We start from the raw sequence: 115,343 nt of genomic DNA, 5'->3' as shown, positions 1-115,343 counted from the left end.
CGGGTTTGGTTCATGATTGCCCGTTCGATGGTCTGACGAATCCACCAGGTCGCGTACGTCGAGAAACGGAACCCACGTTCTGGGTCAAACTTCTCAACGGCGCGGATCAGGCCCAGGTTGCCCTCTTCAATCAGATCCAGCAGTGCCAGACCACGATTGCTGTAACGACGAGCAATTTTCACCACCAGACGCAAGTTACTTTCAATCATGCGGCGGCGTGAGGCAACATCTCCACGCAGTGCGCGACGCGCGAAATATACTTCTTCTTCGGCCGTTAACAGTGGAGAATAACCAATCTCTCCAAGGTAAAGCTGAGTCGCGTCAAGCACACGCTGTGTGGCGCCCTGCGATAACAGCTCTTCTTCAGCTAAATCGTTATCACTGGGTTCCTCTTCAACTAAGGCTTTCTCATCGAAAGACTCAGCTCCGTTCTCATCAAATTCCGCATCTTCATTTAAATCATGAACTTTCAGCGTATTCTGACTCATAAGGTGGCTCCTACCCGTGATCCCTGAACGAGACACCCTGAAGCGGTATGCCTCGTCAAATTATCGCTGCGGTAAATATTGCAGCGGGTTTACGGATTTCCCCTTGTAACGAATTTCAAAATGCAAGCGTGTAGAACTGGTACCGGTGCTACCCATGGTAGCGATTTTTTGCCCCGCCTTGATTTCTTGTTGCTCCCGGACCAGCATTGTATCGTTATGGGCGTAGGCACTCAGGTAATCATCGTTATGTTTGATGATAATAAGATTACCGTAACCGCGCAGAGCGTTACCGGCATACACAACGCGTCCATCTGCGGTCGCGATGATTGCCTGTCCCTTACTTCCTGCGATATCGATCCCTTTATTTCCCCCCTCGGAGGAAGAGAAGTTTTCGATAACTTTGCCATCAGCAGGCCAACGCCATGAAGAAATTGGCGCACTGGAACTCGAGCTGCTGGCAGTCGGTACGGTAGAGCTAACCACAGGTGCCGTCACCGGTGCTGTGACGACAGTCGCAGACGGCTTATTATTCGGCAACATTTTGTTAGCACTCTGTTCACCTGAATCTTCAGAATACGTAATTGTTGGTTGTGAAGCAACCACTGCGCTTGTATTTTGCGCAGGTTTAACGCTGTTATTTTGTGCGGTGACATCCGCGGCTGAAACAGAGTTGCCTGGCGTCAGTGGCGTACCGGTCGCATTACCGACCTGGAGCGTCTGCCCTACTTCCAGACCATACGGGGCCTGTACGCTGTTTCGCTGGGCGAGGTCGCGGAAATCGTTCCCGGTGATCCACGCGATATAGAAAAGCGTGTCGCCGCGTTTCACGGTGTAGGTGCTGCCGCCGGTATAACTGCCTTTCGGAATGTTCCCATACTTGCGGTTATAGACTATGCGGCCATTTTCGGTCTGCACAGACTGTTGCACTGGCTGAATCTGAGTGGGCTGCGTGGTCGGCACTTGAACAGGCTGGATCTGTGGAGTTTGCTGCGTCGCCACATTGCCCATTTTAGGCGGAGGGGTGATTAGCATTCCACCGGAGGTACTTCCCGAATTGCCGTTCCCGCCAACAGAGCTCACAGGAGCAGGCGCGTTATTAGAACTTGTACAACCTGCCAGCCAAAGCGAAACCAATGACAATGCCGCAACACGGCTGATGGTGAATTTTGGGCTTCCCGCGCTCATTTATCCCCCAGGAATGTGTTAACTACCAGTGACTTAAAATTAACCGTGATGGCACGAACCTTTTGCGCCACACCATACGCCGAATATTTCCGAATAACCCTGGAAAATTCCGAGTATCAGGCAAGCTCTCCCTTGACCAGAGGCACAAAGCGTACGGCTTCTACGGTATCGATAATAAACTCGCCGCCCCGTCGACGAACGCGCTTAAGCAGCTGCTGTTCATCGCCCACCGGCAAAACGAGAATGCCGCCATCGTCCAGCTGCGTTAACAGCGCAGTCGGGATCTCAAGCGGTGCTGCCGTCACGATAATGGCATCAAACGGTGCGCGAGCCTGCCAGCCCTGCCAGCCATCACCGTGACGTGTAGAAACGTTGTGTAAATCAAGCTGCTTAAGGCGACGGCGGGCGTGCCACTGCAAACCTTTGATACGCTCGACCGAGCAGACGTGATGGACAAGATGCGCCAGAATCGCCGTCTGATACCCTGAACCGGTGCCAATCTCCAGCACGCGTGACTCCGGCGTCAGCTCAAGCAGTTCCGTCATCCGCGCCACCATGTACGGCTGCGAAATCGTCTGCCCCTGTCCTATTGGCAAGGCAACGTTTTCCCACGCTTTGTGCTCAAACGCCTCATCGACAAATTTCTCACGGGGTACCTGTGAGATAGCCTCAAGCACACGCTCGTCAGTGATGCCCTGAGTGCGCAATTGTTCCAGAAGAGCTTGTACACGTTTACTTACCATTGAGTGTTCACTCCGGCACGTTCAAGCCAGCCAGACACGACATCTTGCGCGTTATACGCTGTTAAATCTACGTGCAGCGGCGTGACGGAAACATAGCCTGCATCCACCGCTGCAAAATCCGTATCCGGCCCGGCATCGCACTGTTCGCCAGGCGGACCAATCCAGTAGAGCGTATTGCCGCGCGGGTCCTGCTGCGGGATCACTTTATCCGCCGGATGGCGGCTGCCGCAGCGCGTCACGCGAATGCCTTTGATCTCCTCAAGGGGCAGATCCGGCACGTTGATATTCAGAATTCGCCCTGTGCGCAGCGGCTCGCGGTTCAGCGCGCGCAGGATCGAACAGGTCACCGCAGCGGCGGTGTCATAATGCTTATGTCCATTAAGGGAAACCGCCAGCGCCGGGAACCCCAGATGGCGCCCTTCCATTGCTGCCGCGACCGTACCGGAGTAGATCACGTCATCGCCCAGATTTGGGCCTGCGTTGATACCAGACACCACTACATCCGGGCGTGGGCGCATCAGCGCATTAACGCCCAGGAACACGCAGTCCGTCGGCGTTCCCATCTGTACCGCGATATCGCCATTTTCATACGTGAATGTACGCAGCGATGATTCGAGCGTTAAGGAGTTGGACGCGCCACTGCGGTTACGATCGGGAGCAACGACCTGCACCTCGGCAAATTCGCGAAGGTGTTTAGCCAGCGTCTGTATTCCAGGCGCATGGATCCCATCATCGTTACTCAGCAATATTCGCATAGTCACCCGACGTAGTAATAAGTTCCCTGACAACGCTGGTGGCAAAACTGCCTGCAGGCAGCCAGAAACGCAACTCGACGGTCACGTCATCCCACCAGTTCCAGCTCAACTGCTGCGGATAGAGGAGCATCGCACGGCGTGCCGCCTCGACTTTTTCCCGCACCAGCAATGATTGTAATTCTGTCTCTTCAGCGACTGCAGCCTGTTCAGCGGCCAGTGCTTCGCCCTGCGTTCCCCACTCTCCCGAGCCGGGCAGCGCGGCGGTAATCAGCAGCGATTTATTGTCGACGCGCGCCTGCAGATCGGTCATTTCTTCGTTTGTGGCGACAAACCAGCTGCCGCGTCCCGCTAATTGTAGCGCATCGCCGACAACAACTTGATTCGCGTCTGGTTTTTTCAGTCGTTCGCTCACAATCTGATTAAACAACGCACTACGGGCTGCCGACAACCAAAAACTGCGTTTATTCCTGTCGCGCACCGGGGCATTGCTTTGTGCCCAACGCAACGCGCCGAGCAGGTTGCTGCCACCCAACCCGAAACGCTGGGAACCGAAATAGTTCGGCACGCCCTGCTCGCTGATGGCGGTCAGGCGTTTTTCCACGTCGTCACGATTTGTCACTTCACGCAGCACCAGCGTAAAGGCATTGCCCTGAAGCGCCCCGAGGCGCAGCTTGCGCTTATGACGGGCGTACTCAAGCACTTTACAGCCTTCGAGCTCAAATTTGCTTAAATCAGGCATTACATTGCCCGGCACGCGCGCACACAACCACTGCTCGGTAACAGCATGTTTATCTTTCTGCCCGGCAAAGCTCACTTCACGGGCGTGAATTTTGAGGAATTTTGCCAGCGCATCGGCGACGAAACGGGTATTGCAGCCGTTTTTCAGGATACGAACCAGAATGTGTTCGCCTTCGCCATCCGGCTGGAAACCGAGATCTTCCACTACCACGAAATCTTCCGGGTTGGCTTTTAGCTGGCCATTTCCCTGCGGTTTGCCGTGCAGATACGTTAGGTTATCAAAATCGATCATTTGGCCGCCTTCACCAGCAGCGCCACCGCCTCACAGGCGATGCCTTCGCCACGACCGACAAAACCAAGCTTTTCGGTCGTGGTCGCTTTGACGTTGACGTCATCCATATGGCAGCCGAGATCTTCGGCGATAAAAACGCGCATCTGCGGGATATGCGGCAGCATTTTCGGCGCCTGAGCAATGAGAGTCACATCAACGTTGCCCAGAGTGTAGCCCTTCGCCTGAATGCGGCGCCAGGCTTCACGCAGCAACTCACGGCTGTCCGCACCTTTAAAGGCCGGATCGGTGTCCGGGAACAGTTTGCCGATATCGCCGAGTGCTGCCGCGCCGAGCAAGGCGTCGGTTAAGGCATGCAGCGCGACATCGCCATCAGAATGCGCCAGCAAGCCCTGTTCAAAGGGAATGCGTACGCCGCCAATGATAATCGGGCCAACGCCGCCAAAGGCGTGTACGTCAAAACCGTGTCCAATTCGCATTATGCGTTCTCCTGAGGGGTAGTCCGGGTAAGATAAAATTCCGCGAGCTGTAAATCTTCTGGGCGCGTCACTTTTATATTATCAGCGCGCCCCTCAATAAGCTCAGGGTGGTAACCGCAATATTCCAGCGCCGACGCTTCATCGGTGATGGTTGCGCCTTCATTGAGCGCGCGGGTTAAGCAATCATTGAGCAGTTCGCGGGGGAAAAACTGAGGGGTCAGCGCGTGCCATAAATCGACGCGCTCAACGGTATGGGCAATATTCGTAAGTCCTGGCTCTGCGCGCTTCATGGTGTCGCGCACAGGGGCGGCCAGAATGCCGCCAACAGAACTGGTTTCGCTGAGCTGCAGCAAACGCGCCAGATCGTCCTGATGCAGGCACGGGCGTGCGGCGTCATGCACTAACACCCACTGCGCATCGCCTGCGGCGCGAAGGCCTGCCAGAACGGAATCGGCACGTTCGGCGCCGCCATCAACAACAGTAATTTGTGGATGATTTGCAAGTTGAAGCCTGGCAAAACGGGCATCGCCCGGACTGATAGCGATAACAACGCGCGTCACCCGTGGGTTCGCCAGCAGCGCCGCCACAGAGTGTTCAAGGATCGTTTTATCGCCAATAGAAAGGTACTGCTTAGGACACTCTGTTTGCATGCGCCGACCGAAACCTGCTGCCGGTACCACAGCGCATACCTTCGAAAAAGTCACTGCCATGTCGTAATCCTGGGCCTGATTATCGATTGTTTTGTGCTGAGCCCTGATTGCGTTTAGACGCATCCGGCACCAGACGATAAAAAGTCTCGCCCGGCTTCGTCATACTGAGTTCGTTACGTGCACGTTCCTCAATCGCCTCTTGTCCGCCATTGAGGTCGTCAATTTCGGCAAAAAGTTGATCGTTTCGCGCTTTAAGTTTTGCGTTTGTTGCCTGCTGTGCCGTGACGTCATCATTGACGCGGCTATAGTCGTGAAGACCATTCTTACCGAACCACAGCGAATACTGAAGCCAGACCAGCAAAGCCAGCAACAGCAGTGTTAATTTACCCATCCAGCCCCCTGAAAAACGGCATCATCATCCCATAACTTTCCGTTCGACTCTACTCTGGGGTTTTAATTATGTCTCAAGTTAGCCCATCAGCCATAAAAACAGCAGGCCGAAAATGATAACCACGGTCGCGATGGTAATGATAGTGCTATAGAAAAGCCGCCCGTTGAGCAGCGAGTGCAGCGCAATGCCAACCACCACGGCGACGGGCATCAGTGCAAGGAAGAAAGGCCAGGTGTAGAGGAAGAAAAACAGCGTATTGCGGCCATAGATCAGAAACGGGATGCCGAGCGCCAGCAACCACGAGACGAAGCCCACCACGGCCCCAGGAAGTGACCAGGTCGTCTCGTCATCAGTCGATACGGTTTCCGACCCGGTGATAATGTAATTCTCACTGTTACGCATAGCAGTTCCTGTGACCATGACACATCTTACGGGCAGCGAGCTATCCGTTCGATACCGTCTCAGGATCTGATAATATCGTCCCGTCTGAGCAGGTCTAATAATTGGCTTACTAAATTTGTTACCAATTGTTGACCTTCCAGGTGAATCTCTGGCGATTCAGGAGCTTCGTAAACAGAGTCAATGCCAGTGAAATTGCGCAGTTCTCCCGCACGCGCCTTTTTATACAGCCCTTTTGGATCGCGTGCTTCACACACCGCCAACGGCGTATCGACAAACACTTCGATAAACCGCGCATTCCCGACACGTTCGCGCACCATTTGCCGTTCGGCGCGATGCGGTGAAATAAACGCGGTTAACACCACTAAACCCGCATCGGCCATCAGGCTCGCCACTTCACCTACGCGGCGAATGTTCTCTTTGCGATCGTCGTCGCTAAAGCCCAAATCGCTGCACAGGCCGTGGCGCATGTTGTCGCCATCGAGCAAATAAGTGCTTACACCCTGTTGATGCAAGGCCTCTTCCAGCGCCCCGGCAACGGTGGATTTACCGGAGCCAGAAAGCCCGGTAAACCACAGCACAACCCCACGGTGTCCGTGGAGTTGCTCGCGCGCGCTGACCGTAACCGGATGAGGATGCCAGACGACGTTCTCATCATGGGCGGCCATTATTTGCCTCCCAGCAAATCGCGTGCGCCCCAGTGCGGGAAGTGTTTGCGCACCAGCGCGTTCAGTTCAAGCTCAAAGGCGCTGAATTCAGACGGTGCAGCGGTCGCCTGCTCGTGTGGCTCGCGCACCATACCCGCACCAACGGTGACGTTGGTCAGACGGTCGATGAAGATCAGCCCACCCGTTACCGGATTTTGCTGATATTTGTCGAGCACCAGCGGCTCATCAAAGGTGAGATCCACCAGCCCGATGCCGTTCAGAGGCAGTTCAGAGACCTGATGCTGGGCCAGATTGTTGATATCCACCTGATACTGAATGCCATCCACACGCGCCCGGGTTTTCTTGCCCGCGATTTTGATGTCGTAACTTTGTCCCGCCGTCAACGGCTGTTCCGCCATCCACACCACATCCAGCGACGCGCTTTGTACGGCTGGCACATTCTCTTGCGCATTCAGCAGTAAATCACCGCGACTGATGTCGATTTCATCTTTCAATACCAGCGTGACCGCTTCGCCTGCACCCGCTTGAGGCAAATCACCGTCGAAGGTCACGATACGGGCAATCGTCGATTCCACGCCGGATGGCAGCGCCTTCACGCGCTGGCCAACCGTTACCACGCCGGAGGCAATGGTCCCGGAGAAACCACGGAAATCGAGGTTCGGGCGGTTAACATACTGCACCGGGAAACGCATCGGCTGGTTTTCCACGGGGCGCTGAATTTCAACGGTTTCCAGCACTTCAAGTAGCGTCGGGCCGCTGTACCAAGGCATGTTTGCACTCTGAGAAGCGACGTTGTCGCCTTCCAGCGCGGAGAGCGGCACGAAGCGGATATCCAGATTGCCCGGCAGTTGATCGGCAAAAGTCAGATAGCTCTCGCGGATCTCGTTGAATTTCTCTTCGCTGAAGTTCACCAGATCCATTTTATTGACTGCTACGACCAGGTGTTTGATCCCCAGCAGAGTGGAGATAAAGCTGTGGCGACGAGTCTGATCCAGCACGCCTTTGCGCGCATCCATCAGCAGGATCGCCAGCTCGCAGGTCGACGCACCGGTCGCCATATTACGGGTGTATTGTTCATGCCCCGGCGTATCGGCAATGATGAATTTGCGCTTCTCGGTGGAGAAATAGCGATACGCCACGTCGATGGTAATGCCCTGCTCGCGCTCGGCCTGTAAGCCGTCCACCAGCAGCGCCAGATCGAGTTTCTCACCCTGGGTGCCGTGACGCTTGCTGTCGTTGTGCAAAGAGGAGAGCTGATCTTCGTAAATTTGGCGCGTGTCGTGCAGCAGACGGCCAATCAGGGTGCTTTTCCCGTCATCAACGCTGCCGCAGGTCAGAAAGCGCAGCAGGCTTTTGTGCTGCTGGGCGTGCAGGTAAGCTTCCACGCCGCCTTCATCTGCAATTTGTTGTGCAATTGTGTTGTTCATGGCGGCTCCTTAGAAATAACCCTGACGTTTCTTCAGCTCCATTGAGCCTGCCTGGTCGCGGTCAATCATGCGCCCCTGCCGCTCACTGGTGGTGGAGACCAGCATCTCTTCGATGATCTCCGGCAGCGTCTGCGCGTTTGACTCGACGGCGCCGGTCAGCGGCCAGCAGCCTAACGTACGGAAGCGCACCATCTGTTTTTTGATAACCTCGCCCGGCTGCAAATCGATACGATCGTCGTCGATCATCATCAGCATACCGTCGCGCTCCAGCACCGGGCGCTCAGCCGCCAGATACAGCGGAACGATTTCGATATTTTCCAGATAGATGTACTGCCAGATATCCAGCTCGGTCCAGTTGGAGAGCGGGAAGACACGGATACTTTCGCCTTTGTTAATCTGGCCGTTGTAGTTGTGCCACAGCTCCGGGCGCTGGTTTTTCGGGTCCCAGCGGTGGAAACGGTCGCGGAAAGAGTAGATACGCTCTTTGGCACGGGATTTCTCTTCGTCACGACGCGCGCCGCCGAAGGCCGCATCAAAACCGTATTTGTTCAGCGCCTGCTTCAGCCCTTCGGTTTTCATGATGTCCGTGTGCTTGGCGCTGCCGTGGACGAACGGGTTGATGCCCATCGCCACGCCTTCCGGGTTTTTGTGCACCAGCAGTTCACAGCCATAGGCTTTGGCCGTGCGGTCGCGAAACTCGTACATCTCACGAAATTTCCAGCCGGTGTCAACGTGCAGCAGCGGAAACGGCAGGGTACCCGGATAAAACGCTTTACGCGCCAGATGCAGCATGACGCTGGAATCTTTCCCGATGGAATACATCATTACCGGGTTCGAAAATTCGGCAGCCACCTCGCGGATAATATGGATGCTTTCTGCTTCAAGTTGCCGCAGGTGGGTAAGTCGTTTTTGGTCCATAACCGTTCCTTAAGCCAGAAGAACCATCGCTCTCTGAGTTAGTTTTAAGCGTCTCTGATAGGGGGACTATAGGGGGCGGCTTAGAGTGAATGAAATTACGAATTGGAATGAGTAGTTACTCAATGGAATAACGCCTCGAGAAAGCTAATATCAAAAAGTGCTTAACGCGCGAAATATCGGGCATTTAAGAGCAAATGAAATTGTGTAAGCGCGGTCACAGTTTCATACTAGGCGCGTTAAAATTTTGTTCTATTTTTTAAGGACTCACTATGTTTTGCGCAATGCGCCACCGTATCGCTGCCCTGGCGTTCGGCGTTTGCTGTATCCTCCCGGCACAGGCAACCCCTCACCCGTTGGGTGACATCGCATCAACTCAGGCGCGCCATATTGCCACACTGTTTCCAGGACGAATGACCGGTACGCCCGCAGAAATGCTCTCCGCCGATTATCTGCGCCAGCAGTTTGCGGATATGGGCTACCAGAGCGATATTCGTGCTTTTCACAGCCGCTACATTTATACCTCGCGCAATAAAAGCAAAAATTGGCACAACGTAACGGGCAGTACGGTTATTGCGGCGCACGAAGGCAAATCAGCACAGCAGATTATTATCATGGCGCATCTCGATACCTTCGCACCGATGAGCGATGCGGATACCGACAATAATCTTGGCGGTTTAACGCTTCAGGGTATTGATGACAATGCGGCAGGTCTCGGTGTGATGCTAGAACTGGCAGAGCGCATGAAGGATATCCCAACGAAATACGGTATTCGTTTTGTCGCCACCAGCGGCGAAGAAGAAGGCATGCTCGGCGCGGAAAATCTGCTTAATCGCATGAGCGCGGCGGAAAAGAAAAATACCCTGCTGGTGATTAACCTCGATAACCTGATCGTCGGCGATAAACTCTATTTTAACAGCGGCAAATCCACGCCTAACTCGGTGCGTAAACTGACGCGCGACCGCGCGCTGGCCATTGCACGCAGCCACGGTATTCTGGCGGCAATCAATCCAGGTCGTAACCCCGACTATCCGAAGGGCACCGGCTGCTGTAGCGATGGCGAAGTGTTTGATAAGGCGGGTATCCCGGTGCTGTTCGTTGAAGCCACGAACTGGAACTTAGGCGACAAAAACGGCTACCAGCAGCGTGCCAAATCGAAAGCCTTCCCGGATGGCACCAGCTGGCACGATGTCAGGCTGGATAACCAGCAGCATATCGATCACGCGTTGCCGCAGCGTATTGAGCACCGCAGCCGTGACGTAGTGAAAGTGATGCTACCGCTGGTGAAGGAACTGGCGAAAGCGGGGAAAGCCTGAGATTGGGTGCATGAGGGTAAACCCTTACAGCGCAATACGCGGGGTCACCCCCGCGTTGTCGCTACTTCTTCGGTTCGCAAGCAAGAACAGCCTTGAACTCCATACCACGTTCTCTGATATTCAACTCACAGAGTGAGTCGCGCACCATTAACGTAAATCCTAATGCCGTAATACACAGCACGATGATTGCCACCAGGGCGTATTTAGTCAGCATGTATTGCCTCCCTGCAAGGAAGAGGCTAACATCGAACTGTCTGGGTTCAACGTCGGCCTCGGGTTGATAGAAATATCTCCTGGGGCTTTCGTCTATCTGGAACCTTGAAAATGCTCAAAGCCAGTTAGCCTCAAGCACCCGTCGCCATATTACGTATCACGCCTTTTCTGCCCAAATTGTTGTGCCAGATGCAGAAGCCGCCTCGCAATAAAAATGCCCCCGCTCATAACAACCGGAGGCAGTAGACAGATCCCGCTAAACGATGAAGTCTATCCTTCGTGCAACCCACACTCGCGCTTAAGCCCAAAGAAACGCGTCTCTTCTTCCGCCATGCCCGGCTCCCATTTGCGGGTGGTATGGGTGTCCCCCACCGACAAATAGCCCTGATCCCACAGCGGATGGTATTTCAACCCGTGCTGTTGCAGATACTGATAAACCGTTCGATTGTCCCAGTCGATAATCGGCAAGACTTTAAATACCCCGCGCTGGATACCTAATACCGGCAGACTGGCACGGCTGCCAGACTGTTCGCGCCTGAGGCCAGCAAACCAGGTTTTGGCGTTCAGCTCACTCAGCGCCCGGTTCATCGGTTCGACTTTGTTGATCTCATTGTATTTCTCAATGCCCTCGACGCCCTGCTCCCACAGCTTGCCGTAGCGGGCTTCTTGCCACGCCGCGCTTTGCTCTGCGCGATAGACCTTGAGGTTCAGCTTGAGTTTGTCCGTCAGCTCATCGATGAACTGGTAGGTTTCCGGGAACAGGTAGCCGGTATCCGTGAGGATCACCGGAATGTCCGGGCGGATCTGATTCACCAGATGCAGGCTCACCGCCGCCTGAATGCCAAAGCTCGACGAGAGCACATAGTCGCCCGGCAGGTTTTCCAGCGCCCACGCGACGCGGCCCTGCGCATCGAGTTTCTCTAGCTGGGCGTTGGTTTCTGCCAGAGCGAGAATGCGTTCGACTTTAGGCAGATCGTTTAGGGCGTTTAGATCGAGTCTGGACATAAGTTCCTCGTTAGCCTGTTTTGCCGGATGGCGGCTGCGCCTTATCCGGCCTACAAAATTTGCGGTACTTTGTAGGCCCGGTGAGCGTTAGCGCCACCGGGCGATAATAACTACTCCCAGAAATCTCGCGCCGGGTCGAGTACCGGGCGGATGATGCCCGCGCGTACCGTAAAGTCGCCAAAGCCTTCACCCGCTTCACGTTCTTTCGCCCAGCGCCCGACCAGTTCGTCGAGGGAATCAAGAATTTCCGGCTCGGTAATGTTTTCACGGTACATGCGCGGAATGCGCGTCCCGCTGCGGTTTCCACCGAGATGGACGTTGTAGCGGCCCGGCGCTTTGCCGACCAGCCCCAGCTCCGCCAGCAGCGCGCGGCCACAGCCGTTCGGGCAGCCGGTCACGCGCATCACAATGTGTTCGTCGCCAACGCCGTGTTTCTCCAGCACCGCTTCCACTTTATCGGTGAACGACGGCAGGAAACGCTCAGCCTCCGCCATCGCCAGCGGACAGGTCGGGAAGGAGACGCAAGCCATCGAGTTTTCGCGCTGCGGTTTGACCGCATCCATCAGCGTATGCTCGCGCGCCAGCTTTTCGATCTTCGCTTTCTGGCTGTCCGGCACACCCGCAATAATCAGATTCTGGTTCGCCGTGATGCGAAACTCGCCTTTATGAATCTTAGCAATTTCCAGCAGACCGGTTTTCAGCGGACGGCCTGGATAATCCAGAATACGACCGTTCTCGATAAATAGCGTCAGGTGCCATTTATTGTCGATCCCTTTCACCCAGCCGATGCGATCGCCGCGACCGGTGAATTCGTACGGGCGGATCGGCGCAAATTTAATACCTGCACGACGTTCCACTTCTTCTTTGAACGTCTCAACGCCGACGCGCTCAAGGGTATATTTGGTCTTCGCATTTTTACGATCGGTACGATTCCCCCAGTCGCGCTGCGTCGTCACTACCGCTTCGGCCACCGCCAGCGTGTGCTCCAGCGGGATGTAACCAAACTCGCTTGCGGTACGGGCGTAGGTTTTTTTGTTGCCGTGTTCAATCGACAGACCGCCGCCCACCAGCAGGTTAAAGCCTACCAGCTTGCCGTTCTCGGCAATCGCCACAAAGTTCATGTCGTTGGCATGGAGATCGATATCATTCTGCGGCGGGATCACCACCGTAGTTTTGAACTTACGCGGCAGATAAGTCTGACCTAGGATCGGCTCTTCGTCCGTGGTCGCAACCTTTTCCTGATCGAGCCAAATCTCTGCATAGGCGCGGGTGCGCGGCAGCAGATGTTCGGAAATCTTTTTCGCCCATTCGTAAGCTTCAGCGTGCAGCTCGGACTCGAACGGGTTCGAGGTGCAGAGCACGTTACGGTTCATGTCGTTGGCGGTCGCCAGCGCGTCGAGGCCCACGGAGTGCAGCATCTGATGCACCGGCTTGACGTTCTTCTTCAGAATGCCGTGGAACTGGAAGGTCTGACGGTTGGTCAGACGAATGCTGCCGTAGATCGTATTGTCATGGGCAAACTTATCAATCGCCTGCCACTGTTTAGTGGTAATGACACCACCCGGCAGGCGGCAGCGCAGAAGCATCGCGTGACGCGGCTCGAGCTTTTGCTCAGCGCGTTCGGCGCGAATATCGCGATCGTCCTGTTGGTACATGCCGTGGAAGCGGATCAGCAGGAAGTTGTCGCCTTTGAAACCGCCGGTCAGACCGTCATTTAAATCTTCGGCAATGGTGCCACGCAGGTAGTTGCTCTCTACCTTCATGCGCTCGGCGTCCGTCAGTTTGCCTTCGACCACCAGTGGGCCAGGGTGTTTTTCGCTCATTAGTAGACATCTCGCTGATAACGGCGCTCTACGCGCAGCTCACTTAAAAATTCGTCCGCCGTTTCGGCATCCATACCGCCGAATTCGGCAATCACGTCCAGCAAAGCCTGTTCGACGTCTTTCGCCATGCGATTGGCGTCGCCACAGACATAAAGGTGGGCACCGTTATTGATCCACGCCCACAGCTCTGCGCCCTGTTCGCGCAGTTTGTCTTGTACATATATTTTTTGTTTCTGGTCGCGAGACCAGGCCAGATCGATGCGGTTCAGCACGCCCTCTTTGACGTAGCGTTGCCACTCCACCTGGTAAAGGAAATCTTCCGTAAAGTGCGGATTGCCGAAGAACAGCCAGTTTTTGCCCGGTGCTTCATCCGCCGCGCGCTGCTGCAGGAAGGCGCGGAACGGTGCGATGCCGGTACCAGGACCAATCATAATCACCGGCGTTTCAGGATTAGCAGGCAGGCGGAAGTTGTCGTTGTGCTCAATAAACACCCGCACTTCGCCCTCTTCTTCGACGCGATCGGCCAGGAAGCTCGATGCTCCACCGGCGCGCGCGCGGCCTTCGATATCAAAGCGTACCGCGCCGACGGTGATATGCACTTCGCTCTCGACTTCCGCCTGCGATGAGGCGATAGAGTAGAGACGCGGCGTCAGCGGACGCAGCAGGCCGATAAGTGCTTCGGCATCCAATTGAGCCGGCGCAAAACGCACCATGTCCACAATCGGGGTGGTTGCGGCGTAATGCTGGAGTTTAGCTTTGTCGCCCACCAGCGGCAGCAGGGATTCGCTGCGGGTCAGAGTGGCGTAATTCTCAACGATGTTCGCCGTGTTGACCGTCAGCTCGAAGTGCCACTGCAGCGCCTCGGAAAGCGGCAACGATTTGCCGTCAACGGTGACGGTTTCAGTGCCTTTCAGCCACAGCAGCTCCACCAGTTCTTTCACCAGCTGCGGGTCGTTCTGATACCAGACGCCGAGCGCATCGCCGGGCTGATAGCGTAAACCGGAATCACCGAGATCGATTTCGATGTGGCGAACGTCTTTTTCCGAATCGCGGCCAGTGATTTTCTGGTTCACCGACAGGCTCGCCGTCAGCGGCTGTTCTTTCGTATACGGGCTGGTCAGCACTTCATTGACCACGCCCGAGGCAGTCACCGCGGCCTGCGCGGTGGACTCTGTCGGTACGCGGGCTTTCAGCACCTCAACGATGCGCGCGCGCCATTCGGCGGCGGCAGGCTGATATTCCACGTCAGCGTCGACGCGGTCCAGCAGGCGCTCTGCACCCAGCTCCGCCAGTTTGCTGTCGAAGTCTTTGCCGGACTGGCAGAAGAATTCATAGGAGGTATCGCCAAGACCAAAGACCGCAAACGCGGTGCCGTCGAGTTTTGGCGCTTTTTTCGAGAACAGGAATTTATGCAGCGCGACCGCTTCTTCCGCCGGTTCGCCCTCGCCCTGCGTGGAAGCAATCACAATAACCAGTTTTTCTGACGCGATTTGTTTGAATTTATAATCCCCGGCGTTGACCAGGTTCACGTTTAGTTTGGCGGCCAGCAGGTCGTCGCGCAGTGCTTCTGCCACGCGGCGGGCGTTACCCGTTTGCGACGCAGAGATCAGCGTAATCGCCGGGATTTCCACCGCGGCAGGTGCGGTCGTCGCCACAGCCCCAGGCTGTTGATTGAGCATTCCCCAGAAATAGCCGGAGACCCAGGCGAGCTGAGTGGGTGAAAAATCAGTGGTGGCCGCCTGGAGGCGCGCCAGTTGCTCCGGGTTCAGGGGAAGCAAATTCGAAGGTGGGGCCTGTGTTGTCATGCGTTGTTATGTTCCAGTAGCAAAGCGGAATTTATGCAAAAAGACCAAACTAGAGATAAGGTTAACGGCGGGGATAATAACAATTAAAGAAGGGATGGAAATAATAAATAACCAAAAGAACTAACCGGTTTTAGTCATGGTTCTTAACATTAAAACCGATAAAGCAACCTACTGAATTAAAACACATTAACCCGTATTTTTTGTGGCGAATCATCACTGCGCTGGCAAGGGCCGTTTTAGTTAATGCTAAAAAAGGGTCTTTCCGGTACTATTCGGCGGTTTTTTCCGCATTCGCATTACTGAGAGTTAATGATGTCCACCACCCTGTTTAAAGATTTTATGTTCGAAGCTGCCCACCACCTGCCGCATGTCCCGGAAGGCCATAAATGCGGTCGTCTGCACGGTCACTCCTTTATGGTGCGTCTTGAAATTACCGGTGAAGTCGATCCGCACACGGGCTGGATTATGGACTTCTCCGAGCTGAAAGCCGCCTTCAAGCCGACCTATAACAGGCTTGATCACTACTATCTGAATGATATTCCAGGTCTTGAAAACCCAACCAGCGAAGTACTGGCAAAATGGATTTGGGATCAAATGAAGCCGCTGGTTCCGCTGCTGAGCGCAGTGACCATCAAAGAAACCTGCACGGCAGGCTGCGTTTATCGCGGCGAGTGATGTTTGCCTTTGAGGCAGCGGTCAAACTCCCTTTAATTTCGCTATGTTAGGGTTGTGCGTTCTCAGGAAAAGGAGCGCAAGGTGGCGGACGATTTTGACCTTATTATTATTGGCGCAGGAATAGCAGGTTCGACCTGCGCTCTGCTCAGTGCCCGCGCCGGATTGTCCGTTCTGCTCATCGAGCGCGGCGAACAGCCCGGCAGCAAAAACCTCTCAGGCGGCAGGCTGTATGGCTACGCTCTCGCCGATATTCTCCCTGATTTTCACCATTCAGCTCCCCTTGAGCGTCGCATTACCCGCGAACATTTCTCCCTGTTAACCGCTGACGGTGCAACAAGCCTGTGTGCGCAAAACCCGGCGAGCCCATCGTGGAGCGTATTGCGTGCGCGTTTCGATCCGTGGCTGGCAGCACAGGCGGAAGCGGCGGGGGCTCAACTGCTGTGTGGCGTCACTGTCGATGCGTTGCACCGTGAACAAGGCCGTATCACTGGCGTGATGTGTGAGGGGGAATTACTGAGAGCCCGCGTCGTGGTACTGGCGGAAGGGGCGAACAGTCTGCTCGCCGAGCAGCAGAATCTGGTTTCTCGCCCGTCGATGGAGCAGATGGCGCTGGGCATCAAAGAGACGCTCGCCCTTGACCCCTCGCGCATTCAGGAACGTTTCCATCTCGAAGAGAACGAAGGCGCGGCCTGGCTGTTCAGCGGGCAAATCTGCGGCACCAAACCCGCCGGGGCGTTTCTGTATACCAATCAGCAGTCGTTGTCGCTGGGGATTGTCGCGCCGCTGGCGTCCCTGCGAAACGGACCGGGTTCCGCCTCCTCCCTGCTGGCAAAACTGAAACACCACCCGACGCTACGCCCGTTGATTCGAGATACCGAAACGCTGGAATATGCCGCCCATCTGGTGCCGGAAGGCGGTCTTAATTCGGTGCCCTTGCAGCGCGCCGGTGAGGGCTGGCTGCTGATCGGTGATGCGCTGCGCACCTGCATCAATACCGGCGTGACGGTCCGGGGCATGGACACCGCGATGCTTAGCGCCCAGGCCGCCGCGCAGGCGCTTATTGCCCATTTCCGCCAGCCGAAAAAACCACTGCAAACGCTGTTTGACCGCGAACTGGAACGCAGCATCCTTTGGCAGCAACTTCAACGCTATCGCCATGTGCCCGCGCTGCTCCAGCGTGAGAGTTTTTATCATCAGTGGCCAGAGTTCAGCCGCGCCATAATGCGCGATTTAACGCGGGTGGACGCCACGACCAACCTGCCGCTGTGGCGCATCCTGTTAAGTCATACGCGTCGCTTCGGCGTTGCGCAGATGGGCGCTGATATTCTGAGGAGTCTGCGATGTCTGTAAACGAAAGCCTGGCCCGCAATTGCTACCATCCCACCGCGAAAGCACATCTTCACCTGCACGACTCACTCAGCGAAGAACAGATTTCACAGCTGGTAAAAATTTGTCCTGCCGGATTGTTTACGCAAGATGTCGCTGGCAAGGTAAATGTGCATTTTCAGGGTTGTCTGGAGTGCGGTTGTTGTCGTCTGCTGGCGAGCCCCGACACGCTCGCCGACTGGCATTATCCCCCTTCCGGCGCTGGGCTGACCCTGCGTTTTGGTTAATTCACCTAAGGATCTTTCGTGCCATTAATTCACCTGCTGAGACAAAATCCGGTTATCGCGGCGGTCAAAGACAACGCCAGCCTACAGCTCGCTATCGACTCCGACTGTCAGTTTATATCGGTGCTTTACGGCAATATCTGCACCATCACCGGGATCGTGCAAAAGATTAAACAGGCCGGGAAGATGGCCTTTATTCATGTCGATTTACTGGAAGGGGCGTCGAATAAAGAGATTGTGATTCAGTTTCTTAAGCTGGTCACTCAGGCCGATGGGATCATCAGTACCAAGCCAAATATGCTGAAAGCCGCTCGCGCCGAGGGTTTTTTCTGCATTCACCGCCTGTTTATTGTCGATTCGATTTCGTTTCATAACATTGATAAACAGGTGGCGCAGTCCAACGCCGACTGCATCGAAATTCTGCCCGGCTGTATGCCGAAGGTGCTGAACTGGGTGACGGAGAAAGTGCACCAGCCGCTGATTGCGGGCGGCCTGGTGTGCGATGAAGAGGACGCCCGTAATGCGATCGCCGCTGGCGTGCTGGCGCTGTCCACCACCAATACCGATGTCTGGAAGCTGGCGAAAGATCTGAACTAAACCCGGCACTCCAGCAGCGCCTGAAGCACCTCCTGCGCATCGCCCACAACGCCCACATCCGCTGCGGCAAATATTGCCGCTGCCGGATCGCAATTAATCGCAACGATAAACTGACTTTGCGCCACGCCAGCCATGAATGCCGATGCGCCCGATGCCCCGGCAATCAGGCATACCTCAGGCGCAATATTTTGCCCGGAGATCCCCAGCATTCGCTGTTCGTCACAACCTCCGGTCATCACTCTTTGGCGGGTAAAGCCCGATTCAGCATGGAATGCAGAGGCTATTTGGGCAAACGCCGGGCTTGTTGCCCCCTGCCCCGTCGCCAGAACAATTCTGGCAGATTGCAATGGATGCGCGGATTTGCTGAGGATCTCAGGCTCCGGTAAACCACCTGATATTACGGCGGACACTATCTCAGTGACGGGAATATCCGCCGGGAAAACGGCGTTCAGCCGGGGAAGATTCGCTGCCAGCGACAGGCAAATCGGGCGACGATCAGGCCGCAGCGTGGCGGTGAGCGCATTGCCATACACGGCTTTGGTGGCGGTGTGCGTCTCGTTGTTCCAGGCCTGAACCTGACAAATGGCGCTGCCCCCCAGCCGCCACGCCAGCCGGGTAGCCAGTTCGTCGCCTGCCGTAGAGGGCGGAAAGAGCACCATGTCCGGCGAATCGGTGATAAAAGCCGACTCCAGCGAGGGCAGTAGAGACTCTGCCCTTTCCTCTTTTGCACGCCAGCAACGCTGCGGGTTAAACCCATGCACGGCGAGAAAATCCGCCATCGGGCCTTCGTCTTCGGGTTTAAGTATCACGATCGCGATGTTCATGGCTGCATCCTTTGCGCCAGGTAGTCATTCCACAGACGCTGCGCCGCCTGTTTTGCAGGCTCGTTGATGATAATGCCGCTGCGACGAGCGATGTGGCGCTCCAGTCTAAGGCAAGAAATGGATGAAACCGCTGCGTCGCATTGCCGCTGTTCAATATCTGCTTTCGCCGCCGCCAGCCGCGCACGCATGCCAGGCACCCGCAGCGCCATCTGCCCGCGATTACTTACCCGCAACACCGCGGGCCTATCGATATGCCAAAGGCTGCGCTGGTGCTGATCTTCACACTCCACCGTAAAGCCATCGCCGTCCACGCGCAGTCCACGCACCGATGACAAACACGGCCAGCCGAGCATTTCCGCCAGCAGCCACGCCGTTTGCCCGTTCTGTCCTTCGCTGCTTTGACTGCCGAGCAGTACCAGCTGCGCAGTGTTTTCCCTCGCCTGTGTCGCCAGCTGTTCAGCCACAAACGTAGGCAAGAAACGCAGATCGTCCGGACTTAAGAGCAGCGTCTGGCGGGAAAATCCCAACGCCGCCAGATTGCGTAAGCCAGGCAGCGCACGCTCATCGCCTATTGTGACTGCACTCAATTCCAGAGCGGGATTCGTTTCACGTGCGAGCAGCATTAGCTCCGCTGCACCCTGCTCGTCATTGCCCATGACCGCGCGCATCAACGTGCGATCCGGGCCAGTTCCGCTGCCGGCTGATGCCTGCCAGTCGGTCTCCGCCAGCATCGACAGATCCGGTTCAGCTTTAAACGCCAACAGAATGTTCATTGATTTTTCCCGGCGGTTTTGGCGGAAGATCGGCCGCCTCCACCAGCGATAGATTTTTCGTTTCCGGAGCCCACAGCAGCGACACCAACAGCCCCACCAGCAGGACTGCCACCAACATCAGCAGCGTGTGACGCATCCCCCAGGAGAGCAGCGCCATCGGCAACAGCCCAGTGGCAATTGCCGCCCCCAGACGGCTCATGGCAGTGGCAAAGCCCACGCCCAGCGAGCGGATATCGGTCGGGAAACTTTCGGCGGGCAAAATCCCCACCAGATTGCTCGCCGCCGAAATCGCCGTGCTAAACAGCACGAACAACAACAAAATCTGGGTGCTATTGCTGGCAGGCGTGAAGGCCAGCGCCGTCAGCGTCAGCGCCAACAGCAGAAAACTGCCAATCAAAAACTGGCGTCGGGAAAGCATCCAGGTGAGTACCAGCCCGAGCAGTGCGCCTACAATCAGCAGGCCGTTGAGGATCAGGCTCGCTGTGAGCGCATCTTCCAGGCCGATTGTCCCGGCGATGGTTGGCAGCCAGGTGTAAATAACGAACCACGGCACCACCAGGCAGATAAAAAACAGGCTGTTAAACGCGGTTCGCCGCCAGTAGCGGGCGGAGAACAGGGTGCTGATATGACGAGTCGTGACCCCGGCGATTTCGTCGCCCGGCAACACATTCGCGCCCAGGAAACGCCGCACTACCGCGTGCGCTTCGCCGATCCGCCCCTGGCGCATCAGCCAGCGGGGAGATTCCGGCGTCCCCATCCGTAGCAGCGTGATCGCCAGCGCCGGTACGGCAGTGGACGCCAGCAGCCAGCGCCAGGCTTCGGGCTCGCTGTTGATCCACAAATGCCCCGCCACGCTCGCCAGCACGTAGCCGATGGTCCAGACCACGCTGAATGCGCCCAGCAGCATGCCGCGATAGCGTTTCGGAGAAAATTCCGCCAGCAGCGTGTGGCCCACGGAGTAGTCCCCGCCGAGGCCAAAGCCAATCAGCACGCGCAGAAAAATCAGCTGCTCCGGCGAGGTGACAAAGAACTGGAAAAAAGAGGCCAGCGTGATCAGCAAAAAGCTGAAGGTGAAAATACGCTGACGTCCTGTGTGATCGGAGATCCAGCCCAGAATCAGGCTGCCAAGAAACAGGCCAAACAGCGCCGAGCCGCCGATCAAGCCTTCCTGCATGGCGGTGAGATTCATCTGCGACTGGAGCGGAATAATGGCGTAGCCAATGACGCCGAGCACATAACCGTCGGTCAGGTGCGCACCAAAGGTGAGTCCGGCAATACGCCAGTGAAAGCGGGTTAGCGGCAGATCGTCCATTCGTACGGGTGACGCGCTCATGGCTCCCCCTTGAGGAAAAAGGACGGCTTCCCCGAAGAGAAGCCGCAGCAAGTTCTACTTTTCAATCGGATAGATCGTACCCGTGTTCATGATGCCGTTCGGATCAAACTGTTTTTTCAGCCCTTCGAGCAACGCCCATGCGCTGCCATGTTCGGCTTTCGCCCAGTGAACGCGGTGCTTACCAATACCGTGGTGATGCACCATCGAACCGCCGAGAGCGATCGTCTCTTCGCAGATGATTTTGTTCAGCGGATTATGGTATTTATCAATTTCGTCTTCCGGCTTGCAGTCCACCACGTTGTAGTCGTAGACGAAGTACATGTTGGTGCCGTTGATGTAGCTGTGGGACGAGTGTCCGCCGAGCATGGTGATGTCATCGGCGTGCGGGAATTCAGTACGGATGCGGTGAATGACGCGCTCGTAAATCTGGTTGATGCTGCTCCAGTCGCCGGATACTTCAGTGGTGAAGCCCATGTTGCCAGTTTTGAGGATCTGCACGCGTTCTGCGGCCACTTTTTCCGGGCCCCAGTTGAGGTTGTTGAACCAGTTTTCGATAAGCTTGCTGTCCACGCGGGTGCATTGCGGGTAGCGCGCCACGATCTCGGCGATGCCTTCACCGGTGGCGCGCGCCATGCGCGGATTGCCTTCGGCCATAAAGATCATCACGCATTTGCCTTCGGCAAAATGGGTGAAGTGCTGTGTGCCGTCTTCGGCGTCGTACAAACGCGCAATCGACGGACGATAGCCTTCGACCATCACTTCGCGCAGGATCTCAAAGCCGGTTTTCATCTCGTCGAGGATGTAGCCGTAGTAGAGATTGTTTTCCGGGGTGAATTTGAAGATTTTCACTGTGACTTCAGTGATGTAGCACAGCGCCCCTTCGTTACCGATGATGATATGGCGAATATCCGGGCCAGCAGCACGGCGCGGCACGTTCTTGATGCGCGTAATGGTACCGTTCGGCAGCACCGCCTCCAGCCCGACGACCATATCTTCAATCGCGCCGTACAGGGTAGAAAACTGGCCGATACTGCGAGTCGCCACCAGACCGCCCATCTGCGCCAGCGGTTTAGACTGCGGCGAGTGGCCCGTGGTGTAGCCTTTGGCGCGCAAGGCGTTTTCCAGCACTTCCAGCGGCACACCGCACTGGGCCGTCGCCTGCATGTTTTCGATATCAATATCGATGATTTTGTTCATCCCGGAGCCGTCGAGCACCAGAGAATTTTTCACCACCGTTTCCAGTCCGCCTTCCGTCGCGGAAGCCCCGGTGCGCGGAACGCCGTTAATTTTGTACTGATTCATAAACGCCAGCACATCAGAAACCTGCTGGGTGGAGCCGAGTTTAACCACCGCCGCAGGCAGTGGCAGGGTGAACACGCCGTGGATATCGGCAAATTTTCGAAAGCGGTCGACGCTGTTTTTCTTCAGTACGTTTTCATCGGTCACCACGCGCTCGGGGCCAACAATTTCTTTTACCTGTTCAACAATTGCTTCGCGGGATAAAGACATAATAATTCCTTTCTGATTTAACGGTAATAAACAGAAACCACCGAATTAAGCGAAAAATGATTAACGGACTAAATAGCCGCCATCGACAACTAATAAATGACCATTCACATAATCAGACGCCCGACTGGAGAGATAAACCATCGCCCCCATTAAATCTTGAGTATCACCCCAACGATTCGCCGGAATATGATCCAGTACGCGCTGATTGGTTTCTGGATTACTGCGGGTGGCGGTGGTAATTTCCGTGGCGTAATACCCTGGCGCAATCCCGTTAACCTGAATGTTATATTGGCCCAATTCATCACAATAGGCTTTGGTGAAACCAGCCAGCGCATGTTTTGTCGCCGAATAGGCAGGTGACCACTGACCACCTAAATAAGAGAACAACGAACAGATATTAATAATCTTGCCGCTCTGCTGTGGAATCATAATTTTGGCCGCTTCATGACTTAATTCAAAAGCTGCCGTCAGGTTGACGCTTATCATTGGGTCCCAGTCGGCGCGGCCAAAATCCAGCACTTTATTCAGCTTACAGATCCCGGCATTGTTAACCAGAATATCGACAGTGCCGAAACGTTCGCAGCAGGCAGCAATAATCTGACGCGGTGCGCCTTCAGCTGTGATGTCCACCTGCATAAAGTCGACTTCCACGCCCTGCTGTTCAATCAGCTCACGCGTTTCGCCGTTGTCTTTGATGAAACTTGGGATAAACAGGTTGGCTCCGGCTTTCGCCAGCGCCATAGCAAACGCCTGGCCCAGGCCGCTGTTACCGCCGGTTACGATCGCGGTTTTCCCTTTGAGGGAGAAGAAATCCATAGAAAATGCATTAAGCGACTCGATAGACATAATGTGGCTCCACAATCCTTTAGGCAAAAAAAAAGAAAGGCAACTTCCCCCGGTAAGAGGGAAGTCACCTTTCTCATATTCTCTGGTAACTGGGATAATTTGTAGCATAGCGTCTCAAACGCGAATGTGATGAAACTCACAGAGATGGATTTCGCTCAAATGAAATAATAAATGGTCAGAAGCGTGATTATTCTCACACTCAAACATAAACGCTCATGATATTTGTAATGGCAATTACTCGAGACCATGAGAAAAGTAATCTGCTCCTCAAAGGGCGGTTTACTTTTCTCTTTTTTTTGTCTTTTTTTTAGCCTGATAACATCTACCCTTAACACGAGAGATCGCTATGCAACATTCACCCTGGCGTCGCTGGATAACCCTCGCCATTATTAGTTTTAGCGGTGGCGTGAGCTTTGACTTGGCCTATTTGCGCTATATCTATCAAATCCCAATGGCAAAATTTATGGGATTTAGCAATACCGAAATAGGGTTAATCATGAGTACTTTCGGAATAACCGCAATTATTCTTTATGCGCCAAGCGGGGTTATTGCCGATAAGTTTTCCCATCGCAAAATGATTACTTCTGCGATGATTATTACCGGATTGCTGGGCTTTATTATGGCCACTTACCCACCCCTGTGGGTGATGCTGCTGATTCAGGTGGCCTTTGCCGTCACCACCATTCTAATGCTGTGGTCTGTGTCGATCAAAGCGGCATCAATGCTGGGTGACAGCAGCGAACAAGGCAAGATCATGGGCTGGATGGAAGGGTTGCGCGGCGTGGGCGTGATGTCGCTGGCGGTGTTTACCATGTGGGCGTTTTCACGATTTGAACCCGATGACGCCAACAGCCTGAAAACGGTGATCCTGATCTACAGCGTGGTGTACATTCTTCTCGGGATCTTGTGCTGGTTCTTCGTCACCGACGGAACCCGTCAGAACGGACCCGGAGTTACCGCCGATAAGAAAGCCTTCCAGCTCAGCGACATTTTTGCCGTACTGCGGATCAGCACCACCTGGTATTGCAGCCTGATTATTTTTGGCGTGTATACGATTTACGCCATCCTCAGCTATTCCACCAACTATCTGACCGAAATGTACGGCATGACGCTGGTTGCCGCGAGCTATATGGGGATCGTCATCAACAAAATCTTCCGTGCGTTCTGCGGCCCGCTGGGCGGAATTATCACCACCTATAGCCGGGTGAAATCCCCCACGCGCGTGATTCAGATCCTCTCTGTTGTTAGCGCGTTGACGCTACTGGCGCTACTCGCCACCAACAATCATCCGCAGTCCGTCGCGGTGGGCATCGGCCTTATTTTACTGCTGGCCTTTACCTGTTATGCCTCGCGCGGGCTGTATTTCGCCTGCCCAGGCGAAGCCAGAACGCCAACGTTCATCATGGGGACTACCGTTGGGATCTGCTCGGTGGTCGGCTTTCTGCCGGACGTCTTTGTTTACCCTATCGTCGGCCACTGGCAGGACACGCTGCCTGCCGCTGAGGCCTATCGCAATATGTGGATGATGGGCCTGGGCGCGGTGTGCATGGTTATCGTCTTTACTTTCCTGCTGTTTCGAAAAATCAAAGGAGAAGAGCAATGTCAAAGCATTACATCATTGGAATAGATGGCGGGAGTCAGAGCACCAAAGTGGTGATGTACGATCTGAAAGGGAACGTGGTGTGTGAAGGCAAAGGCCTGCTACAGCCGATGCATACGCCCGATGCCGATACGGTTGAGCATCCTGACGACGATCTCTGGACTTCACTGTGCGCGGCGGGGAAAGACTTGATGCGCCAGTTTGGCGGCAAACCAGAGGAGATTGTCGGCATTGGGCTTGGTTCGATCCGCTGCTGCCGCGCCCTGCTCAAATCCGACGGCACGCCCGCTGCGCCGCTGATCAGCTGGCAGGATGCACGCGTGACGCGCCCTTATGAACATACTCAGTCAGATGTGGCATACGTGACATCATTTTCCGGCTATCTGTCACATCGCCTGACCGGTGAACGTAAAGACAACATCGCCAACTACTTTGGTCAGTGGCCAGTCGATTATAAAACCTGGAGCTGGAGCGATGACGCAGCGGTATTTAAGAAATTCAATATCCCGCGCGAAATGCTGTTTGACGTGCAGATGCCGGGCACGATCTTAGGCCATATCACCCCAGAAGCCGCGAAAGCGACCGGATTCCCGCAGGGTCTGCCGGTGGTATGCAGCACCAGCGATAAAGCGGTCGAAGCGCTTGGCGCGGGGCTGCTAGACGACGAAACCGCCGTGATTTCGTTAGGGACCTACATCGCACTGATGATGAATGGCAAAGCGCTGCCAAAAGATCCGCAGGCCTACTGGCCGATTATGTCGTCGATTCCAGAAACCCTGTTGTACGAGGGCTACGGCATCCGCAAAGGGATGTGGACCGTGAGCTGGTTGCGCGACATGCTCGGTGAATCGCTGATTCAGGACGCCAAAAAACAGGGCGTTTCCCCGGAAGATTACCTCAACCAAAAAGCCAGCCACGTGCCGCCGGGCTGCGATGGCCTGATGACCGTACTGGACTGGCTGACCAACCCGTGGGAGCCGTACAAACGTGGGATCATGATTGGCTTTAACGCCACGATGGATTATGCATGGATTTATCGTTCGATTCTGGAAAGCATCGCCCTGACGCTGAAAAACAACTACGACAACATGTGTACTGAAAGACAGCATTTTGCCAAGAGGGTGATCATTACCGGCGGCGGCTCAAACAGCGATCTGTTTATGCAGATTTTCGCGGACGTGTTTAACCTGCCGACGCAGCGCAATGCGATCAACGGCTGCGCCAGCCTCGGTGCGGCGATCAATACAGCTGTGGGCCTCGGGCTTTATTCGTCTTATCAGCAGGCGGTGGATAACATGGTGCGGGTAAAAGATGTGTTTACGCCGGTCGCGGCCCACGCGGTGTGCTATGAGGCGATGAATAAAGGGATCTTCAGGGAGCTCACTCAGCATACCGACCCGATTCTGAAAAAATCGTACGCGGTTTTCCATGGGGATTTAAGCGAGGTGGAGGCGATTCAGAGCTGGTCGAACGCGTAGATTTTTTTGCCGGGTGGGTGCGGTCTGATGCCCTCACCCCTGCCCTCTCCCACGGGGAGAGGGAGAAAACACTAAAAACAGCAACTTGCGTTGCTGTTTTGCTTTTACCTCAGGCTATATTCAGATACTTGTGCGTCTGCATCGACAGACGCCAGTTGCGGGCGATACAGGTTTCAATGCACAGACGCGTGGCGTCGTCTTTCTGGCTGATGGGCTGCAGGGCAATGATGCGCTGCTTTTCGTCCGTCAGTGTCGCCAGCAGTTCATCAAGTGCTTCAATATCACGCACGCGGCCCACCGGATGTTTGATCTCATCCGCACGTTCCAGCGCCTGCGACAGCACATCATACCCGCCGCGCATGTTCACTTTTGGTGACACGGTGACCCAGGTGGAGTGCGAGCAGCGCACTTCGTGGGTGCCGCTGGTTTCAATCTGGCAACTGTAGCCGTTCTTTTCCAGCAGCTCCGTGAGCGAGGTTAAGTCGTGAATGCAGGGTTCACCCCCGGTGATCACCACATGGCGGGCGGTCCAGCCCTGACGACCGATGATCGCCAGCAGGTCTTCCGCACTCCCGGCGCCCCATTTGTCACTCTCTTTGGTTTTGGCCAGAATGCTAAACAGCGACACTTCCCGATCTGCGAGTTTATCCCACGTATGTTTGGTATCACACCAGGCACAGCCAACCGGGCATCCCTGTAATCGAATAAAAATAGCAGGAACGCCAGTGAAGTAACCCTCGCCTTGCAGGGTCTGGAACATCTCGTTAATCGGGTACTGCATAGTCATCTCAGTTTGGGGATAAACGTTAAGTATCGCAGATCCCCGCCTAAGTATCATGCCCGATCGGTGCTTTACGCCCCTATTGCCGCCACAAAGCGGGCCGTTATTTGCTGTGGACGCGTAATTGCGCCGCCCACCACCACCGTATGCGCGCCTAATTCCAGGCAGCGCGCGGCCAGTTCTGGCGTGTCGACGTTGCCTTCCGCGACGACCGGAATCGTCACCGCCGCCAGCACGTCGCGTAAGAATCCGCAGTCGTTTTCACGCAACAGACGGCCCGTCGTATTCGCCGTATAGCCGTGAAGCGTGGTGCCAACGCAGTCAAATCCGAGATCCTGCGCGGTTTTAGCCTCCGCGACGGTTGCGATATCGGCCATCAACAGCAGAGACGGATAGCGCGCGCGGATTTTTTCCACCAGCGCGGCCAGCGTTTCGCCGTTCGGACGCGGGCGGGCGGTAGCGTCGAGGGCAATGATTTCCGGCGTCACCGCCATCAGCTCGTCGACCTCCTTCATCGTGGCGGTGATAAACACCTCGCTGTCCGCATAATCACGTTTGATGATGCCAATCACCGGTAACGAGACAGTCTCTTTGATGGCGGCAATATCCACCACGCTGTTGGCGCGAATGGCAACCGCCCCGCCCTGCGCCGCCGCCAGCGCCATGCGCGACATGATAAATGAACTGTGCAGCGGTTCGTTTTCCAGCGCCTGACAGGAGACGATCAATTTGCCTTTCAAAACATCCAGTACCGTTTTCATTACGCTAAACTCTCTTCGACTTCGTTTTTAATGATGGTGACGTGCGGGCCATAAATGACCTGAACCCCGTTCCCTCGGACGATGACGCCACGTGCGCCGGTCGCTTTCAGTGCCGCTTCGTCAACTTTGCTACCGTCTTTTACGGTCACGCGCAGTCGCGTGGCGCAGCAGTCCACCTCTTCCAGATTTTCTCTTCCGCCTAATCCCGCAATCACCGCCGCCGCGCGTTCGCTCTGTGGCAGCGTGCTTTCGACAACCGCCTCTTTCTCGCGACCCGGCGTGGCAAAACCAAAGCGGTTAATCAGGAAACGGAAGGTGAAGTAGTAGAGGAAGAACCACGGAATGCCGACCAGCGGGACGTACATCCAGTGGGTTTTGGCTTCGCCCTGAAGGACGCCAAACAGGATGAAATCGATGAAACCACCCGAGAAGGTCTGGCCGATGGTGATGTGCAGAATATGGGCGATCATGAACGCCAGCCCATCGAAGAAGGCATGGATGACGTATAAAACCGGGGCAACGAACAGGAATGAGAACTCAATCGGCTCGGTGATCCCAGTCAGGAATGAGGTCAGCGCCGCCGAGAGCAGCAGGCCTGCGACGCGCTTTTTATTCTCTGGTTTCGCCGTGTGGTACATCGCCAGACACGCACCCAGCAGACCGAACATCATGGTGATAAAGCGCCCGGACATGAAGCGCGAAGTGCCGATGTAAAATTGCTGGGTATTCGGATCGGCAAGCTGCGCGAAGAAGATTCGCTGCGTACCTTCGACCAGCTGGCCATTAACGATTTCACTTCCGCCCAGTGCCGTGGTCCAGAATGGCAGATAGAAGATATGGTGCAGACCAAACGGGCCGAGCATACGCAGGATAAAACCGTATAAGAACGTACCGAGAAAGCCGGTCGCATCCACCAGCCCGCCAAGCCCAAAAATCATTTTCTGGAAATGCGGCCAGATAACCGTCATCAACGCACCGACCACAATCGCCGCCAGCGAGCTGATAATCGGCACAAAGCGCGAGCCGCCGAAGAAACCGAGGAACTGCGGTAACGCGATTTTGTTGAAGCGATGGTGCAATGTGCAGGTCACGAGACCAATCACCACGCCGCCGAACACGCCGGTTTCAAGGGTCTGGATACCGAGCGTCATCCCCTGACCGACCGCGCCCGGGTTTTCATGCGCCAGCGTGCCGGTGAGGATCAAAAGCGCATTGATGGTGGCATTCATCACCAGAAAGGCAAGCAGTGCCGCAAGCCCGGCGGTGCCTTTATCCGTTTTCGCCAGCCCAACGGCCACCCCAACGGCAAACAGCACAGAAAGGTTGGCAAACACAATCGACCCGGCGCTGCTCATAATCGTAAATATGGCCTGAAGCCAGCCGACATCCAGGAACGGGTACGCGGTTAGCGTATTCGGGTTGGATAACGCTCCGCCAATCCCCAGTAGCAGACCCGCCGCGGGTAATACAGCTATCGGCAGCATGAACGATTTACCGAACCGCTGCGCCTTTTCAAACCATGCCCCGGAGGAGGCGCCACTGAACATTTGCATCATATTTTCATTTCCCCTGTTAATGGTGAAAATTTTTACCACATAAAATACATAAATTGAAAATTATCACCAATAACCTGGAGGATGATCATACTTTTTTAAAATGACTGGCATCTCGGCCCCACTTTCCGCCACACTAGCCGCAGAGAAACGCATTAAGGATCTTGCATGTCAGAAAATGAAAATCTGCTGCTACGGCTGCGCCAGGGCGTCTCCGGATACAGCCCTACTCAGCAAAAACTGGGCGAGTTCGTATTAAACGATCCTGCAAAAGTGCTGTATCTGACGATCACCGAGCTGGCGCGTGAAAGTGACACCAGTGAAGCGAGCGTGACGCGCCTGTGTCGCGCGCTGGGGTGTAAGGGATATACGGAATTTAAGATGGCGCTGGCGCTGGACGTTCAGCGGATACAGGCGCCGAGCCGAAAAGGTGATGAGATTGATGAGGTGGTTGAGGAGTCGGTGCAGGCGTTGCGCGACACTTCGCAACTGCTCGACAGGGATATGCTGCTAAAAGCGGCGCAAGCGCTGCATCAGTCGCGCTCGGTCTATATTTATGGTGTCGCGGCCAGCGCCATCATAGGTGAATATCTGCATTACAAACTGCTGCGTCTGGGGAAACCAGCTCAGTTATTCAGCGATATGCATCGGGCGTCGATGAACGCCACGACCCTAAACCCGGACGATCTAATTGTGGCCATTTCGAGTTCCGGCTCGACGCGCGATCTGCTGCACGTGGTGAAGCTGGCACGTAAGCGCGGTGCGAAGGTGCTGGCGCTGAGTAACACGCCGCGCAGCCCGCTGGCGTCGATTAGCGATATGTTGCTGGTGGCAGCAAAACCCGAAGGGCCGCTGAGCGCGGGGGCATTGAATGCCAAAGTGGGCGTAATGCTGCTGGTGGAGTTGCTTGCGACGTCGCTGATTACGCTCGACGATCGCTACGGCGATATCAGCCAACAAACGGCGAGCGCCACCCTTCCCTTACTGCTGTAAATCAGCCATAAAAAAACCCGCCGAAGCGGGTTTTTTCTTAAGAGTGAAAGCTCAGTAGATTACTGACCTTTGATCTCTTTACGACCGTTGTACGGAGCTTTTTCGCCCAGTGCTTCTTCGATACGAATCAGCTGGTTGTATTTAGCTACGCGATCAGAACGGCTCATAGAACCGGTTTTGATCTGGCCTGCAGCGGTACCAACAGCCAGGTCAGCAATGGTAGCGTCTTCAGTTTCGCCTGAACGGTGAGAGATAACGGCAGTGTAGCCAGCGTCTTTCGCCATTTTGATCGCAGCCAGAGTTTCGGTCAGAGAACCGATCTGGTTGAATTTGATCAGGATGGAGTTAACGATGCCTTTCTCGATACCTTCTTTCAGGATCTTGGTGTTGGTTACGAACAGATCGTCACCAACCAGCTGGATTTTGTCGCCCAGAACTTTAGTCTGGTATGCGAAACCATCCCAGTCAGATTCGTCCAGACCGTCTTCGATAGAGACGATTGGGTACTGTTTGGTCAGTTCTTCCAGGAAGTGAGTAAATTCTTCGGAGGAGAATGCTTTGTTGCCTTCGCCAGCCAGAACGTATTTACCGTCTTTGTAGAATTCAGATGCTGCACAGTCCATCGCCAGGGTGATGTCTTTACCCAGCTCGTAACCTGCTGCTTTTACCGCTTCAGCGATAACAGCCAGAGCTTCTGCGTTAGAACCCAGGTTAGGCGCGTAGCCACCTTCGTCACCAACAGCAGTACCCATGCCTTTAGATTTCAGAACTTTAGCCAGGGTGTGGAACACTTCAGAACCCATACGGATGGCTTCTTTCAGAGTTTTCGCGCCAACAGGCTGAATCATGAACTCCTGGATATCAACGTTGTTATCCGCGTGCTCGCCACCGTTGATGATGTTCATCATCGGAACCGGCATGGAGTATTTACCTGGAGTGCCGTTCAGTTCAGCGATGTGCTCATACAGCGGCTGACCTTTAGAAGCAGCAGCAGCTTTGGCGTTTGCCAGAGACACAGCCAGGATTGCGTTCGCACCGAAGTTAGATTTGTTTTCAGTACCGTCCAGGTCGATCATGATTTTATCGATGCCAGCCTGGTCTTTGGCGTCTTTGCCAAGGAGTGCCTGAGCGATAGGACCGTTAACCGCACCAACAGCTTTGGTTACGCCTTTACCCAGGAAACGGGATTTGTCGCCATCGCGCAGTTCCAGCGCTTCGCGGGAACCAGTTGAAGCACCTGATGGAGCTGCAGCCATACCAACGAAACCACCTTCCAGGTGAACTTCGGCTTCAACGGTCGGGTTACCACGGGAGTCGATGATTTCACGACCGATGACTTTAACGATTTTGGACATTAGATTTTCCTCAGTACAAGTTAAACTAAAACTCCAGACAAACAACGCGTACCTGAGGTACGCGTTGCCGTTCTAACTTTTTTTACTTCGCCTGACGCTTCTGATATTCGCTAGCGGCTTTCACAAAGCCTGCAAACAGCGGATGTCCGTCACGCGGCGTAGAAGTAAATTCCGGGTGGAATTGACAAGCGACAAACCACGGATGGTTTGGCACTTCAATGATCTCGACTAACTGATCATCCCCGGAACGGCCCGCAATACGCAGACCCGCAGCTTCAATTTGTTTCAACAGCATGTTGTTGACTTCGTAGCGGTGACGATGGCGTTCGGTGATAGTTGGCGCACCGTACATCTTGCGAACCAGACTGTCATCAGATACCTGGCAAGCCTGAGCGCCAAGACGCATCGTGCCACCCAGATCGCTCTTCTCAGTACGGACTTCAACGTTGCCGTCTTCATCGCGCCATTCTGTGATAAGCGCCACAACAGGGTACTTACAGTCTGGCACAAATTCCGTAGAGTTCGCGTTTTCCATCCCGACTACGTTACGAGCGAACTCGATCAACGCAACCTGCATACCCAGGCAAATGCCGAGGTAAGGAATATTGTTCTCACGCGCAAAGCGTGCGGTAGCGATCTTGCCTTCAACACCACGGTAGCCGAAGCCGCCAGGGATCAGAATAGCATCCAGATCTTTCAGAATTTCGACACCGCGCGTTTCAACATCCTGCGAATCAATCAGCTTGATGTTAACCGTTACGCGATTCTTCAAACCACCGTGTTTCAGCGCTTCAATAACTGACTTATAGGCATCTGGCAGTTCAATATACTTGCCAACCATACCGATAGTCACTTCGCCTGCCGGATTCGCTTCTTCATAGATAACCTGTTCCCATTCTGACAGATTAGCTTCCGGACAGTTCAAGCTGAATCGTTTACAAATATAATCGTCCAGACCCTGTGATTTCAACAGGCCCGGGATTTTATAAATGGAATCGACGTCTTTCAGAGAAATCACAGCCTTTTCAGCAACGTTACAGAACAATGCAATTTTCGCGCGCTCGTTGGCCGGAACGGCACGATCGGAGCGGCAAATCAGGATATCCGGCTGGATACCGATAGAAAGCAGTTCTTTAACGGAGTGCTGAGTCGGTTTAGTTTTCACTTCACCAGCAGCGGCCATGTATGGCACCAGCGTCAGGTGCATGAATAGCGCGTGTTCACGACCGATATCAACCGCCAACTGACGAATCGCTTCCAGGAATGGCAGAGATTCGATATCACCGACCGTACCGCCAATTTCAACCAGCACAACGTCGTGGCCTTCGCCACCTGCGATGATGCGCTCTTTGATAGCGTTGGTGATGTGCGGGATAACCTGAACGGTTGCGCCTAAGTAGTCGCCACGGCGTTCTTTACGCAGAACGTCGGAGTAGATACGACCCGTAGTGAAGTTGTTGCGGCGACTCATTTTGGTACGAATGAAGCGCTCGTAGTGACCTAAGTCCAAATCGGTTTCAGCGCCGTCTTCAGTAACGAACACTTCGCCGTGCTGGATTGGGCTCATGGTGCCTGGATCGACGTTGATGTACGGATCCAGTTTCATCATAGTCACATTGAGGCCACGGGCTTCAAGAATGGCCGCGAGAGAGGCTGCGGCAATGCCTTTACCCAGAGAGGATACAACCCCGCCGGTCACAAAAATATAGTTCGTTGTCATGCTGAACCTGAGAAGTTAGGTTGGAACGATGGAATAACCAAGACGGGAAAGTAGTATACCCGAACACGGCGAGCGCCACAAACTTTCATTCTCCGTCTCCTGTCTCAGGCTTTGACAAACATAGGGAGTGAGAAAATAGCCCCTTTTGGGTAAATGTTTTTGACGCAAATCAAGCGCTTGTCATTTAAAAAATCACACAAATTGCGCTTGATCGCAAAAATCCGTTAGAGATCATGTTCCTGGCGTTTTACTTCCTGCCACACTTCTTCCATCAAATCGAGGTCAACGCCGGTCATTTCCAGGCCGCGCGCCGCAACAATGCGCTCGACTTCGCGGAAGCGACGTTCGAATTTGAGGTTGGCTTTTTGCAGCGCGGTTTCGGCTTTTACCCCCAAATGACGGGAAAGATTGACCGTCGCAAACAGCAGATCGCCCATCTCCTCTTCCAGCCGGGCTTCATCAATTACCGCTTGTTTGGCTTCATCCATCACTTCGTCGATCTCTTCGTAGACTTTGTCGAGCACCGGGCCAAGTGAGGTCCAGTCAAAGCCCACGGCAGAACAACGCTTCTGGATTTTATGCGCACGCATCAGTGACGGGAGGCTCAGCGGAATATCATCCAGTGCCGAATGTTGGGACTTTTCAGCACGTTCAGCACTTTTAATTTGCTCCCAGCGAACCAGCACTTCTTCGCTGTTTCCCGCAGAGGCGTCGCCAAAAATATGCGGATGGCGACGCTCCAGTTTGTCGCTAATGGCAGCACAAATATCATTGAAATCAAAGCGCCCCTCTTCCTGCGCCATCTGCGCATAAAAGACCACCTGGAACAGCAGATCGCCCAGTTCACCGCGCAGATCGTCAAAATCTTCGCGCGAGATAGCGTCCAGTACTTCGTAGGTCTCTTCGAGGGTGTACGGTGCGATGGTGGCGAAGGTCTGCTCTTTGTCCCACGGACAGCCGTTTTCCGGGTCGCGCAGACGTTTCATAATGCCGAGCAGGCGGTCGAGTTGAGTTTTATGGTTCGTGACAGTCATACGGCCTCTTTATCATCTTCACTTTGGCTCATGATAACCTGTCGCCGGATGACTGCCATCCTCTATTGTTATACCCGACAGATTAATAGCCCATTCAGAGTGACGAACAAAATAACACCGTAACGGATCGTTTCGTAATCTGCTATATCGTACGCCCGCAGTAGGCTATGACCATAACCGTGATAGCCCACCGCATCGTAGTATCCCGTGATAATGTGAGCAGCACAGCACAACGTTGTAAAAATAATTAATAAAAATCGAGAGGATATGCTTGAATGAATCTTGATCAAGCGATACAACAAATAACAGCCAATGAGAAAAATAACCCCTGTCAAATAATATAAAATGACTGGAAGCCATGGTCTTGAAGAGAAAATAATATCCTGCTCCATACTTAGTGCCTCAAGTCAGTTTCATTATAAGTGGGCATCAATGATAAAACAGTCACTTCATCGCTGATGATTTCAAGCATAAAAAGAGGTTTAGTCATGTTACTCACGCCTTTGACATAGTCTGTCTGATGCAATCTAATGCCGAAGAGATTCCATGACCTTTCTCTCGGCGTGGGAATTCTTCTGGCCATACCATATCCCGATAGCACAAGGTCTATTGTACCGTAAGCAATATCCCCTTGTTTCCCACCATAACCAGCCTTAGATGCCGCGTAATGGTATGCTTCTCTGAGTGGCCCTGAGGCTTCTTCATAAACGGCAAGGTAATAACCGTTCTCATAGATATTGTTCAGACCTTGCAGAATCATTGCAGACCCAGGTACCGTTGCACTTCCCCCGGTTGATACACATAGCCCCACGCCGGTAGTAACCTGGCCTATACCTGATAAGAATCCTATTATTTTGGTGTAGAGATTATATAACTCTGCAGCTCGTTTGTTTTTGTACTCTTGTTCAGCCATCCAGCGTGAATAAATTTTATTATTCATTATCACCGAGCGCTGATAGTTAAGAACAGCCGTTTTATACTTTAATATTTCCTCTCCTCCCAACCATGACAAGCAACTCATTTGAATTTCAGTTTCGACCTGCCTGACCACGTCAATTATTCTGCTAAAATAGTCTGATTGCTTAAAGTAAGAAGGTTCTGTCATCCACAAACGCTGTGCGACAGTCATAAACTCATCTTTCTGAATTTCAAATTCTTCCTTTGATCCATAAAACATTAGTGCCTCCGCTGCGGTTAATTCACATTTAAACTGTCTAAACATAAATATCGGAGAGAGTTTACTGCGTAAAAACATAAAATTGAGCGATCAGATAAGAATTCGGAAATGTGCCCGCTATAGCAAAGAGGCCACCGAGAAATTCAGTGGCCTCCGAGTTATTACCCGCCGTGCAGACGACGCGCGTCAATCACGTCCGGCACCTGGTTCAGCTTACCAAGCACGCGGCCCAGCACCTGCAGGTTGTAGATTTCAATGGTCATATCGATGGTCGCAAGCTGCTCGCGGGTATCGCTGCGACTCGCAACGCCAAGGACATTAACCTTCTCGTTCGCAAGAATAGTGGTGATATCGCGCAGCAGGCCGCTGCGATCGTTGGCGGTGACGCGCACCACCAGCGAGTAGCCCGCAGAGTAACTTTCACCCCACACCGCGTCGACAATGCGTTCTGGCGCGTGGGATTGCAGCTCGGCCAACTGATCGCAGTCGGAACGGTGAATAGAAATCCCGCGCCCTTGGGTGATAAAACCAACGATATCATCCCCCGGGATCGGCTGGCAGCAGCGGGCGATGTGGTGCATCAGATTACCGACGCCCTCAACAACCACCCGGCCATTGTCTTTGCTGCGATGCTGTGGGGCATGGGTTTTCTGCTGAAGCTGCTTCAGCGCCGCTGCATCCTGCTCCGCTGCGCTCGGTTTATTGAACTGCGATTGCAGGAAGTTCACCATCTGGTTAAGGCGAATATCTCCGCCGCCAATGGCCGCCAGCAGCTCATCCAGTTCGTTAAAGTTGTAGCGCGGCAGCAGGTGTTTTTCCGCCTCTTTGATGCTGATACCTAAATGCTCAAGTTCATCATCAAGGATCTGCCGGCCCGCCAGAATGTTTTTGTCCCGGTCTTGCTTACGGAACCACGCGTGAATTTTGGATCGTCCACGGCTGGTGGTGACATAGCCCAGGTTCGGATTCAGCCAGTCGCGGCTCGGGTTCGGCTGTTTCTGGGTGATGATTTCAATCTGATCGCCCATCTGCAGCTGATAGGTAAACGGCACGATGCGCCCGCCGATCTTCGCCCCGATGCAACGATGCCCCACGTCACTGTGGATGTGGTAGGCGAAATCGAGCGGCGTTGAACCTGCTGGCAGGTCCACAACGTCACCTTTTGGCGTAAAGACGTAGACACGGTCGTCAAAGACCTGGCTGCGCACTTCGTCGAGCATTTCGCCGGAATCGGCCATCTCTTCCTGCCACGCAATCAGCTTACGCAGCCACGCAATGCGATCTTCGTGGCCGGTGCGCGTACCGCTCGATGGGCCTTCTTTGTATTTCCAGTGCGCCGCGACGCCGAGTTCAGCATCTTCGTGCATCTGTTTGGTACGGATCTGAATCTCAACGGTTTTACCGCCGGGGCCGAGCACCACGGTGTGGATTGACTGATAACCGTTCGGTTTCGGGTTCGCCACGTAGTCGTCGAATTCATCCGGCAAATGGCGGAAGTGAGTATGCACTATCCCCAGCGCGGCGTAGCAGTCCTGCAGGCGGTCAGCGACGATGCGCACCGCACGCACGTCGAACAGTTCGTCAAAAGCGAGATGCTTTTTCTGCATTTTGCGCCAGATGCTGTAGATGTGCTTCGGACGACCATAGACTTCAGCCCGCACGTTCTCTTCTTTCATCGACTGGCGCAGGCCGCCGACGAACTCATCGATGTAATGCTCACGATCGATACGACGCTCGTGCAGCAGTTTCGCAATTCGCTTGTATTCCGCCGGATGCAAATAGCGGAAGCAGTAATCTTCCAGCTCCCATTTCAGCTGGCCGATACCTAAGCGGTTCGCGAGAGGCGCGTAGATATTGGTACACTCTTTCGCCGCCAGCACGCGTTCATCTTCCGGTGCGTCTTTCACTTCACGCAGGTGTGCGATACGTTCGGCGAGTTTAATCACCACGCAGCGGAAATCGTCCACCATTGCCAGCAGCATACGGCGGACGTTATCGACCTGTTCGGAGGAGACGGAATCCGTCTGGGCCGCTTTCAACTGGCGAATGGCAGCCATGTCGCGCACGCCGTGGATCAACACCACGACGGGATTGCCGACGCTTTCGCGCAGCACGTCTTCGCTCACCACTTCGGCGTCTGCCAGGGGGAAGAGCAGCGCGGCCTGCAGCGTTTCGAGATCCATGTTGAGCATAGAGAGGATTTCGACCATCTCAATGCCGCGCCATAACAGCAGCTCGGCGTCGGCATGTCCCTTGGTCGTTCGCAGACAATAGGCCCAGGTTTCGGTTAAGCGTTCACACGACTGCTGGCTGGAAATCCCCAGACTTGCGATCCATTTTTGTGGGTCAAATTCACCAGCTTTATTGAGATGTGCACTTCTTACCGCAACCATCGTCCTCTCCTTTAGGGACCAGGGCCTGTCGAATTCGACAAGCCGAAATTCATCAGATTTTCGCGAACAACACCATCGATTCCAGATGCCCAGTGTGCGGGAACATGTCCAGCATTGCCAGACGCTGAATTTGGTAACCCGCGCTCAATAATGCCTCACTGTCGCGGGCGAGCGTGGCCGGGTTACAGGAAACATAGACCACGCGTTTTGGCGCGAGTTTAATTATATGCTGCATTACGCCTGGCGCACCGGCGCGTGCCGGGTCGAGCAGAATTTTATCGAAACCGTGCTTTGCCCACGGCTGCAAAGTGACATCCTCCTCCAGATTTTCATGAAAAAATGTCACATTGTGCAACGCATTGCGCTGCGCATTTTCCTGCCCTTTTGCCACCAGAGCCTCGACACCTTCAACGCCGACAACGCTTGCCGCCCGTTTTGCCAGTGGAAGGGTGAAATTCCCCATTCCGCAGAACAGATCGAGCACTCGATCGCCAGGCTGAACATCCAGCCACTCAACGGCGGTGGCAACCATCTGCTGGTTCACGCCGTCATTTACCTGAATGAAGTCGCGCGGGCTGAACGTTAAGCGTAGCCCGTCCGACACATACCAGGGAGCGTCACCCGTAACCTGCTCAAGTATCTCGCTTTGCGGCGCGAGAAAAAGCGCCAGCTCGTGAGAATGCGAAAAGCGTTCCAGTTTTTCGCGGTCTTTGGCAGAAAGTGGCGCAGTGTGACGCAGCACCATCAGCGGAGCGTTGTCGGCCAGCACCAGTTCCACGTGTCCGAGCGAGCGCACGCCCTGCAATTCAGAAAGGCATTTGCGCAAATGCGGGAGCAATGCTTCAAGACGGGGCACCAAAACAGGGCATTGTTTCACATCGACAATGTCAGTGGCGCTACTTTTGCGAAAACCCATTTCCAGCTTTTGCGTTTTTGGCTGGAAGTTGAGGCTCAGACGCGCCCGGCGGCGATATCCCCACGGTTCGCCTGAGATAATTTCGTTTACGTCGTGCTTGATGAGGCGTGCCAGCGCGGTGCTTTTGCTGCGCTGTTGCAGAGCAACGCTGGCATGCTGCTGCTGGCAGCCGCCGCAGACGCCAAAATGCGGGCAGCGAGGCGCGGTGCGTTCCGCGCTATCATTAAGGCGACGCTTCACCCTGGCGCGCGCATACTTGCTCTTGTCTTCCGTCAGGGTGACTTCAGCACGCTCGGTGGGTAATAATCCGGGGATAAACACGGTCTTGCCTTGATGACGCGCAACGCCCTGGCCGAACGGGTCAAGGTCTGTCACATCAACAGTTATGATCTGACGCGTCGTCACGCGTCGCTTTGCAGAGTAGAATTGCGCCATCGCCGAGATTTTTCTCAAATAAACATAATGACCCTAATTGTCCCATAACGGAACTCCATGACCAACTACAGCCTGCGCGCGCGCATGATGATTTTGATTCTCGCCCCGACCGTATTAATCGGTTTGCTGCTGAGCATCTTCTTTGTTGTGCACCGTTACAACGACTTGCAGCGTCAACTGGAAGATGCGGGAGCCAGCATCATCGAACCGCTGGCCGTCTCCAGCGAATACGGGATGAATCTGCAAAACCGCGATTCGCTCGGCCAATTAATTAGCGTGCTGCATCGCCGACATTCAGAAATCGTGCGCGCCATTTCGGTCTATGACGAGAACAACCATCTGTTCGTGACCTCGAATTTTCATCTCGACCCGAGCGAGCTTAAAATCCCGGACGGCACGCCCTTCCCACGCCATTTGAGCGTGCTGAGGCGCGGCGATATCATGATTCTGCGTACGCCCATCATCTCGGAAAGCTATTCACCGGATGAATCGGTTCAGGCCGACGCCAAGGCCAGTAATAATATTCTGGGATATGTGGCGCTGGAGCTGGATCTCAAGTCGGTGCGTTTACAGCAGTACAAAGAAATCTTCATCTCTACCGTCATGATGCTGTTCTGCATCGGCATTGCGCTCATTTTCGGCTGGCGATTGATGCGTGATGTGACAAGCCCAATTCGCAATATGGTGAATACCGTCGACCGCATTCGTCGCGGGCAACTTGATAGCCGCGTCGAAGGCTTTATGCTCGGCGAACTGGATATGCTGAAAAACGGCATTAACTCGATGGCGATGTCGCTGGCGGCCTATCACGAAGAGATGCAGCATAACGTCGATCAGGCGACCTCCGATCTGCGCGAAACCTTAGAGCAGATGGAGATTCAGAACGTCGAGCTGGACCTTGCGAAGAAACGCGCTCAGGAAGCGGCGCGCATTAAATCTGAGTTCCTCGCCAACATGTCCCACGAGCTGCGAACGCCCCTCAACGGGGTGATTGGCTTTACGCGCCTGACGCTCAAGTCGGAACTTAATCCAACTCAGCGCGATCACCTGCACACCATCGAACGTTCCGCCAATAATCTGCTGGCGATTATCAACGACGTGCTGGACTTCTCCAAACTGGAAGCGGGCAAGCTGATCCTCGAAAGCATTCCGTTCCCGCTGCGCAGCACGATGGATGAAGTGGTCACCCTGCTGGCCCACTCATCGCACGACAAAGGTCTTGAGCTGACGCTGAACATTAAAAATGATGTGCCGGATAATGTGATCGGCGATCCGCTGCGCCTGCAGCAGGTGATCACCAATCTGGTGGGCAATGCGATCAAATTTACCGAAAGCGGCAACATTGATGTGCTGGTAGAACGACGGGCGATCAGTAATAACAAAGTGCAGATTGAGGTTCAGATCCGCGATACCGGAATTGGTATTCCCGAACGCGATCAGTCGCGTTTGTTCCAGGCATTCCGCCAGGCAGATGCCAGTATTTCCCGGCGCCACGGCGGGACCGGCCTTGGGCTGGTGATCACCCAGAAACTGGTGAAAGAGATGGGCGGGGATATCTCCTTCCACAGCCAGCCGAATCGCGGCTCCACCTTCTGGTTCCATATTAATCTCGATCTGAATCCGAATGTGGTGACCGACGGTCCCGTGACCGATTGCCTGCGCGGCAAGCGTCTGGCCTATGTCGAGCCTAATACCGCTGCGGCACAAAGCACGCTGGACGTCCTCAGCACCACGCCGCTAGAGGTGATTTACAGCCCGACATTCTCGGCGCTGGCGGTCGATCATTACGACATTTTGCTGATGGGGATCCCGGTGACATTCACCGGCGAGCTGACCATGCAGCAGGAGCGGCTGGCGAAGGCTGCCTCGATGACCGATTACCTGCTTTTGGCCCTGCCGTGCCACGCGCAGCTTAACGCTGAAGAGTTGAAAAACGACGGTGCTGCCGCCTGTCTGTTAAAACCACTCACCGCCACGCGCCTGCTGCCCGCACTGACGGAATATTGCCGCATTAATCACCACGCGATCCCCGTCACCAGTGACGATCACAAGCTGCCAATGAGCGTGATGGCGGTCGACGATAACCCGGCAAACCTGAAGCTCATCGGCGTATTGCTCGAAGATCAGGTGCATCACGTGGAGCTGTGCAACAGCGGTCCGCAGGCGGTGGAAAATGCCAAGCAGATGCAGTTTGATCTGATTTTGATGGATATCCAGATGCCAGGCATGGATGGCATCCGCGCCTGCGAGCTGATTCGCCAGCTTCCGCATCAGCAACATACCCCGGTGATTGCGGTGACAGCCCACGCGATGGCCGGACAGAAAGAAAAATTGCTGAGTGCCGGGATGAACGATTACCTGGCGAAACCGATCGACGAAGAGAAACTCCACAGCCTGCTGTTACGCTATAAACCGGGCTTCTCTGGCGGAATGTCTTCAGCAACACCAGAGCGCGTAGAGATCAACGTCAACCCGAATGCCACACTCGACTGGCAGCTGGCGCTGCGCCAGGCCGCAGGAAAAACCGATCTGGCGCGAGATATGCTGCAAATGCTGATCGCGTTCCTGCCGGAAATTCGTAATAAAGTGGAAGAGCAGTTGGTGGGTGAGCATCCGGACGATCTGCTGGAAGCGATTCATAAACTGCATGGCAGCTGTAGTTACAGCGGTGTTCCGCGCCTGAAAAGTCTCTGCCATTTGCTTGAACAGCAGCTGCGTTCAGGGACGGCGGAATCCGAGCTGGAACCGGAGTTTCTGGAATTGCTGGATGAGATGGACAACGTGACACGTGAGGCGAGGAAGGTGCTGGGGGTTAATTAGTGCGGTCTGGTGCCCTCACCCTGCCCTCTCCCACAGGGAGAGGGAGAAAAACCAGGAGCCCATGATTATCAAAAGAGAGAGTGGAAACTGTACCGTACAGTTCCCTCTCCCACAGGGAGAGGGAGAAAAACAAGGAGCCCATGATTATCAAAAGAGAGAGTGGAAGCCGTACCGTACAATTCCCTCTCCCACAGGGAGAGGGAGAAAAACGAGGAGCCCATGATTATCAAAAGAGAGAGTGGAAGCTGTACCGTACAGTTCCCTCTCCTACGGGAGAGGGAGAAAAACGAGGAGCCCATGATTATCAAAAGAGAGAGTGGAAGCTGTACCGTACAGTTCCCTCTCCTACGGGAGAGGGAGAAAAACGAGGAGCCCATGATTATCAAAAGAGAGAGTGGAAGCTGTACCGTACAGTTCCCTCTCCTACGGGAGAGGGAGAAAAACGAGGAGCCCATGATTATCAAAAGAGAGAGTGGAAGCAGTACCGTACAGTTCCCTCTCCCACAGGGAGAGGGTTAGGGTGAGGGCAAACTACAAGCTCATTCCCACCTTCAACACCGCCGCAATATTCCGCGCCGCCATCCGCACATTCTCTTCGGCATTTTCCAGCGCCTCTTCCAGCGTACACACCGTATAAATCACGCTGAACACCGCGTCGATCCCGTGCTGATGCACCACGCCGACATCCGCCGTCAAACTCCCCGCTATCCCGATCACCGGCTTGTTGTACCGTTTAGCCACCTTTGCCACGCCGACGGGGACTTTGCCGTGGATCGTTTGGCTGTCGATTCGCCCTTCGCCGGTAATCACCATGTCGGCGTTCGCAACGTGCTTATCCAGATGCAGCGCGTCGGTGACAATCTCAATCCCCTGGCGCAATTCCGCACCGCAAAACGCATACAGCGCCGCGCCCATTCCTCCGGCTGCACCACCGCCCTCAAGATTGAGAACCTCGATATCCAGGTCACGAGCAATGATTTTCGCGTAATGCGCCAGGGCAGCGTCCAGTCTGTCGATCATCTCCGGCGTCGCCCCTTTCTGCGGGCCAAATACTGCCGACGCGCCCTCAGCGCCAGTCAGCGGATTCGTGACGTCGCAGGCCACTTCAATCCGGCAGTCAGCCAGGCGCGTATCCAGTTCGCTGATATCAATGCGCGCCAGCTTTTCCAGTTCACCGCCGCCGAGCCCAATCGGATTGCCATTGCCATCCAGCAGTTTCGCGCCCAGCGCCTGCACCATACCGGCCCCGCCGTCATTGGTCGCGCTGCCGCCAATGCCAATGATGATATGTTTCACCCCCGCATCCAGGGCGTGACGAATCAGTTCACCGGTGCCCCAGGAGGTGGTTTTTAACGGATTGCGTAAGGACGGTGCGACCATCTCCAGGCCGCTTGCCGCCGCCATTTCGATAAATGCGCTCTGCTTGTCGCCGGATAATCCGTAGAACCCTTCGGCGTTTTCGCCCAATGGCCCTGTGACCTGCACTTTGATAATGCCGCCCTGCGTGGCGGCGACCATCGCCTCAACCGTCCCTTCGCCGCCGTCGGCAACGGGCAGTTTGACGTAGTCTGCGTCGGGGAAAATCTCGCGAAATCCCTGCTCGATCGCCGTCGCCACCTCAAGAGCACTCAAACTCTCCTTGTACGAGTCCGGTGCAATAACAATTTTCATAAGCCATCCTTACGCCTGTTGACGGGATTGAGCATACACCCACGCGGAATACAAAAATGCCGACTCCCGCAGGAACCGGCATTCACACTCAGCGCACCATGCAGGGACGCTTGTTGTTAAACGTCCAGTCCGGGATGAGATATTGCATCGCCATCGCGTCATCGCGCGCGCCGAGGCCGTGCTTTTGATACAGCTCGTGCGCTTTCATCAGTTGATCCATATCCAGCTCGACGCCCAGTCCAGGCGTGGTCGGCACTTGAACCATGCCGCCTTTGATCTCGAACGGTTGCTTGGTCAGGCGCTGATTACCTTCCTGCCAAATCCAGTGCGTATCGATGGCGGTAATCTTGCCCGGAGCGGCCGCCGCGACGTGGGTGAACATCGCCAGTGAGATATCGAAGTGGTTGTTAGAGTGAGAACCCCAGGTCAGGCCGAACTCATGACACATTTGCGCCACCCGCACGGAGCCTTGCATCGTCCAGAAGTGCGGGTCTGCCAGTGGGATATCAACGGATTGCAGCGACAATGTGTGACCCATCTGGCGCCAGTCGGTGGCGATCATGTTGGTCGCGGTCGGCAAACCGGTGGCGCGGCGGAACTCGGCCATCACTTCGCGCCCGGAGAAGCCCTGCTCTGCGCCACACGGATCTTCCGCGTACGCCAGCACGCCTTTCAGCTGTTTGCCGATGCCGATCGCTTCATTGAGCGACCACGCCCCGTTCGGATCGAGGGTGACGCGCGCCTGCGGGAAGCGTTTCGCCAGCGCGACAATCGACTCAGCCTCTTCTTCGCCCGCCAGCACGCCGCCCTTCAGTTTGAAATCGTTAAAGCCGTATTTTTCGTAAGCCGCTTCGGCCAGACGCACCACTGCATCCGGGGTCATGGCTTCGTCGTGGCGCAGGCGATACCAGTCACATTTTTCGTCCGGCTGACTCTGGTATTCCAGCGGTGTCAGTTTGCGATCGCCCACGAAGAACAGATAGCCGAGCATTTCGACTTCGCTGCGCTGCTGACCTTCACCGAGCAGCGAAGCGACGTTGACGCCTAAGTGCTGGCCCAGCAGATCTAACATCGCGGCTTCGATCCCGGTCACCACGTGAATGGTGGTGCGCAGATCGAAAGTTTGCAGCCCGCGCCCGCCCGCATCGCGGTCGGCAAAGGCACCGCGAACGGCGTTTAAGACATTTTTGTATTCGCCAAGGGTTTTACCCACCACCAGCGGGATTGCGTCTTCCAGGGTTTTGCGGATCTTCTCGCCGCCAGGAATTTCCCCCACGCCCGTGTGGCCGGAGTTGTCTTTGATAATCACAATGTTGCGGGTAAAGAACGGAGCATGGGCACCGCTCAGGTTCATCAGCATGCTGTCGTGGCCCGCAACGGGAACAATCTGCATGGACGTCACAACAGGGGTAGAAAACGTGTTCATCGTGCAATCCTTTTGATTAGTGGCGACCGAACGCCGGGCGTTTGCGGTCAAATGTCCAACCGGGAACGAGATACTGCATCGGGCCCGCGTCATTGCGCGCACCGCCCGGCAGCTTCTTGTACAGCTCGTGCGCCTTGTGGATCTGATCCCAGTCCAGCTCGACGCCCAGCCCCGGCGCATCCGGTACGGCAATCTTGCCGTCTTTAATCTCCAGCGGATTTTTGGTCAGGCGCGCGTCGCCCTCCTGCCAGATCCAGTGCGTATCGATAGCCGTTGGCTTACCCGGCGCCGCGGCTCCGACGTGGGTAAACATCGCCAGTGAAATATCGAAATGGTTGTTCGAGTGACAGCCCCAGGTCAGGCCCAAGTCGTCGCACAGCTGCGCGACACGCACCGCGCCGGAGAGCGTCCAGAAGTGCGGATCGGCCAGCGGAATATCCACCGAATTGAGCATGACTGCATGGCCCATTTCTCGCCAGTTTGTGGCGATCATATTGGTCGCTACCGGCAGCCCCGTCGCGCGGCGGAACTCGGCCATCACCTCGCGACCGGAGAATCCCTGCTCAGCTCCGCACGGATCTTCCGCATACGTGAGCACGTCGTTCAGCCCTTTGCACAGTGATATCGCTTCATCCAGCAGCCAGGCGCCGTTCGGATCGACGGTGATCCGCGCGTCCGGGAAACGTTTTTTCAGGGCGCGGGCGCTGTCGATCTCTTGCTCACCCGGCAGCACGCCGCCTTTGAGTTTGAAATCTTTAAAGCCGTAGCGGTCCTGCGCGGCTTCAGCCAGACGCACCACCGCCTCGCTGGTGAGCGCTTCCTGATGGCGCAGGCGATACCAGTCATGCTTACTGGGCGTTTCAGCCAGATACGGCAGATCGGTTTTCTGCCGATCGCCGACGTAGAACAGATACCCAAGTACGGTGACTGCATCGCGCTGTTTACCTGGGCCTAAAAGTTCGCACACCGGGACGTTCAGCGCTTTGCCGAGGAGATCGAGCAGCGCCGCTTCGAGCGCAGCCACCGCATTGACCCGCAGTTCGAACGTCCAGGCCCCTTTACCAAAGGTGTCAAAATCGGCAGCCTGATTGCCTTTGTGAACCTGCTGCACCACTTTGTTCAGGCGAGCGATTTGCTGACCGACCACCATTGGAATCGCGTCGAGCAAGGTCTGAAGAATCACTTCTCCGCCTGGCGCTTCACCGACACCGGTATTCCCTGTGCTGTCCGTGAGCACCACGATATTGCGGGTAAAGTACGCGTTGTGCGCGCCGCCAATGTTCAGCAGCATACTGTCGAAGCCAGCCACCGGAATGACCTGCATATCGGTAATTATTGGACTTGATTGAGTATTCATCATGCTCGCCCCGTGACCGGTTTGAGTTCAACGCGTTTGATATCGCCCACCAGCACCAGATAACTCAGGACCGCCACCAGCGCGTGGACGCCGACGTAAATCAGCGCACCGTTGAAGGAGCCGGTGGTGCCGACGATATAGCCGATGGCAATCGGGGTGACGATGCCGGAAATGTTACCGAACATATTAAACAGCCCGCCGCTGAGACCGCTGATCTCTTTCGGCGCGGTGTCAGCCATGACTGCCCAGCCCAGCGCACCAATCCCCTTGCCGAAGAAGGCCATCGCCATAAAGCCGATAATCATCCACTCGGCGTTGACGTAGTTACAGAACACCATCGTCATGGAGAGCAGCATGCCCAGCACAATTGGCGTTTTTCGCGCAATATTCAGCGAACCGGTACGACGCATCAGCCAGTCGGAAATTACCCCGCCGAGCACGCCGCCGATAAAGCCGCACACCGCCGGAACCGAGGCGACAAATCCCGCTTTCAGAATTGACATCCCGCGCGCCTGCACCAGATAGACCGGGAACCAGGTGATAAAGAAGTAAGTTAAGGCGTTAATGCAGTATTGGCCGAGGTAGATACCAATCATCATCCGCGAGCCAACCAGCTGTTTGATTTGCAGCCATTTTTGGCTAAACGGAACTTTGGCTTTGGCGCTTTTCTGATCCATGTTGATCAGTCCGCCACCCTCGGCGATGTAATCCAGCTCTTTCTGGTTCACACCGGGATGCTGGTTCGGCTCGTGGATCACTTTGAGCCAGACAAAGCTGATGATGATCCCCAGTCCTCCCATAAAGAAGAAGACATGTGACCAGCCCACTTCGTGGGTCAACCAGCCCATGATCGGGGCGAAAATGACCGTGGCGAAATACTGGGCGGAGTTAAAAATCGCCACCGCCGTGCCCCTCTCCTGCGCCGGGAACCAGGCCGCGACGATACGGCTGTTGCCCGGGAAGGAAGGCGCTTCCGCTAAACCAACGAGGAATCGTAAGGTGAAGAGGGCAACGATGATGCCGAAGCCGTTGAAGATATCGACGAAGCCCTGCAGCAGGGTAAACATCGACCAGATAAAAATGGACCAGAAATAGACGCGTTTCGAGCCGAATCGGTCGAGCAGCCAGCCGCCAGGGATTTGGCCAATCACGTAGGCCCATGAGAATGCGGAGAAGACGTACCCCATGCCGACCGGATCGAGGCCGATATCTTTCGCCATTTCAGAACCGGCAATCGACAGCGTGGCGCGGTCGCCATAGTTAAAGGACGTGACGATAAACAGCATCACCACTATCCAGTAGCGAGCATTAGTGCGCTTCTCAGCGCTGCTCGCCGCTTGGCTTAATGTACTCATTGTTGCACTCCTGAATCTTGGCTTGCGCCAGGTTCATTCTGTACGACATAACCTGTAGGGTAATCAGAATGAGAGGTTAGTGTTTTGCAGTTTTGGTACGGCTTTCCTGAAATATCAGTGCCGTTTTATGGTTTCTAACTGCATTTTTGTAACTGACGGGGAAAGTATATGTAAGGGGAGGCCGCTCTCTCACCGTGCATCAACACAACATTGGAAGGCCGGTCTGAGGTTGTTTGTGGCAAAAGCCCAAGGGAGTGGAAGGTGGTTCACGAAAATGGGGAAGAGTGTGAAGTTGGTTGCCGGGTGGCGGCTGCGCCTTACCCGGCAAAAGGCTACTTGAGCAACGCGCCCCACTGCTCAACCCACGGATTAGACTCGCTTTCTGGCTCAGGGTGCTCGCCAGCATCGATCAACAGCATCTCACCCACGCGCTGGGCGCTCTGTTCCTGCAACAGGGCATCAAACTGTTTGCCACCGCCGCAGAAATTAGCGTAGCTGCTGTCACCGAGAGCAATGATGCCGTAGCGGGTATTAGGCTGATGGCCTAATTTATCTTTGATTGACTGAAAGAGCGGCACGATGCTGTCCGGCAGATCGCCTTGTCCGGTTGTGGATGTCACCACCAGCACGTACTTGTCTTGGTATTTTTCCCAATCGGAGAGATCGGGATCTTCATAGACCGTCGCTTTATGCCCCTGACCGATCAGAATCGCCTCGGCCTCTTCGGCCACCAGCAGCGAGTTACCGTACATTGTGCCGACAAAAATGCCTACTTCAGCCATGCTTCACTCCCTTTATTATCGCTATTGCTGTTCATCCTGAACGTTGCTCGCCACAAACTCAACCCTTTCATTTTCGGGGAGTTGTCCGATCCAGCCAAACTGTGACAGCGCCTGCATCCAGACGTCATCCAGCCCCGCGCGGATCACCAGCGGCTCGCCGGTGAACGGGTGCGTCAGACTGAGCTGGCTGGCGTGCAGCATCAGGCGGTTGCAGCCAAAATGTTCGGCGGCGCTGCGGTTCTGGCGCAAATCACCGTGCTTGCTGTCACCAATAATCGGATGACGCAGATGGGAGAGATGGCGGCGCAGCTGGTGCTTGCGACCGGTTTTCGGTTCCAGTTCTACCAGTCCGTAGCGCGTGGTCGGGAATTTACCGGTGGCAACGGGCATTTCGACCGTCGCCAGACCGCGATAATCGGTCACCGCAGGTTGAGGATCTTTATTTTCACGGGCAAATTTATCGGCGATTTTATCCAGCTCTTCGACCAGCGGATAATCGAGCGTCGCGTCGTCCATCAGCCAGCCGCGCACAATAGCGTGATAGCGTTTTTGAATTTGATGCTGTTCGAACTGCTGAGATAAAAGCCGCCCGGCTTCACTGGAAAGGCCCATCAGCAGGACGCCCGAGGTCGGTCGGTCCAGACGATGAACGGTAAACACGTGCTGACCAATCTGGTCGCGCACGGTCTGCATCACCACGACTTTCTCATCGCGATCCAGCCAGCTACGGTGCACCAGCCAGCCAGAAGGTTTATTGACCGCGACCAGCCACTCGTCCTGGTAGAGGATCTCAATGGTCATGCCTGGCCGCCAGCAAACAGCGTATCCAGACGTTGCAGTTCAATCAGTACGACATCGCGCACCGGATGCTGCGCATCCAGCGCCATTTCGTAATATGGGGCGACGGCAAAATCATGCGGAAGCGGATAACCTCCGTCCAGCAGCGAATGCAGGCGTGGAATGAGCACCCATTGCAGCCATTCAAACGGCTCAAGGGTGTCCAGGCAGAAAGGCTGGGTGCTTTCGAATGCCTCTGGCTGCGGCGCCGTTGCCTGCCACAGCTGATGGTGGCGCAACAGAGCCTCGATGGCGTGCAACTGCGCACGAACGCTGTCGTTATGCGTCATAAAAACCTCAACTGAAAAACTGAACGGCGCGCAGCATAGCATTGCGGAACGTAGAAATAAAAAAAGGGAGCACTGTATAAACAGTGCTCCCGGTTCGTTTCGCAGCATTCCAGCTACAATTTGTGCTCCCTGCTCGTCCGTGACAACTTTTCCAGTGGCCGTGAGGCCTGGTCATCCGTAACCGCGCATCCTGCTCACATCGTCCTGATGCGAATGTTCCATCCTGAAACGTCCTGGCCTTCCTGACCCACCGGGCATCATGTCCGGTTCTCATTCTCCGTCCTGGAGGTGTCCCTTACGCATCCTGCGTTATCCTTTTGCTTCAATCCTGAAGCCTTCCTGCAGCGCCATCCTGACGTATCCTGTGTGAGAAATGTCATCATCCTGATGTTCATCTCTCGTGTCGTCATCCTGTCGACGGGATATAGAATCCCCTATTACGCTTCGTCTTACAACCCACCTACACAGACTTACATTCATCACGCGTTGAGTAACAGTGAAGAGATGTTAATCTAACAATATGAAATTATTAATTTTTAATGGGTTTGTCGCTGAAGTATTATCGATTTATTGCGGTGATCTCTCACAAAGCGTGTAAGAGATCTCTCACAAAAGCTGTAGCACAACGGATTACAAAACGGGTTCAAGCTGAGTGAGGAATTCCGCAAGTGAGGGGGCGAGAATTTCGCGCTTGCGGGTACCGAGCGTCTCTTTAATCACTTCACCATTCAGATTACAGACAGCGATCACATCCAGTTCGCTGTCCAGCGTGGCGATAAATAACGTCGGTGCAAGCTTCAGGCGTTTTTGCGTCACCAGATGACCAATCAAGTTCTCCTGAACTCGCTGGAAATCGTCTTCGCTCCAGGTTTGTAGCAGCGTCAGCGTTTCACTGGCGAAACGGGCGCGCATATCCCCGGCAAACTGTGTGGTATAGAACGCATGAACGACTGGTTGTACCACAATGTCCATCGCGCGTTCAACCGCATTTACATTCTGTTCTAGCGTGAAGGGCTGCGGCTGCCAGATAACCTTATCGTCCAGGCTCGTGATAATGCACGGCGACGGCACGCCGTATAACTCCTCACTCTGCGGCCACGTTTCATTCTTCTGATGCCAGGCATCGCAATAGCGCGTGGTGAACGCTGTCAGGGCATTTGCAGTTTCAATATCCACCGATTTCTCTCTTCACGTAAGACAGGATAAACTTGGCCTATAGTTTACCTGCAAAGTGACCACGAAACATGTCTTACGAAAACCATCAGGCGTTATCAGGCTTAACGCTGGGCAAAACTACCGCCTACCGCGACACCTATGATGCCAGCCTGTTACAAGGCGTTCCACGCAGTCTGAACCGCGATCCGCTCGGACTGAAGGTCGATACTCTTCCCTTTGTCGGCGGCGATATCTGGACGCTTTACGAACTCTCATGGCTCAACGCTCGTGGTCTACCTCAGGTTGCCGTGGGTCACGTTGAGCTGGATTACGCCAGTCTTAATCTGGTCGAATCCAAAAGTTTTAAGCTCTATCTTAATAGTTTCAACCAGACGCAGTTTGACTCCTGGGAAGATGTCCAGCGCACGTTAGAACGCGATCTGAGCGCATGTGCACAGGGGAAAGTGACCGTAGCCCTTTATCGTCTGAATGAGCTGGAAGGCCAGCCAGTTGCCCACTTCCACGGCACCTGTATCGACGATCAGGACATCACCATTGAGAGCTACGAATTCAGCACCGATTACCTGCACAATGCCGCTGGCGAAAAAGTCGTTGAAGAGACGCTGGTCAGCCACCTGTTGAAATCCAACTGCCTGATCACCCATCAGCCCGACTGGGGCTCAGTACAGATTCAATATCGCGGCCCGAAGATCGACCGGGAAAAACTGCTGCGCTATCTGGTGTCGTTCCGCCATCACAACGAATTTCACGAGCAGTGCGTGGAGCGTATTTTCAATGACATCCAGCGCTTCTGCCACCCGGAGAAACTGAGCGTGTACGCGCGTTATACCCGTCGCGGCGGGCTAGATATCAACCCCTGGCGCACCAATACGGACTTTGTTCCGGCGACCGGACGGCTTGTTCGTCAGTAAATTTTTGCAATTTGCGTAGCGTATTCCACTGCTAAGGTTGTGAAACGTCATAAGCCGGGGCTATTGTAATCAACAGGGAAAGAAGAACTTCATCCCATAAGGAGCTCACTTGATTACACATATTAGCCCGCTTGGCTCAATGGATATGTTGTCGCAGCTGGAAGTGGACATGCTTAAACGCACGGCCAGCAGTGACCTTTATCAGCTGTTTCGTAACTGTTCACTTGCCGTTCTGAACTCCGGAAGCCTGACAGATAACAGTAAAGAGCTGCTGTCTCGCTTTGAAAGCTTTGATATCAACGTACTGCGCCGCGAACGTGGCGTGAAGCTTGAAGTGATTAATCCGCCGGAAGATGCCTTTGTTGACGGGCGAATTATTCGCTCATTGCAAGCCAACCTGTTCGCCGTGTTGCGCGACATCCTGTTTGTTAACGGACAAATTCACAATGCCGGGCGTTTCCAGCACCTTAATCTGGAAAGCTCGGTACACATGACCAACCTGGTCTTCTCCATTCTGCGTAATGCCCGCGCGCTGCACGTCGGCGAAGCGCCAAATATGGTCGTCTGCTGGGGCGGTCACTCCATCAACGAAACCGAATACCTCTACGCTCGCCGCGTGGGGACCCAACTCGGTCTGCGCGAGCTGAACATTTGTACCGGCTGCGGTCCGGGTGCGATGGAAGCGCCGATGAAAGGTGCCGCCGTAGGCCACGCGCAGCAGCGTTATAAAGAAGGGCGATTCATTGGCATGACCGAACCGTCAATCATCGCAGCGGAGCCACCGAACCCGCTGGTGAATGAATTGATCATCATGCCGGATATCGAAAAACGTCTGGAAGCATTCGTGCGAATCGCGCACGGGATAATCATCTTCCCTGGCGGCGTCGGTACGGCAGAAGAGCTGCTTTATCTGCTGGGTATTCTGATGAATCCGGCGAATAAAAATCAGGTCTTACCGCTTATCCTCACCGGACCAAAAGAGAGCGCCGATTACTTCCGCGTGCTGGACGAATTTATCGTGCACACGCTGGGCGAGGCAGCGCGCAGCCACTATCGCATTATCATTGACGATGCCGCTGAAGTGGCGCGTCAGATGAAAAAGGCGATGCCACTGGTCAAAGAGAACCGTCGTGATACCGGTGACGCCTACAGCTTTAACTGGTCGATTCGTATCACGCCCGATCTGCAAAAGCCGTTTGAGCCATCGCACGAAAACATGGCGAACCTGAAACTGTATCCCGACCAGCCAGTCGAGGTGTTAGCGGCGGATCTGCGCCGTGCGTTCTCAGGCATCGTGGCCGGTAACGTCAAAGAGGTGGGTATTCGCGCTATCGAAGAGCACGGCCCTTACAAAATCCACGGCGACAGCGAGATGATGCGCCGTATGGACGACCTGCTGCAGGGCTTTGTTGCCCAGCACCGTATGAAGCTCCCAGGTTCAGCCTATATCCCATGCTATGAGATTTGCTCCTGACCACGAGCCTTTCTCACATCATTTAAGCCGGGCAACCCCCGGCTTTTTCATTTCTGCTGATAAAACATAGGCATTTCTTATCTCATTTACATTTTCAACTACAACGCAAACGATTACCTACTTTTTATAACCGCTATTTATCAGCCCTAATCGAAATTATCTGCAAGAAAAAACTAAAAAACGCCCTCTTTACAGCGCAAGCCACGTATCTCGCTATCCGATCTTTCACGCCGCATGTCGTTAATGGTAGCCTTCGCGCCCGTAAATCCGCTTTGACGTTTTATTAACAGTTTTTTGGTCTAAATATGCCCACTTCAAAAGTGGATTATTGCATTTGGGATCAGGATCACTGATACATTCATTACTTAAATGTATCTTTCCGCCCGCCAATAGTTACGGGCAAAAATTATAAAAAAACCGTCATTGAACGAATTTCATATTACCGTCAGGCCCTTTTTCATCGGAATTGACTAAAAAGCCTGACAAATTGCTTCCTCCAGGAGAAATAGATGGAAACCACTCAAACCAGCACCATTGCTTCGACAGAATCCCGAAGTGGATGGCGCAAAACGGATACCATGTGGATGCTGGGCCTGTACGGTACAGCAATCGGCGCGGGTGTCCTTTTCCTGCCAATTAACGCAGGCGTTGGCGGTCTGATTCCGCTGATCATCATGGCAATCATTGCCTTCCCGATGACTTACTTTGCACACCGTGGCCTGACCCGCTTTGTACTCTCCGGTAAAAACCCTGGCGAAGACATCACTGAAGTTGTTGAAGAACACTTTGGTATTGGCGCAGGCAAACTGATTACCCTGCTCTACTTCTTCGCGATTTACCCAATTCTGCTGGTTTATAGCGTGGCAATTACCAACACCGTTGAAAGCTTCATGACGCACCAGCTGCACATGACGCCGCCACCACGCGCCATTCTGTCTCTGATCCTGATCGTCGGTATGATGACCATCGTGCGCTTCGGCGAGCAGATGATCGTGAAAGCGATGAGCGTTCTGGTGTTCCCGTTTGTCATCGCCCTGATGGTGCTGGCATGCTACCTGATCCCACAGTGGAACAGTGCAGCGCTGGAAACTCTGTCCTTTAGCAGCGCATCAGCAACCGGTAACGGCCTGTGGATGACCCTGTGGCTGGCAATTCCGGTAATGGTGTTCTCCTTCAACCACTCCCCGATCATCTCCTCTTTCGCGGTAGCAAAACGTGAAGAATACGGTCAGGGCGCAGAGAAAAAATGTTCCAGCATCCTGGCACGCGCTCACATCATGATGGTTATCACCGTGATGTTCTTCGTGTTCAGCTGCGTGCTGAGCCTCTCCCCGGCAGATCTGGCAGCGGCAAAAGCACAGAACATCTCGATTCTGTCTTACCTGGCTAACCACTTTAACGCACCAGTGATTGCCTGGATGGCACCTATTATCGCGATTATCGCTATCACCAAATCCTTCCTCGGCCACTATCTGGGCGCACGTGAAGGCTTCAACGGTATGGTGATTAAATCTCTGCGCGGTAAAGGCAAAAGCATTGAAATCAACAAACTGAATAAAATCACCGCGCTGTTCATGCTGGTGACCACCTGGGCAGTTGCGACCATGAACCCGAGCATCCTCGGCATGATCGAAACTCTGGGCGGCCCAATCATCGCGATGATTCTGTTCCTGATGCCGATGTACGCGATTCAGAAAGTCCCGGCAATGCGTAAATACAGCGGCCATATCAGCAACGTATTCGTTGTGATTATGGGTCTGATTGCCATCTCCGCGATTTTCTTCTCTCTGTTCAGCTAATACCTCCTGCGCCGTCTTCGGGCGGCGCAATCCTCCTCTGACTGATAGCAATGGACGCATCATGATTAGCGTATTCGATATCTTCAAAATCGGTATTGGACCTTCCAGCTCTCATACTGTCGGGCCAATGAAAGCCGGTAAACAATTCACGGATGACTTGATTTCACGCGGCATTCTGCACGACGTTACACGCGTGGTTGTAGATGTATATGGCTCCCTGTCCCTGACGGGTAAAGGCCACCACACCGACATCGCCATTATTATGGGCCTGGCGGGCAACCTGCCGGACTCCGTCGATATTGATGCGATCCCTGGATTTATTCAGGACGTCAATACTCATGGCCGACTGCTGCTGGCCAACGGCGACCATGAGGTCGAGTTCCCCGTTGATAAGTGCATGAACTTCCATGCCGATAACCTCTCCCTGCACGAAAACGGGATGCGAATCACCGCACTGGCAGGCGAAAAGGCGATTTACAGCCAAACTTATTATTCCATCGGCGGCGGTTTTATCGTCGACGAAGACCACTTTGGTCAGGCCAGCGACTCTACCGTCGCGGTGCCGTATCCGTATAAAAACGCAGCTGATTTACAACGTCATTGCCAGGAAAGCGGTTTGTCACTGTCTGGCCTGATGATGAAAAACGAGCTAGCGCTGCACAGCAAAGAAGAGCTGGAACAGCACTTCAAAAACGTCTGGGATGTGATGCGCGGCGGTATCGAGCGCGGCATCACCACCGAAGGCGTGCTGCCGGGCAAACTGCGCGTTCCACGTCGTGCTGCTGCATTGCGCCGTATGCTGGTGAGCACCGACAAAACCACCACCGATCCGATGGCGGTCGTTGACTGGATCAACATGTTCGCGCTGGCCGTTAACGAAGAAAACGCCGCAGGCGGGCGCGTGGTGACTGCGCCAACCAACGGTGCGTGCGGTATCGTTCCGGCGGTTCTGGCGTACTACGACAAGTTCATCCGCGAAGTGAACGCTAACTCGCTGGCGCGCTATCTGCTCGTCACCAGCGCGATTGGCTCGCTGTACAAGATGAATGCTTCAATCTCCGGTGCCGAAGTGGGTTGCCAGGGCGAAGTCGGCGTGGCCTGTTCTATGGCGGCAGCAGGGCTGACGGAACTGCTGGGCGGTAGCCCGACGCAGGTCTGCATCGCGGCGGAAATCGGTATGGAACATAACCTCGGTCTGACCTGCGACCCGGTTGCCGGGCAGGTACAGGTGCCGTGCATCGAGCGTAACGCCATTGCCTCTGTTAAAGCGGTCAACGCCGCGCGTATGGCCCTGCGCCGTACCAGCGAACCGCGCGTCTGTCTCGATAAAGTTATTGAAACCATGTACGAGACCGGCAAAGACATGAACGCCAAATACCGCGAAACCTCTCGCGGCGGCCTGGCAATGAAAATCGTCACCTGCGATTAAAAGTGTGCGCCTCGCTTTTGCGAGGCGCCTTCCCAATTCCCTCACCATTCGTGGTTTCATCCTGCTGACAGTGTTACCCTTTATTTATCAACAGAAGGGAGATTATCTGTGGCTGTTCATTTGCTTATCGTCGACGCGCTCAACCTGATTCGCCGCATCCATGCGGTGCAAGGTACGCCCTGTAAAGACACTTGTTTGCATGCACTGGAGCAGCTGATTCGTCACAGCCAGCCCACGCATGTGGTTGCAGTGTTCGACGATGAAGCGCGGAACACTGGCTGGCGTCACCAACGGTTACCGGATTACAAAGCCGGTCGCGCGCCAATGCCAGACGATCTGCACGCTGAAATGCCCGCCATTCGCGCCGCCTTTGAGCAGCGCGGCGTCCCATGCTGGGGCGCTCATGGCAACGAAGCCGACGATTTAGCCGCAACGCTGGCAATAAAAGTGGCGAGCGCCGGACATCAGGCCACCATCGTCTCCACGGATAAAGGCTACTGTCAGCTGCTTTCCCCGACCATTCGCATCCGCGATTATTTCCAGAAGCGCTGGCTGGATGCGCCGTTTATCGCCAGCGAATTTGGCGTCTCGCCGCAGCAGCTCCCCGACTACTGGGGACTGGCCGGGATCAGCAGTTCAAAAATACCGGGCGTGGCGGGGATTGGGCAAAAAAGTGCGGCACAGCTGTTAACAGATTTTCAGGATCTGGAAGGGATTTACGCGCATCTGGACGATGTCCCTGAGAAGTGGCGTAAGAAGCTGGAAGCGCACAAAGAGATGGCGTTTATCTGCCGGGACGTCGCACGGCTACAGACGGATTTGCAGTTAGACGGGAATTTGCAGCAGTTACGGCTAGAGCGGTAGTCATTTGTCCGGCCTACGATTCAAGCCTTTGTAGGCCCGGTAAGCGGTAGCGCCACCGGGCATAAAACCGCATAAACGCCAACATCGTGCCGGGTGGCGGCTTCGCCTTACCCGGCCTACAAAATCAAAACCTTAATATGTTGTAGGCCCGGTAAGCGGTAGCGCCACCGGGCATAAAACCGTATAAACGCCAACATCGTGCCGGGTGGCGGCTTCGCCTTACCCGGCCTACAAAATCAAAACCTTAATATGTTGTAGGCCCGGTAAGCGCAGCGCCACCGGGCACAACAACAGGCACTATCGCTCGTCGCGACGCCCACCGACTGCAGCCCACCAGCGGCGAATATGCACGGTGACTTCTTCGCGATCATGATAGAGCTGACGTGCCTGAATCTCAGCATTAATCCCCTGTGCATTCAGCTGTTCCTGAATAAATGCCAGATTCTGGGACACCTCTTCGTAGCGCTTTTTCATTGGCAGCTTGAGGTTGAAGATCGTTTCACGGCACCAGCCATTGACCAGCCAGGTCGCCATTAGCGCGGCCACTTTCGCCGGTTTCTCCACCATATCGCACACCATCCAGGTGATGTTGTTACGCGTCGGGCGATAGCGGAAACCATCTTCACGCAGCCAGGTTACCTGCCCGGTATCCATCAGGCTTTGTGCCATCGGGCCGTTATCAACAGAAGCAACCCACATGTTGCGCTTCACCAGCTGATAGGTCCAGCCGCCAGGGCACGCGCCTAAATCAACGGCATGCATCCCATTCGCCAGACGCTCGTCCCACTCGTCGGCAGGAATAAAGACGTGGAACGCTTCTTCCAGTTTGAGCGTAGAACGGCTTGGCGCATCGGACGGGAACCTCAGACGCGGGATACCCATATAGAATGGCGAGTTGTTGGTCGTGTAGGAATAACCGGTATAACAGCAGCCTGGCGCGATAAAGAAGACATGCACCACCGGACGCTTTGGCGTTTCGTAGTTCGTCAGCACGCCCACCTCACGCAGCGCGGCGCGCAGCGGAACGGTGAGTTTGCGACAGAACTTCATCAGCTCTTTGCTTTCGTTCGTATCCGCGACTTCAACGCGCAGATCGCCGCCCTTCTCTACTACGCCCTGCAACATGCCGGAAATCGGTGAAATACGATCTTCTGGCGGCAAATCGGTCAGTAGCTCGCCCGCAGCAAACATCTGACGTGCGAAAATCAACGAGCTGAACGGCAACTTGCTGACGATCTTATCGGCATCGTCGGGCTGGTAGCATTCGAACACCACATAGCCCGAATGCTCTTTGACGCGGGCAAATCCGAAGACTTCCAGACGTGACGCTTTGTCAGTGATTTCAGCCGCGCACTCTTTCTCAAACCCTGGGCGACAATATAAAACAACCTTACTCATGAACAACGCCCCTGCGTTTCAGACGGATAGCTCCGATAAACATCAATACCCAGCCGGCAAGGAAGCTGACGCCGCCGACGGGTGTAACAAACGCCCACAGGCGTAAATGCGAAAGTGCGAGACAGTACAAACTGCCGCTAAAGAGCACGGTTCCAAGGGCGAGAAAAACACTGCTCCAGTAGAACCAAATGCTAATTCGGCGTTGCATCGCGACTGCTAGCCCAAAGATTGCCAGGGTATGAAACGCCTGATATTCAAGGCCGGTTTGGATCCAGCCCATCTCAACACCCCCTAAGGACTTGCTTAACACATGCGCGCCAAACGCGCCCAGTGCGACAAAAATAAAGCCACTCACTGCGGCAAAAATCAGCATGAAACGGCTGGTCATGTTTCTGTCCTAAAAGTTATGCGTGCCCGGCACACAAAAGAGATGATTACTCATACCGAAAGCGGAATTTTTCTTGCTCATGTGCCGCCTTCGCCAGTATCCACTGCCGGAAGGCGGCTATTTTACCCAGTTCTGCCTGACTGTCATGACAAACCAGATAAAATGCATTCTTACTGACCAGAACATCATTAAACGGACAGACCAGGCGGCCTGCCTCAATTTCGGACTGGGCCATCACGTTGTTTGCCAACGCCACACCCTGTCCGTGAATAGCAGCCTGTAACACCATCGCACTGTGGCTGAAAATGGGGCCATGCTGCACATTTATATGATTAAGACCCAACTGGCGGGTATAAGTTTGCCAGTCACGTCGAGAAGCGTCGTGTAAAAGCGTATGTTGCGCCAGATCGGCAGGCGTTTTCAACGCTTTGTCGCCGGTGAGTAACAGCGGAGAACACACCGGCAAGAGATATTCTGCGTATAATTTTTCAACACGCAAGCCCGGCCAGTTGCCGCGACCATAAAAAATAGCCACATCGACATCGTCCGCAAGTTTGTCTTCCTGACGGTCGACGGCCTGGATTCTGACATCGATTCCCGGATAAGCTGAGTTAAAGCTAGAGAGTCTTGGCACCAGCCAATGAATCGCAAAACTGGGCAATAAACTGACCGTCAGTGCACCTTTTGCGCTTCGCGCCTGAAGTTTGCGCGTCGCCTCGGTGAGCTGAGAAAAAATGTCTTTGATATCCTGAAAATAGCTCTGCCCTTCTTCCGTCAGAAGCAGCGAACGATTACGACGGCGAAACAGCTTAAGCCCCAGGAAATCCTCCAGGGACTTGATTTGATGACTTACTGCGGCCTGCGTCACAAAAAGCTCATCAGCCGCGCGCGTAAAGCTAAGATGGCGTGCTGCGGCATCAAAAACTCGTAATGCATTTAGGGGTGGTAATCGCTTAGACATGGTTATCAGGCTTAGATGTTAAAAGGATTTAACACATAGGAAACAACGTTTAACCTATTAGTTTTTTTTATCTGAGCCATTATAATTTGTCCGTTGAGGAACTACCAGCAAATACCTATAGTGGCGGCACTTCCTGAGCCGGAACGAAAAGCTTTTTTTGGAATGCGTGTTCTGAAGGGCTTTTGGCTTACGGTTGTGATGTTGTGTTGTTGTGTTTGCAATTGGTCTGCAATTCAGATCACGGTAGCAAAGCTACCCTTTTTTCACTTCCTGTACATTTACCCTGTCTGTCCATAGTGATTAATGTAGCACCGCCTATTTGCGGTGCTTTTTTTTGGTCTAAATTCTGTTACTTATCCAGCTCAACCATCTCTTTCACGTCAGTGCGGTTGATCTGCTGCTTGTTGCCGTTCGCATCCTTGTACGAAATCATCCCGGTTTCATCGTCAGTTTTCGGTTTCCCGTCAGAGACAATGGTTCGACCATCATTGGTATGCATCACGTAGTTGTTACCAGAACAGGCGCTCAGGGCAAAAGTAAAAACACAGGCAGAAATGATTGCGGCAGTCTTGTTCATAATTTTCTCCATTAGCAATTAATGCTATTTAATCCTCGATTTCAGACAGGCTAAAACATTCACCTAACACTATTCAGCATAACCTGCTTCTCGAGACCTGCCAGGACAAACAGACAATTCCGATAGCGATCAACAACCTTGCCCTGCCGCAAAAATTGCGCGACGATCTCAGTATTGATATGAGGAATTCCATGAACGCTTTCAGTCCTGCGCACTTTCGCGCACAGTTCCCGGCGCTGTCCGATGCCGGTGTTTATCTGGATAGTGCCGCCACTGCTCTCAAGCCTTTAGCGGTGATCGACGCCACGCATCAGTTCTACAGCCTGAGCGCCGGGAATGTGCATCGCAGCCAGTTTGCCGAGGCGCAGCGTTTAACCGCGCGCTACGAAGCCGCGCGCGATCAGGTCGCCCGCCTGCTCAATGCTGAAAGCGGTAAAAATATCGTCTGGACGCGCGGAACGACCGAGGCCATCAATATGGTCGCGCAATGTTACGCGCGCCCACTTCTGCAACCGGGCGATGAGATTATCGTCAGCGAAGCGGAACACCACGCCAATCTGGTGCCGTGGCTGATGGTTGCGGAACAAACGGGAGCGCAGGTTATTAAGTTGCCGTTAGGCGCTGATTTGCTACCTGATGTCGCGCGGTTACCTGAACTCATCACCCCGCGCAGTCGGATTCTGGCGCTCGGCCAAATGTCGAACGTCACCGGCGGCTGCCCGGATCTGGCCCGCGCTATCGATATTGCCCATGCCAGTGGCATGATCGTGATGGTCGACGGCGCGCAGGGCGTGGTGCATTTTCCCGCTGACGTACGCAAGCTTGATATCGACTTTTATGCTTTCTCAGGCCATAAGCTCTATGGCCCGACCGGAATCGGCGCGCTGTACGGCAAACCGGAGCTGCTGGCGCAGATGACGCCGTGGCTGGGGGGCGGAAAAATGATCACTGAGGTGAGCTTTGATGGTTTCAAAACTCAGGAGATCCCTTACCGCCTCGAAGCCGGAACGCCTAACGTCGCAGGTGTCATTGGCCTGAGCGCCGCGCTGGAGTGGCTGGCTGACACGGATATCGTGCAGGCGGAAAGCTGGAGCCGCGGGCTGGCAACGCTCGCCGAAGAAGAGTTAAAAAAACGCCCGGGCTTTCGTTCCTTCCGCGTTCAGGACTCCAGCCTGCTGGCGTTTGATTTCGCGAGTGTACACCACAGCGATATGGTCACTCTGCTGGCAGAATATGGCATCGCACTGCGCGCCGGACAACATTGCGCCCAGCCTCTGCTGACGGCACTCGGCGTCAGCGGGACGCTCCGCGCTTCGTTTGCACCCTACAATACGCAAAGCGACGTGCATGCCCTGGTGGCTGCCGTTGACCGCGCTCTTGAACTATTGGTGGATTAATGACGAGTTCATCTTTAGCCGGACACCCTTTCGGCAGCGTAATCACTGAAGAGACGTTAAGGCAGACGTTCCTCCCCCTCGCACAGTGGGAAGATAAATATCGTCAACTGATCTTATTAGGCAAACAGCTTCCTGCACTTTCTGACGAACTCAAAGCGCAGGCAAAAGAGATTCCTGGTTGCGAGAACCGCGTCTGGCTAGGCGTGACGACCTCAGGGGAAAAGCTGCATTTCTTCGGCGACAGCGAAGGTCGTATCGTGCGGGGTTTACTGGCGGTGCTATTAACCGCCGTGGAAGGCAAAAGCGCGGATCAGCTTCTGCATGGCGATCCGCTGGCGCTATTTGATGACCTGGGACTGCGTGGTCAGCTCAGCGCCTCGCGCAGCCAGGGGCTGGCCGCGCTCAGCGAAGCAGTGCTGAATGCGGCCCGTCAGGTTCAAGCCTGACGATTGGCTTTTGCCATCATTTTCTTCAATGCGTGAGACACCGCGACGAAGCCAAAAGTCGCGGTAACCATCGTCGCCGCGCCAAAACCGGACGCACAGTCCATCCGTTTTGGCCCTTCGGCGGTGCTTTTCATGGCGCAAACGGAACCATCCGCCTGCGGGTAAACCAGCGCTTCAGTTGAGAACACACAATCCACGCCGAGCTTACCTTTGCTGTTTTTCACCACGTTAAAATCGCTTTTTAGCCTTTCGCGCAGTTTTGCCGCCAGCGGATCCTGAATAGTTTTTGCCAGATCGGTCACCTGGATTTGCGTCGGGTCGATCTGACCGCCCGCACCTCCGGTCGTCACCAGGGGCACTTTATAGCGACGGCAGTAGGCAATCAGCGCCGCTTTCGGGCGCACGCTGTCAATGGCATCAATCACATAGCTAAAACCGGCACTCATGTATTGCGCGACGTTATCCGCAGTGACGAAATCATCGATCACCGTGACGCGACACTCCGGGTTAATCAGACGAATACGATCGGCCATTACCTCAGCTTTCGCCAGCCCGACGTTATCGCGCAGGGCGTGGATCTGACGGTTGGTGTTGGTCACACACACATCATCCATATCAATAAGCGTGATCGCGCCAATGCCTGTACGCGCAAGCGCCTCAGCCGCCCAGGAACCGACCCCACCGATACCGACCACGCACACGTGCGCATCCGCAAACAGTTGCAGGGCTTTTTCACCATATAAACGCGCGGTGCCGCCAAAGCGTTGACGCCAGGCATCGCTGATTAACACAGACATAAGACCTCAGGATGTAAAAAGGGTGAGGTTTTATCCTCACCCTGCCCCTCTCTTCTATAGAGAAGGCGGTAAATATTACGCGCTATATTATCACATTCAGCCGCTGAAAACGCTGCCTGCACCGGGTGCTGGCTTGAGTACCCAGACGCGGCCGTAATGGTTATACCAGCCCGCGCGATGGCCTGCATCAGAGCCAATGCCTTGATAAATATCGAAGTGCTGGCCTTTGATAGCTCCCCCCACATCCAGCGCAACCATCAGGCGTAATTCGTATTGGCCGCTAAATTTGCCGTTGTTATCCAGTGTCGGCACTTCTGCCAACAGAGTGGTACCCGGCGGAATAATTGAACGATCCGATGCCACCGACGCGCGGCCAATCAGCGGAACCGCGCTGGCGCCTTTTACTGGCGCAAAGTTTTGCGGTTTAAAGAACACGAAGGACGGGTTCTGCTCCAGCAGTTCACGGACCTCGGCTTCGCTGTGTTTTTCACCCCACTCGCGAATCGCCTGCATCGACATATCTTCTTTCTTCACTTCGCCACGGTCGATCAGCACTTTGCCGATACTGCGGTAGGCGTGTCCGTTTTTACCAGAATAGCTAAAGAAGTTAAGCGGTGTGCCATCACCATAGTCAATGTATCCGCTGCCCTGAACATCCATGATGAAGTTGTCCATCAGCGAGTTGCTGTAGGCCAGAATATAGGTTTCGTTCAGTGCACCGGAATAGATCTCTGCGCGAGACGGTAGACGTCCACGTTTTGGCGGCATACGGTAGATAGGATACTGGAACTCGCCCTGACGGGTATGACGCGCCTGAACCACCGGTGTGTAGTAGCCGGTGAACTGGACGTTACCGTAGTTATCGGCCCCTTCCATCTGCCAGGCGTCAATGCCGTACTGGCGCATGGTGCGCGTATCGCCACCCGCGCGCAGCCAGTCCTGCACTGCGTTATAGACGCTGTTCTGCGAACCGTACAAACGCGGCGATGCGGTGCGAATCTGGTTCACCTGCTCAGCAAAGTCACCCGCATTGATCGGTGCGCCAACGGCATCGGGTTGGTTGACTAAAGAGAAAGGCTGGGAGAATTTCCCGTCTTTATATTGCTGACCACGATCGGTCGGCTTAGAGCTACAGGCCGCAAGAATCGCTACCATTGCGCCCGTCATCAGATACTTCGCCCAACGTCCTTTCATTATATCTCGTCTTAAAGTTGCCCTGAGTCTCTATAAAGAAGATAACAAACCGCTCAGGCTAATGAAATCTGATAGCGCATCCTGAGACAGGTTTTGCGCAATAATCATACGGATAACGCGATGTCGTTCAAATTACGTACTAATTTAGGAATTTATGAGAAAAAGGGTTGCATCAAAAACCTATCCGAGTATAGTGCGCATCCACGGACGCGGGGTGGAGCAGCCTGGTAGCTCGTCGGGCTCATAACCCGAAGGTCGTCAGTTCAAATCTGGCCCCCGCAACCAACTAAAATTTGATGCAGTACTTTCTACGATGTTTTTGCTCAGTAGAAAGACGGACGCGGGGTGGAGCAGCCCGGTAGCTCGTCGGGCTCATAACCCGAAGGTCGTCAGTTCAAATCTGGCCCCCGCAACCAATCAAATTTTAAAGCAGTAGATGTAAAAAAGAAGAAATACGGACGCGGGGTGGAGCAGCCCGGTAGCTCGTCGGGCTCATAACCCGAAGGTCGTCAGTTCAAATCTGGCCCCCGCAACCAATTCTTCGAATCAAAACATTAGACACCCTCAAGGGTGTTTTTTTGTATCTGCAGTTTGTGGATTTGCCGGGCGTTACCCCGGCTGATGACACTACCCTCTTCTGGCCAGCGTCGCGCCATCCGAGAAGTACGCCTTAATTCCCGCCAGAATCGATTCTGCCACTTCCTGCTGGAATTTCGCGGTCTTGAGCTTGCGCTCCTCTTCCACATTACTGATAAACGCCGTTTCGACCAGAATCGACGGAATGTCCGGCGCTTTCAGCACCGCAAAACCTGCCTGCTCAACGCTATTCTTGTGCAGCTTATTCACATTCCCGAGTTTCCCCAGCACCGCTTTGCCAAATTTCAGGCTGTCAGTGATGGTCAGCGACTGTACCATATCGAACATGGTGTGATCGACGTAGCGATCGCCGCTTTTGCTCACCCCGCCAATAAGGTCGGAGGCGTTCTGTGAATCTGCCAGCAGTCGGGCCGCCGTACTGGTCGCTCCTTTTGTCGACAGGGCAAAAACGGACGAGCCGCTGGGCTGTCTACTGGTGAAAGCATCGGCGTGGATGGAGACAAACAGGTCGGCACGCTGTTTCTGCGCTTTCGCAACGCGCACTTTCAGCGGAATGAACACGTCTTCATTGCGCGTCATATATGCCCGCATGTTGCCTTCTTTATCAATCAACGCCTTCAAACGGCGGCCAATCTGCAGCACCACGTCTTTTTCACGGGTCCGGTATTTCCCAACTGCGCCGGAATCTTCCCCGCCGTGGCCCGGGTCGAGCATTATCACGATCGGACGATCTCGCCCCGCTTTACCGGGCTGCGGACCACTCTGCGCAGGCGGAACCTGCTTTTCGAGGTCGCCTTTATTGTAATCTTCCAGCAAGGCAAGCAATGGGTCCTGAATATCCGTCGCATTTGCCGGATAGAGATCCATTACCAGACGCTCTTTAAAACCGGCCACCGGTGCCAGGGCAAACAGCTGAGGCTTAACGTTCTGCTTAAGCTCAAATACCATGCGCACGGTTTGCGGATCGAACTGGCCAACGCGAGCGGATTTTATGTAAGGATCGTCGCCACGGATCTGCGCCCCCATGCCTTTCAGCACCGAGTTCAGATTCACGCCCTCGATATCCACCACCACACGCTCAGGATTGCTCAACGCAAACTGTTTGTATTTCAGTACCTGATTAGACTCTACCGTCACGCGCGTATAGGTCGAAGACGGCCAGACACGCACCGCCACCACCTGACTGACAGCGGCGAGTGCAACCTGGCTGACGCTAAGCAACCACATCGCCCCAGCCCCTTGTAACAAGCGGCGGCGGCTTATTGTTGATTTGGATCCCGACATGCTTCTCCCGAGCAAGAAAACGAATTAATACACTAAACGTCCAAATTGACCGAAAACTTTAACGAATGACGCATAACCTGTCATCTATAAAAGGGTAAACAATCATGCCCTGACGCACGCATCACTTAATTTTTTCTCAGGTTTGCAGCGATTTTAGGGTTGCGCGCGACGCAATAATCGAATAAAAATACACAAAATACGAATAAACATTCACTGAGGGTTGTGCCGTGGTAAAGGAACGTAGAACCGAACTGGTCCAGGGGTTTCGCCATTCTGTTCCCTACATCAATACCCATCGGGGAAAAACGTTTGTCATCATGCTGGGTGGCGAAGCTATTGAGCATGAGAACTTTTCCAGTATTGTCAATGACATCGGCCTGTTGCACAGCCTGGGTATTCGTCTGGTTGTGGTTTACGGCGCACGCCCACAGATCGACGCCAATCTCGCGGCACATCACCACGAGCCGATTTATCACAAGCACACCCGCGTGACTGACGCCAAAACCCTGGAGCTGGTTAAGCAAGCCGCCGGGCTTTTGCAACTGGATATCACCGCCCGTCTGTCGATGAGTCTCAACAATACGCCGCTTCAGGGCGCACATATCAACGTCGTCAGCGGCAATTTCATCATCTCCCAGCCGCTGGGCGTGGATGATGGCGTGGATTATTGCCACAGCGGACGTATTCGTCGTATCGATGAAGAGGCGATTCATCGCCAGCTCGATAACGGCGCGATCGTGCTGATGGGTCCGGTAGCCGTCTCCGTCACCGGTGAAAGCTTTAACCTCACTTCAGAAGAAGTCGCGACACAGCTGGCAATCAAACTGAAAGCCGAGAAGATGATTGGTTTCTGCTCCTCTCAGGGCGTATTTAACGAACAAGGGGATATCGTTTCGGAGCTCTTCCCTAACGAAGCCCAGGCGCGTGTCGAAGCGCTGGAAGCAGAAGGTGATTACCATTCTGGCACCGTGCGTTTCCTGCGCGGGGCCGTCAAAGCTTGCCGCAGCGGCGTGCGTCGTAGCCACCTGATCAGCTATCAGGAAGATGGCGCATTGCTCCAGGAACTGTTCTCTCGGGACGGTATCGGTACGCAAATTGTGATGGAAAGTGCAGAACAAATTCGTCGCGCAACCATCAACGATATTGGCGGCATTCTGGAACTTATTCGGCCACTGGAGCAGCAAGGGATTCTGGTACGTCGCTCACGTGAACAACTGGAGATGGAAATCGACAAATTCACGATCATTCAGCGCGACAACCTGACCATCGCCTGCGCGGCGCTTTATCCCTTCCCGGAAGAGAAAATCGGTGAGATGGCCTGCGTGGCGGTACATCCTGACTACCGCAGTTCATCCCGGGGGGAAGTGCTGCTGGAGCGCGTTGCCGCCCAGGCACGGCAAATCGGCCTGGATAAACTCTTCGTCCTGACGACCCGCAGTATTCACTGGTTCCAGGAACGTGGCTTCACGCCGGTGGATATAGATTTGCTGCCGGAGAGTAAAAAGGAGATGTACAACTATCAGCGCCGTTCAAAAGTGCTGATGGCGGATTTGAGTTAAGCCCTCATTCAACCCCTCTCCCAAAAGGAGAGGGAGTCGAGCAATCAAGTCGATTCAAATACCGCACTTAACCCGCTGCGTCGCTCGGTGCGCGTCGTTACTGCCTGCGCTAAAACGCGCTCGTCGGCATAGAGCGACAGCCTTTTACGCGCACGAGTAATAGCGGTATAAACCAGCTCACGGGTGACAACCGGTGAAATTTGCGCTGGCAGAATCAGTACCGCGTGATCAAACTCTGAACCCTGAGACTTGTGCACCGTCATCGCCCACGCCGTGTCGTGTTCCGGCAGGCGGCTTGGCTGGACCGATTTCACGCTGCCATCCGGCATCTGGAACCAGACGCGCAAGCCCTGCCCGCGATCGAGAGCAATACCAATATCGCCGTTAAAAAGCCCCAGCGCACTGTCGTTGCGAGAGATCATCACCGGGCGGCCTTCATACCAACGTGAGAGCGGCTGGCGAGTGATTTTTCGTTTCTGCGCTAACGCCTGTTCCAGCCTTTCATTCAGACCGGTGACGCCAAACGGGCCTTCACGAAGCGCACATAAAAGCTGATATTCGCCAAAGGCCGCAATCACCGCCTCGGGGGCAGCCTGCTGCTGCACACTCAGCAGAAAACGCTGATATCCCTGCAAGGCATCTTCGAGCATGGCAAGATACTCTTCGCCCGTCTGGAGCGGCTTTTTCTCGATATCATCAAAAGCGCCGCCAAATACCGTACGAATAGCCATGCGATCGCCGCGATTGACGGCTGCGGCGAGCTGGCCGATACCGGAGTCGCTGCCGAATCGATAGCTTTTTTGCAGCAGGCACAAGCTGTCACGTAACGCACCGGCACGCTGCTCAGAATTCCCCTCAATTACGCATCCGGTCAGGTGTGACAACTCCTGCGCACGCGTCATGGTGTAACCCGCGCTGGCATAGTTGCAGATATCCCCCAGCACCGCGCCTGCTTCTACGGAAGCCAGCTGATCGCGATCGCCAAGGAAAATCACGCGGGCATGTGGCGGCAGGGCTTCAATCAGACGCGACATCATCGTCAAATCGATCATCGACGCTTCGTCGACCACCAGCACGTCGAGATGCAGCGGGTTTGTCGCATGATAGCGCAGACGCTGGCTGCCCGGCTGTGCGCCGAGCAAACGGTGTAGCGTACTGGCTTCATGTGGGAACATTTTTCGCTGCGCGTCGTTAAGCGGGAGTTTTTGCAGCGCTCCTCCCAGAGATTCCGTCAACCGCGCTGCCGCTTTCCCCGTTGGGGCAGCCAGCCGAATTCGGCATTTCTGCTCTCCCGACATCTGGATAAGCGCCGCGAGCAGCTTTGCCACGGTGGTCGTTTTACCGGTGCCCGGCCCGCCGGAAATCACCGAAATACGCCGCGTCAGTGCCACCGCCGCCGCCACTTTTTGCCAGTTTATGGTCTCAGAAAAACCGAAGAGACTGTTCAGGGTTTGAATCAATAAGGCATCGTCATAGGGCAACGGCTGATTGAATTCATTAAAGAAACGCGCAATCGCCAGCTCATTACGCCACATGCGATTGAGGTACAGTCTGTCGTTACAGAGAATTAAAGGCGTCGGGATATCGCCGTGACTCACGGCGCTTGAGCGCAGTAGCGCGCCCTGCCAGTCCGTCATTGCGCCGACCAGCGCAAAGCATGCCTGTAGCGGCACCGGCATTTTCTCGTCCGGCACCAGACGGGAGAGTGGTAAGCACACGTGGCCTTCACCGGCATCTTTGCTGAGGACAGCGGCGGCCAGCATCACGGCCGCGTCGTCACCGGCAACCATCATCGCGAACTGGGCATCCAGAGGGCGTAACGCGCGCTGCTCTACCGCCTCCAGCAATAATTCCTGCATCGTCATTGGGCCACCTCTTCCGTGCTTGCGGCGAATAATTTGTCCATCTTATCAATCAACAGCGGATCGGGCCGGGTGGTGAAGATCCCCGACTGCGGATCATTCGCGTCCACGCCACGTAAAAACAGATAGATCACGCCGCCAAAATGATCGTCATAGGCATAATCTGCAATGCGATGACGCAGATAGCGATGCAGCGCCAGGGTGTAAAGCTGATACTGCAAATCGTAGCGGTGCGACTGCATAGCAGCAGCCATCGCGTCTCGGGTGTAGGCCTCGCTGTTGTCGCCCAGCCAGTTGGATTTGTAATCCAGCAGGTAATAACGGCCTTCATGACGGAACACTAAATCGATAAAACCCTTCAGCATTCCGCTCACCTGGCGGAAATTAAGCGACGGGCAGTGCCTCGATAAGGGATCATGCTCGCGGATAATCGCATCAAGCGCATCCGCCGTCAGCGGCCCGGCAATCGGGAGATAGAACTCCATTTCGACCTGTTTTTCTTTTGCCGTCAGTTGGCTGAGCGAGATCCCCGATTCGGTAAGTGGAGCCTGTAAAATCGCGGTGACCCACTCGGTCAACACCGGCTGCCAGTGGGCGTCATACCCGCCTTTTTGCAACATCTCCAGCACCCACTCCGGCGAAACCGGCTGCGTAAAATCGAGCGTTTCAAACAGGCTGTGCAGGAAGGTTCCCGGCGATGCGCCGCGCGGAAACTGATGTGGGGTGAGCTCGGGTTCTGCCACCACATCGCCAACGCCGGAGGCGTCCACGTCGAGTTTTGGCATTAAATCCTGGGCGATATTCTGCCCGTGCTGTTGCAACCCGGAATAGCTGGTCACACGCCAGTCATCCCTCAGCGCACGGGTAATCTGCCGCGCGCCTAAATCAGGCACCGAAAGCTCCGGCATTTGCCAGCGGGAAAGATCGGGCTGACCGGGAATTTGCAGGGCAATATTATCGTCGCATAATTCGTCGAGGCACTGGCGCAAACCGGCGGCGTCTTTCGGCTCGCCTTTTTGAATCAGCCGCCCGAGGGCGCTTTGATGGAAATCGCTCTCCCCCGCTTTCTCGCCGCGACGGCGGAACAGCGGCGCAACGCCCAGGCTGCAATGCCAGACGGAACGCGTTAAGGCGACATACAGCAAACGTAAATCTTCCGCCAGACGCTCGGCCTCAGCAAGCTCAACGCTGGCGTCAGCTTTACTGAGATCGAGCACTGGTTCGAACGACACGCGATCGTGATAAAACGCCTGATCCTGCGCACGATAGTTGGCAATAAACGGCAGGCAAACCAGCGGATATTCCAGCCCTTTGGACTTGTGAATGGTGACGATTTTCACCAGATGCTTATCGCTTTCGAGGCGCATCTGCTGGCTGGCTGAATTGCTGTTGGGATCGGTGATGTGCTGCGACAGCCAGCGCACCAGCGCATGTTCACTTTCGAGCTGCGATCCCGCTTCCTGTAATAGCTCGCTGATGTGCAAAATATCGGTCAGACGGCGCTCGCCCCCTGCGGTCGCCAGCATATTTTCCGCAACACGGCGCTGTGCCATCAGCTCACGCAGCATCGCCATCACACCGCGTTTTTGCCAGCGTTCGCGGTAATGAGCAAACTCTTCGACCGCTACATCCCACGCGCTTTCGTTATTATTCAGCGCGTCGATGTCTTGCGCGTTAAGCCCCAGCATGGAACTCGCCAGCGCACTTCGCAACGTGATCTCGCGCTCGGGCGTCAGCACGGCCTGCAATAGCCACAGCATTTCCTGCGCTTCGAGAGTTTCAAACACGCTGTCGCGATTGGAGAGATAGACCGAAGGTATTGCGAGCTGAGTGAGAGCATCACGAACCAGCGATGCCTCCTGCCGACTGCGCACCAGCACGGTAATGTCTGATGCGCTGACCGCTTTCGACGTGTCGCCTTTCCACAATAACGCTTCACCCTGCGCACCCGCGCTGAGCCAGTCACGTATCTGCGCGGCGCATTGCTGAGCCATAAAGTTCTGATAGTCGCTAACGCCACAGCCTTCGCCATCCATCAGCCAAAAATTCATCGCGGGCTGAATTTCACCGCGAAATTCAAAGCGCAGCGTGTTGTTTTTCTCAGCCGATCGTACGGAAGAAAAAGGAATGTCCTTGAACATGAACGCTGCATCCATACGCTCAAAAAGCGTATTCACGCTCGTCACCATCCCAGGCGCGGAACGCCAGTTGGTATCCAGCGTATAGTGCGCTTCAACCTCGCTACGGGCCTTCATGTAGGTAAAGATATCCGCGCCGCGAAAAGCGTAAATGGCCTGTTTAGGATCACCAATTAACAGCAGCGCCGTATCAGGCTGCTTGCGCCAGATGCGGCGGAAAATACGGTATTGCTGCGGGTCGGTGTCCTGGAATTCATCGATCATCGCGACCGGGAAGCGAGTGCGGATCGCCGCCGCCAGCGCCTCCCCGTTTTCGCTGCCGAGCGCCGCATCCAGACGGCTCAGCATATCGTCAAAGCCCAGCTCGCCACGACGACGTTTCTCACGCGCGACCGTTTCGCGGATTTCCGCCATCGCGCGGGTTATCACCAAATCATTGAGGGTGAGCGGCTGCGCCAGTAGGGTTTCAATCGCCACAAACAGCGGGTGTTCCGGGACCACACCATCAGCTTTGGTGCGCTCCACCAGAAAGCTCTGGGAAAACTTTTCCAGCGCGTCGGGTAACTGATAGCCACGCGTCTCATCCTGCGCCCAGGCGCTGATTTTTTCGATCCATTTCCCCTGATTTCCGCGATTGAACTTACGTCGGTCAATACCGGAGCTTTCAAGAACAGCGTCGATGTCGGCGACGGAGTCGCACCATTTTTGCTTGAGAGCGGCTATCAGCGAAATGATTTTTTCATGCCGTGCAGCCAGCGTTTCATCTGCTGGAGGCGGTGATTTTATCGCAGGCGCTTCACCTTGCAGATAGCGTTCAATAGAGCGTAAAAGTTCTTCCGGCCCTTTCCATAACGCATGCACCGCTTCGGCAATTTCGCGCGGGAGTGGATAGCAATGGCGACGCCAGAAATCCGCGCAGGCCTGGCGGCGCAGTTCGGATTCATCTTCGATCAGTTGTTGTTCAAAAAGCATGCCCGATTCAAACGCATTCAGGCTCAGCATGCGCTGGCAAAAACCGTGAATGGTAAAGACGGCGGCTTCGTCCATTTGACGCTCAGCCAACAACAGCCATTGGGCGGCCTGTTGTTTGTCGGTTATCTCTTCAAGCAGGCGAGCGTAAAGGGGGTTATCAGTGGTTTGACGTAAACAGGCGATACGTAATTCGTGGATGTTCAATCGAATTCGCCCGCGCAGCTCGGCGGTCGCCGCTTCGGTAAAGGTGACCACCAGCAGTTGTTCCACGCTGAGCGGGCGCCCAAACGCAGCATTGCCGCCCAGTCCCAGCAATAAACGAAGATACAGGGCGGCAATGGTGAAGGTTTTTCCCGTTCCCGCTGAGGCTTCAATCAATCGTTCACCCTGCAACGGCAAACGTAAGGGATCAAGAGGCTCAGCGGTATCGGTCATTCTTTCTTACTCCAGGGCATTGATTTCTGTAATGCGCTGACGCTCTCCCAGACTTTCCAGCCTTTTGGATTCACGTAATCCACTTTCCCGTTCTGGCTGCCGGAAATCTGAGATAAGCACGCCATGCCTTGCGGCTTCACCACCGCCTGGTGGAAGAAATCGGCAACCTTTTGCGGCGTCAGCAGTTTTATCTCGGCAACTACTTTATCACGTGAATCGAAGGTCAGATTACCCCGGTCGAAATCTTTGCTCAGCTGCGACGCTTCTTCGCCCAGGGTCTGTGGTGCCTGCTGCACCTGCGCGATAACCGCCTGCTGGATTTGAGCAAATTCTTCTGGCGTCATTTTGCGCAGTTTCTCTTCAGCCTGCGGGAAGAATGCCTGATAACGCTGCCACAGATAGGCTGGCTGTTTATCGCTACTTTGCAACAGGAAACCCAGACCCCACTGGCGGCCCACGTTCATTGAGAACGCGAATACGGCATAGCCAAGCTGTTCTTCGGTACGCAACTGATTGTAGAACCACGGCTGGATAATTTGTCCCAGTACCGCACTGTAGGCGGAGCTGGCAAATTCATCGTAGCCAGTAGGGACAAAGACCGCCGCCAGCGCCGAATCCGTGCTGCTGCCCGCTTTTTCGAAGATCACATTCTGCTGTTTATCCACCAGCACATCCTGGTTACGGCACCACTCGTTGCCGTTCGCACCCAGCTGTTTGCGGACATTCTGAGCAAGCGTTTTAGCCTGATCTTCGCTCATATTGCCCACAATCAGGAACTCTGGACGTGAGTGAGTTTTCAGCGCCGAGCGGTAATCCATCACCTCTTTCAGAGTGATTGATGGCAGCAGTGCGCGGCGCGTTTCACGCTGGAAGTACGGAATTTGCGACATCATCTGTACAGGCATAATCGCCTGATCGAACGCTTTGCCTTTTTCCGCCGAATCCATCATCTGCGCATACCAGGATTTAGCCTGTTCAAGCTGTTCTTCGGTCGGTGTATAGCTGAAATAGCCTTCGAGCAGCGCCTGGAAAAGCTGCGGTAAACGCTGCGTGTAACCGTTGGCGTTGACCATTAATCCGTTATTCGCGTTGGTGGAGAAACTGATCCCACCCACGGCGGCCTGGTTGCTGAGCTGGTCCAGCGCGATGCCGGCCAGATAGTCATTCAGCGCAAACATGACCTGGTTTTTAGCGCTATCCATCGCCTGCGGATTACGCAGCACGACGCTAACATCCGCTTTTGGCTCGCTGGCAAAATAGCGGCTTGGGGTATATACCACGCGCAGAGTGGGTTCGTTGATAATCAGTTCCGGGTGCGGGTATTCCTTCGCAGACTTAATCAGCGTGAAATCATCGGGTATGTACGGATTCAGTTCAGGTAATTTCAACGCAATTTTCCCGGACTCTTTCTGCCAATCAGAGAAGGTTTGTTCGCTGATTTTATTTACCTGATAAGGCGCATCAACAAAGTAAGCGGTTTTGTTATGCGGCTCTTTCGGGCTGATATACCAGATACGCGCGTTTTGCGGGGTCATCATCGCCAGACGCGCTTTGATGGCGTCGGCATCATATTGATCGGCAATGTTTACTGCATCGAGGGTATGTTCTACCGGAACGCGGATCATGGTATCCGCCAGCCATTCAACATAGTCCATATCGCGGGTAATCGACGGATAACGGAAGTCGAGATCCAGCACATGGGCCAGTTCGTCAAAATAGCTTTTATCGACGCCTTTATCACGCAACAGGGACAGATAGCTGAAAATCGCTGCCACCACTTCATCGCGGTGCGCGAGGCCTTTATCGGTGAGGGTTGTCGAGATAGCTAAAACACCGCTGTTGCCATTGACGACCGGATCGGAGTCCGCACGAATACCCTCTACCAGCCCCTGTTTTTGCAGCCAGTCCGAGAGCGTGCCTGGACTGCGATTGCCGATCAGATAGGTGACCAGTTCGTCTGTTTTGCTGCGGAACTGTTTGGTGTTGTTATCAATACGGAATTCAACGCGCAGCACTTTGCGCGGCATCGCAGGCACATAGTGAATGATGATGCCTTTTTGCTCATCCGTGACCACAGGCGTTGTAATCTCGGGCTGTTCAATATTTTTGTTCGGCACACGGCCGTATGTTTGCGCAGCAATGCGCGCCAGTTCAGGCAGCGGCTTATTGCTGTACACCACGGCTTTCATCAGGTTGGCAGAGTAGTATTTGTCGCGAAATGCGTGCAAGGCATCGAGAACCGGACTGTTGGGCTTATCACTCAGCGTTTCCAGATTACCACCGGAAAAACGCGAGCCAGGGTGCGCGGGGTTGATCGTTTCGGCGCTGACCTGAGCCATACGCATACCGTCTCGCGTGCGCGCCATCGTCAGCTCGGCATTAACGGCGTTACGCTCGCGATCGGCATACTTTTTATCAAGCAGTGGCGATGCGATAGCGTCAGCCAGACGGTCGACCGCTCCTTCCAGCGCATCATTTTCGACTTCAAGATAAAACGCAGTGCGGTATGGCGCGGTGCTGGCATTGTGGCTGCCGCCGTGCATTTTGAGGAATTCGGAAAGGCTATCCGGCTGTGGGTATTTTTTGGAGCCCATCAGCGTCATGTGTTCGAGATAATGGGCAAGTCCCGGGTGTGAATCAGGATCTTCCAGCGATCCCACCGGTACCACCAGCGCAGAGAGCGATTTAACCGCCTGCGGATCGGAAACCAGCAACACGGTCATTCCATTATCAAGGCGAATAGCCTGATACTGGCGGGTATCTTTTTCGCTCTTACGGATTGTGTCCTGAACGGGTTGCCAACCGGTGTCTGCCTGAGTGAGGGGAGCCCAGAGGGCGACAAACAAAACAAACGCTTTCAACAAGGTGCTGCCTGGCATTCACTACCTCTTCATCACGGCTACATCATTAACAATTTGCGTGCTGGGCCAGCCAGCATCTCTTTATGTTGATACATCAGTCCGTGACAAGACGGGCATAATAAATGAACGCCTTCCTCTGCGCAATTTTTATACAATCATCAGGACTGATTAAATTTAAACAAAGGTAACAGATAGCGCTCGGCCTCGTGCGTAATGGCATCGAAATGTTCCGGCGCCAGCGTTCTCCATAAACGCTGATACCAGACATCATCACCCTCTCCACGCACCATCATGTTCCCTTCGTACGCCTGTATAAACTTGCTGCGTGCTTTTTGCAGCGTGGCGTCATCCGTTAACATGGCATCATTCTGCGCGTCGTAACAGGTTTTTATCCATGCTCCCCCACTTTCTGGCAGCAACAGCAGTGGTTTGTTCATCCCCTGCCGATAGCCTTCAACGAACAGTTCCAGATACGTTAATGCCTGCTCAGAGGACATCTGCGGGAATCGCCATTCTCCGTCTTTACGCACAAACAAACGGCTTTCACCTTCGTAACCACACGCCATGTAGACAAGATGTTCGAGCCAGAGTTGCAAACCTTGTGAAACGCTGAGCATCGCTGGACGCCAGCGCAAAAGTCCATCCTGCTGCACCTGCTGTAACCAGCCCGTTAGCTGAATACCGTTGCATGTCAGATCGATTTCAAGACTCTTACCCGGCTGTCGGCACTCCACTACCCGGTCAGCCAGGGCCTGCATCTCCTGACACTGCATGTCCCAGGCGATTTCCCCAAATGCGCCGTAGGGTAGCTGCCCCGCAGCCCGATAGCGACGGAACAACGTTTGAGCGCTTTCCCCTTCGACCAGCGCATTGAGCAGCTGTTGATTGAGCTGATAGCGGTTTAGTCCATCGAGAGTGAAAGGTTCTGCATCCGGAATTTCACTCTCTTCTGAGCGGAAGCTCACCTGCAATCGCTGCTGGAAAAAAGCGCGTACTGGGTGCGCCCAAAACCGTTGCAACTGCTCAAAGGTGAGCATTTCGATCGGAAGAGGCTCAAGCTCCTGAATGAAATCCGTATGGGCTTGCCCCTCTTTCCTCGCGGCGGGGAGCCATTCACGCGCATAGCTTTGCTGTTCGTCGTCGACATAGTTGGTCGGATCGAACGGCATACGGCTGTGGAGATGCGTGATATGTTTTTTTACCCGCTGCTCGCTTTCATCGCAATTCCGCTCTTCATCACCGGGCAGATAGTGGCTTTGCCCAATGTAATCCACCAGCTCTTGCACCAGTACTGATGGGAAGCGCTCACTGTTATCCTGAATGGAATGCCCGATATAGCTGATATAAAGCTTTTGCTGGGCCGAGATAAGCGCCTCCAGGAAGAGGTAGCGGTCGTCGTCGCGTCGGCTACGATCGCCGCGCTTTGGCTGATGACTCATGAGATCGAAGCCCAGCGGCGCAAGGGCACGCGGATAAACGCCGTCATTCATCCCCAGCAGGCAAACCACCTTGAATGGAATCGAACGCATCGGCATTAAGGTACAAATATTGACAGGCCCCGCGAGGAAGCGCTGGCTAATACGTTCCTGGTCCAGGCGCTGCGTCAACTCATCGCGAAGCAGTGACAAGGGAATGGCTTCACCATAATGTGACGAAATGCCCTCATCAATAATCGCCTGCCATTGCTGCTCAATAAGCGCCATTGCGGCTTCAGTGTCTGTATCGGGCAGGAAAAAATCATTCAGCATTTCCCGGCACAACGGCTGCCACGCTTCCAGAGTGCGGGGTTGCATCAGCTCACGCCGCCAGCGGTTTAGCTGCATTAAGAGTGATGCCAGATGGCCGACCAGTTCGGCAATCAGCCCGGATGATTCATCGTAGGGCAGGACGTCGTTCCACTCTCCCTGATGACTTTCCATCGCATACCCGAGCAGCATACGCGTCAGGCCAAACTGCCAGGTGTGTTGACCGGTTGGCGGGAGTTCGAATTCCTGAACGTTGTCATCGTCGATACCCCAGCGAACGCCAGATTCATTCACCCACTGGCGCAGATAGCGCAGTCCTTCTTCATCGATATTAAAGCGGGCGGCCAGCACCGGGACATCCAGAAGCGCCAGTACGTCTTCAGAAATAAAGCGACTGTCCGGCAGAGCAAGAAGGCTGAGAAAGGCCTGCAAAGCTGGATGTGACTGGCGTGCCCGACGGTCAGAAACGGCGTACGGGAGGTAGCGATCGCCAGTGGCACTGCCGAATACGGCCTGAATAAACGGACTGTAGCTGTCGATATCCGCCACCATGACCACAATATCGCGCGGCGTCAGTTCAGGGCAGTCCTGCAGCATCGCCAGCAATTTGTCATGAAGTACTTCGACTTCGCGCTGCGGGCTGTGACATACATGCACGGTAACGCTGCGATCCTCAGGATCCAGTCGTCGTTTTTTGTCGCTGCGAGCAAATTCCTCAGCGGTTATTCCCGCGATGGCGCGATTATCAAGGTCGAGAATATCGAGCTGTACGTTGTGCAGCAGGCTGTCCGGCGTGATCTCTGCAAAAGCATCCACGTCGCCCTCGCCCGATGAGGAAATATCAGACAGCATGTGGATGTAGTCCCGGCCTAGTTTTCCCCAGGAGGCCAGTAGTGGATTCGGTAAGTCCTGGATACCTTCTTCGTCGAAAAGCTGCGCAGCATTATCGCTGTCTTTGAAAAGTGGGAAGGCGCGGTCTTCAAAGATCCGCCGTCTCTGGCGGGCAACAAGTCGCGCGAGCCATTTAGGGTCCTGAATATCGCCCCAGTAATGGCGACATGGGTTGGTAAACAGAATGTGGATATCGACGTGTTTCCCCAGTGCTTTTAGAGCATTCAGGTAAACCGGTGGTAAAGCTGAAATCCCGCAAATAAACACACGCGACGGCAACCCGGCAGGTGGTTCAGAGGCCGTTTCCAGCGTCGAGATAAAGCGCTCATACAGGTTGGCACGGTGCCACTGCGGTTGCCCCAGCTTTGCCGTATGCTCCACCAGCGCTTTCCACAGCGGTGCTTGCCAGATTTGCGCTTCAGGCAGGCCGTCTACAAGCGCTCCCGCTTCCCATCGTGTCAGCCAATCCGGGCGATAAACCAGATACTGGTCATAAAGGTCCGCAGTACGAGAAGCCAACTGGAACAGTTTGCGTTTATCCGTATCGTCGCTGAGGTAGTGGCGCAACATGGCAAACTCATCGCTCGCCAGCATATCTGGCAGCAGAGACATTAACTTCCAGCTCATGCTTTGTTTGTTAAATTCACTCTTTTTAGGGATTTCTGGCAGAACGCGGACAAACATTTCCCAGATGAAACTTGCCGGGAGTGGGAATTCGATATTTGCCGCAATACCGAACTTTTGCGCCAGGGACATTTGCAGCCACTGAGCCATACCCGTGCTTTGAACCAGCACCATTTCTGGCTCAAAGGGATCGGCTGGGTGTTCACGCTCGACGATAAATTCCATCAGCGCTTCCAGCACATCCAGACGATTTGAGTGATAGACCCTTAACATAAGCGCTCCCGACTACTGGCCAAGCGGGCAATGCAGGTTTGTCATCTGGCCCTGCCGCCCCAAAGGAGAAATAATTGTGACCGTGATGCTGACACATCCCGCCTGCGTTGTCTGCACCCGGTTTACCCGCCAGCCATCAGGTAATGCATCAGCCGACAATTGCGCCTGATTCCAGGCATAGTGCCATAGCTGCCGATACTGATTGAACACACTAAAACGCAGTGCCAGCGCCCGATGGTATCCGGACAGCGCAGTGATTATTATCACCAGCAGCATCATGGCTAATAGCACTTCCATCAGACTAAAACCCCTTTGGCGGACTAAGGAAGTTGACACAGCGCAGCCTCCTTCAGTGGGCAGAAGTCGCTCCAGCCGTGTGGGGAGAAAACCACTCTCCCCTCCAGGATGGCTCCACCACGCCATAACAAAAGCTCGCTGCTACCCGCGATCAGCAGAACGCGATTGTCTCCGAGTACTTTCAGGCAGACACGTCCTTGCAACGCCTGACGGCACTGGATGTCGGGTACTGTTGGCCAGAGTTGGTTCCGCCCCCACTCCAGCGCGGACTGTGTCATGGCATGTTGTAAAATTGACCGACGTTCACTGCTGACTATCCGAGCAAAGGCATCGAGCTGTTGATTAAGGCCGGTCAGAATCAGCGTGCCGATCACAAGCAGCAACAGGACCAGTGCAAGCGATGACATCCCAAGCTGGCGCTTCACAGGTTGAATCCCGTTACACGCCAGGTTGCCTGAAATGGCTCGTTGAGCCGGCCTGGTGTGGCCGCGGCCAGTTCGATATCTAGCTCAGGCGAGAAACCGGGATGCTCGGTTTTGCTTACTGAGAATCGTGTCACCCAGAGGCTTTCAGGCTCGGTCAGTTTTTCCCAGCCTTTGCCCTCGCAGCTTGTAGCCCCACGCTGAGTTTCAAGCGCCCCACCCTCCAGGCGAAACCCCGTTTGTTCGGCTTCTGACGAAGGCGTTGTTTCCCAGCGACCATTACTGTTGGCGTCCCATTGCACAATCACGCAACTTCCCTGCCTACCTATCGTCAGCGCCAGCCCCTGGCAAAGCCCGCTACAAAATCCGGCCCTTTGAAGTTGTTTACCTAAGGCATTGACTCTCAGCCAGACCTCCTCTTCCAGCCTTTGCTGTTGTCCCTGCATCAACATCGCGCGCTGTAATCCCGGCAGAAAACGCGCGGTGCTGAGCAGCAAAATACTGCTGATCGCCATAGCAATAAGCACCTCTGTTAGCGAGAAACCGCGCTGATTTAGCATGTTCCCTTCCCTGTGCTGTTGCACATCCTGATGCGCCCAGTGTTCGAAACGATAACGAGCCATTCCCCCGCCGGGCTTTTGATGCGTATTCGCCCAGGCCAGGCAGTATCTCGTAACCCATAAAACGCGAGCGAAGGCGTTAGCTCCGCAATGCTGACCTCCGGCCATTGCCGCTTGAGAACAAGATAATTGCCTGTCTGACAATCCGTGATTTTCGTCGTCAGCAGACACCAGCTTTCACCGTCATTTTTCACCATGATGAGATGCTCCCGGTTATGCCCATTGGCGTCATAGCGCAACTGTACGAGGTAATCCCGTATCTGGAGTGCGGTTTGCCAGAGGCGCTGCTGATGTTGCCAGCTTTGCCAGCCAGACAACCCTGTCGCGCTGAGAATAACGACAAGCGAAATTGCCACCAGGGTTTCGATGAGCGTAAAGCCGAGTTCTGTTTTCATGCCAGCAGTGTGGCGAGGCTGGCGAGAAAAAACGAATGGATAAATAGGAAGTTACGAGGCGCTTTCAGAGAAGTATTCTCCGTTGCATAACGTTGCAAATACGCTGGATAGAGGCTCGTAAAAGCTAAATTCAGGCAAAAAAAACCGGCGCTAAAAAGCACCGGCTGTGTGAGGATGGGTCTTATCAGATAGCGACAGGAGCTTTAATACCAGGATGCGGGTCGTAACCTTCAATCTCGAAATCGTCGAAGCGGTAGTCGAAAATGGATTCCGGCTTACGCTTGATAACCAGCTTCGGCAACGCACGCGGTTCGCGGGTCAGCTGAAGGTGCGTCTGTTCCATGTGATTGCTGTAAAGGTGGGTATCACCACCGGTCCAGACAAAATCACCGACCTCAAGATCGCACTGCTGCGCCATCATATGTACTAGTAGGGCGTAGCTGGCGATGTTGAACGGCAGACCGAGGAACACATCGCAAGAGCGCTGGTAAAGCTGGCAAGACAGCTTGCCGTCAGCCACATAGAACTGGAAGAAAGCATGGCAAGGCGCCAATGCCATTTTGTCCAGCTCGCCAACGTTCCAGGCTGAGACGATAATCCGACGCGAGTCGGGATCGTTTTTCAGCTGGTTCAATACCGTGGTGATTTGGTCGATATGACGGCCATCTGGCGTTGGCCACGCGCGCCATTGTTTTCCATACACCGGGCCCAGGTTGCCGTTTTCATCTGCCCATTCGTCCCAGATAGAGACGTTGTTTTCGTGCAGATACGCCACATTGGTATCACCTTGCAAGAACCAGAGCAGTTCATGAATGATCGAGCGCAAATGACAGCGCTTGGTTGTCACCAGTGGAAAACCTTCCTGCAGGTTAAAGCGCATCTGGTGGCCAAAAATGGAGAGCGTTCCGGTGCCGGTACGATCGTTTTTTGGCGTGCCCTCATCAAGCACTTTTTTCATCAGTTCAAGATACTGTTTCATGGTTCCTCAGGAAAGCTGTTGCTGTGGACGACGATATGCCCAAATCATCATGATGACACCCGCGACAATCATTGGGATAGAGAGAATCTGTCCCATGCTGATGTACTGTACCCATTCGCCGGTGAACTGCTGATCCGGCTGGCGGAAGAATTCAACGATGATACGGAACGCGCCATAGCCAATCAGGAACAGACCAGAGACTGACCCCATCGGACGCGGTTTGCGAATATAGAGATTCAGAATGATGAACAGTACAACGCCTTCCAGGGCCAGCTCATACAGCTGGGACATGTGGCGCGGCAGCGAGCCGTAGGTGTCGAAGATTGACTGCCATTCAGGGTGCGACGGTAGCAGCGCGATGTCTTCAGCACGTGAGTTCGGGAACAGCATCGTCCAGGAGACGCTCGGGTCCACACGGCCCCACAATTCACCGTTAATAAAGTTACCCAGACGCCCAGCGCCAAGGCCAAACGGGATCAGCGGAGCAATAAAATCAGCCACCTGGAAGAAGTTGCGTTTGGTGCGTTTGGCGAAAATCACCATCACCAGGATCACACCGATCAGGCCGCCGTGGAAGGACATGCCGCCGTCCCATACGCGGAACAGATAGAGTGGATCGTTTAAGAAGATTGGGAAGTTGTAGAACAGCACATAGCCGATACGCCCGCCAAGGAACACGCCGAGGAAGCCTGCATACAGCAAGTTTTCAACTTCGTTTTTGGTCCATCCGCTGCCCGGACGGCCGGCACGGCGGCCCGCAAGCCACATGGCAAAGATGAAGCCCACCAGGTACATAAGACCGTACCAGTGAAGTGCAACGGGACCAACTGAGAAAATGACCGGATCAAATTCCGGAAAATGCAGATAACCACTGTTCATCTGTCACCACAAGATGTTGTTATTCCGCTGAAAGTGGACAGCGAAAAAGAGACGCGCGCAGGGTTAACCAACGCTCCAAAGTTGCGAATCATAGCACAAGGCAGGCGCGGAGGTTGCGCCTCACTTGTAAAAGATTCGTATATGGAATGGGGCAAAACCTAGCGGCCACCACGGATTAAACCGCCCATACCGCGACGTTCCATAAACGCGGCAACCTGATGACGGACTTCCGTCGCCAACTGTGCCTCAAGGCTGCGTTTTGCCAGCTCCTGTGCATCTTCAATTTCGATATGACGCAGCAGGTATTTCACGCGCGCCACCGAGCGGCCATTCATCGACAAATGGCGGAAGCCAAGACCAATCAGGATTGCTACACACATGGAGTCCCCGGCCATTTCGCCGCACAGCCGCAGATCGATTCCATACAGTTCTGCGTCACGTGCAATCATCGCCAGCGCACGTAGCATGCCCGGATGGAGACTATCGTAAATACTCGCCACACGCGTGTTGTTGCGATCAACCGCCAGAATGTACTGCGTCAGGTCGTTGGTACCGACAGAGATGAAGTCCACGCGGGTTGCCAGCTGTGGCAGCATAAAGACCATCGAAGGGACTTCGAGCATCACGCCCAGACGCGGTTTTGGGATCGCATAACCAATCATTTCTTCCACTTCACGGCCAGCACGTTCGATGAGTCGACGCGCTTCGTCGATTTCGTCGAGGCTGGTGACCATCGGCAGGAGAATACTGAGATTGCCCGTGGCTGCATTCGCGCGCAGCATAGCGCGCACCTGTACCAGAAAAATCTCCGGCTGATCGAGCGTAATGCGGATCCCGCGCCAGCCCAGACATGGGTTTTCTTCGCTGATCGGCATGTACGGCAGCTGTTTATCCGCACCGACATCCAGTGTGCGCAAGGTGACGGGTTTGTCGTTAAACATCTGCAGCATCCCCTGATACTGCGCCACCTGCTCCTCCTCGGAAGGGAAGCCGCTTTGCAACATAAAAGGAATTTCAGTGCGGTACAAACCAATACCGTCGATGCGGCTACCGAGTTTCTCTTCGTGCGCCGGGCTCAGGCCCGCGTTGAGCATCACCTTAACTCGCTCGCCGCTTTTCAGCTGCGCAGGCAGGTCTACGTCATCTTCAGCAAGACGGCTGAGTTCGTTTTCTTCGCTAATTAACCGCTGATATTCCTGCAGAAGTACCGGTTCGGGATCGACCAGCAACTCGCCGCGATAACCATCCACCACCAGGGTGCGTCGTTGCAGGACTGAAGGCTGAATATCGGCCCCCATGACGGTAGGAATACCCAGCGCACGTACCATAATGGCCGCGTGAGAGTTGGCCGCACCGTCGCGTACCACCACGCCCGCCAGTCGGTCATGCGGCAGTTCAGCAAGTGTGGTGGCCGACAGTTCATCGGCGACCAATACAAAGCGTTTTGGCCAGGCATTTTCGCCCTGAATGGTATCGTCGAGATGGAACAGCAGACGCTGGCCCAGGCTGCGCAGATCGCCCGCGCGTTCCTTCAGATAACCATCAGTCAGGGCGGCAAACTGCTCGGCAAAGCGTTCGATAACCTTTTTGACGGCCCATTCAGCCACCGAACCTTTGTCCACTTCGGCAAAGAGCTCGCGACGTAAGCGGGCATCAGAGAGCAGATGCGAATACAGATCAAAAATCGCCGCCGTCTCTTTCTGCGCACCGGCAGCAAAACGCTTGCTGTAACGGCGGAACTCATTCGACGCCTCTTCCAGCGCGCTGGTTAAACGTTCGCGTTCAAGGGCTGCATCCAGCGTGGAGGCTTCGTAAACCTGCTCCATGAGCGGCAGCGTGGCGTCCATCCAGCCTTCGGCGATAGCGACACCCGGCGACGCAGGCAACGCACGGATACGCGTCTGACGATACTGACCGAACAGCGCCGCTAGCTGAGACTGGGAAAGGATTGCCGCCATTTGCGTGGCCAGCGTGACGAGGAACGACTCTTCGCTTTCATCGAACTGACGCAGTTCGCGCTGCTGAACCACCAGCACACCAAGAAGCTGACGGCGCTGAATGATCGGCACCCCCAGAAACGCGCGGAAACGCTCTTCTTTAACGGACGGGATGTATTTAAAGCTGGGGTGTTTTTGCGCATCGGCAAGGTTGATAGGTTCCGCAAGCCGTCCAACGAGGCCTACGATCCCTTCGTCAAACGCGAGCGCAACGGTGCGGCCACGCGGTTTTTTTAACCCACGGGTCGCCATCAGGTAATAACAGCGTCGATCGTGGTCGGCCAAATACACCGAACAAACTTCGGTTTCCATCGCAAGACAGATGTCGGTTACCAGAATATCCAGCGCCTCATTGAGGCGCGGAGCACTGGCAACCTTTTCGACTATTTCTCGCAAGCGGGTGAGCATGATTTGCGTTGCTTAACCTCTTTTACGTCGCCAGGCAGGTGTGCTTTGCGGTTTAGGAGGGGCCTCCTGAAACGCAATCACCACACTTGCAAATTCTTTCATCACCCTGCGGTAAACATCGCGCTTAAACGACACGACCTGACGAACGGGATACCAGTAGCTCACCCAGCGCCAGCCATCGAACTCTGGCGTACTGCTGGTTTGCATATTGATTTCCGAATCGTTGCTCACCAACTGCAGAAGAAACCATTTCTGTTTCTGGCCGATACAAACCGGCTTTGTGTCCCAACGCACCAAACGTTTCGGTAACTTGTAACGCAACCAGTTGCGGGTCGAAGCCAGGATGCGAACATCTTTTCGGCTTAAGCCGACTTCTTCGAACAGCTCCCGATACATCGCTTGTTCTGGGGACTCTCCAGGATTGATCCCGCCTTGCGGGAATTGCCAGGAGTGCTGACCATACCGTCTTGCCCACATAACCTGGCCCTGACGATTACAAATTACGATACCTACGTTCGGGCGGTAGCCATCGTCATCAATCACCGGACTACCTCAAACTAAACCTTATATATGATCGATTGTTTCATACTCCTGAGAGGCGGTAAACCACTCTCTTGCAGGCCTGTGAACGAATAACATTTGAATAACTCACAATTTTCACTCAAGTTATAAACAGACGACCTCGCCGGAAGGCCATTTTATTCACTTTTTCTGTGGATATCCTTGTGAAGAAGTATGGAATTACCGCTGGACAACATTTCTGGCTGATAATTGCCACCCAAAATAGAATAGCGACAACATGTTATATTTCATTGCATTAGACGCCAATTATTGTGCATTGCGTTCCATAACGTGATGATCATCACACAAGAGATCCTGACACTGATGAAAGATCGAGCAGCGTCGGTTTTATCCACAGATTGTGCCAATAACTTAGACACAAATTGTGTGAAAATTCGATTTTCGCCGCGCGTCAAGGCTGTAAATCGAAACAGTAGTGGGGGTTATTCCCAGTTATCCCACTTTTCTGTGGATAACATGGTGTAAGATCCTGTTCATTGTCAGTGACCAGTTTTGAACAACCTTATTTACCTGTTCTCAGACATGCGCAGATTCGTCCTAAAAAACTCTATAAATCATTGACCTGCCATAACGGCGCAGAAATAGTTAAACTCTATCCACAAGGTCTGTTTTTACAGTTCATTTTTTAATCAAAGGCTTATATTTATGCTTTCGCTGGTCCCTCTCACCTCTCCACCCGCGACTGAAGAGCAATTGTTGCAGCAGGCGCAGTGCGTCGCGGGGTATTCACTCGGAGAACTGGCCGCGATGGCTGGCTTGCCCATACCGAAGGATCTTAAACGGGATAAGGGCTGGATCGGCGTACTTCTGGAACGCTGGCTGGGCGCGAGTGCAGGCAGTAAACCCGAGCAGGATTTTGCCGCGCTGGGCGTTGAGCTAAAGACCATTCCCATTGATGGCCAGGGTAAACCGCTGGAAACCACTTTTGTTTGCGTCGCCCCATTAACCGGTAATACCGGCGTAACCTGGGAAACGAGCCACGTGCGGCACAAACTCAAGCGCGTTTTATGGGTGCCGATTGAAGGCGAAAGAAGCATTCCTCTTGCAGAACGTCGTGTAGGTTCACCGCTGCTATGGAGCCCTGACGAAGAGGAAGAACGGCAGCTTTCGCAGGACTGGGAGGAATTAATGGATATGATCGTGCTTGGGCAAGTGGAGCGCATTACTGCACGCCACGGCGAAGTGATGCAGTTACGCCCAAAAGCGGCCAACAGCAAGGCGCTGACGGAGGCGATCGGCGCGCATGGCGAACCCATCCTTACACTGCCACGCGGCTTTTATTTGAAAAAGAACTTTACCGGCGCATTGCTGGCTCGCCACTTTTTGCTGAAAACCTCTTTTTAGGCGAAGTTTGAACTGAATCAAACATAATCCACTGCTATTTAAGATTTTACTGCTTCCCCCTAACGAATTCTCGGGTTATTACTACACTATGATGTGATACGAGCCAGGTGAGGATGATAACGATGAAAAAATGGGCAGTGATAATCTCAGCGGTCGGTTTAGCGTTTGCTGTTTCAGGTTGTAGTAGCGATTACGTCATGGCGACAAAAGATGGTCGAATGATACTGACTGACGGCAAACCCGAAGTCGATGACGATACCGGACTGGTCAGCTACAGCGATCAGCAGGGTAATAAAATGCAAATTAATCGCGACGAAGTTTCGCAAATTATCGAAAGATAAACAGATAAAGGTCAGTCGCTTACTGGCCTTTTTGATTTTTCTCTTCCCCTTTTGCTTCCCCTCTGCCATGTTTATATTCCTTTGTCGGGAAGTTCCTGACGCCTCCATTTTTTACAGTAAAGGAAACCGGCTATGCATTATCACCGTATCCCCCACAGCACTCTGGAGATAAGCCAACTGGGGTTAGGCACGATGACATTCGGTGAACAAAACAGCGAAGCCGATGCCCATGCGCAACTTGATTACGCCATCAGCCAGGGAATCAACCTGATTGACGTGGCAGAAATGTATCCCGTGCCACCGCGCCCGGAAACTCAGGGCCTGACCGAAACCTACGTTGGTAACTGGCTGGCAAAAAGCGGCAACCGCGAAAAACTCGTTTTGGCATCGAAAGTCAGCGGCCCGTCGCGTAATAACGACGCGGGCATTCGCCCGAATCAGATTCTGGATCGCAAAAATATTCGTGCCGCACTGGATGCCAGCCTGCAGCGTCTACAAACTGATTATCTCGATTTATACCAGGTTCACTGGCCGCAGCGCCCGACTAACTGCTTTGGCAAGCTTGGCTATACCTGGAGCGACAGCGCGCCAGTGGTGACGCTGCTTGAAACGCTGGAAGCCCTGACCGAATGCCAGCGCGCCGGTAAAATTCGCTACATTGGCGTCTCAAACGAAACGGCATTTGGCGTGATGCGCTATTTGCATCTGGCAGATAAACACGATCTGCCGCGCATTGTGACCATTCAAAACCCCTACAGCCTGGTTAACCGCAGCTATGAAGTTGGCCTGGCCGAAGTCACTCAGTATGAAGGTGTCGAGCTGCTGGCTTATTCCTGCCTGGGCTTTGGCACGCTGACTGGCAAATACCTCAACGGTGCTAAACCGGCGGGTGCGCGTAATACGCTGTTTAGCCGCTTTACCCGTTACAGCGGCGAGCAGACGCAGAAAGCCGTCGCGGCATATGTCGATATTGCAAAACGTCACGGCCTGGACCCTGCGCAGATGGCATTAGCCTTTGTGCGTCGTCAACCTTTCGTAGCCAGCACTCTTCTGGGCGCGACGACAATGGAGCAGTTGAAGACCAACGTTGAAAGCTTCCATCTGGAGTTAAGCGAAGAGGTGTTAGCGGAGATTGAAGCGGTGCATCAGGTTTATACCTATCCGGCACCGTAATACGCAGTCATGCCCGGTGGCGCTACGCTTACCGGGCCTACGATGCGTGAATGTTTTGATTTTGTAGGCCGGGTAAGGCAAAGCCACCACCCGGCAATTCGTTACCGGCGACGCTGCCAGAGCCATAGCCCGGCAATCGCCAGCGCAAACAGCGTACCGAATCCCACGCCAATACCCACCACCGGCAGCCCCGCTTTGACCGCCAGCGAGTAAAGCCCCAGCATGAGCAACATGGCGGTGTTTTCACCGAGATTCTGCACCGCAATCGCGTTACCCGCGCCCACTGTCTGTTTGCCACGCTCCTGCAGAAGGGCGTTCAACGGCACGACGAAGAAACCACCCAGCATACCAATCAGGATCAGCAGCACGTAAGCCGGTAGCAGCGCATGTTGCAGGGAGAAGAACAGCACGCCGACGCCTATCAAAATGCCTGCGGGCATACAGCGCGCGACGGTTTCAAGCGTGACCAGCTTCGCCGCCGCACCCGCCCCGACCACAATACCCACAGCCACCATCGCATTCAGATACGTTGGCGTAGCATTATCGGTAATTCCCAGCGCCGTTGGCACCCACAGCACCAGCAGGAAGCGCAGCGTCACGCCAGCCCCCCAGAACATGCTGGTCCCCATCAGCGAGAAACGCGTTTCGCCGTTACGCCACAGCACGCGGCAGGCATTGAAGAAGCTGGCCGTCATAGGCGTAAAGCGCCAGGATTGCCCCGGACGAGCCACTGGCAGCGTAGGGATAAACAGGTTTGCCACCACCGCGCCCGCGTACACCAGCGCGCACACGCCGAGCGCTGCCAGCACATGCCAGTCTGCCAACACGCCGCCCGCAACGGAACCTAAGAGAATCGCCGCAATGGTCGAGGATTCCATCAGACCGTTGGCTTTCACCAGCTTGTCGCCAGTGGTCAGCTCGCCCAGAATCCCGTACTTCGCCGGGGAATAAGCTGCCGCGCCGATCCCCACCAGTGTGTAGCCAATAAACGGGTTAAAGCCAAAACAGATACTCGCCGCGCCCAGCAGTTTGAGGCTGTTGGCAAACATCATCACCCGACCTTTCGGGAAACTGTCCGCCACCTGCCCAACAAACGGCGCGAAAATGATGTAAGCGCCCACAAACACCATTTGCAGGATCGGCTGACTCCAGTCCGGGTAGAACTCGGCTTTCAGCAGCGCCAGCGTGGCAAACAGCAACGCGTTATCACCAAACGCCGACAGGAACTGGGCGCTGGTCACCGCCATCATGCCCTTCGACCACAGGGAAGTGTTAGTGTGTACTGACTCACGCATTATGCTGTTCCGCCTCATCAACCATGCCTTTCAGCGCGACAAAATCGGGTTTACCGCTGCCCAGCACCGGCAACTGTTTCAGATAACGAATATCGCGCGGCACGGCCAACTCTGGAATGCCATGCTCACGAGCATAGTGCAGAAGGTGTTCGCGTTTGAGATCGCTGTCGGTGGTAAAGAGCACCAGCGCTTCACCTTTGCTGGCATCACTCTTGATCGCCGTGGCATGCATTTTGTCAGCCGAGACCGCCGTCGCCAGCTGTTCCACCATTTCCAGCGAAACCATCTCCCCGGCAATTTTGGCAAAGCGTTTAGCTCGCCCTTTGATTTGTACAAAGCCCTGCTCATCAAAACGCACGATATCGCCGGTGTCATACCAGCCAGTTTCCACTTCGCCCTGCGCATTCTCCGCCGTCGGTGCTTCGAGCACGCCGGGTTTTTCCACCCGCAGATAGCCGTTCATCACGTTCGGCCCTTTGAGCTGTAAACGACCGCCGTCTTCAATACCCGGCACCGCCAGCAGGCGTGCATCCATCCCCGGCAAAATGCGCCCGACCGTATTGGGCTTCGCGGCCATCGGTACGTTAATCGACACCACAGGCGCACACTCCGTTACGCCGTAGCCCTCAAGAATGCGCAGACCAAATTTGTCTTGCCAGATTTGTCGGGTGCTATCCTGCAGTTTTTCCGCCCCCGCCACCACGTAACGCACGCGGAAGAAATCATAGGAATTAGCGAAGCGCGCGTAGTTGCCAAGGAAGGTTGACGTCCCGAAAAGCACCGTACAGTTGCGGTCATAGACCAGCTCCGGCACGATGCGATAGTGCAGCGGGCTGGGATAAAGGAACACTTCCGCGCCCGTAAACAGCGGCGTGAACAGTCCGACCGTCAGGCCGAAAGAGTGGAAAAGCGGCAGCGCCGACATAAAGCGGTCGTTAGCGGTGAAGTCCGCAATGGTTTTGATCTGCTCGACGTTTGCCAGAATGCTTTTATGAGAATGGACAACGCCCTTCGGATGGCCTTCAGAGCCCGAGGTGAACAAAATAATGGCCGCATCTTCCGGCTGTTGTTTCACCTGCGCCAGATACGGCGCCAGCAGATGGGCAAAAATCCACAGCTTATCGGCGAGGGTGACGTCAGCTTTCAGATCTTCCAGGAATACCCAACGCACCTGCTTGAGCTGTTCTGGCAGATGCCAGAGCTTGCCCTTATCGAGGAACTTGCGCGAGGTGAAAATCGTTTTGATCTCAGCCGCCGTTATCGCACTGGTCAGCCCTTTGACGCCCGCCGTGTAGTTCATCATCGCCGGGATTCGCCCGCGCGAAACGGCCCCGAAAATTACCGCCGCGCTGATCCCTGCGTTAGGTAACATCAGACCAATTTTTTCCCCCTGCTGGCTATATTTTTCCAGAATACGGCCAACAAACAGCGTCTTGGTCAGCAGCTTGCGGTAGGTGTCCGGGATAAAGTTGATGTCTTCGACGCAGTTTTTCTTCGCGCCAAAACGATCCTGCGCAGAGAGCAACGCTTCATATAAGGTTTCGCGTGGGCGCACGGCCATACGCGCTTCCATCATGATTTGATGGAGCATTTCACCCGCCATTTTACGGCGATCCCGCGCACGCGGTGCTTCAGGCATCGGCAGCGTTGTCGGCGGCAAAATATGTAGCGTGATTTGCGGGAACAGGCGTTGTTTCACCAGTCCTTTGAGGCGGCTGAAATACGTCAGCTCTGCGCCTTCGATGCGTAGCGGCACCACAGTAGCTTTGGATTTTGCCGCGACAAAACCCGCGCCGTCGTAGATTTTCATCAGCGAGCCGGTCACGGTGAGACGTCCTTCAGGGAAAATAACGACCGGACGCCCCTGCTCAATCAGGCGCACCAGATGTTTGATCATCATCGGTTTGGTAGGATCGAGCGGAACAAAATCAATCAGCGGCGCAAGGACTCGCATAAACCACTTCTGGCTAATCGAGCTGTAGACCGCAAATACCGGGCGACCCGGCAGGAAAAGCGCCAGTAAAACGCCGTCGATAAAGGAAACATGGTTTGGGGTAATGAGCACACGCTCGCCGTTCAGTGACTGAGTGTCACCGGTCAGGCGGACGCGAAAGAAGATACGAAACAAGGTGCGGAAGAACCCGAATAGCATTTCAACTCCCTTTGCCTGTTAATTTTTAGGGTTACGCTAAATTGTGGCAGATTACACGAGAAGTGCAGGCGGGAGGAGTGATAGCGTATTTCAGGCGAAAAAAAACCTGCGCATCCGCGCAGGCTGGTGCAAGAGATGAGTACGAAACCGTACTAAGAATTCTCACCAATCAATACCTCTGGGATCTTGATTGTGGCTGCTGGCTACCCGCTTCGCCAGTGGGAAAACGCAAGCGATTGAGCCTAAGTGCAACCAGGTGTGAATATTCTCGATTGCTGTTACAGATTGAAGTTACAGACAAAAAAAACCTGCGTATGGACGCAGGTTGGTGTAATTCGTGTTAATCAACCGGAGCTGATTTCACCTATCAATACCTCTGGGATCTCGACTGTAGCAATCTGTTCACATTCTCCACCAGCGGACAATCGCAACAGCCTGCCGCAAAGTGTAACTAAAGGTTCAATTTGACATTATTCTGACACGCTTCTTCGTGTAACGATTACACTGATTTCCCATGTTCTGCGTCACGTTTGCGAAGGGCTTTCGGCGGCTGCCCTTGAACACGCCTCGCTTTTCCGCAACACTGTTGTGTGTGTAACCGCTTACCCCTAAAAGAAGGTATTAAATGGCGACAATTAAGGATGTGGCCCGTCTGTCTGGTGTTTCTGTAGCGACCGTTTCTCGCGTCATTAACAATTCACCGAAAGCCAGCGACGCTTCCCGTCAGGCCGTGCAGAGTGCAATGGAAACTCTGAACTATCATCCCAACGCCAACGCGCGCGCACTGGCGCAACAATCGACTGAAACCGTCGGGTTAGTGGTCGGCGACGTTTCTGACCCCTTTTTCGGGGCGATGGTAAAAGCAGTAGAACAGGTGGCGTACCAGACCGGTAATTTTTTGCTGATTGGCAATGGCTACCACAACGAACAAAAAGAGCGTCAGGCCATTGAACAGCTGATCCGTCATCGCTGTGCGGCGCTGGTGGTTCACGCAAAAGTGCTGCCCGATGAAGAACTGCTGCATCTGATGAAGCAAATCCCCGGCATGGTGTTGATTAACCGCATAATTCCTGGCTATGAAAAACGCTGTGTGGCCCTTGACGATCGCTACGGTGCCTGGCTTGCCACGCGACATCTGATTCAGCAGGGCCATACGCGCATTGGCTACCTGTGTTCAAACCATCAGATTTCCGACGCCGAAGACAGGCTGCGCGGCTATTACGACGCCCTGCGTGAAAGCGGCCTGCCGTGCAACGATCGTCTGGTGACGTACGGTGAGCCGGACGAGAGCGGCGGCGAGCAAGCGATGACGGAATTACTAGGACGTGGACGTAATTTTACTGCCGTGGCTTGTTATAACGACTCGATGGCCGCTGGTGCAATGGGTGTGCTTAACGATAATGGCATCGACGTACCGGCCGAAATTTCATTGATTGGCTTTGATGATGTACTGGTGGCTCGCTACGTGCGCCCGCGCCTGACCACCGTGCGATATCCTATCGTAACAATGGCGACGCAGGCTGCCGAACTGGCGCTAGCGCTCGCCGACAAACGTCCACCGCCGGATATCACTCATCTGTTCAGCCCAACGCTGGTCCGCCGTCACTCGGTAGTGACACCTGCGGAGTCGGTCAGCGAATAGCGATACAGATGGACGGTTTTATTCGGGTATTCCAGCGCATCGCCGATGTACTGCCAGCCATAGCGTTCGTAAAAGTCGCGGCAGGCGGACCAGAGATGTAGCTCGGAATATCCGGCTTTCGCGGCGTACGCCATCACATGTTCCTGCAATTGCCCGGCCAGACCTTTTCCGCGCGCGGCAACGTCTACGTAGAGCGCGGCCAGCCACGGGAACAGATCCTGACGCGTTATCAAATCACAGCGCCATAATCCCACAGTTCCTCGCAGCTGTTCGCCGTCGACCGCCACAAACGTCAGCGGCAACGCGTCCGGTTTTTGGCTGTGCTCGATGACGCTGGCAAAAAACTCACGCGGTAATCCGTCGCCAAACTCTTGCCACAGCCAGTCGATGACGCGCTCAGCGTGATGGGGAACGGTATAAAGCGGAAGGATTTTCACACCAGTTTCCCCTGAAAGAGAGGAACCGATTCAAAAAGATAGCCGTCGAAATCGGGCGCATCTTCGTCGGACAATTCCAGCAGACTTTTTTTGACGTTTTCCAGGTGCTGGAACATAGCCTGCCACGCGCCCATCACGTCACGGCGACGCAGGGCTGCCAGAATGGTCTGACGATCGCCGAGCCATTTCAGGCGATACGCCCGGCTGGCGATATGAACGTTAAATTGCTGCCACAGCGGGCTGCTGTCCATGTGATGCCAGACGCTCTCAACGGTCGCCAGCAGCATCTGATTTTGCGTCGCCCCGGCCAGCACCAGATGGAACATCTTGTTGTTATCCTGGCTGTTATCGTCAGCGGCAATCGCGCGTTGTTCCTGCTCGATGATGCGGCGCAGGTTGTCGATATCCGCGCGGGTCGCCATTTTCGCGGCAAAGGCCGCAATGTTGCTTTCGAGCAGCTGGCGCGCCTGCAAAATTTCAAACGGGCCGACGTCGCTGTTTAAGAAGCGCTCCTCCTCGTTTTCGTGCTCTTCCGGGATACGCATCACGTACACGCCGGACCCCTGGCGAATATCCACGGTGCCCTGCAACTCCAGCATGAGTAAGGCTTCACGCACAATGGTGCGGCTGACGCCGTAAGTCTCGGCAATATTGCGCTCAGGCGGTAGACGTGATCCCACAGGATAGTGACCTTCGATGATTTGCGTGCGCAGATCATCGCCAATTTCCTGATACTGTTTTTTCTCTGGCGGAACGACGGCCTTCTCCACGATTTCACCTGTACTGACGGTTAAGTTGACGCGCGGGCCGGGCATCCTCCCGGCCAGTTTTGCGGCTATTTTACCAGACTCAGCTTCGTTATAAGCCTATTTCCATTCATCATCGACGGTGAGCGTCAATGTCCGTTCATCGCGCAGCTGGCGGAACCACGTGGCCGATTTTTTTGCTTTGCGAGCGCGGTTATCAGCCAAATCGATTTCAATTAAGCCGTAACGATTTTTAAAGGCGTTCATCGGTGAGACGTTGTCGGTAAACGCCCACAGCATGTAGCCGTGGCAGTTCGCCCCCTCTTCGCGTGCCAGCAGCGTGTAGTAAAGGTGCTCGCTGATAAAATTGATCCGGTAATCGTCGGCAATCACGCCGTCGTTGCCCCTGAACTGCCCTTCGTTTTCCACGCCCATCCCACTCTCCGCCACAAACCACGGGATGTTGCGATACTCATTTTTGATGCGCATCGCCATGTCGTAAATAATCTTAGGGTAGATTTCCCAGCCGCGTGAGGCGTTCATTTTACGCCCCGGCAGCTCGAACGGTTCGTAGTAGTACGCCGGATGGAAAGGCGTTTGTGGGTGCCAGGCCCGCGACGGGGCTTTTACGCGATGCGGGTAATAAAGGTTAATCCCCAGCTCGTCGACGGTGTTGTCGGCAATCAGCGCCAGCTCTTCCGCGCTGTATTCCCACGCAACATTATGCTGCTCCAGCAAGGTAAACAACTCTTGCGGATAGCGCCCGTGGACCAGCGGGTCAAGGAATACGCGGTTGTAGAACAGATCGTAAATCTCGGCAGCACGCACATCGTGCGGGGCCTTCGAGCGCGGATAGGTCACTTCAGGATTAAGAATGCAGCCCACCGTCCCCCGGTAGCCTTTCTCGTGGAACAGCTTCACCACTTTCGCCGTTGCCAGCACTTTGTGATGGTTCCACTGCATCCAGGTGCCGGTGTTTTGCTCGTACGGCCAGCGCAGGGCGTCGAGATAGACGCGCGTTTGCACCACAATCGGCTCGTTGAAGGTGAACCAGCGCGTAACTTTGCCGTGGTAGCGTGCGAACACCTTTTCGGCGTAGCGCACAAACAGTTCGACCACCTGCTTTGAGGCCCAGCCGCCGTAAGTTTCCAGTAACTCGCCCGGCAGCTCGTAGTGTTCCAGGCAGATCATTGGCTCAATGCCCTGACGGTGCATTTCGTCGAACAGCGCGTCGTAGTAAGCCGCGTATTCTTCATCGACGGTGACGTTTTCGTAATCGATTAAAAACCGAGACCAGTTGATGGAAGTGCGGTAATGCGTCAGCCCGGCTTGTTTCATCAGCGCCACGTCTTCGCGAAAGCGGTTGATAAAATCGGTCGCCACCGCCGGGCCATAGCCGTTATGCCAGACGTGGCGATCGTTTTTGTACCAGAGATCGATCCACGAATCCTGGCCCTCTTTTTTGCCGCTCCAGCCTTCCGTTTGCCAGGCCGATGCGGCAGCACCCAGAATAAAATCCTGCGGTATCGTAATCTGTTTTGTGCTCATAACGTCCTCACGCGTTGTTGGTCGCCTGTTGACTTTGTGCCAGCAGGGCCGCTTGTTCCGCGCGACGTGAGGCGATCCTCACAAACGGCAGATAAATGAGAATGGCGGTAATAATACAAATCCCCTGGGTGATCACCGCGCCCATCGAGCCCGCCGTCGAGAGCCAGGCGTTAATCAGCGGCGGCGTGGTCCACGGCACCATCACTACCGCTTTTCCGGCAAAACCGGTCACCGTAGCGAAATAACCAATCGAGCCAGTCACCAGCGGGGTGATGATGAACGGGATCGCCAGAATCGGGTTGAGCATGATTGGCATACCGAAGATCACCGGCTCGTTGATGTTGAACAGCCCCGGCCCGATGGAGAGCTTGGCGATCTCGCGCATCTCTTTACGTTTGGTGCCGATCATCACCGCAATCAGCAGGCCAATCGTCAAACCCGATCCGCCAATGCTCATATACACATCCCAGAACGGCATGGTGATGATGTTGGGGATCTCCTTCCCCTGCTCGAAGGCGCTCATGTTGACGGTGATCGCGCCGAGCAGCAGCGGCTCGCGGATCGGTTTGATCATCTGATTACCGTGGATGCCGATCACCCAGAAAAGTTGGGCGACGAACATCAGCAGCAGAATACCCGGCAGGCTCTGCACCACGCGCTCCAGCGGTTGTTGCACCACCTGATAAACCGCGTCATACAGGTACATGCCGGTCAGCTGATGGAAGATAAAACCGAAAGTTGCGATGGCGGTGGTGGTAATAATCGCCGGGATCAGCGCCGAGAACGATGCGGCAACGTTGGGCGGCACCGTATCGGGCATTTTGATTTTCAGCCCAGGGCGGTTTTCCAGCCAGCAGTAAATCTCAACGGACAGAATGGCGATGAACATGCCGAGGAACAGGCTGCGGGTGTCCGAGAACTGGCGCAGCAGCACGTCTTTCACCACGTGCATCTGCCCGTCGACCATCATTTCTACGGTGGTGGGTGTGACGCAGATAAAACAGATCACCGCCAGCAGGCCGGGAAACAGCGATTTGATGCCGTTGATTCGCCCTAGCTCAATACCAATCAAAAACACCGCGCCGATGTTAAGGAAGTTCAGCGTGGCGTAGTTGATCGCGCCGGTGATCGGCTTTAGCGCGGCCAGAAACGACAGCGATTGAAAGCTGGCGAGACCGTTTTTCGGGTCCAGCACCATGTTGGAAATCAACACCGAGAACGCGCCTACGATGATGACCGGCATTAAGGTAATGAAGGCGGATTTAATCGCCATGATGTAGCGATAGCTGTTGAATTTGGTGGCGAAACTGCCCAGAGAGTCGATCAGTTTTTCCTGTAATGCCATAAGGTCATACCTCAGTAAAGGGGCTTTTATAGCGAGAATAAGGTGTACAGCCGGATACGATTGGCATACCAAAAATAGCTTCACGTCGTTCCAGGTTCTGTGATTGAACTCTCAATGCAGCCAGAGGTATTCCAAATCATGATTTTTCACCACTTTGGTATGCCACTTACCCCGTTTTATGCTGAACCGTGATCCCGACAGGGATTTTCCGCGTCCCGCCTCGCTTATGCGCCTGAGGGTCTGTGATAAACTGCGGGCGATTACGTGAATGCAGGAATGTCTAATGGCAACAATGCTGGATGTCTCATTACGCGCGGGCGTGTCGAAAGCCACCGTGTCGCGCGTGCTGAATGGCACAGGTCAGGTCAAAGAGAGTACGCGTCAGCAGGTGTTTAACGCGATGGAAGAGCTGGGCTATCGCCCGAATTTTCTCGCGCAATCGCTGGCGAATCAGACCAGCAACAGCATTGGTCTGGTGGTGTCGACGTTTGACGGTTTTTACTTCGGTCGTCTGCTACAACAGGCCTCGCGCCAGACCGAAACGCACGGCAAACAGCTGATTGTGACCGATGGGCACGACGCGCCCGAGCGCGAAGAGCAGGCGGTGCAAATGCTGGCTGACAGGCAGTGCGACGCCATCGTGCTGTACACGCGCTATATGAGTGAGAAGGCGATCATGAAGCTGATCAACAGTGTGAAAATGCCGCTGGTGGTGATTAACCGTGATGTCAGCCTGGCGCGTGACCGCTGTGTGTTCTTCGAACAGCAGGACTCCGCGTTTAAAGCCGTGGATTATCTGGTCAGCCAGGGCCATCGGGAGATCGCCTGTATTACGGTCCCGATTCATACGCCAACGGGCAAAGCACGCCTGATGGGTTATCGTCAGGCGCTGGAGAAACACGGCATTGCCTGGGACGATCGACGGGTGAAGTATGGTGATGCAGGGATGACGCGGGGTTATGAACTGTGCAATGAACTGCTTCGCGAGAAAGTTCCTTTTACCGCCCTGTTTGCCTGTAACGATGATATGGCGCTCGGATCGTCCAAAGCGCTGCATCAGGCCGGGCTGCATATTCCGCAGGATATTTCGCTGTTTGGTTTTGACGATGCGCCGAGCGCGAAATGGCTGGAGCCCGCCCTCTCCACCGTCTATTTGCCGATCGACAATATGATCGTGACGGCTATCGATCAGGCAGTTCGGCTGGCAAACCACCAGCCGATCGAGACGATCCCGCCATTTACCGGCACGCTGATGCTGCGCGATTCGGTAACGACAGGTCCGTATTACACCTCAAAATAGCTCGAGTGCGAGCAGTTCCTGAATGGTCTGGCGACGACGAATCAGTCGCGCCACGCCATTATCAAACAGCACTTCTGGCAGCAGCGGACGGCTATTGTAGTTCGATGACATTGACGCACCGTAAGCGCCCGTATCGTGCAGCACCAGATAATCACCCGGTTGAACGTCAGGCAGCGCGCGGGTTTCCACTTTGCCGCCCTCCTGCTGAGTAAACACATCACCCGATTCGCACAGCGGCCCGGCCACCACGGTTTCAACCAGCGGAGCCTGCGTCAGGTCGCGACCATCCGCCGCCAGCGCGGTAATGTGGTGATAGCTACCGTACATGGCCGGTCGCATCAGATCGTTAAATCCGGCGTCCACCAGCACGAAGTGGCGGCTACCCATCTCTTTCACGCTACGCACCTGCGTCACCAGCACGCCGGACTCTGCCACCAGGAATCGTCCCGGTTCGATTTCCAGTTTGACCGCATGGCCCAGATGAGCGGCAATTTTATCGCGCGCCGCGCTCCACAGACCGTAATAGTGATCGGTGTCGATTGCCTCTTCTCCTGGGCGGTACGGAATCGACAAACCGCCACCGGCGGAGATCGCCTCCAGATCCTGACCGAATTCGACAACCTGACGCACCATCGCGCCGCACACCTGCTCAAGATGGCCATAATCGACGCCGGAGCCGATGTGCATGTGAATGCCCACCAGCGTCAGGTTGTAGCGTTGTAAAACTTCAAGAGCCGCAGGCAGATCGGCATACCAGATGCCGTGTTTGCTGTTTTCACCGCCGGTGTTGGTTTTCTGGCTATGACCATGACCAAACCCAGGATTCACGCGCAGCCACACGCGATGGCCCGGCGAGACTTGTCCCAGCTGTTCCAGCATATCCACGGAGCCAGCATTCACCGGAATTTTCAGCTCATGCACGCGAGAAAGCGTCGCGCTATCAATCATATCGGCGGTAAAGACAATCGCGTCACCGTCAGTCTTCGGGTCATACCCTGCCGCCAGCGCGCGTTCGATTTCCCCCAGCGAAACGGAATCCACTTTGACGCCCTGCTCGCGCATCAGGCGCAGAATATGAATATTCGAACATGCCTTTTGCGCAAAGCGCACCACGTCAAACTGATGCAAGGCCGCAATTTTTTCACGCACGATCTGCGCGTCGTAAACCCAGACCGGGCAACCAAACTCGGCGGGCAAGCGCAGTAAGTTCTCGGCATTCAAATCGGTATCGGTGCTGTTCAGCGGGCGTGGCATGGTTTTCTCCGGGTGACGTCATTTTTTAACATTACGCCACAGCACGAAGAGAATAAAAAATATCGTTTTATCGAGAGTCTATGCAAAAATGATATGGATTGAAGTTAAAAAACAGGTGCCCTATGCCCGCCGTTAACCTACGCCATATCGAGATTTTTCACGCGGTGATGACTACCGGTAATCTGACCGAAGCTGCGCAGATGCTTCACACCTCACAGCCGACGGTCAGCCGTGAGTTGGCCCGCTTTGAGAAAGTGCTTGGTTTAACGCTGTTTGAGCGCACGCGCGGAAGACTGCATCCAACGGTACAAGGATTGCGGTTGTTCGAGGAAGTTCAGCGCTCGTGGTACGGCCTGGATCGCATCGTCAGCGCGGCCGAGAGTTTGCGGGAATTTCGCCAGGGCGAGCTGTCGATTGTCTGCCTGCCGGTATTTTCGCAGTCACTTCTGCCGCAACTGATTCAGCCGTTTCTCGCCCGCTATCCCGACGTCAACCTCACCATTGTGCCGCAGGAATCGCCCTTGCTCGAAGAGTGGCTCTCGGCGCAGCGTCACGATTTAGGGCTGACCGAAACGCTGGCGACGCCTGCCGGGACGGAGCGCACCGAATTGCTGTCGCTGGATGAAGTCTGCGTCTTACCGGAAGGCCACCGTCTCGCCAGTAAAAGTGTGCTGACACCTGCGGATTTTCATGGCGAAAACTATATTAGCCTGTCGCAAACTGACAGCTATCGGCAGCTTCTGGATACGCTGTTCCTGGAACATCAGGTGAAACGCCGGATGGTGGTCGAGACCCACAGCGCGGCGTCCATCTGCGCGATGGTGCGCGCAGGCGTGGGGATTGCGGTGGTAAACCCGCTCACGGCGCTGGACTACTCGGGTAGCGGGATCGTTATCCGCCGCTTCAGTATTTCTGTCCCTTTCACCGTGAGCCTGATTCGCCCGCTGCATCGCCCGGTCTCAGCGCTGGTTCAGGCGTTTACGGAACATCTGGTGGCCCATTCTCATCAGCTGGCGCAGCGCTTGCCGGAGCAGGAAAACTAACGCCTCACGACAGCATAAATTCGACCGCGTCGGTGGCATGGATCGCCGTGGTATCGAACACCGGGAGCGCACTTTCATTGGCCGGAACCAGCAGGCCAATCTCCGTGCAGCCGAAGATCACCCCTTCCGCGCCCTGTTTCGCCAGCTTGTCGATCACGCTGAGATAATAGTGGCGCGAGGCATCGCTGAACGTCCCAAGGCACAGTTCTTCAAAGATAATCTGGTTGATGCGCGCCCGGTCCGTTTCATCAGGAGTCAGGCTTTCAATACCGAACTGCGATTCAAGACGGCCACGATAGAAATCTTGCTCCATTGTGTAGCGTGTACCCAGCAGCGCGACGCGTTTCATTCCGCTGGCAGTTATCGCTCGCCCGGTGGCATCAGCGATGTGCAGGAACGGCAGCGAGCAGCTTTCCTCAATCTGTGACGCCACTTTGTGCATAGTGTTGGTACAGAGCAGAATACCTTCCGCCCCCGCTCGCGCCAGCCCCAGCGCCGCCTGCGCCAGAATTTCACCCGCTTTGTCCCATTCACCGCTGGCCTGGCAGGCCTCGATTTCGTGGAAATCCACGCTATGCAGTAAAAGGCTGGCGGAATGCAGGCCGCCGAGACGTTGTTTGATGCCTTCATTAATCAGGCGATAATAAGGAATCGTGGATTCCCAGCTCATTCCGCCCAGCAGACCGATCGTTTTCATTTTTTCTCCTTTTCTCGTCCCCCAGTGAAGCAAACTTGTGATCCTGTTTCCAGTTATTTGGCTTGCCGTTTCCTTTTTACCCTTCGTGATATAAATTAATTAAAACAATGTTTCACTATAAGGACGGAACAACGATGTTTATTTTCCACAAAGAGACGCGGCTTGAGGATCTGGGCAATGGCGTGACGCGTCGTATTCTGGCGCACGACGGCAAAATGATGGCGGTAGAAGTTAACTTTGAACAGGGCGCGATCGGCCCGATGCACAACCACCCGCACGAACAGCTGACCTACGTCCTGTCCGGCGAATTTGAATTTACGATTGGCGATGAGAAACACGTAGTAACGGCAGGAGACACGCTTTACAAAGAGCCACACGTGATGCACGGCTGCGTGTGCCTGAAGCCAGGTACGCTGTTGGATACATTTACGCCGGTGCGTGAAGATTTTTTGAAGTCATGAGTTGAAATAAAAAGGGCGAGTTTTCACCCGCCCTGACTCATCTGTATTAATCCGCTGCCAGAAGAGGTTCGGAAATCGGCGTGCGCGACTTCATTGCCTCACGCAGGAGAATAGTGCCACAGGCAAAAATCCCTCCTAAAAGTGCAGCCAGAATAACGATCAGGGATTTGCCCGGCCCATCTTTTTTCACTGGCACAGACGGTGAAAGCTGATATTTGAACGGCTCGAAACTCACATCGCCGACGGAGAGCTTTTGCAACTGCGCCAGATGATATTCACGATTCTGAAAATCGGCATTCATCTCGGCCACATCTTTCAACGATTTCTCGATCTGCAGCTTCTGCGCGATGCCGTCAGCGCCCAGTGCAACGGAATAGTCAGGGTCATCTTTGACCGCCTGGCCGTTGCTGTAGACCGGTTTTTTGATCCCCGCTGCATTCGCCACTTCCAGCGAATAATTGAGACGCTGAAGATTCGTGTTGTGAATGTTAGTCAGTCGGACTTTGTCCAGAGCCAGACGCTCTTTCTCCATCTGCGTTTTCAATGCCAGCGAGTTACGCACGTTAAGCATCGTCTCTTTTTCAACAATCGCAGAGATGTAATCGATGTATCCTTTCAGCACGATCTGAGCTTCTTCGGCTGTTTGAGCAGTAAAACTCAATGTCCACGACGCGAAGGGAGTTTGCTCAGCATTTTTGGGCGCCTTATCGTCAGTGGCTTTCATTCTGTCCGCGATATTAACCACCGCGCGGTGCAAATCAAGAGCATCAATTTGCGCATCTTTTAGCTGCCCCATCACGTACGGTGATGACTTCAAGTATTCTTCCAGCAGCGTCTGAGACTTAAACTTTTTGATAAACAGATTAAAAACGTCGTCGCGCTTTACGCTGATATCCACGTCCAGCACCTGGAGTGCCCCCAGCATTTTCCGGACGTCGCTCCACTGTGTTTGCTCGGCGGAAGTCACCACGGCCTGGCTGGTCCACTTCTGCGGCAGAAGATACGACACAATGACGCCTGCAAGGGCAAAAGCAACAACAATAGCAACAATGCGTTTTCTAGCGGCAAACAAGACTTCGAGCAACCCAAGAAGGTCAATCTCTTTCTGGGCACCTGGCGGGGGTGCATAGCGGGGAAATTGCAGTTCCGTGCTTTTTTTAAGATCCATGGCTGGCATATTCGTTCTTCTGTTTTATGTTGCAGTAAAAACCTGTCAGGAGCAGTTAAGGCGGGAGAATGATACAAGAAAACAAGAATTATCTGAATGCTATATGTCTTAAAACGGACTATTGGCTACAAATTTTAGTAGTTAGTGATTCTTATTATCCACATGCTACAAAGAAGCCTTCCTGAAGGCGTACTCACGTTCTGCATCTCCCCAGCCCCCCGGCTCTGAGCCAAAAATGCCAGCCACCTCACCTTATTGAAACAGCGTTTCGACAGCGATCACATTTCCACCATTAATAGAATGACGCAGAAACAAATAGCAATAAAATAAATTAAAACGATGTTTTACAAATCAAGAACAACGGTTCGTGTGTTTTTGAAACTCAAACCAGACGCGTCTGAGAGCAACCATAAAACATCTTAAAAATCAGAAGGTAAATGGAGCAGCCGTCGTGCGAAGCACACCAAACACACGCTTCCCCGTTTCGTAAAAGAGGCGCGGGCAGCAGCATTACCAGCAGATTCCGTTTTAAACCATTGATTGCCAGGTAGGTATGTATGAATGAAAACAAAATGCTGGGGCTAGCGTGGATATCACCCTACATCATCGGGTTGATAATCTTTACCGCGTTTCCCTTTGTCTCATCGTTCTTTCTCAGTTTTACTGATTACGATCTGATGAGTCCGCCGGTTTTTAACGGCATTGAGAATTACCGCTACATGTTTACCGAAGATACCCTCTTCTGGAAATCCATGGGCGTCACCTTTGCGTATGTATTCTTAACCATTCCGCTAAAACTGGCCTTTGCGCTGGGGATTGCGTTTGTTCTGAACTTTAAATTACGCGGCATTGGATTCTTCCGAACCGCCTATTACATTCCCTCCATCCTCGGCAGCTCCGTCGCCATTGCCGTTTTATGGCGTGCGCTGTTTGCGATTGACGGCCTGCTGAACAGCTTTATCGGCGTGTTCGGCCTGGACCCGGTGAACTGGCTCGGTGAGCCTTCTCTGGCGCTGATGTCCGTCACCTTGCTGCGCGTCTGGCAGTTTGGTTCGGCGATGGTTATCTTCCTGGCCGCACTGCAAAACGTACCGCAGTCTCAGTATGAAGCAGCGATGATCGACGGCGCTTCTAAATGGCAGATGTTCATGAAAGTGACCGTGCCGCTGATTACGCCGGTGATCTTCTTTAACTTCATTATGCAGACCACCCAGGCGTTCCAGGAATTTACCGGACCGTACGTGATAACGGGCGGTGGACCAACCTACTCGACCTATCTGTTCTCGCTCTACATCTACGACACCGCCTTCAAATACTTTGATATGGGCTATGGCGCGGCACTGGCCTGGGTCTTGTTCCTGGTCGTCGCGGTCTTTGCCGCCATCGCCTTTAAGTCTTCGAAATACTGGGTGTTCTACTCCGCCGATAAGGGAGGCAAAAATGGCTGATATTCAGGAACTCTCCACGGCGAGAAGCATCGCGGAACGCGAGGTGGCTCGCACGCTGCGCAAAGAGAAGATCAACGCCAGCATTCGCTATGTGATCCTGCTGTTCGTTGGCCTGCTGATGCTCTATCCGCTGGTGTGGATGTTCTCGGCGTCGTTCAAACCGAACCACGAGATCTTCACCACCCTGAGCCTGTGGCCCGCACACGCCACCTGGGACGGCTTCATTAACGGCTGGAAAACCGGCACCGAATACAATTTCGGTCATTACATGCTGAACACTTTTAAGTATGTGATTCCGAAAGTGATTCTGACCATTATCTCCTCCACCATCGTGGCGTACGGCTTTGCTCGCTTCGAGATCCCGTGGAAGAAATTCTGGTTCGCCACGCTCATCACCACCATGCTGCTGCCGAGCACAGTCCTGCTGATCCCGCAGTACCTGATGTTCCGCGAAATGGGCATGTTGAACAGCTATATGCCGCTGTACCTGCCGCTGGCGTTTGCTACTCAGGGGTTCTTCGTCTTCATGCTGATTCAGTTCCTGCGCGGTGTTCCGCGTGACATGGAAGAAGCCGCGCAGATCGACGGTTGTAACTCGATTCAGGTGCTGTGGTACGTGGTGGTGCCGATTCTGAAACCGGCCATTATCTCCGTCGCTCTGTTCCAGTTTATGTGGTCAATGAACGACTTTATCGGGCCGCTGATTTATGTCTACAGCGTGGATAAATACCCGATTGCACTGGCTCTGAAAATGTCCATCGACGTCACCGAAGGTGCACCGTGGAACGAAATTCTGGCAATGGCGAGCATCTCCATTCTGCCATCCATCATTGTCTTCTTCCTGGCACAGCGCTACTTCGTACAGGGCGTAACCAGCAGCGGAATTAAAGGTTAAGAGGGAAATATCATGGCTGAAGTTATTTTCAACAAACTGGAAAAGGTCTACTCCAACGGCTTCAAAGCGGTACATGCTATCGACCTGAAAATCGCTGAAGGGGAATTCATGGTGATCGTCGGGCCATCCGGCTGCGCCAAATCCACCACCCTGCGTATGCTCGCGGGACTGGAAACCATCAGCGGCGGCGAAGTGCGTATCGGCGAGAAGATCGTCAACAATCTCGCGCCAAAAGAGCGTGGAATTGCGATGGTGTTCCAGAACTATGCGCTCTACCCGCACATGACCGTGCGTGAAAACCTGGCCTTCGGCCTGAAGCTGAGCAAGATGCCGAAAGACCAGATTGAAGCACAGGTAAATGAAGCGGCGAAAATCCTTGAGCTTGATGAGCTGCTCGACCGTCTGCCGCGCCAGCTCTCCGGTGGTCAGGCTCAGCGTGTGGCTGTCGGTCGCGCGATTGTGAAAAAGCCCGACGTGTTCCTGTTCGACGAACCGCTCTCTAACCTTGATGCCAAGCTGCGCGCCTCGATGCGCATCCGTATTTCGGACCTGCATAAGCAGCTGAAAAAATCCGGTAAACCGGCAACCACTGTCTACGTGACGCACGATCAGACGGAAGCGATGACTATGGGCGACCGCATCTGCGTGATGAAACTCGGCCACATCATGCAGGTGGATACCCCGGACAACCTGTATCACAAACCGAAAAACATGTTCGTGGCGGGCTTTATCGGCGCGCCAGAGATGAATATTCGCGCCACCAAACTGGTCGATCAGCAGGACCGCCTGGCACTGAGCATCGGCAATGAAACCATGCCGTTAAGCGAAACGCTGCACGACAAAGTGATCGGCCATCAGGCGCAAGACACTTTCTACGGCATTCGCCCTGAATTTGTGTCGGTATCCGATGAGCCATTCGGCGAAGGCAGCTGCAGCGGTGAACTGGTACGTGTGGAAAATATGGGACACGAGTTCTTCATGTACCTGAAGGTGTCAGATTACGAACTGACGGCCCGCATTCCTTCCGATGAAGCTAAGCCCATGATTGATAAAGGCCTTCATCGTAAGGTGTATTTTAAGTTTGATATGAATAAGTGCCACATTTTTGACGCAAAAACTGAACTGAACATCTCAATCTAACTGGAGTTTATAAGAATGAAAAAAGTGCTTTTAAGCGCAGCAATCTCCGCTACCCTGGGTCTTACTGCTTTGCCATCGATGGCGCAAGATGTTGATTTACGTATGTCCTGGTGGGGTGGTAATGGCCGCCATCAGGTCACACTGAAAGCGTTAGAAGAGTTCCACAAACAGAATCCGGACATCACCGTCAAAGCCGAATACACCGGCTGGGACGGCCACCTGTCGCGTCTGACCACCCAGATTGCAGGCGGCACTGAGCCTGACGTGATGCAGACTAACTGGAACTGGCTGCCGATTTTCTCGAAAACCGGCGACGGCTTCTACGATCTGAACAAAATGAAGGATGTGATCGATCTGTCGCAATTCGATGCGAAAGAGCTTCAGTCCACCACGGTTAACGGCAAACTGAACGGTATTCCTATCTCCGTTACCGCGCGCGTATTCTATTTTAACGACGAGACCTGGAAACAAGCGGGCGTTGATTACCCGAAAACCTGGGATGAGTTAAAGGCAGCCGGTAAAGCATTCGAGAGCAAACTGGGTAAACAGTATTATCCAGTGGTTCTGGAACATCAGGACACCCTGGCGTTGCTGAATTCTTACATGATTCAGAAATACAACATTCCAGCGGTGGACGAAAAAGCCAAGAAATTCTCCTACAGCAAAGAGCAGTGGGTGGAATTCTTCCAGACTTACAAAGATCTGGTGGATAGCCACGTGATGCCTGACACCAAATACTATGCGTCCTTCGGCAAGAGCAACATGTACGAAATGAAGCCGTGGATCCAGGGTGAATGGGGCGGCACTTACATGTGGAACTCCACCATCAATAAATATTCCGACAACCTGAAGCCACCAGCAAAACTGGCGCTGGGTAACTACCCAATGTTGCCAGGTGCAACGGATGCAGGCCTGTTCTTTAAACCGGCGCAGATGCTCTCCATTGGTAAATCGAGCAAAAACCCGGAAGCGGCAGCCAAAGTGATTAACTTCCTGCTGAACAGCAAAGAAGGTGTTGATACGTTGGGCCTGGAGCGCGGCGTGCCATTGAGCAAAGTGGCGGTAAAATACCTGACGGAAGACGGCACCATCAAAGAGAACGATCCGGCGGTTGCTGGCCTGCGTCTGGCGCAGTCTCTGCCAGCCAAACTCTCCGTGTCGCCATACTTTGACGATCCACAGATCGTTGCGCAGTTCGGCACCTCTTTGCAATACATCGACTACGGCCAGAAATCCGTGGAAGAGACGGCAACTGACTTCCAGCGTCAGGCTGAACGTATTCTGAAACGCGCGATGCGCTAATCCCTGTGACCGAACCCTACCCTGCTACTTCCGGTGGCAGGGTATTTTTTTATCCGGAGAACATGCTATGAAAGGCAAAATCATCCCGCTGAATTTTCGCACGCGCCAGGACAGTGTAACGGGGCACGAGGTGATACGGATGACGCCCCCGCACATCATTTGTCATCGTAACTACTTCTATCAAAAATGTTTTACCCAGGACGGCAGCAAAATTGTTTTCGGCGGCGCGTTCGAAGGCCACTGGAACTATTACCTGCTGGATATCGAAAAGCAGCAGGCCACCCAGCTCACCGAAGGAGCGGGCGATAACACTTTTGGCGGTTTCTTATCAGATGACGATAAATCGCTGTGGTACGTAAAGAACAACCGTGAACTTCGTTGCGTAAATCTGGAAAACTACGAAGAGCAGATTGTGTATGAAGTGGATGGCAATTGGGTGGCGTACGGCACCTGGGTCGCGAATTCAGATTGCACAAAACTGGTTGGCATCGAAATTAAAAAGAGCGACTGGCAGCCGCTCACCGACTGGGGTAAATTCCGCGCGTTTTACTTTACCCAACCCGAATGCCGCCTGATTAATATCGATCTGCGCACCGGCAAGCAGCAGGTGATTTTGCAGGAGAAACGCTGGCTGGGGCATCCAATCTATCGCCCATTTGACGACAGTACCGTGGCGTTTTGCCACGAAGGCCCACGCGATGCGATCGACGCTCGAATGTGGCTCATCAATCCCGATGGCAGCGGCCTGCGTAAAGTGCGTCAGCACGCACCGGGTGAGAGTTTTACCCATGAGTTTTGGGTGCCGGATGGTTCCGCGCTCTATTACGTCGCGCATAAAGAGAACGATCCGCAGCGCTATCTTTTCAGCGCCGATCCGCAGACCCTGGATAATCGTCAGTTGATGGCAATCCCGCCCTGTTCGCACCTGATGAGTAACCACGACGGGTCGCTGATTGTCGGCGATGGCGCTCCGCATAATACCGGTGATATCAGCCTGAACGACCCGTTTATCTGGGTGTTTGATATTCGGGCGGGAACGCAAACGGCGATTTGCCAGCACAACTCCAGCTGGAAAGTGCTGGACGGTGACCGCCAGGTGACGCATCCGCATCCATCGTTTTCACCGGACAATCAGTGGGTGTTGTATACGTCGGATGAGGAACGGATGCCGGCGTTGTATCTGGCGCGGGTTTGAATTTGTGCGGTCTGGAGCCCTCACCCTAACCCTCTCCCACAGGGAGAGGGAACTGCATTGTGCGGTTTTCACCCTCTCCCACAGGGAGGGGGGACTGCATTGTGCGGTTTTCACCCTCTCCCCTTTTGGGAGAGGGCCGGGGTGAGGGGAAAATATTACACGCCAATATTTCTTAACTTCTCTCCCGCCATCAGCTTGCGCTCAATATGTTCCAGGGTGACGTTTTTAGTTTCAGGAATCAGCCAGAATGTGATGCCGATAAACGCCACATTCAGCACCGTATAGAGCCAGAAAGTTCCCGCCGCGCCGATGGAGTCGAGCAGCGTCAGGAAAGTCGCGCCAATAATCATGTTCGACACCCAGTTGGTGGTGGTCGAACAGGTGATACCAAAATCACGGCACTTCAGGGGCTGAATTTCCGAGCACAAAATCCATACCACCGGCGCGGCACTCATCGCATAGCCCGCGATACACATCATCGTCATGCCGACGGAAAGCCACGAAAGACTGCTGGACGCCGTACCGTTATCGAACTGCATCAGGCAATAGCCGAGGATCAGCGTCCCGAGCGCCATCACGCTAAAGCCAATTTTCAGCGCCGGTTTACGCCCAGCTTTATCGACGGTAAAGACGGCGATAAAGGTAGCAAACATAAAGGTCAGGCCCACCACCAGCGTGGCGATCATCTGCTGCTCGGTGGTGGTAAATCCGGCCATTTTGAAGATGCGCGGCGCGTAATACATGATGATGTTCATCCCGGTAAACTGCTGCATCGCCTGCAACAACATGCCGAGGAACACCGCGCGGCGCACATTGCGATTGGCTTTAAACAGCGACCAGCCGCCCTGCTTCAGCATCAGGCTTTCACGAATTTCGTTGAGTTCTTCGCGGGCTTTTTCAGAGGTATCACGCAGCATGCGGAGCACCTCTTCCGCCTCGACGTGACGCCCTTTTTGCGCCAGCCAGCGCGGACTATTGGGAAGAAAAATCACCAGCACCATCAACACGACAGCGGGCAATGCCAGCACGCCCAGCATCGCACGCCAGTTGCCGCTGTAGCTGAAATACGTATCCGACAGGAATGCCAGAACGATCCCGAGCGTCACCATCAGCTGATACATGCTAATCATTTTGCCGCGCACGTTTTCGCTCGCCATTTCTGAGAGATAAAGCGGCGCCGTGTAGGATGCAATCCCCACCGCCACACCCAACAGCACGCGGGAAAGCAGCAAAGCCTCGATGCCCGTCGCAAACGCGGAACCGAGCGAACCGGCGACAAACAGGACTGCACCGACCATCAGGCTGTATTTTCGCCCGAGCCGGAACGAGAGCCAGCCGTTGAACAGTGCGCCCAGCGCTGCGCCAAGCATCATGCTGCTCACTACCCACTCTTGCAAACGACTGCTGAGCGTAAAGTGGTCGGTAATAAACGGCAGCGCACCGGCGATCACGCCGATATCCAGCCCAAACAGCAAACCGGCTACCGCAGCTGAAATAGAGACGAACTGGTTCATTCTGCGGGTATCGCGCAGCGCGCGGGGCATAAAGGTAGAGTCATTAATCGAGGTCATAATTTCCTGCCTGAACAGCGAAAGACGTTGTATGAAATTACGAGAAACCCAGAGAAAGTGTCAGGCTGTAAAACGCGAAGTTATGGATTATTTGGCTGGGCAGCAACGTTCTGTGATGGACATTACAATTTCAACTAAGGATGAAAAACAACCATTTATTATTAAATCACTCATTTATAAGCCATAAAGTTGTGACAGGTGCCCATAATGTATTTCTGCTATGGATTTTATAACTTTATGCATATGGACATGGCGATTTTTGGTGAAAAAAAACCTCTGCACCAGGCAGAGGTTTCTTCAAAGGGCGTGAATTAACGCGCCAGCCAGCCGCCATCGACCGCAACGGTGTAGCCGTTGATGTAGTCAGATGCCGGAGAAGCCAGGAACACAATCGGCCCCATCAGATCGCTTGGCAGACCCCAGCGCCCCGCCGGGATGCGATCCAGAATTTCCGCGCTACGCGCTTCGTCCGCACGCAGCTGCTGGGTGTTGTTGGTCGCCATGTAGCCCGGCGCAATCGCGTTGACGTTGATGTTGTGCTTAGCCCACTCGTTCGCCAGCAGACGGGTCACGCCCATCACTGCACTTTTTGATGCAGTGTAAGACGGTACGCGGATGCCGCCCTGGAAGGAGAGCATCGACGCGATATTAATGATCTTGCCGCCGTTACCCTGGGCGATAAAGTGCTTCGCCGCCGCCTGAGACATGAAGAACACGCTCTTAATGTTCAGGTTCATTACGTCGTCCCAGTCGCGCTCGCTGAAGTTGATCGCGTCTTCGCGACGAATCAGACCCGCGTTGTTAACCAGCACATCGATATGACCAAATTCTGCCACAGCGCGGTCCAGCAATTCAGGGATCACATCGATTTTACGCAGGTCAGCGGTCAGGCTCAGGAAGCGACGGCCCAGCGCGGTGACGCGCTCGATGGTTTCAGTAGGTTCAACAATGTTGATCCCGACGATGTCGCAGCCCGCTTCCGCGAGACCCAGCGCCATACCCTGGCCCAGACCGGTGTCACACCCAGTGACGACCGCTACTTTACCCTGCAGAGAAAATGAATCCAGAATCATGTTTGTTCCTTAATCTTTCAGAGCCTGTCACGAACAGGCAGGTTTATGCTCAACTGCCCGCGACTAGCGCAGATCCTTAACAGCGACGTGGTCCATATCATCGAAGACCTGGTTTTCACCGACCATACCCCAAATGAAGGTATAGGCTTTGGTACCAACACCGGAGTGAATGGACCAGCTTGGCGAAATGACCGCCTGCTCGTTTTGCATCACGATATGGCGCGTCTCTTGCGGCTGCCCCATCATGTGAAACACGCAGGCGTCTTCGTCCATATTGAAATAGAAGTACACTTCCATGCGGCGCTCATGGGTATGGCACGGCATGGTGTTCCACAGATTGCCCGGGTCGAGTTCGGTCAGGCCCATGCTGAGCTGGCAGGTTTCCAGTACATCGGGAACGAAGTATTTGTTGATGGTGCGGCGGTTACTGGTGAGATTGTCACCCAGGGTGACCGGCGCGACGTCCGCAGGCGTCACTTTTTTGGTCGGATAAGCGGTATGAGCCGGGGCGCAGTTGTAGTAAAACTTCGCCGGCTTGCTGCTATCAATGCTGGCGAACACCACTTCCTGCGCGCCTTTCCCGACATACAGGGCATCGCGGTGGCCAATTTCAAAACACTGGCCGTCAACCGTAATAGTGCCTGGTCCGCCGATGTTAATCACACCCAGCTCGCGACGCTCCAGGAAATAGCTCACGCCCAACTGTTTGCCCACTTCGCCGCCCACGGAGACGGTTTTGCTGGCTGGCATAATGCCGCCGACGATGATGCGGTCGATGTGGCTGTACACCATCGTGTACTCATCAGCAACAAACACCTTCTCAACTAAAAACTCATCGCGCAGCCCCTGAGTATCCAGTGTTTTAGCGTGCGCGCTGTGGATGCTTTGTCTGACGTCCACATTTACCTCCAGAATTGATCGTGCCCGAGGGCCAGGATATTTAACGAAACAACGTTCCGTTTTCTCGATGGGCACATAGTATCCGCTGCGAAATGGGTTTTCAATTACATTTAAAACGTTGTTTCACTTTTTCTGCATCTTAATGACAGAAGTGTAGTTTGGATCACGATTGTTGAGAGTTGACGCCGCCGCAGAGGGCAAAGAAGAGAAAACAGCGCAGAACATTTATCATAGTAAACAATAAATTATAAAACCTTTAAGTTTTGACAGCAGAGAAAACATTCGCGGTTAAAAATCAAAGATAATCATCACTCTGGACAATTAATCTTACAAAGTGCGCCATCAGTCACACACATTGAAACGATGTTTTGATAATTTATCACTCAGTTTTTAACTTATCTCATCAAGGAGCGCATTATGGCTAAAGGTATGCGGGTCAAGCTGAATTATGACGTCAGCCGCGATCCGGATACAGGCGTGGAAATTACCCGCCTGACCCCACCGGAAGTAACGTGTCACCGTAACTACTTTTATCAGAAGTGCTTCTTTAATGATGGCAGTCACCTGCTGTTTGCTGGGGAGTTCGACGGCAACTGGAACTACTACCTGCTGGATCTGAAAAAAGCCGAAGCGGTGCAGTTGACGGAAGGCGCGGGTGACAACACCTTTGGCGGTTTTCTGTCGCCGGACGATAAGTCCCTCTACTATGTCAAAAACGATCGTACTCTGCTGGAAGTGAATCTCGAGACGCTGGTCGAGCGCGAAGTTTATCGCGTCTCTGACGAATGGGTCGGGTACGGTACATGGGTCGCCAACAGCGATTGCACCAAACTGGTGGGAATTGAGATCGCAAAAAGTGACTGGACGCCGCTGAACGACTGGAAGATTTTCCATGACTTCTTCCATAAAGGACCGCATTGCCGCCTGCTGCGCGTAGATCTAAAAACTGGCGCAAGCGCGACCATTCATGAAGAGAAAAACTGGCTCGGCCACCCGATTTATCGTCCATTCGACGACAATACCGTCGCCTTCTGCCACGAAGGACCGCACGA

General features: G+C 54.3%; 101 protein-coding genes, 3 tRNA genes and 2 pseudogenes (2 of these 106 cut by a window edge). 36 read left to right on the top strand and 70 right to left on the bottom strand.

Going from position 1 to position 115,343, the window contains the following annotated elements; genetic code table 11:
• The 12 genes from rpoS to cysD all read right to left on the bottom strand — a co-directional run.
• Positions 1-488, bottom strand: the beginning of a protein-coding gene (rpoS, locus tag C3708_RS10880; RefSeq protein ID WP_095283101.1) for an RNA polymerase sigma factor RpoS. The gene continues 505 nt to the left of window position 1, outside the view; only the first 488 of its 993 coding nucleotides appear in the window; the start codon lies at positions 486-488; its stop codon lies beyond the left edge, outside the window.
• Between the two features lie 60 nt (positions 489-548).
• Positions 549-1,673 carry a murein hydrolase activator NlpD gene (gene nlpD / locus C3708_RS10875; RefSeq protein ID WP_103949250.1) on the bottom strand — a complete coding sequence of 375 codons (1,125 nt, stop codon included), beginning with the start codon at positions 1,671-1,673 and terminating at the stop codon, positions 549-551.
• Positions 1,674-1,789: 116 nt separating this feature from the next.
• Positions 1,790-2,416: a protein-L-isoaspartate(D-aspartate) O-methyltransferase gene (locus C3708_RS10870; RefSeq protein ID WP_095283105.1), complete on the bottom strand. Its 627-nt coding sequence runs from the start codon at positions 2,414-2,416 to the stop codon at positions 1,790-1,792.
• Positions 2,410-3,171: a 5'/3'-nucleotidase SurE gene (gene surE / locus C3708_RS10865; RefSeq protein ID WP_095283107.1), complete on the bottom strand. Its 762-nt coding sequence runs from the start codon at positions 3,169-3,171 to the stop codon at positions 2,410-2,412. Before surE ends, C3708_RS10870 begins: the two co-directional genes overlap by 7 nt.
• Positions 3,152-4,201 carry a tRNA pseudouridine(13) synthase TruD gene (gene truD, locus C3708_RS10860; RefSeq protein WP_095283109.1) on the bottom strand — a complete coding sequence of 350 codons (1,050 nt, stop codon included), beginning with the start codon at positions 4,199-4,201 and terminating at the stop codon, positions 3,152-3,154. Before truD ends, surE begins: the two co-directional genes overlap by 20 nt.
• Positions 4,198-4,677 carry a 2-C-methyl-D-erythritol 2,4-cyclodiphosphate synthase gene (gene ispF, locus C3708_RS10855; protein WP_095283111.1) on the bottom strand — a complete coding sequence of 160 codons (480 nt, stop codon included), beginning with the start codon at positions 4,675-4,677 and terminating at the stop codon, positions 4,198-4,200. Before ispF ends, truD begins: the two co-directional genes overlap by 4 nt.
• Positions 4,677-5,387 (bottom strand): 2-C-methyl-D-erythritol 4-phosphate cytidylyltransferase, encoded by a 711-nt coding sequence (gene ispD, locus C3708_RS10850; protein WP_095283112.1) that lies wholly within the window; start codon positions 5,385-5,387, stop codon positions 4,677-4,679. Before ispD ends, ispF begins: the two co-directional genes overlap by 1 nt.
• A gap of 19 nt (positions 5,388-5,406) precedes the next feature.
• Positions 5,407-5,718 (bottom strand): cell division protein FtsB, encoded by a 312-nt coding sequence (gene ftsB, locus C3708_RS10845; RefSeq protein WP_095283114.1) that lies wholly within the window; start codon positions 5,716-5,718, stop codon positions 5,407-5,409.
• A 78-nt stretch (positions 5,719-5,796) separates the two neighbouring features.
• Positions 5,797-6,120 carry a DUF3561 family protein gene (locus C3708_RS10840; protein ID WP_095283116.1) on the bottom strand — a complete coding sequence of 108 codons (324 nt, stop codon included), beginning with the start codon at positions 6,118-6,120 and terminating at the stop codon, positions 5,797-5,799.
• A gap of 59 nt (positions 6,121-6,179) precedes the next feature.
• Positions 6,180-6,785, bottom strand: coding sequence for an adenylyl-sulfate kinase (gene cysC, locus C3708_RS10835; protein ID WP_103949249.1), 606 nt, complete (start codon positions 6,783-6,785; stop codon positions 6,180-6,182).
• Complete coding sequence (gene cysN / locus C3708_RS10830) at positions 6,785-8,212, bottom strand: sulfate adenylyltransferase subunit CysN (RefSeq protein ID WP_103949248.1); 1,428 nt, start codon at positions 8,210-8,212, stop codon at positions 6,785-6,787. The genes cysC and cysN overlap by 1 nt, the downstream gene beginning before the upstream one ends.
• A gap of 9 nt (positions 8,213-8,221) precedes the next feature.
• On the bottom strand, positions 8,222-9,130 hold the full coding sequence (gene cysD / locus C3708_RS10825; protein WP_095283121.1) for a sulfate adenylyltransferase subunit CysD: 909 nt from the start codon (positions 9,128-9,130) through the stop codon (positions 8,222-8,224).
• A gap of 269 nt (positions 9,131-9,399) precedes the next feature.
• Between cysD and C3708_RS10820 the strand changes: the two genes are divergently transcribed.
• A complete protein-coding gene (locus tag C3708_RS10820; protein WP_095283123.1) occupies positions 9,400-10,443 on the top strand; it encodes an aminopeptidase in 1,044 nt (347 codons plus the stop codon).
• A gap of 61 nt (positions 10,444-10,504) precedes the next feature.
• On the opposite strand, the gene C3708_RS10815 is transcribed toward C3708_RS10820, so the two are convergent.
• The 4 genes from C3708_RS10815 to cysJ form a co-directional block, all read right to left on the bottom strand.
• Positions 10,505-10,657, bottom strand: coding sequence for a Hok/Gef family protein (locus tag C3708_RS10815; RefSeq protein ID WP_095283125.1), 153 nt, complete (start codon positions 10,655-10,657; stop codon positions 10,505-10,507).
• A 269-nt stretch (positions 10,658-10,926) separates the two neighbouring features.
• Complete coding sequence (gene cysH / locus C3708_RS10810) at positions 10,927-11,661, bottom strand: phosphoadenosine phosphosulfate reductase (protein WP_103949247.1); 735 nt, start codon at positions 11,659-11,661, stop codon at positions 10,927-10,929.
• 110 nt (positions 11,662-11,771) lie between these two features.
• Positions 11,772-13,484, bottom strand: coding sequence for an assimilatory sulfite reductase (NADPH) hemoprotein subunit (cysI, locus tag C3708_RS10805; protein ID WP_095283129.1), 1,713 nt, complete (start codon positions 13,482-13,484; stop codon positions 11,772-11,774).
• Positions 13,484-15,289, bottom strand: a complete 1,806-nt coding sequence (gene cysJ / locus C3708_RS10800; RefSeq protein ID WP_103949246.1) for an NADPH-dependent assimilatory sulfite reductase flavoprotein subunit — start codon at positions 15,287-15,289, stop codon at positions 13,484-13,486. Before cysJ ends, cysI begins: the two co-directional genes overlap by 1 nt.
• Before the next feature lie 309 nt (positions 15,290-15,598).
• On the opposite strand from cysJ, the gene queD reads away from it, so the two are divergent.
• The 4 genes from queD (at position 15,599) to C3708_RS10780 (ending at position 18,171) form a co-directional block, all read left to right on the top strand.
• On the top strand, positions 15,599-15,964 hold the full coding sequence (queD, locus tag C3708_RS10795) for a 6-carboxytetrahydropterin synthase QueD (RefSeq protein WP_095283133.1): 366 nt from the start codon (positions 15,599-15,601) through the stop codon (positions 15,962-15,964).
• 81 nt (positions 15,965-16,045) lie between these two features.
• Positions 16,046-17,314: an FAD-dependent oxidoreductase gene (locus tag C3708_RS10790; RefSeq protein WP_103949245.1), complete on the top strand. Its 1,269-nt coding sequence runs from the start codon at positions 16,046-16,048 to the stop codon at positions 17,312-17,314.
• Entirely contained in the window at positions 17,305-17,577 is a 273-nt protein-coding gene (locus C3708_RS10785) for a ferredoxin family protein (protein WP_133159919.1), read from the top strand. Before C3708_RS10790 ends, C3708_RS10785 begins: the two co-directional genes overlap by 10 nt.
• Before the next feature lie 18 nt (positions 17,578-17,595).
• Positions 17,596-18,171: a glycerol-3-phosphate responsive antiterminator gene (locus tag C3708_RS10780; protein WP_103949244.1), complete on the top strand. Its 576-nt coding sequence runs from the start codon at positions 17,596-17,598 to the stop codon at positions 18,169-18,171.
• On the opposite strand, the gene C3708_RS10775 is transcribed toward C3708_RS10780, so the two are convergent.
• The 5 genes and pseudogenes from C3708_RS10775 to C3708_RS10755 all read right to left on the bottom strand — a co-directional run bounded on the left by C3708_RS10775 (position 18,168) and on the right by C3708_RS10755 (position 23,456).
• Positions 18,168-18,995 (bottom strand): FAD-binding protein, encoded by an 828-nt coding sequence (locus tag C3708_RS10775; protein WP_103949243.1) that lies wholly within the window; start codon positions 18,993-18,995, stop codon positions 18,168-18,170. The two genes, C3708_RS10780 and C3708_RS10775, sit on opposite strands and share 4 nt — an antisense overlap.
• Positions 18,992-19,768, bottom strand: a complete 777-nt coding sequence (locus C3708_RS10770) for an electron transfer flavoprotein (protein WP_103949242.1) — start codon at positions 19,766-19,768, stop codon at positions 18,992-18,994. Before C3708_RS10770 ends, C3708_RS10775 begins: the two co-directional genes overlap by 4 nt.
• A pseudogene (locus tag C3708_RS10765) lies at positions 19,746-21,166 on the bottom strand (MFS transporter). The gene C3708_RS10770 and the pseudogene C3708_RS10765 overlap by 23 nt, the downstream one beginning before the upstream one ends.
• On the bottom strand, positions 21,156-22,610 hold the full coding sequence (locus C3708_RS10760) for an FAD-binding oxidoreductase (protein ID WP_103949240.1): 1,455 nt from the start codon (positions 22,608-22,610) through the stop codon (positions 21,156-21,158). The pseudogene C3708_RS10765 and the gene C3708_RS10760 overlap by 11 nt, the downstream one beginning before the upstream one ends.
• Positions 22,611-22,670: 60 nt before the next feature.
• On the bottom strand, positions 22,671-23,456 hold the full coding sequence (locus C3708_RS10755; protein WP_095283144.1) for an SDR family oxidoreductase: 786 nt from the start codon (positions 23,454-23,456) through the stop codon (positions 22,671-22,673).
• A 346-nt stretch (positions 23,457-23,802) separates the two neighbouring features.
• Here C3708_RS10755 and C3708_RS10750 point away from each other — a divergent pair, with 346 nt between their 5' ends.
• Positions 23,803-25,083, top strand: a complete 1,281-nt coding sequence (locus C3708_RS10750; protein WP_103949239.1) for a nitrate/nitrite transporter — start codon at positions 23,803-23,805, stop codon at positions 25,081-25,083.
• Positions 25,056-26,534 (top strand): FGGY-family carbohydrate kinase, encoded by a 1,479-nt coding sequence (locus tag C3708_RS10745; RefSeq protein ID WP_103949238.1) that lies wholly within the window; start codon positions 25,056-25,058, stop codon positions 26,532-26,534. Before C3708_RS10750 ends, C3708_RS10745 begins: the two co-directional genes overlap by 28 nt.
• 109 nt (positions 26,535-26,643) lie before the next feature.
• On the opposite strand, the gene queE is transcribed toward C3708_RS10745, so the two are convergent.
• From queE to C3708_RS10730, 3 genes are all read right to left on the bottom strand, one after another.
• Positions 26,644-27,315, bottom strand: a complete 672-nt coding sequence (queE, locus tag C3708_RS10740) for a 7-carboxy-7-deazaguanine synthase QueE (RefSeq protein ID WP_095283150.1) — start codon at positions 27,313-27,315, stop codon at positions 26,644-26,646.
• Positions 27,316-27,386: 71 nt separating this feature from the next.
• Entirely contained in the window at positions 27,387-28,076 is a 690-nt protein-coding gene (locus C3708_RS10735; RefSeq protein WP_103949237.1) for an N-acetylmannosamine-6-phosphate 2-epimerase, read from the bottom strand.
• Positions 28,076-29,632 (bottom strand): PTS transporter subunit EIIC, encoded by a 1,557-nt coding sequence (locus tag C3708_RS10730; protein ID WP_103949236.1) that lies wholly within the window; start codon positions 29,630-29,632, stop codon positions 28,076-28,078. Before C3708_RS10730 ends, C3708_RS10735 begins: the two co-directional genes overlap by 1 nt.
• 165 nt (positions 29,633-29,797) lie before the next feature.
• Here C3708_RS10730 and C3708_RS10725 point away from each other — a divergent pair, with 165 nt between their 5' ends.
• Positions 29,798-30,622, top strand: a complete 825-nt coding sequence (locus C3708_RS10725) for a MurR/RpiR family transcriptional regulator (protein WP_103946570.1) — start codon at positions 29,798-29,800, stop codon at positions 30,620-30,622.
• Positions 30,623-30,681: 59 nt separating this feature from the next.
• Here C3708_RS10725 and eno read toward each other — a convergent pair whose 3' ends face one another.
• From eno to rlmD, 7 genes are all read right to left on the bottom strand, one after another.
• On the bottom strand, positions 30,682-31,977 hold the full coding sequence (eno, locus tag C3708_RS10720; RefSeq protein WP_095283158.1) for a phosphopyruvate hydratase: 1,296 nt from the start codon (positions 31,975-31,977) through the stop codon (positions 30,682-30,684).
• A gap of 82 nt (positions 31,978-32,059) precedes the next feature.
• Positions 32,060-33,697, bottom strand: coding sequence for a glutamine hydrolyzing CTP synthase (pyrG, locus tag C3708_RS10715; RefSeq protein WP_095283160.1), 1,638 nt, complete (start codon positions 33,695-33,697; stop codon positions 32,060-32,062).
• 224 nt (positions 33,698-33,921) lie between these two features.
• A complete protein-coding gene (gene mazG, locus C3708_RS10710) occupies positions 33,922-34,731 on the bottom strand; it encodes a nucleoside triphosphate pyrophosphohydrolase (protein WP_103949235.1) in 810 nt (269 codons plus the stop codon).
• 68 nt (positions 34,732-34,799) lie between these two features.
• A complete protein-coding gene (locus C3708_RS10705) occupies positions 34,800-35,123 on the bottom strand; it encodes a hypothetical protein (RefSeq protein WP_103949234.1) in 324 nt (107 codons plus the stop codon).
• 2 nt (positions 35,124-35,125) lie between these two features.
• Positions 35,126-35,908 carry a DUF4225 domain-containing protein gene (locus C3708_RS10700; RefSeq protein ID WP_158251362.1) on the bottom strand — a complete coding sequence of 261 codons (783 nt, stop codon included), beginning with the start codon at positions 35,906-35,908 and terminating at the stop codon, positions 35,126-35,128.
• A 161-nt stretch (positions 35,909-36,069) separates the two neighbouring features.
• Positions 36,070-38,301: a GTP diphosphokinase gene (gene relA / locus C3708_RS10695; protein ID WP_095283164.1), complete on the bottom strand. Its 2,232-nt coding sequence runs from the start codon at positions 38,299-38,301 to the stop codon at positions 36,070-36,072.
• A gap of 52 nt (positions 38,302-38,353) precedes the next feature.
• The gene (gene rlmD, locus C3708_RS10690; RefSeq protein ID WP_103949232.1) at positions 38,354-39,652 is read right to left on the bottom strand and encodes a 23S rRNA (uracil(1939)-C(5))-methyltransferase RlmD; all 1,299 of its coding nucleotides are present in this window, start codon (positions 39,650-39,652) and stop codon (positions 38,354-38,356) included.
• A gap of 57 nt (positions 39,653-39,709) precedes the next feature.
• On the opposite strand from rlmD, the gene barA reads away from it, so the two are divergent.
• Together barA and C3708_RS10680 are read left to right on the top strand one after the other, a co-directional pair.
• Complete coding sequence (gene barA / locus C3708_RS10685; RefSeq protein WP_103949231.1) at positions 39,710-42,472, top strand: two-component sensor histidine kinase BarA; 2,763 nt, start codon at positions 39,710-39,712, stop codon at positions 42,470-42,472.
• A 159-nt stretch (positions 42,473-42,631) separates the two neighbouring features.
• The gene (locus tag C3708_RS10680) at positions 42,632-42,991 is read left to right on the top strand and encodes a hypothetical protein (protein ID WP_103972660.1); all 360 of its coding nucleotides are present in this window, start codon (positions 42,632-42,634) and stop codon (positions 42,989-42,991) included.
• Between the two features lie 12 nt (positions 42,992-43,003).
• Here the strand turns inward: C3708_RS10680 and C3708_RS10675 are convergent, their stop codons facing one another.
• The 8 genes from C3708_RS10675 to syd all read right to left on the bottom strand — a co-directional run bounded on the left by C3708_RS10675 (position 43,004) and on the right by syd (position 51,366).
• Positions 43,004-44,143: a glycerate kinase gene (locus C3708_RS10675; RefSeq protein WP_103949229.1), complete on the bottom strand. Its 1,140-nt coding sequence runs from the start codon at positions 44,141-44,143 to the stop codon at positions 43,004-43,006.
• A gap of 88 nt (positions 44,144-44,231) precedes the next feature.
• Positions 44,232-45,569, bottom strand: a complete 1,338-nt coding sequence (gene gudD / locus C3708_RS10670) for a glucarate dehydratase (protein WP_095283173.1) — start codon at positions 45,567-45,569, stop codon at positions 44,232-44,234.
• 16 nt (positions 45,570-45,585) lie between these two features.
• On the bottom strand, positions 45,586-46,926 hold the full coding sequence (locus C3708_RS10665; RefSeq protein ID WP_103949276.1) for an enolase C-terminal domain-like protein: 1,341 nt from the start codon (positions 46,924-46,926) through the stop codon (positions 45,586-45,588).
• Positions 46,926-48,281, bottom strand: a complete 1,356-nt coding sequence (locus C3708_RS10660; RefSeq protein ID WP_103946573.1) for an MFS transporter — start codon at positions 48,279-48,281, stop codon at positions 46,926-46,928. Before C3708_RS10660 ends, C3708_RS10665 begins: the two co-directional genes overlap by 1 nt.
• A 332-nt stretch (positions 48,282-48,613) precedes the next feature.
• Positions 48,614-49,063, bottom strand: coding sequence for a flavodoxin (locus C3708_RS10650; protein ID WP_103949228.1), 450 nt, complete (start codon positions 49,061-49,063; stop codon positions 48,614-48,616).
• 21 nt (positions 49,064-49,084) lie between these two features.
• Entirely contained in the window at positions 49,085-49,864 is a 780-nt protein-coding gene (gene truC / locus C3708_RS10645; RefSeq protein ID WP_103949227.1) for a tRNA pseudouridine(65) synthase TruC, read from the bottom strand.
• Entirely contained in the window at positions 49,861-50,190 is a 330-nt protein-coding gene (locus C3708_RS10640; protein ID WP_103949226.1) for a YqcC family protein, read from the bottom strand. Before C3708_RS10640 ends, truC begins: the two co-directional genes overlap by 4 nt.
• Before the next feature lie 630 nt (positions 50,191-50,820).
• The gene (gene syd, locus C3708_RS10630; RefSeq protein WP_103949225.1) at positions 50,821-51,366 is read right to left on the bottom strand and encodes a SecY-interacting protein; all 546 of its coding nucleotides are present in this window, start codon (positions 51,364-51,366) and stop codon (positions 50,821-50,823) included.
• Between the two features lie 68 nt (positions 51,367-51,434).
• Between syd and queF the strand changes: the two genes are divergently transcribed.
• The 5 genes from queF to xni all read left to right on the top strand — a co-directional run bounded on the left by queF (position 51,435) and on the right by xni (position 57,843).
• The gene (gene queF / locus C3708_RS10625; protein ID WP_103949224.1) at positions 51,435-52,277 is read left to right on the top strand and encodes an NADPH-dependent 7-cyano-7-deazaguanine reductase QueF; all 843 of its coding nucleotides are present in this window, start codon (positions 51,435-51,437) and stop codon (positions 52,275-52,277) included.
• A gap of 109 nt (positions 52,278-52,386) precedes the next feature.
• Complete coding sequence (gene ppnN, locus C3708_RS10620) at positions 52,387-53,751, top strand: nucleotide 5'-monophosphate nucleosidase PpnN (RefSeq protein WP_095283185.1); 1,365 nt, start codon at positions 52,387-52,389, stop codon at positions 53,749-53,751.
• A gap of 509 nt (positions 53,752-54,260) precedes the next feature.
• Positions 54,261-55,550 carry an HAAAP family serine/threonine permease gene (locus tag C3708_RS10615; RefSeq protein ID WP_095283186.1) on the top strand — a complete coding sequence of 430 codons (1,290 nt, stop codon included), beginning with the start codon at positions 54,261-54,263 and terminating at the stop codon, positions 55,548-55,550.
• Positions 55,551-55,611: 61 nt separating this feature from the next.
• A complete protein-coding gene (locus tag C3708_RS10610) occupies positions 55,612-56,979 on the top strand; it encodes an L-serine ammonia-lyase (protein WP_103946576.1) in 1,368 nt (455 codons plus the stop codon).
• A gap of 108 nt (positions 56,980-57,087) precedes the next feature.
• Positions 57,088-57,843: a flap endonuclease Xni gene (gene xni / locus C3708_RS10605; RefSeq protein WP_103946577.1), complete on the top strand. Its 756-nt coding sequence runs from the start codon at positions 57,088-57,090 to the stop codon at positions 57,841-57,843.
• Between the two features lie 297 nt (positions 57,844-58,140).
• Here the strand turns inward: xni and rlmM are convergent, their stop codons facing one another.
• The 4 genes from rlmM to C3708_RS10585 form a co-directional block, all read right to left on the bottom strand.
• Positions 58,141-59,241 carry a 23S rRNA (cytidine(2498)-2'-O)-methyltransferase RlmM gene (gene rlmM, locus C3708_RS10600; protein WP_095283189.1) on the bottom strand — a complete coding sequence of 367 codons (1,101 nt, stop codon included), beginning with the start codon at positions 59,239-59,241 and terminating at the stop codon, positions 58,141-58,143.
• Positions 59,234-59,629, bottom strand: a complete 396-nt coding sequence (locus tag C3708_RS10595; RefSeq protein ID WP_103949223.1) for a DUF423 domain-containing protein — start codon at positions 59,627-59,629, stop codon at positions 59,234-59,236. The genes rlmM and C3708_RS10595 overlap by 8 nt, the downstream gene beginning before the upstream one ends.
• 46 nt (positions 59,630-59,675) lie before the next feature.
• Complete coding sequence (gene gcvA, locus C3708_RS10590) at positions 59,676-60,590, bottom strand: glycine cleavage system transcriptional regulator GcvA (RefSeq protein ID WP_095283191.1); 915 nt, start codon at positions 60,588-60,590, stop codon at positions 59,676-59,678.
• 349 nt (positions 60,591-60,939) lie between these two features.
• Positions 60,940-61,167 carry a YgdI/YgdR family lipoprotein gene (locus tag C3708_RS10585; RefSeq protein WP_095283192.1) on the bottom strand — a complete coding sequence of 76 codons (228 nt, stop codon included), beginning with the start codon at positions 61,165-61,167 and terminating at the stop codon, positions 60,940-60,942.
• A gap of 191 nt (positions 61,168-61,358) precedes the next feature.
• Here C3708_RS10585 and csdA point away from each other — a divergent pair, with 191 nt between their 5' ends.
• Together csdA and csdE are read left to right on the top strand one after the other, a co-directional pair.
• Entirely contained in the window at positions 61,359-62,564 is a 1,206-nt protein-coding gene (csdA, locus tag C3708_RS10580; protein ID WP_103949222.1) for a cysteine desulfurase CsdA, read from the top strand.
• A complete protein-coding gene (csdE, locus tag C3708_RS10575; RefSeq protein WP_095283194.1) occupies positions 62,564-63,010 on the top strand; it encodes a cysteine desulfurase sulfur acceptor subunit CsdE in 447 nt (148 codons plus the stop codon). Before csdA ends, csdE begins: the two co-directional genes overlap by 1 nt.
• On the opposite strand, the gene tcdA is transcribed toward csdE, so the two are convergent.
• Positions 63,001-63,807, bottom strand: a complete 807-nt coding sequence (tcdA, locus tag C3708_RS10570; protein ID WP_095283195.1) for a tRNA cyclic N6-threonylcarbamoyladenosine(37) synthase TcdA — start codon at positions 63,805-63,807, stop codon at positions 63,001-63,003. The genes csdE and tcdA overlap by 10 nt on opposite strands.
• A 96-nt stretch (positions 63,808-63,903) precedes the next feature.
• Positions 63,904-65,001 carry a murein transglycosylase A gene (gene mltA, locus C3708_RS10565; protein ID WP_103946580.1) on the bottom strand — a complete coding sequence of 366 codons (1,098 nt, stop codon included), beginning with the start codon at positions 64,999-65,001 and terminating at the stop codon, positions 63,904-63,906.
• A 208-nt stretch (positions 65,002-65,209) separates the two neighbouring features.
• Between mltA and C3708_RS10560 the strand changes: the two genes are divergently transcribed.
• The 3 genes from C3708_RS10560 to C3708_RS10550 all read left to right on the top strand — a co-directional run bounded on the left by C3708_RS10560 (position 65,210) and on the right by C3708_RS10550 (position 65,537).
• Positions 65,210-65,286: transfer RNA gene (locus C3708_RS10560), tRNA-Met, on the top strand.
• A gap of 54 nt (positions 65,287-65,340) precedes the next feature.
• Positions 65,341-65,417: transfer RNA gene (locus C3708_RS10555), tRNA-Met, on the top strand.
• A gap of 43 nt (positions 65,418-65,460) precedes the next feature.
• Positions 65,461-65,537: transfer RNA gene (locus C3708_RS10550), tRNA-Met, on the top strand.
• A gap of 91 nt (positions 65,538-65,628) precedes the next feature.
• Here the strand turns inward: C3708_RS10550 and amiC are convergent.
• Entirely contained in the window at positions 65,629-66,882 is a 1,254-nt protein-coding gene (gene amiC / locus C3708_RS10545; protein WP_103949221.1) for an N-acetylmuramoyl-L-alanine amidase AmiC, read from the bottom strand.
• A gap of 227 nt (positions 66,883-67,109) precedes the next feature.
• On the opposite strand from amiC, the gene argA reads away from it, so the two are divergent.
• Complete coding sequence (argA, locus tag C3708_RS10540; protein ID WP_095283198.1) at positions 67,110-68,441, top strand: amino-acid N-acetyltransferase; 1,332 nt, start codon at positions 67,110-67,112, stop codon at positions 68,439-68,441.
• Positions 68,442-68,485: 44 nt separating this feature from the next.
• Here the strand turns inward: argA and recD are convergent, their stop codons facing one another.
• The 12 genes from recD to rppH all read right to left on the bottom strand — a co-directional run bounded on the left by recD (position 68,486) and on the right by rppH (position 86,782).
• Positions 68,486-70,306, bottom strand: a complete 1,821-nt coding sequence (recD, locus tag C3708_RS10535; protein WP_103949220.1) for an exodeoxyribonuclease V subunit alpha — start codon at positions 70,304-70,306, stop codon at positions 68,486-68,488.
• Positions 70,303-73,848, bottom strand: a complete 3,546-nt coding sequence (recB, locus tag C3708_RS10530; protein WP_103949219.1) for an exodeoxyribonuclease V subunit beta — start codon at positions 73,846-73,848, stop codon at positions 70,303-70,305. Before recB ends, recD begins: the two co-directional genes overlap by 4 nt.
• Positions 73,845-76,727 carry a pitrilysin gene (gene ptrA / locus C3708_RS10525; protein WP_103949218.1) on the bottom strand — a complete coding sequence of 961 codons (2,883 nt, stop codon included), beginning with the start codon at positions 76,725-76,727 and terminating at the stop codon, positions 73,845-73,847. The genes recB and ptrA overlap by 4 nt, the downstream gene beginning before the upstream one ends.
• A gap of 140 nt (positions 76,728-76,867) precedes the next feature.
• Positions 76,868-80,242 (bottom strand): exodeoxyribonuclease V subunit gamma, encoded by a 3,375-nt coding sequence (recC, locus tag C3708_RS10520; RefSeq protein ID WP_103949217.1) that lies wholly within the window; start codon positions 80,240-80,242, stop codon positions 76,868-76,870.
• A 12-nt stretch (positions 80,243-80,254) separates the two neighbouring features.
• Entirely contained in the window at positions 80,255-80,578 is a 324-nt protein-coding gene (locus C3708_RS10515; RefSeq protein WP_103949216.1) for a prepilin-type N-terminal cleavage/methylation domain-containing protein, read from the bottom strand.
• A complete protein-coding gene (locus C3708_RS10510; protein ID WP_103949215.1) occupies positions 80,563-80,964 on the bottom strand; it encodes a DUF2509 family protein in 402 nt (133 codons plus the stop codon). The genes C3708_RS10515 and C3708_RS10510 overlap by 16 nt, the downstream gene beginning before the upstream one ends.
• The gene (locus C3708_RS10505) at positions 80,961-81,521 is read right to left on the bottom strand and encodes a prepilin peptidase-dependent protein (RefSeq protein WP_103949214.1); all 561 of its coding nucleotides are present in this window, start codon (positions 81,519-81,521) and stop codon (positions 80,961-80,963) included. Before C3708_RS10505 ends, C3708_RS10510 begins: the two co-directional genes overlap by 4 nt.
• Positions 81,515-81,976 (bottom strand): prepilin peptidase-dependent protein, encoded by a 462-nt coding sequence (locus tag C3708_RS10500; protein ID WP_103949213.1) that lies wholly within the window; start codon positions 81,974-81,976, stop codon positions 81,515-81,517. The genes C3708_RS10505 and C3708_RS10500 overlap by 7 nt, the downstream gene beginning before the upstream one ends.
• Positions 81,977-82,160: 184 nt before the next feature.
• On the bottom strand, positions 82,161-82,955 hold the full coding sequence (gene thyA / locus C3708_RS10495) for a thymidylate synthase (protein ID WP_095283207.1): 795 nt from the start codon (positions 82,953-82,955) through the stop codon (positions 82,161-82,163).
• 6 nt (positions 82,956-82,961) lie between these two features.
• Positions 82,962-83,834 carry a prolipoprotein diacylglyceryl transferase gene (gene lgt, locus C3708_RS10490; RefSeq protein WP_095283208.1) on the bottom strand — a complete coding sequence of 291 codons (873 nt, stop codon included), beginning with the start codon at positions 83,832-83,834 and terminating at the stop codon, positions 82,962-82,964.
• Positions 83,835-83,992: 158 nt separating this feature from the next.
• Entirely contained in the window at positions 83,993-86,239 is a 2,247-nt protein-coding gene (gene ptsP / locus C3708_RS10485) for a phosphoenolpyruvate--protein phosphotransferase (RefSeq protein WP_095283209.1), read from the bottom strand.
• A 12-nt stretch (positions 86,240-86,251) separates the two neighbouring features.
• Positions 86,252-86,782 (bottom strand): RNA pyrophosphohydrolase, encoded by a 531-nt coding sequence (rppH, locus tag C3708_RS10480; RefSeq protein ID WP_095283210.1) that lies wholly within the window; start codon positions 86,780-86,782, stop codon positions 86,252-86,254.
• Positions 86,783-87,236: 454 nt separating this feature from the next.
• Between rppH and C3708_RS23895 the strand changes: the two are divergent.
• The 4 genes and pseudogenes from C3708_RS23895 to C3708_RS10460 all read left to right on the top strand — a co-directional run.
• Positions 87,237-87,314 (top strand): annotated as a pseudogene (locus tag C3708_RS23895) (hypothetical protein); the annotation flags it as partial.
• 152 nt (positions 87,315-87,466) lie between these two features.
• Positions 87,467-88,165, top strand: a complete 699-nt coding sequence (mutH, locus tag C3708_RS10470) for a DNA mismatch repair endonuclease MutH (protein WP_095283211.1) — start codon at positions 87,467-87,469, stop codon at positions 88,163-88,165.
• 122 nt (positions 88,166-88,287) lie between these two features.
• Entirely contained in the window at positions 88,288-88,506 is a 219-nt protein-coding gene (locus tag C3708_RS10465) for a YgdI/YgdR family lipoprotein (protein WP_095283212.1), read from the top strand.
• 132 nt (positions 88,507-88,638) lie between these two features.
• Entirely contained in the window at positions 88,639-89,679 is a 1,041-nt protein-coding gene (locus C3708_RS10460) for an NADP(H)-dependent aldo-keto reductase (RefSeq protein ID WP_095283213.1), read from the top strand.
• A gap of 101 nt (positions 89,680-89,780) precedes the next feature.
• On the opposite strand, the gene lplT is transcribed toward C3708_RS10460, so the two are convergent.
• Positions 89,781-90,974: a lysophospholipid transporter LplT gene (lplT, locus tag C3708_RS10455; protein WP_095283214.1), complete on the bottom strand. Its 1,194-nt coding sequence runs from the start codon at positions 90,972-90,974 to the stop codon at positions 89,781-89,783.
• On the bottom strand, positions 90,967-93,126 hold the full coding sequence (gene aas / locus C3708_RS10450; RefSeq protein WP_103949212.1) for a bifunctional acyl-ACP--phospholipid O-acyltransferase/long-chain-fatty-acid--ACP ligase: 2,160 nt from the start codon (positions 93,124-93,126) through the stop codon (positions 90,967-90,969). The genes lplT and aas overlap by 8 nt, the downstream gene beginning before the upstream one ends.
• Positions 93,127-93,751: 625 nt before the next feature.
• Between aas and galR the strand changes: the two genes are divergently transcribed.
• On the top strand, positions 93,752-94,768 hold the full coding sequence (gene galR, locus C3708_RS10445) for an HTH-type transcriptional regulator GalR (protein ID WP_103949211.1): 1,017 nt from the start codon (positions 93,752-93,754) through the stop codon (positions 94,766-94,768).
• Here the strand turns inward: galR and C3708_RS10440 are convergent.
• From C3708_RS10440 to C3708_RS10425, 4 genes are all read right to left on the bottom strand, one after another.
• Positions 94,729-95,205, bottom strand: a complete 477-nt coding sequence (locus C3708_RS10440) for a GNAT family N-acetyltransferase (RefSeq protein WP_103949210.1) — start codon at positions 95,203-95,205, stop codon at positions 94,729-94,731. The two genes, galR and C3708_RS10440, sit on opposite strands and share 40 nt — an antisense overlap.
• On the bottom strand, positions 95,202-95,975 hold the full coding sequence (locus C3708_RS10435) for a GntR family transcriptional regulator (RefSeq protein ID WP_095284369.1): 774 nt from the start codon (positions 95,973-95,975) through the stop codon (positions 95,202-95,204). Before C3708_RS10435 ends, C3708_RS10440 begins: the two co-directional genes overlap by 4 nt.
• Before the next feature lie 96 nt (positions 95,976-96,071).
• The gene (locus C3708_RS10430; protein ID WP_103949209.1) at positions 96,072-97,499 is read right to left on the bottom strand and encodes a glycoside hydrolase family 1 protein; all 1,428 of its coding nucleotides are present in this window, start codon (positions 97,497-97,499) and stop codon (positions 96,072-96,074) included.
• Between the two features lie 7 nt (positions 97,500-97,506).
• A complete protein-coding gene (locus C3708_RS10425) occupies positions 97,507-98,844 on the bottom strand; it encodes a PTS sugar transporter subunit IIC (RefSeq protein ID WP_095283219.1) in 1,338 nt (445 codons plus the stop codon).
• 283 nt (positions 98,845-99,127) lie between these two features.
• On the opposite strand from C3708_RS10425, the gene C3708_RS10420 reads away from it, so the two are divergent.
• A complete protein-coding gene (locus tag C3708_RS10420) occupies positions 99,128-100,144 on the top strand; it encodes a LacI family DNA-binding transcriptional regulator (RefSeq protein WP_095283220.1) in 1,017 nt (338 codons plus the stop codon).
• Here C3708_RS10420 and lysA read toward each other — a convergent pair.
• On the bottom strand, positions 100,136-101,398 hold the full coding sequence (gene lysA, locus C3708_RS10415) for a diaminopimelate decarboxylase (RefSeq protein ID WP_095283221.1): 1,263 nt from the start codon (positions 101,396-101,398) through the stop codon (positions 100,136-100,138). The genes C3708_RS10420 and lysA overlap by 9 nt on opposite strands.
• A gap of 122 nt (positions 101,399-101,520) precedes the next feature.
• Here lysA and C3708_RS10410 point away from each other — a divergent pair, with 122 nt between their 5' ends.
• A complete protein-coding gene (locus C3708_RS10410) occupies positions 101,521-102,441 on the top strand; it encodes a LysR family transcriptional regulator (protein WP_095283222.1) in 921 nt (306 codons plus the stop codon).
• Between the two features lie 4 nt (positions 102,442-102,445).
• On the opposite strand, the gene C3708_RS10405 is transcribed toward C3708_RS10410, so the two are convergent.
• Positions 102,446-103,138 carry an aspartate/glutamate racemase gene (locus C3708_RS10405; protein ID WP_095283223.1) on the bottom strand — a complete coding sequence of 231 codons (693 nt, stop codon included), beginning with the start codon at positions 103,136-103,138 and terminating at the stop codon, positions 102,446-102,448.
• 134 nt (positions 103,139-103,272) lie between these two features.
• On the opposite strand from C3708_RS10405, the gene C3708_RS10400 reads away from it, so the two are divergent.
• Positions 103,273-103,599 (top strand): cupin domain-containing protein, encoded by a 327-nt coding sequence (locus C3708_RS10400; RefSeq protein WP_095283224.1) that lies wholly within the window; start codon positions 103,273-103,275, stop codon positions 103,597-103,599.
• 46 nt (positions 103,600-103,645) lie between these two features.
• Here the strand turns inward: C3708_RS10400 and wzz(fepE) are convergent, their stop codons facing one another.
• Positions 103,646-104,776, bottom strand: a complete 1,131-nt coding sequence (wzz(fepE), locus tag C3708_RS10395) for an LPS O-antigen length regulator Wzz(fepE) (protein ID WP_095283225.1) — start codon at positions 104,774-104,776, stop codon at positions 103,646-103,648.
• Positions 104,777-105,324: 548 nt separating this feature from the next.
• On the opposite strand from wzz(fepE), the gene C3708_RS10390 reads away from it, so the two are divergent.
• The 5 genes from C3708_RS10390 (at position 105,325) to C3708_RS10370 (ending at position 110,747) form a co-directional block, all read left to right on the top strand.
• Positions 105,325-106,215 carry a carbohydrate ABC transporter permease gene (locus C3708_RS10390; RefSeq protein ID WP_095283226.1) on the top strand — a complete coding sequence of 297 codons (891 nt, stop codon included), beginning with the start codon at positions 105,325-105,327 and terminating at the stop codon, positions 106,213-106,215.
• On the top strand, positions 106,208-107,110 hold the full coding sequence (locus tag C3708_RS10385) for a carbohydrate ABC transporter permease (RefSeq protein ID WP_095283227.1): 903 nt from the start codon (positions 106,208-106,210) through the stop codon (positions 107,108-107,110). Before C3708_RS10390 ends, C3708_RS10385 begins: the two co-directional genes overlap by 8 nt.
• A gap of 12 nt (positions 107,111-107,122) precedes the next feature.
• Positions 107,123-108,250, top strand: a complete 1,128-nt coding sequence (locus C3708_RS10380; RefSeq protein ID WP_103949208.1) for an ABC transporter ATP-binding protein — start codon at positions 107,123-107,125, stop codon at positions 108,248-108,250.
• Positions 108,251-108,265: 15 nt separating this feature from the next.
• Positions 108,266-109,552 carry an ABC transporter substrate-binding protein gene (locus tag C3708_RS10375; protein WP_095283229.1) on the top strand — a complete coding sequence of 429 codons (1,287 nt, stop codon included), beginning with the start codon at positions 108,266-108,268 and terminating at the stop codon, positions 109,550-109,552.
• A 67-nt stretch (positions 109,553-109,619) separates the two neighbouring features.
• A complete protein-coding gene (locus tag C3708_RS10370; protein WP_103949207.1) occupies positions 109,620-110,747 on the top strand; it encodes an oligogalacturonate lyase family protein in 1,128 nt (375 codons plus the stop codon).
• A gap of 155 nt (positions 110,748-110,902) precedes the next feature.
• Here the strand turns inward: C3708_RS10370 and C3708_RS10365 are convergent, their stop codons facing one another.
• Entirely contained in the window at positions 110,903-112,318 is a 1,416-nt protein-coding gene (locus C3708_RS10365; protein WP_103949206.1) for a sugar porter family MFS transporter, read from the bottom strand.
• A gap of 31 nt (positions 112,319-112,349) precedes the next feature.
• Between C3708_RS10365 and C3708_RS23725 the strand changes: the two genes are divergently transcribed.
• Positions 112,350-112,505, top strand: coding sequence for a hypothetical protein (locus tag C3708_RS23725; protein WP_158251361.1), 156 nt, complete (start codon positions 112,350-112,352; stop codon positions 112,503-112,505).
• 124 nt (positions 112,506-112,629) lie between these two features.
• Here C3708_RS23725 and kduD read toward each other — a convergent pair whose 3' ends face one another.
• Together kduD and kduI are read right to left on the bottom strand one after the other, a co-directional pair.
• A complete protein-coding gene (gene kduD / locus C3708_RS10360; RefSeq protein WP_095283232.1) occupies positions 112,630-113,391 on the bottom strand; it encodes a 2-dehydro-3-deoxy-D-gluconate 5-dehydrogenase KduD in 762 nt (253 codons plus the stop codon).
• Positions 113,392-113,454: 63 nt separating this feature from the next.
• Positions 113,455-114,291 (bottom strand): 5-dehydro-4-deoxy-D-glucuronate isomerase, encoded by an 837-nt coding sequence (gene kduI, locus C3708_RS10355; protein ID WP_095283233.1) that lies wholly within the window; start codon positions 114,289-114,291, stop codon positions 113,455-113,457.
• Positions 114,292-114,708: 417 nt separating this feature from the next.
• Here kduI and C3708_RS10350 point away from each other — a divergent pair, with 417 nt between their 5' ends.
• Positions 114,709-115,343, top strand: the 5' portion of a protein-coding gene (locus C3708_RS10350; protein WP_095283234.1) for an oligogalacturonate lyase family protein. The gene runs 541 nt beyond the window's last position; the window shows 635 of its 1,176 coding nt (coding positions 1-635); the start codon lies at positions 114,709-114,711; its stop codon lies beyond the right edge, outside the window.

Origin of the sequence: Lelliottia sp. 7254-16 (assembly GCF_002922995.1) — a bacterium.
In the GTDB taxonomy this organism is placed as follows: domain Bacteria; phylum Pseudomonadota; class Gammaproteobacteria; order Enterobacterales; family Enterobacteriaceae; genus Enterobacter; species Enterobacter jeotgali.
This window is presented reverse-complemented; position numbering and strand designations above follow the sequence as displayed.

What these genes read in the sequence shown, in the direction of transcription:
- gcvA (WP_095283191.1), bottom strand. Translation starts at nt 60,590, where the DNA reads ATGTCTAAGCGATTACCACCCCTAAATGCATTACGAGTTTTTGATGCC.
- rlmM (WP_095283189.1), bottom strand. Translation starts at nt 59,241, where the DNA reads ATGAGTAAGGTTGTTTTATATTGTCGCCCAGGGTTTGAGAAAGAGTGC.
- thyA (WP_095283207.1), bottom strand. Translation starts at nt 82,955, where the DNA reads ATGAAACAGTATCTTGAACTGATGAAAAAAGTGCTTGATGAGGGCACG.
- C3708_RS10585 (WP_095283192.1), bottom strand. Translation starts at nt 61,167, where the DNA reads ATGAACAAGACTGCCGCAATCATTTCTGCCTGTGTTTTTACTTTTGCC.
- C3708_RS10420 (WP_095283220.1), top strand. Translation starts at nt 99,128, where the DNA reads ATGGCAACAATGCTGGATGTCTCATTACGCGCGGGCGTGTCGAAAGCC.
- barA (WP_103949231.1), top strand. Translation starts at nt 39,710, where the DNA reads ATGACCAACTACAGCCTGCGCGCGCGCATGATGATTTTGATTCTCGCC.
- mutH (WP_095283211.1), top strand. Translation starts at nt 87,467, where the DNA reads ATGCTTTCGCTGGTCCCTCTCACCTCTCCACCCGCGACTGAAGAGCAA.
- cysJ (WP_103949246.1), bottom strand. Translation starts at nt 15,289, where the DNA reads ATGACAACACAGGCCCCACCTTCGAATTTGCTTCCCCTGAACCCGGAG.
- C3708_RS10840 (WP_095283116.1), bottom strand. Translation starts at nt 6,120, where the DNA reads ATGCGTAACAGTGAGAATTACATTATCACCGGGTCGGAAACCGTATCG.
- C3708_RS10410 (WP_095283222.1), top strand. Translation starts at nt 101,521, where the DNA reads ATGCCCGCCGTTAACCTACGCCATATCGAGATTTTTCACGCGGTGATG.
- recC (WP_103949217.1), bottom strand. Translation starts at nt 80,242, where the DNA reads ATGTTAAGGGTCTATCACTCAAATCGTCTGGATGTGCTGGAAGCGCTG.
- truD (WP_095283109.1), bottom strand. Translation starts at nt 4,201, where the DNA reads ATGATCGATTTTGATAACCTAACGTATCTGCACGGCAAACCGCAGGGA.
- amiC (WP_103949221.1), bottom strand. Translation starts at nt 66,882, where the DNA reads ATGTCGGGATCCAAATCAACAATAAGCCGCCGCCGCTTGTTACAAGGG.
- C3708_RS10460 (WP_095283213.1), top strand. Translation starts at nt 88,639, where the DNA reads ATGCATTATCACCGTATCCCCCACAGCACTCTGGAGATAAGCCAACTG.
- lysA (WP_095283221.1), bottom strand. Translation starts at nt 101,398, where the DNA reads ATGCCACGCCCGCTGAACAGCACCGATACCGATTTGAATGCCGAGAAC.
- C3708_RS10730 (WP_103949236.1), bottom strand. Translation starts at nt 29,632, where the DNA reads ATGATGCAAATGTTCAGTGGCGCCTCCTCCGGGGCATGGTTTGAAAAG.
- C3708_RS10375 (WP_095283229.1), top strand. Translation starts at nt 108,266, where the DNA reads ATGAAAAAAGTGCTTTTAAGCGCAGCAATCTCCGCTACCCTGGGTCTT.
- C3708_RS10430 (WP_103949209.1), bottom strand. Translation starts at nt 97,499, where the DNA reads ATGAGCACAAAACAGATTACGATACCGCAGGATTTTATTCTGGGTGCT.
- C3708_RS10665 (WP_103949276.1), bottom strand. Translation starts at nt 46,926, where the DNA reads ATGAATACTCAATCAAGTCCAATAATTACCGATATGCAGGTCATTCCG.
- C3708_RS10610 (WP_103946576.1), top strand. Translation starts at nt 55,612, where the DNA reads ATGATTAGCGTATTCGATATCTTCAAAATCGGTATTGGACCTTCCAGC.
- C3708_RS10750 (WP_103949239.1), top strand. Translation starts at nt 23,803, where the DNA reads ATGCAACATTCACCCTGGCGTCGCTGGATAACCCTCGCCATTATTAGT.
- C3708_RS10660 (WP_103946573.1), bottom strand. Translation starts at nt 48,281, where the DNA reads ATGAGTACATTAAGCCAAGCGGCGAGCAGCGCTGAGAAGCGCACTAAT.
- rlmD (WP_103949232.1), bottom strand. Translation starts at nt 39,652, where the DNA reads ATGGCGCAATTCTACTCTGCAAAGCGACGCGTGACGACGCGTCAGATC.
- C3708_RS10870 (WP_095283105.1), bottom strand. Translation starts at nt 2,416, where the DNA reads ATGGTAAGTAAACGTGTACAAGCTCTTCTGGAACAATTGCGCACTCAG.
- cysC (WP_103949249.1), bottom strand. Translation starts at nt 6,785, where the DNA reads ATGGCCGCCCATGATGAGAACGTCGTCTGGCATCCTCATCCGGTTACG.
- C3708_RS10785 (WP_133159919.1), top strand. Translation starts at nt 17,305, where the DNA reads ATGTCTGTAAACGAAAGCCTGGCCCGCAATTGCTACCATCCCACCGCG.
- C3708_RS10380 (WP_103949208.1), top strand. Translation starts at nt 107,123, where the DNA reads ATGGCTGAAGTTATTTTCAACAAACTGGAAAAGGTCTACTCCAACGGC.
- ftsB (WP_095283114.1), bottom strand. Translation starts at nt 5,718, where the DNA reads ATGGGTAAATTAACACTGCTGTTGCTGGCTTTGCTGGTCTGGCTTCAG.
- lgt (WP_095283208.1), bottom strand. Translation starts at nt 83,834, where the DNA reads ATGAACAGTGGTTATCTGCATTTTCCGGAATTTGATCCGGTCATTTTC.
- C3708_RS10365 (WP_103949206.1), bottom strand. Translation starts at nt 112,318, where the DNA reads ATGACCTCGATTAATGACTCTACCTTTATGCCCCGCGCGCTGCGCGAT.
- C3708_RS10760 (WP_103949240.1), bottom strand. Translation starts at nt 22,610, where the DNA reads ATGTCTTTATCCCGCGAAGCAATTGTTGAACAGGTAAAAGAAATTGTT.
- tcdA (WP_095283195.1), bottom strand. Translation starts at nt 63,807, where the DNA reads ATGTCTGTGTTAATCAGCGATGCCTGGCGTCAACGCTTTGGCGGCACC.
- recB (WP_103949219.1), bottom strand. Translation starts at nt 73,848, where the DNA reads ATGACCGATACCGCTGAGCCTCTTGATCCCTTACGTTTGCCGTTGCAG.
- cysH (WP_103949247.1), bottom strand. Translation starts at nt 11,661, where the DNA reads ATGTCCAGACTCGATCTAAACGCCCTAAACGATCTGCCTAAAGTCGAA.
- kduD (WP_095283232.1), bottom strand. Translation starts at nt 113,391, where the DNA reads ATGATTCTGGATTCATTTTCTCTGCAGGGTAAAGTAGCGGTCGTCACT.
- queE (WP_095283150.1), bottom strand. Translation starts at nt 27,315, where the DNA reads ATGCAGTACCCGATTAACGAGATGTTCCAGACCCTGCAAGGCGAGGGT.
- C3708_RS23725 (WP_158251361.1), top strand. Translation starts at nt 112,350, where the DNA reads ATGAAATTACGAGAAACCCAGAGAAAGTGTCAGGCTGTAAAACGCGAA.
- C3708_RS10385 (WP_095283227.1), top strand. Translation starts at nt 106,208, where the DNA reads ATGGCTGATATTCAGGAACTCTCCACGGCGAGAAGCATCGCGGAACGC.
- C3708_RS10725 (WP_103946570.1), top strand. Translation starts at nt 29,798, where the DNA reads ATGTCAGAAAATGAAAATCTGCTGCTACGGCTGCGCCAGGGCGTCTCC.
- C3708_RS10675 (WP_103949229.1), bottom strand. Translation starts at nt 44,143, where the DNA reads ATGAAAATTGTTATTGCACCGGACTCGTACAAGGAGAGTTTGAGTGCT.
- ispD (WP_095283112.1), bottom strand. Translation starts at nt 5,387, where the DNA reads ATGGCAGTGACTTTTTCGAAGGTATGCGCTGTGGTACCGGCAGCAGGT.
- queD (WP_095283133.1), top strand. Translation starts at nt 15,599, where the DNA reads ATGATGTCCACCACCCTGTTTAAAGATTTTATGTTCGAAGCTGCCCAC.
- nlpD (WP_103949250.1), bottom strand. Translation starts at nt 1,673, where the DNA reads ATGAGCGCGGGAAGCCCAAAATTCACCATCAGCCGTGTTGCGGCATTG.
- relA (WP_095283164.1), bottom strand. Translation starts at nt 38,301, where the DNA reads ATGGTTGCGGTAAGAAGTGCACATCTCAATAAAGCTGGTGAATTTGAC.
- C3708_RS10465 (WP_095283212.1), top strand. Translation starts at nt 88,288, where the DNA reads ATGAAAAAATGGGCAGTGATAATCTCAGCGGTCGGTTTAGCGTTTGCT.
- C3708_RS10770 (WP_103949242.1), bottom strand. Translation starts at nt 19,768, where the DNA reads ATGAACATTCTGTTGGCGTTTAAAGCTGAACCGGATCTGTCGATGCTG.
- csdE (WP_095283194.1), top strand. Translation starts at nt 62,564, where the DNA reads ATGACGAGTTCATCTTTAGCCGGACACCCTTTCGGCAGCGTAATCACT.
- cysD (WP_095283121.1), bottom strand. Translation starts at nt 9,130, where the DNA reads ATGGACCAAAAACGACTTACCCACCTGCGGCAACTTGAAGCAGAAAGC.
- pyrG (WP_095283160.1), bottom strand. Translation starts at nt 33,697, where the DNA reads ATGACAACGAACTATATTTTTGTGACCGGCGGGGTTGTATCCTCTCTG.
- ispF (WP_095283111.1), bottom strand. Translation starts at nt 4,677, where the DNA reads ATGCGAATTGGACACGGTTTTGACGTACACGCCTTTGGCGGCGTTGGC.
- C3708_RS10705 (WP_103949234.1), bottom strand. Translation starts at nt 35,123, where the DNA reads ATGGAGCAGGATATTATTTTCTCTTCAAGACCATGGCTTCCAGTCATT.
- aas (WP_103949212.1), bottom strand. Translation starts at nt 93,126, where the DNA reads ATGCTATTCGGGTTCTTCCGCACCTTGTTTCGTATCTTCTTTCGCGTC.
- C3708_RS10735 (WP_103949237.1), bottom strand. Translation starts at nt 28,076, where the DNA reads ATGAAAACGGTACTGGATGTTTTGAAAGGCAAATTGATCGTCTCCTGT.
- C3708_RS10505 (WP_103949214.1), bottom strand. Translation starts at nt 81,521, where the DNA reads ATGCTAAATCAGCGCGGTTTCTCGCTAACAGAGGTGCTTATTGCTATG.
- truC (WP_103949227.1), bottom strand. Translation starts at nt 49,864, where the DNA reads ATGACCATTGAGATCCTCTACCAGGACGAGTGGCTGGTCGCGGTCAAT.
- gudD (WP_095283173.1), bottom strand. Translation starts at nt 45,569, where the DNA reads ATGAACACGTTTTCTACCCCTGTTGTGACGTCCATGCAGATTGTTCCC.
- C3708_RS10400 (WP_095283224.1), top strand. Translation starts at nt 103,273, where the DNA reads ATGTTTATTTTCCACAAAGAGACGCGGCTTGAGGATCTGGGCAATGGC.
- cysI (WP_095283129.1), bottom strand. Translation starts at nt 13,484, where the DNA reads ATGAGCGAAAAACACCCTGGCCCACTGGTGGTCGAAGGCAAACTGACG.
- ptrA (WP_103949218.1), bottom strand. Translation starts at nt 76,727, where the DNA reads ATGCCAGGCAGCACCTTGTTGAAAGCGTTTGTTTTGTTTGTCGCCCTC.
- C3708_RS10370 (WP_103949207.1), top strand. Translation starts at nt 109,620, where the DNA reads ATGAAAGGCAAAATCATCCCGCTGAATTTTCGCACGCGCCAGGACAGT.
- ptsP (WP_095283209.1), bottom strand. Translation starts at nt 86,239, where the DNA reads ATGCTCACCCGCTTGCGAGAAATAGTCGAAAAGGTTGCCAGTGCTCCG.
- cysN (WP_103949248.1), bottom strand. Translation starts at nt 8,212, where the DNA reads ATGAACAACACAATTGCACAACAAATTGCAGATGAAGGCGGCGTGGAA.
- C3708_RS10640 (WP_103949226.1), bottom strand. Translation starts at nt 50,190, where the DNA reads ATGACGCATAACGACAGCGTTCGTGCGCAGTTGCACGCCATCGAGGCT.
- C3708_RS10775 (WP_103949243.1), bottom strand. Translation starts at nt 18,995, where the DNA reads ATGAACATCGCGATCGTGATACTTAAACCCGAAGACGAAGGCCCGATG.
- eno (WP_095283158.1), bottom strand. Translation starts at nt 31,977, where the DNA reads ATGTCCAAAATCGTTAAAGTCATCGGTCGTGAAATCATCGACTCCCGT.
- C3708_RS10390 (WP_095283226.1), top strand. Translation starts at nt 105,325, where the DNA reads ATGAATGAAAACAAAATGCTGGGGCTAGCGTGGATATCACCCTACATC.
- C3708_RS10745 (WP_103949238.1), top strand. Translation starts at nt 25,056, where the DNA reads ATGTCAAAGCATTACATCATTGGAATAGATGGCGGGAGTCAGAGCACC.
- csdA (WP_103949222.1), top strand. Translation starts at nt 61,359, where the DNA reads ATGAACGCTTTCAGTCCTGCGCACTTTCGCGCACAGTTCCCGGCGCTG.
- C3708_RS10815 (WP_095283125.1), bottom strand. Translation starts at nt 10,657, where the DNA reads ATGCTGACTAAATACGCCCTGGTGGCAATCATCGTGCTGTGTATTACG.
- C3708_RS10615 (WP_095283186.1), top strand. Translation starts at nt 54,261, where the DNA reads ATGGAAACCACTCAAACCAGCACCATTGCTTCGACAGAATCCCGAAGT.
- C3708_RS10700 (WP_158251362.1), bottom strand. Translation starts at nt 35,908, where the DNA reads ATGTTTTATGGATCAAAGGAAGAATTTGAAATTCAGAAAGATGAGTTT.
- mltA (WP_103946580.1), bottom strand. Translation starts at nt 65,001, where the DNA reads ATGAAAGGACGTTGGGCGAAGTATCTGATGACGGGCGCAATGGTAGCG.
- galR (WP_103949211.1), top strand. Translation starts at nt 93,752, where the DNA reads ATGGCGACAATTAAGGATGTGGCCCGTCTGTCTGGTGTTTCTGTAGCG.
- C3708_RS10755 (WP_095283144.1), bottom strand. Translation starts at nt 23,456, where the DNA reads ATGTCTATCGAGTCGCTTAATGCATTTTCTATGGATTTCTTCTCCCTC.
- surE (WP_095283107.1), bottom strand. Translation starts at nt 3,171, where the DNA reads ATGCGAATATTGCTGAGTAACGATGATGGGATCCATGCGCCTGGAATA.
- mazG (WP_103949235.1), bottom strand. Translation starts at nt 34,731, where the DNA reads ATGACTGTCACGAACCATAAAACTCAACTCGACCGCCTGCTCGGCATT.
- C3708_RS10650 (WP_103949228.1), bottom strand. Translation starts at nt 49,063, where the DNA reads ATGGCTGAAGTAGGCATTTTTGTCGGCACAATGTACGGTAACTCGCTG.
- queF (WP_103949224.1), top strand. Translation starts at nt 51,435, where the DNA reads ATGTCTTACGAAAACCATCAGGCGTTATCAGGCTTAACGCTGGGCAAA.
- lplT (WP_095283214.1), bottom strand. Translation starts at nt 90,974, where the DNA reads ATGCGTGAGTCAGTACACACTAACACTTCCCTGTGGTCGAAGGGCATG.
- C3708_RS10405 (WP_095283223.1), bottom strand. Translation starts at nt 103,138, where the DNA reads ATGAAAACGATCGGTCTGCTGGGCGGAATGAGCTGGGAATCCACGATT.
- recD (WP_103949220.1), bottom strand. Translation starts at nt 70,306, where the DNA reads ATGACGATGCAGGAATTATTGCTGGAGGCGGTAGAGCAGCGCGCGTTA.
- C3708_RS10500 (WP_103949213.1), bottom strand. Translation starts at nt 81,976, where the DNA reads ATGAAAACAGAACTCGGCTTTACGCTCATCGAAACCCTGGTGGCAATT.
- C3708_RS10425 (WP_095283219.1), bottom strand. Translation starts at nt 98,844, where the DNA reads ATGGCATTACAGGAAAAACTGATCGACTCTCTGGGCAGTTTCGCCACC.
- C3708_RS10820 (WP_095283123.1), top strand. Translation starts at nt 9,400, where the DNA reads ATGTTTTGCGCAATGCGCCACCGTATCGCTGCCCTGGCGTTCGGCGTT.
- C3708_RS10595 (WP_103949223.1), bottom strand. Translation starts at nt 59,629, where the DNA reads ATGACCAGCCGTTTCATGCTGATTTTTGCCGCAGTGAGTGGCTTTATT.